Annotated in this window: 113 protein-coding genes and 1 tRNA gene (1 of these 114 running past the window's edge); 68 read left to right on the forward strand and 46 right to left on the reverse strand. The window is 32.1% G+C overall.

The features are described 5' to 3' along the window. The first annotated feature begins 152 nt into the window (after positions 1–152). From AABD74_RS16285 to AABD74_RS16325, 9 genes are all read left to right on the forward strand, one after another. Complete coding sequence (locus AABD74_RS16285) at positions 153–1103, forward strand: isopenicillin N synthase family oxygenase (RefSeq protein WP_232678086.1); 951 nt, start codon at positions 153–155, stop codon at positions 1101–1103. Positions 1104–1216: 113 nt separating this feature from the next. Then, positions 1217–1549, forward strand: a complete 333-nt coding sequence (locus tag AABD74_RS16290; protein WP_232678085.1) for a translation initiation factor — start codon at positions 1217–1219, stop codon at positions 1547–1549. A 241-nt stretch (positions 1550–1790) separates the two neighbouring features. Further along, complete coding sequence (locus AABD74_RS16295) at positions 1791–2663, forward strand: nucleoside phosphorylase (protein WP_406843582.1); 873 nt, start codon at positions 1791–1793, stop codon at positions 2661–2663. Next, positions 2663–3103, forward strand: a complete 441-nt coding sequence (locus AABD74_RS16300; protein WP_406843583.1) for a DinB family protein — start codon at positions 2663–2665, stop codon at positions 3101–3103. The genes AABD74_RS16295 and AABD74_RS16300 overlap by 1 nt, the downstream gene beginning before the upstream one ends. Before the next feature lie 3 nt (positions 3104–3106). Further along, complete coding sequence (locus AABD74_RS16305) at positions 3107–3499, forward strand: VOC family protein (RefSeq protein WP_406843584.1); 393 nt, start codon at positions 3107–3109, stop codon at positions 3497–3499. Continuing rightward, positions 3499–3972 carry a DUF4265 domain-containing protein gene (locus AABD74_RS16310; RefSeq protein ID WP_232678077.1) on the forward strand — a complete coding sequence of 158 codons (474 nt, stop codon included), beginning with the start codon at positions 3499–3501 and terminating at the stop codon, positions 3970–3972. The genes AABD74_RS16305 and AABD74_RS16310 overlap by 1 nt, the downstream gene beginning before the upstream one ends. A gap of 47 nt (positions 3973–4019) precedes the next feature. Beyond that, a complete protein-coding gene (locus tag AABD74_RS16315) occupies positions 4020–4871 on the forward strand; it encodes a substrate-binding domain-containing protein (RefSeq protein WP_406843585.1) in 852 nt (283 codons plus the stop codon). A 20-nt stretch (positions 4872–4891) separates the two neighbouring features. Beyond that, positions 4892–5824: a transglutaminase gene (locus tag AABD74_RS16320; RefSeq protein WP_232678706.1), complete on the forward strand. Its 933-nt coding sequence runs from the start codon at positions 4892–4894 to the stop codon at positions 5822–5824. 141 nt (positions 5825–5965) lie between these two features. After that, positions 5966–6334: a hypothetical protein gene (locus tag AABD74_RS16325; protein ID WP_232678072.1), complete on the forward strand. Its 369-nt coding sequence runs from the start codon at positions 5966–5968 to the stop codon at positions 6332–6334. Between the two features lie 77 nt (positions 6335–6411). Here the strand turns inward: AABD74_RS16325 and AABD74_RS16330 are convergent, their stop codons facing one another. Together AABD74_RS16330 and AABD74_RS16335 are read right to left on the reverse strand one after the other, a co-directional pair. Further along, complete coding sequence (locus AABD74_RS16330; RefSeq protein WP_232678070.1) at positions 6412–7116, reverse strand: LytTR family DNA-binding domain-containing protein; 705 nt, start codon at positions 7114–7116, stop codon at positions 6412–6414. A gap of 1 nt (position 7117) precedes the next feature. Beyond that, a complete protein-coding gene (locus tag AABD74_RS16335; protein WP_406843586.1) occupies positions 7118–8206 on the reverse strand; it encodes a sensor histidine kinase in 1089 nt (362 codons plus the stop codon). Positions 8207–8532: 326 nt separating this feature from the next. Here AABD74_RS16335 and AABD74_RS16340 point away from each other — a divergent pair, with 326 nt between their 5' ends. Next, positions 8533–10881: a TonB-dependent receptor domain-containing protein gene (locus AABD74_RS16340; RefSeq protein ID WP_406843587.1), complete on the forward strand. Its 2349-nt coding sequence runs from the start codon at positions 8533–8535 to the stop codon at positions 10879–10881. Positions 10882–10970: 89 nt separating this feature from the next. On the opposite strand, the gene AABD74_RS16345 is transcribed toward AABD74_RS16340, so the two are convergent. Further along, entirely contained in the window at positions 10971–11324 is a 354-nt protein-coding gene (locus AABD74_RS16345; RefSeq protein ID WP_232678063.1) for a DUF2200 domain-containing protein, read from the reverse strand. A 276-nt stretch (positions 11325–11600) separates the two neighbouring features. Between AABD74_RS16345 and AABD74_RS16350 the strand changes: the two genes are divergently transcribed. The 8 genes from AABD74_RS16350 (at position 11601) to AABD74_RS16385 (ending at position 16939) form a co-directional block, all read left to right on the forward strand. Next, complete coding sequence (locus AABD74_RS16350; protein WP_406843588.1) at positions 11601–11927, forward strand: ArsR/SmtB family transcription factor; 327 nt, start codon at positions 11601–11603, stop codon at positions 11925–11927. A gap of 3 nt (positions 11928–11930) precedes the next feature. Next, positions 11931–12398 (forward strand): SRPBCC domain-containing protein, encoded by a 468-nt coding sequence (locus AABD74_RS16355; RefSeq protein WP_406843589.1) that lies wholly within the window; start codon positions 11931–11933, stop codon positions 12396–12398. A 7-nt stretch (positions 12399–12405) separates the two neighbouring features. Further along, positions 12406–12780 (forward strand): DoxX family protein, encoded by a 375-nt coding sequence (locus AABD74_RS16360; protein ID WP_406843590.1) that lies wholly within the window; start codon positions 12406–12408, stop codon positions 12778–12780. Positions 12781–12881: 101 nt separating this feature from the next. Further along, positions 12882–13646 carry a DUF6597 domain-containing transcriptional factor gene (locus AABD74_RS16365; RefSeq protein ID WP_406843591.1) on the forward strand — a complete coding sequence of 255 codons (765 nt, stop codon included), beginning with the start codon at positions 12882–12884 and terminating at the stop codon, positions 13644–13646. Between the two features lie 62 nt (positions 13647–13708). Then, positions 13709–14827, forward strand: coding sequence for an FAD-dependent oxidoreductase (locus AABD74_RS16370; protein WP_406843592.1), 1119 nt, complete (start codon positions 13709–13711; stop codon positions 14825–14827). Positions 14828–14902: 75 nt separating this feature from the next. After that, complete coding sequence (locus AABD74_RS16375) at positions 14903–15316, forward strand: VOC family protein (protein ID WP_406843593.1); 414 nt, start codon at positions 14903–14905, stop codon at positions 15314–15316. A 54-nt stretch (positions 15317–15370) separates the two neighbouring features. Next, on the forward strand, positions 15371–15913 hold the full coding sequence (locus AABD74_RS16380; protein WP_406843594.1) for a helix-turn-helix domain-containing protein: 543 nt from the start codon (positions 15371–15373) through the stop codon (positions 15911–15913). Positions 15914–16000: 87 nt separating this feature from the next. Then, positions 16001–16939, forward strand: a complete 939-nt coding sequence (locus tag AABD74_RS16385; RefSeq protein WP_406843595.1) for a hypothetical protein — start codon at positions 16001–16003, stop codon at positions 16937–16939. Positions 16940–17073: 134 nt separating this feature from the next. On the opposite strand, the gene AABD74_RS16390 is transcribed toward AABD74_RS16385, so the two are convergent. Further along, positions 17074–17484 (reverse strand): DUF6194 family protein, encoded by a 411-nt coding sequence (locus tag AABD74_RS16390; protein WP_232678052.1) that lies wholly within the window; start codon positions 17482–17484, stop codon positions 17074–17076. Positions 17485–17597: 113 nt separating this feature from the next. Here AABD74_RS16390 and AABD74_RS16395 point away from each other — a divergent pair, with 113 nt between their 5' ends. After that, entirely contained in the window at positions 17598–17915 is a 318-nt protein-coding gene (locus tag AABD74_RS16395) for a helix-turn-helix domain-containing protein (protein ID WP_232678046.1), read from the forward strand. Positions 17916–17940: 25 nt separating this feature from the next. Here the strand turns inward: AABD74_RS16395 and AABD74_RS16400 are convergent, their stop codons facing one another. Continuing rightward, positions 17941–18336 (reverse strand): VOC family protein, encoded by a 396-nt coding sequence (locus AABD74_RS16400; RefSeq protein ID WP_406843596.1) that lies wholly within the window; start codon positions 18334–18336, stop codon positions 17941–17943. Positions 18337–18510: 174 nt separating this feature from the next. Here AABD74_RS16400 and AABD74_RS16405 point away from each other — a divergent pair, with 174 nt between their 5' ends. Then, positions 18511–19050, forward strand: coding sequence for a hypothetical protein (locus AABD74_RS16405; RefSeq protein ID WP_232678039.1), 540 nt, complete (start codon positions 18511–18513; stop codon positions 19048–19050). Between the two features lie 276 nt (positions 19051–19326). On the opposite strand, the gene AABD74_RS16410 is transcribed toward AABD74_RS16405, so the two are convergent. The 6 genes from AABD74_RS16410 to AABD74_RS16435 form a co-directional block, all read right to left on the reverse strand. Continuing rightward, on the reverse strand, positions 19327–20190 hold the full coding sequence (locus AABD74_RS16410) for a hypothetical protein (protein WP_406843597.1): 864 nt from the start codon (positions 20188–20190) through the stop codon (positions 19327–19329). Positions 20191–20278: 88 nt separating this feature from the next. Further along, complete coding sequence (locus tag AABD74_RS16415) at positions 20279–21145, reverse strand: helix-turn-helix domain-containing protein (protein WP_406843598.1); 867 nt, start codon at positions 21143–21145, stop codon at positions 20279–20281. Positions 21146–21199: 54 nt separating this feature from the next. Further along, entirely contained in the window at positions 21200–22078 is an 879-nt protein-coding gene (locus tag AABD74_RS16420) for an IS982 family transposase (protein WP_406843599.1), read from the reverse strand. A gap of 297 nt (positions 22079–22375) precedes the next feature. Then, positions 22376–23356: an SdiA-regulated domain-containing protein gene (locus tag AABD74_RS16425; protein ID WP_406843600.1), complete on the reverse strand. Its 981-nt coding sequence runs from the start codon at positions 23354–23356 to the stop codon at positions 22376–22378. After that, positions 23343–23849 (reverse strand): hypothetical protein, encoded by a 507-nt coding sequence (locus AABD74_RS16430; RefSeq protein WP_406843601.1) that lies wholly within the window; start codon positions 23847–23849, stop codon positions 23343–23345. The genes AABD74_RS16425 and AABD74_RS16430 overlap by 14 nt, the downstream gene beginning before the upstream one ends. A gap of 233 nt (positions 23850–24082) precedes the next feature. Then, positions 24083–24160, reverse strand: a tRNA-Val gene (locus AABD74_RS16435). A gap of 264 nt (positions 24161–24424) precedes the next feature. Between AABD74_RS16435 and AABD74_RS16440 the strand changes: the two genes are divergently transcribed. Next, entirely contained in the window at positions 24425–26215 is a 1791-nt protein-coding gene (locus AABD74_RS16440) for an ABC transporter ATP-binding protein (RefSeq protein WP_406843602.1), read from the forward strand. A gap of 320 nt (positions 26216–26535) precedes the next feature. Here the strand turns inward: AABD74_RS16440 and AABD74_RS16445 are convergent, their stop codons facing one another. After that, positions 26536–27708, reverse strand: a complete 1173-nt coding sequence (locus AABD74_RS16445; protein WP_406843603.1) for a proline dehydrogenase family protein — start codon at positions 27706–27708, stop codon at positions 26536–26538. Between the two features lie 159 nt (positions 27709–27867). On the opposite strand from AABD74_RS16445, the gene AABD74_RS16450 reads away from it, so the two are divergent. The 6 genes from AABD74_RS16450 (at position 27868) to recQ (ending at position 37416) form a co-directional block, all read left to right on the forward strand. Beyond that, positions 27868–30576 (forward strand): O-antigen ligase family protein, encoded by a 2709-nt coding sequence (locus tag AABD74_RS16450; protein WP_406843604.1) that lies wholly within the window; start codon positions 27868–27870, stop codon positions 30574–30576. Between the two features lie 119 nt (positions 30577–30695). Further along, positions 30696–31763 carry a 3-dehydroquinate synthase gene (gene aroB / locus AABD74_RS16455; RefSeq protein ID WP_232678021.1) on the forward strand — a complete coding sequence of 356 codons (1068 nt, stop codon included), beginning with the start codon at positions 30696–30698 and terminating at the stop codon, positions 31761–31763. A 299-nt stretch (positions 31764–32062) separates the two neighbouring features. After that, positions 32063–33466: an arginine decarboxylase gene (locus AABD74_RS16460; protein ID WP_232678020.1), complete on the forward strand. Its 1404-nt coding sequence runs from the start codon at positions 32063–32065 to the stop codon at positions 33464–33466. Positions 33467–33577: 111 nt separating this feature from the next. Further along, on the forward strand, positions 33578–34546 hold the full coding sequence (locus AABD74_RS16465) for a deoxyhypusine synthase family protein (protein ID WP_232678019.1): 969 nt from the start codon (positions 33578–33580) through the stop codon (positions 34544–34546). Positions 34547–34555: 9 nt separating this feature from the next. Beyond that, positions 34556–34969, forward strand: a complete 414-nt coding sequence (locus AABD74_RS16470; RefSeq protein ID WP_232678016.1) for a DNA primase — start codon at positions 34556–34558, stop codon at positions 34967–34969. A 137-nt stretch (positions 34970–35106) separates the two neighbouring features. Beyond that, complete coding sequence (gene recQ / locus AABD74_RS16475; protein WP_406843605.1) at positions 35107–37416, forward strand: DNA helicase RecQ; 2310 nt, start codon at positions 35107–35109, stop codon at positions 37414–37416. An 87-nt stretch (positions 37417–37503) separates the two neighbouring features. On the opposite strand, the gene AABD74_RS16480 is transcribed toward recQ, so the two are convergent. The 4 genes from AABD74_RS16480 to AABD74_RS16495 all read right to left on the reverse strand — a co-directional run bounded on the left by AABD74_RS16480 (position 37504) and on the right by AABD74_RS16495 (position 42440). Beyond that, positions 37504–38019: a DinB family protein gene (locus tag AABD74_RS16480; RefSeq protein WP_406843606.1), complete on the reverse strand. Its 516-nt coding sequence runs from the start codon at positions 38017–38019 to the stop codon at positions 37504–37506. A 30-nt stretch (positions 38020–38049) separates the two neighbouring features. Continuing rightward, positions 38050–40635 (reverse strand): phosphoenolpyruvate carboxylase, encoded by a 2586-nt coding sequence (locus AABD74_RS16485; protein WP_232678008.1) that lies wholly within the window; start codon positions 40633–40635, stop codon positions 38050–38052. 93 nt (positions 40636–40728) lie between these two features. Beyond that, positions 40729–41208 carry an Lrp/AsnC family transcriptional regulator gene (locus AABD74_RS16490; protein WP_008468989.1) on the reverse strand — a complete coding sequence of 160 codons (480 nt, stop codon included), beginning with the start codon at positions 41206–41208 and terminating at the stop codon, positions 40729–40731. Between the two features lie 77 nt (positions 41209–41285). Next, a complete protein-coding gene (locus tag AABD74_RS16495) occupies positions 41286–42440 on the reverse strand; it encodes a M14 metallopeptidase family protein (RefSeq protein WP_232678004.1) in 1155 nt (384 codons plus the stop codon). Positions 42441–42752: 312 nt separating this feature from the next. On the opposite strand from AABD74_RS16495, the gene AABD74_RS16500 reads away from it, so the two are divergent. After that, positions 42753–43217 (forward strand): helix-turn-helix domain-containing protein, encoded by a 465-nt coding sequence (locus AABD74_RS16500; RefSeq protein WP_406843607.1) that lies wholly within the window; start codon positions 42753–42755, stop codon positions 43215–43217. Positions 43218–43300: 83 nt separating this feature from the next. Here the strand turns inward: AABD74_RS16500 and AABD74_RS16505 are convergent, their stop codons facing one another. Beyond that, positions 43301–43852 carry a 1-acyl-sn-glycerol-3-phosphate acyltransferase gene (locus tag AABD74_RS16505; protein ID WP_406843608.1) on the reverse strand — a complete coding sequence of 184 codons (552 nt, stop codon included), beginning with the start codon at positions 43850–43852 and terminating at the stop codon, positions 43301–43303. Between the two features lie 66 nt (positions 43853–43918). Between AABD74_RS16505 and AABD74_RS16510 the strand changes: the two genes are divergently transcribed. The 5 genes from AABD74_RS16510 to AABD74_RS16530 all read left to right on the forward strand — a co-directional run bounded on the left by AABD74_RS16510 (position 43919) and on the right by AABD74_RS16530 (position 46834). Beyond that, positions 43919–44584, forward strand: coding sequence for a spermidine synthase (locus AABD74_RS16510; RefSeq protein WP_232677995.1), 666 nt, complete (start codon positions 43919–43921; stop codon positions 44582–44584). Between the two features lie 10 nt (positions 44585–44594). Then, positions 44595–45272, forward strand: coding sequence for a peptidoglycan DD-metalloendopeptidase family protein (locus AABD74_RS16515; protein WP_232677993.1), 678 nt, complete (start codon positions 44595–44597; stop codon positions 45270–45272). Positions 45273–45278: 6 nt separating this feature from the next. After that, positions 45279–45755 (forward strand): hypothetical protein, encoded by a 477-nt coding sequence (locus AABD74_RS16520; RefSeq protein WP_232678702.1) that lies wholly within the window; start codon positions 45279–45281, stop codon positions 45753–45755. Between the two features lie 11 nt (positions 45756–45766). Further along, positions 45767–46291 carry a hypothetical protein gene (locus AABD74_RS16525; protein ID WP_232677991.1) on the forward strand — a complete coding sequence of 175 codons (525 nt, stop codon included), beginning with the start codon at positions 45767–45769 and terminating at the stop codon, positions 46289–46291. A gap of 72 nt (positions 46292–46363) precedes the next feature. After that, entirely contained in the window at positions 46364–46834 is a 471-nt protein-coding gene (locus AABD74_RS16530; protein WP_406843609.1) for a nuclear transport factor 2 family protein, read from the forward strand. A 279-nt stretch (positions 46835–47113) separates the two neighbouring features. Here AABD74_RS16530 and AABD74_RS16535 read toward each other — a convergent pair whose 3' ends face one another. Next, positions 47114–48601: an aminotransferase class V-fold PLP-dependent enzyme gene (locus AABD74_RS16535; protein WP_232677987.1), complete on the reverse strand. Its 1488-nt coding sequence runs from the start codon at positions 48599–48601 to the stop codon at positions 47114–47116. A 183-nt stretch (positions 48602–48784) separates the two neighbouring features. Here AABD74_RS16535 and msrA point away from each other — a divergent pair, with 183 nt between their 5' ends. Both msrA and AABD74_RS16545 read left to right on the forward strand, forming a co-directional pair. Beyond that, positions 48785–49318: a peptide-methionine (S)-S-oxide reductase MsrA gene (msrA, locus tag AABD74_RS16540; RefSeq protein WP_406843610.1), complete on the forward strand. Its 534-nt coding sequence runs from the start codon at positions 48785–48787 to the stop codon at positions 49316–49318. Between the two features lie 277 nt (positions 49319–49595). Then, positions 49596–51164, forward strand: coding sequence for a protein adenylyltransferase SelO (locus AABD74_RS16545; RefSeq protein ID WP_406843611.1), 1569 nt, complete (start codon positions 49596–49598; stop codon positions 51162–51164). A gap of 145 nt (positions 51165–51309) precedes the next feature. Here AABD74_RS16545 and AABD74_RS16550 read toward each other — a convergent pair whose 3' ends face one another. Together AABD74_RS16550 and AABD74_RS16555 are read right to left on the reverse strand one after the other, a co-directional pair. Beyond that, on the reverse strand, positions 51310–52278 hold the full coding sequence (locus tag AABD74_RS16550) for a YpdA family putative bacillithiol disulfide reductase (protein ID WP_406843612.1): 969 nt from the start codon (positions 52276–52278) through the stop codon (positions 51310–51312). 1 nt (position 52279) lies between these two features. After that, complete coding sequence (locus AABD74_RS16555; RefSeq protein WP_232677983.1) at positions 52280–52756, reverse strand: CYTH domain-containing protein; 477 nt, start codon at positions 52754–52756, stop codon at positions 52280–52282. Positions 52757–52949: 193 nt separating this feature from the next. Between AABD74_RS16555 and AABD74_RS16560 the strand changes: the two genes are divergently transcribed. From AABD74_RS16560 to AABD74_RS16570, 3 genes are read left to right on the forward strand one after another with little or no spacing between them, the layout of a single operon-like run. Next, positions 52950–53159 carry a hypothetical protein gene (locus AABD74_RS16560; RefSeq protein WP_406843613.1) on the forward strand — a complete coding sequence of 70 codons (210 nt, stop codon included), beginning with the start codon at positions 52950–52952 and terminating at the stop codon, positions 53157–53159. Between the two features lie 32 nt (positions 53160–53191). After that, a complete protein-coding gene (locus AABD74_RS16565; RefSeq protein ID WP_232678700.1) occupies positions 53192–53443 on the forward strand; it encodes an OmpA family protein in 252 nt (83 codons plus the stop codon). A 17-nt stretch (positions 53444–53460) separates the two neighbouring features. Then, entirely contained in the window at positions 53461–54015 is a 555-nt protein-coding gene (locus tag AABD74_RS16570) for a hypothetical protein (protein WP_406843614.1), read from the forward strand. A 61-nt stretch (positions 54016–54076) separates the two neighbouring features. On the opposite strand, the gene AABD74_RS16575 is transcribed toward AABD74_RS16570, so the two are convergent. The 8 genes from AABD74_RS16575 to menD all read right to left on the reverse strand — a co-directional run bounded on the left by AABD74_RS16575 (position 54077) and on the right by menD (position 63064). Further along, complete coding sequence (locus AABD74_RS16575; protein ID WP_406843615.1) at positions 54077–55141, reverse strand: o-succinylbenzoate synthase; 1065 nt, start codon at positions 55139–55141, stop codon at positions 54077–54079. 86 nt (positions 55142–55227) lie between these two features. Then, positions 55228–56430 carry a M48 family metallopeptidase gene (locus AABD74_RS16580; RefSeq protein WP_232677976.1) on the reverse strand — a complete coding sequence of 401 codons (1203 nt, stop codon included), beginning with the start codon at positions 56428–56430 and terminating at the stop codon, positions 55228–55230. A gap of 95 nt (positions 56431–56525) precedes the next feature. Then, positions 56526–57203 carry a metal-dependent hydrolase gene (locus AABD74_RS16585; protein ID WP_232677975.1) on the reverse strand — a complete coding sequence of 226 codons (678 nt, stop codon included), beginning with the start codon at positions 57201–57203 and terminating at the stop codon, positions 56526–56528. A gap of 26 nt (positions 57204–57229) precedes the next feature. Further along, complete coding sequence (gene menA / locus AABD74_RS16590) at positions 57230–58192, reverse strand: 1,4-dihydroxy-2-naphthoate octaprenyltransferase (RefSeq protein ID WP_232677972.1); 963 nt, start codon at positions 58190–58192, stop codon at positions 57230–57232. A 166-nt stretch (positions 58193–58358) separates the two neighbouring features. Further along, positions 58359–59192 carry a 1,4-dihydroxy-2-naphthoyl-CoA synthase gene (locus AABD74_RS16595; RefSeq protein WP_091498989.1) on the reverse strand — a complete coding sequence of 278 codons (834 nt, stop codon included), beginning with the start codon at positions 59190–59192 and terminating at the stop codon, positions 58359–58361. A 777-nt stretch (positions 59193–59969) separates the two neighbouring features. After that, positions 59970–60824, reverse strand: a complete 855-nt coding sequence (locus AABD74_RS16600; protein WP_232677970.1) for a S1 RNA-binding domain-containing protein — start codon at positions 60822–60824, stop codon at positions 59970–59972. A gap of 139 nt (positions 60825–60963) precedes the next feature. Further along, positions 60964–61305, reverse strand: coding sequence for a DUF2853 family protein (locus AABD74_RS16605; RefSeq protein ID WP_232677964.1), 342 nt, complete (start codon positions 61303–61305; stop codon positions 60964–60966). Positions 61306–61399: 94 nt separating this feature from the next. After that, the gene (gene menD / locus AABD74_RS16610) at positions 61400–63064 is read right to left on the reverse strand and encodes a 2-succinyl-5-enolpyruvyl-6-hydroxy-3-cyclohexene-1-carboxylic-acid synthase (protein WP_406843616.1); all 1665 of its coding nucleotides are present in this window, start codon (positions 63062–63064) and stop codon (positions 61400–61402) included. 176 nt (positions 63065–63240) lie between these two features. Between menD and AABD74_RS16615 the strand changes: the two genes are divergently transcribed. After that, positions 63241–64416, forward strand: coding sequence for a thioredoxin family protein (locus tag AABD74_RS16615; protein WP_406843617.1), 1176 nt, complete (start codon positions 63241–63243; stop codon positions 64414–64416). 83 nt (positions 64417–64499) lie between these two features. Next, on the forward strand, positions 64500–64997 hold the full coding sequence (locus AABD74_RS16620; RefSeq protein WP_406843618.1) for an N-acetyltransferase family protein: 498 nt from the start codon (positions 64500–64502) through the stop codon (positions 64995–64997). 188 nt (positions 64998–65185) lie between these two features. On the opposite strand, the gene AABD74_RS16625 is transcribed toward AABD74_RS16620, so the two are convergent. Further along, the gene (locus AABD74_RS16625; RefSeq protein WP_406843619.1) at positions 65186–65773 is read right to left on the reverse strand and encodes a glutathione peroxidase; all 588 of its coding nucleotides are present in this window, start codon (positions 65771–65773) and stop codon (positions 65186–65188) included. Positions 65774–66507: 734 nt separating this feature from the next. On the opposite strand from AABD74_RS16625, the gene AABD74_RS16630 reads away from it, so the two are divergent. From AABD74_RS16630 to AABD74_RS16645, 4 genes are all read left to right on the forward strand, one after another. After that, entirely contained in the window at positions 66508–66993 is a 486-nt protein-coding gene (locus AABD74_RS16630) for an RNA polymerase sigma factor (protein ID WP_406843620.1), read from the forward strand. A gap of 44 nt (positions 66994–67037) precedes the next feature. Then, entirely contained in the window at positions 67038–67826 is a 789-nt protein-coding gene (locus tag AABD74_RS16635) for an anti-sigma factor domain-containing protein (protein ID WP_232677947.1), read from the forward strand. Between the two features lie 89 nt (positions 67827–67915). Then, on the forward strand, positions 67916–68299 hold the full coding sequence (locus AABD74_RS16640; RefSeq protein ID WP_406843621.1) for a DoxX family protein: 384 nt from the start codon (positions 67916–67918) through the stop codon (positions 68297–68299). Positions 68300–68309: 10 nt separating this feature from the next. Next, on the forward strand, positions 68310–69041 hold the full coding sequence (locus AABD74_RS16645) for a DUF3667 domain-containing protein (RefSeq protein ID WP_406843622.1): 732 nt from the start codon (positions 68310–68312) through the stop codon (positions 69039–69041). 344 nt (positions 69042–69385) lie between these two features. Here AABD74_RS16645 and ccsA read toward each other — a convergent pair whose 3' ends face one another. Continuing rightward, a complete protein-coding gene (gene ccsA, locus AABD74_RS16650; protein WP_232677939.1) occupies positions 69386–72592 on the reverse strand; it encodes a cytochrome c biogenesis protein CcsA in 3207 nt (1068 codons plus the stop codon). A 286-nt stretch (positions 72593–72878) separates the two neighbouring features. Between ccsA and AABD74_RS16655 the strand changes: the two genes are divergently transcribed. The 11 genes from AABD74_RS16655 to AABD74_RS16705 all read left to right on the forward strand — a co-directional run bounded on the left by AABD74_RS16655 (position 72879) and on the right by AABD74_RS16705 (position 85278). Then, entirely contained in the window at positions 72879–73640 is a 762-nt protein-coding gene (locus AABD74_RS16655) for a Rossmann-like and DUF2520 domain-containing protein (RefSeq protein ID WP_406843623.1), read from the forward strand. Beyond that, positions 73624–74151 carry an HAD family hydrolase gene (locus AABD74_RS16660; protein WP_232677930.1) on the forward strand — a complete coding sequence of 176 codons (528 nt, stop codon included), beginning with the start codon at positions 73624–73626 and terminating at the stop codon, positions 74149–74151. The genes AABD74_RS16655 and AABD74_RS16660 overlap by 17 nt, the downstream gene beginning before the upstream one ends. Before the next feature lie 147 nt (positions 74152–74298). Next, positions 74299–75234 carry a geranylgeranylglycerol-phosphate geranylgeranyltransferase gene (locus AABD74_RS16665; protein WP_232677929.1) on the forward strand — a complete coding sequence of 312 codons (936 nt, stop codon included), beginning with the start codon at positions 74299–74301 and terminating at the stop codon, positions 75232–75234. Continuing rightward, complete coding sequence (locus tag AABD74_RS16670) at positions 75227–75811, forward strand: Maf-like protein (protein ID WP_232677928.1); 585 nt, start codon at positions 75227–75229, stop codon at positions 75809–75811. Before AABD74_RS16665 ends, AABD74_RS16670 begins: the two co-directional genes overlap by 8 nt. 10 nt (positions 75812–75821) lie before the next feature. Continuing rightward, positions 75822–76352, forward strand: coding sequence for a mechanosensitive ion channel domain-containing protein (locus AABD74_RS16675; protein ID WP_232677925.1), 531 nt, complete (start codon positions 75822–75824; stop codon positions 76350–76352). 310 nt (positions 76353–76662) lie between these two features. Further along, a complete protein-coding gene (locus AABD74_RS16680; protein WP_406843624.1) occupies positions 76663–78492 on the forward strand; it encodes a hypothetical protein in 1830 nt (609 codons plus the stop codon). A 194-nt stretch (positions 78493–78686) separates the two neighbouring features. Next, entirely contained in the window at positions 78687–79208 is a 522-nt protein-coding gene (locus AABD74_RS16685) for a hypothetical protein (protein ID WP_232677919.1), read from the forward strand. A 159-nt stretch (positions 79209–79367) separates the two neighbouring features. Next, positions 79368–81899 carry a PIG-L family deacetylase gene (locus AABD74_RS16690; RefSeq protein WP_406843625.1) on the forward strand — a complete coding sequence of 844 codons (2532 nt, stop codon included), beginning with the start codon at positions 79368–79370 and terminating at the stop codon, positions 81897–81899. Between the two features lie 120 nt (positions 81900–82019). Further along, positions 82020–83747, forward strand: coding sequence for a sodium:solute symporter (locus AABD74_RS16695; RefSeq protein ID WP_406843626.1), 1728 nt, complete (start codon positions 82020–82022; stop codon positions 83745–83747). Between the two features lie 37 nt (positions 83748–83784). Then, positions 83785–84513: an alpha/beta hydrolase gene (locus AABD74_RS16700; protein WP_406843627.1), complete on the forward strand. Its 729-nt coding sequence runs from the start codon at positions 83785–83787 to the stop codon at positions 84511–84513. A gap of 135 nt (positions 84514–84648) precedes the next feature. Beyond that, complete coding sequence (locus AABD74_RS16705; protein ID WP_232677910.1) at positions 84649–85278, forward strand: MCP four helix bundle domain-containing protein; 630 nt, start codon at positions 84649–84651, stop codon at positions 85276–85278. Between the two features lie 127 nt (positions 85279–85405). Here AABD74_RS16705 and AABD74_RS16710 read toward each other — a convergent pair whose 3' ends face one another. From AABD74_RS16710 to AABD74_RS16730, 5 genes are all read right to left on the reverse strand, one after another. Further along, positions 85406–86248, reverse strand: a complete 843-nt coding sequence (locus AABD74_RS16710; RefSeq protein ID WP_232677907.1) for a DUF2911 domain-containing protein — start codon at positions 86246–86248, stop codon at positions 85406–85408. Between the two features lie 70 nt (positions 86249–86318). Further along, positions 86319–86981, reverse strand: coding sequence for an HAD family hydrolase (locus tag AABD74_RS16715; RefSeq protein WP_406843628.1), 663 nt, complete (start codon positions 86979–86981; stop codon positions 86319–86321). 147 nt (positions 86982–87128) lie between these two features. Continuing rightward, entirely contained in the window at positions 87129–87845 is a 717-nt protein-coding gene (locus tag AABD74_RS16720) for a ThiF family adenylyltransferase (RefSeq protein ID WP_406843629.1), read from the reverse strand. A 142-nt stretch (positions 87846–87987) separates the two neighbouring features. Beyond that, positions 87988–88644, reverse strand: a complete 657-nt coding sequence (locus AABD74_RS16725; RefSeq protein WP_406843630.1) for a TatD family hydrolase — start codon at positions 88642–88644, stop codon at positions 87988–87990. Continuing rightward, positions 88644–89243: a DUF1684 domain-containing protein gene (locus tag AABD74_RS16730; RefSeq protein ID WP_406843631.1), complete on the reverse strand. Its 600-nt coding sequence runs from the start codon at positions 89241–89243 to the stop codon at positions 88644–88646. Before AABD74_RS16730 ends, AABD74_RS16725 begins: the two co-directional genes overlap by 1 nt. Before the next feature lie 76 nt (positions 89244–89319). Between AABD74_RS16730 and AABD74_RS16735 the strand changes: the two genes are divergently transcribed. The 9 genes from AABD74_RS16735 (at position 89320) to AABD74_RS16775 (ending at position 97392) form a co-directional block, all read left to right on the forward strand. Beyond that, entirely contained in the window at positions 89320–90558 is a 1239-nt protein-coding gene (locus AABD74_RS16735; protein WP_369010193.1) for an MDR family MFS transporter, read from the forward strand. Between the two features lie 165 nt (positions 90559–90723). Then, the gene (locus AABD74_RS16740) at positions 90724–91092 is read left to right on the forward strand and encodes a BlaI/MecI/CopY family transcriptional regulator (protein WP_053474181.1); all 369 of its coding nucleotides are present in this window, start codon (positions 90724–90726) and stop codon (positions 91090–91092) included. 32 nt (positions 91093–91124) lie between these two features. Then, the gene (locus AABD74_RS16745) at positions 91125–92783 is read left to right on the forward strand and encodes a M56 family metallopeptidase (RefSeq protein WP_406843632.1); all 1659 of its coding nucleotides are present in this window, start codon (positions 91125–91127) and stop codon (positions 92781–92783) included. Between the two features lie 32 nt (positions 92784–92815). Further along, the gene (locus tag AABD74_RS16750) at positions 92816–93184 is read left to right on the forward strand and encodes a BlaI/MecI/CopY family transcriptional regulator (protein ID WP_406843633.1); all 369 of its coding nucleotides are present in this window, start codon (positions 92816–92818) and stop codon (positions 93182–93184) included. Positions 93185–93204: 20 nt separating this feature from the next. After that, positions 93205–95031, forward strand: a complete 1827-nt coding sequence (locus AABD74_RS16755) for a M56 family metallopeptidase (RefSeq protein ID WP_406843634.1) — start codon at positions 93205–93207, stop codon at positions 95029–95031. Between the two features lie 101 nt (positions 95032–95132). Beyond that, entirely contained in the window at positions 95133–95273 is a 141-nt protein-coding gene (locus tag AABD74_RS16760; RefSeq protein ID WP_232677881.1) for an SsrA-binding protein, read from the forward strand. 71 nt (positions 95274–95344) lie between these two features. Beyond that, positions 95345–96190 (forward strand): DMT family transporter, encoded by an 846-nt coding sequence (locus AABD74_RS16765; RefSeq protein WP_232677880.1) that lies wholly within the window; start codon positions 95345–95347, stop codon positions 96188–96190. A gap of 117 nt (positions 96191–96307) precedes the next feature. Continuing rightward, positions 96308–96838, forward strand: coding sequence for an ExbD/TolR family protein (locus AABD74_RS16770; RefSeq protein WP_406843635.1), 531 nt, complete (start codon positions 96308–96310; stop codon positions 96836–96838). A 29-nt stretch (positions 96839–96867) separates the two neighbouring features. Beyond that, positions 96868–97392 carry an ExbD/TolR family protein gene (locus AABD74_RS16775; RefSeq protein ID WP_406843636.1) on the forward strand — a complete coding sequence of 175 codons (525 nt, stop codon included), beginning with the start codon at positions 96868–96870 and terminating at the stop codon, positions 97390–97392. A gap of 172 nt (positions 97393–97564) precedes the next feature. Here AABD74_RS16775 and rpsA read toward each other — a convergent pair whose 3' ends face one another. The 8 genes from rpsA to AABD74_RS16815 form a co-directional block, all read right to left on the reverse strand. Further along, positions 97565–99340 carry a 30S ribosomal protein S1 gene (gene rpsA, locus AABD74_RS16780; RefSeq protein ID WP_232677875.1) on the reverse strand — a complete coding sequence of 592 codons (1776 nt, stop codon included), beginning with the start codon at positions 99338–99340 and terminating at the stop codon, positions 97565–97567. 468 nt (positions 99341–99808) lie between these two features. Beyond that, entirely contained in the window at positions 99809–100348 is a 540-nt protein-coding gene (locus AABD74_RS16785; protein ID WP_406843637.1) for a hypothetical protein, read from the reverse strand. A 67-nt stretch (positions 100349–100415) separates the two neighbouring features. Continuing rightward, complete coding sequence (locus tag AABD74_RS16790; protein ID WP_232677871.1) at positions 100416–101792, reverse strand: nucleoside permease; 1377 nt, start codon at positions 101790–101792, stop codon at positions 100416–100418. Positions 101793–101861: 69 nt separating this feature from the next. Continuing rightward, entirely contained in the window at positions 101862–102554 is a 693-nt protein-coding gene (gene cmk, locus AABD74_RS16795) for a (d)CMP kinase (RefSeq protein ID WP_232677869.1), read from the reverse strand. Between the two features lie 257 nt (positions 102555–102811). Beyond that, entirely contained in the window at positions 102812–103411 is a 600-nt protein-coding gene (locus AABD74_RS16800; RefSeq protein ID WP_232677858.1) for a murein L,D-transpeptidase catalytic domain-containing protein, read from the reverse strand. Between the two features lie 5 nt (positions 103412–103416). Next, positions 103417–104436: a type IX secretion system protein PorQ gene (gene porQ, locus AABD74_RS16805; protein WP_406843638.1), complete on the reverse strand. Its 1020-nt coding sequence runs from the start codon at positions 104434–104436 to the stop codon at positions 103417–103419. 208 nt (positions 104437–104644) lie between these two features. Then, the gene (gene lon / locus AABD74_RS16810) at positions 104645–107098 is read right to left on the reverse strand and encodes an endopeptidase La (RefSeq protein WP_406843639.1); all 2454 of its coding nucleotides are present in this window, start codon (positions 107096–107098) and stop codon (positions 104645–104647) included. 235 nt (positions 107099–107333) lie between these two features. After that, entirely contained in the window at positions 107334–108029 is a 696-nt protein-coding gene (locus AABD74_RS16815) for a hypothetical protein (protein ID WP_406843640.1), read from the reverse strand. A gap of 246 nt (positions 108030–108275) precedes the next feature. Between AABD74_RS16815 and AABD74_RS16820 the strand changes: the two genes are divergently transcribed. The 4 genes from AABD74_RS16820 to AABD74_RS16835 are packed head-to-tail and all read left to right on the forward strand — an operon-like array spanning position 108276 to position 111148. Next, the gene (locus AABD74_RS16820; RefSeq protein ID WP_406843641.1) at positions 108276–108830 is read left to right on the forward strand and encodes an RNA polymerase sigma factor; all 555 of its coding nucleotides are present in this window, start codon (positions 108276–108278) and stop codon (positions 108828–108830) included. Then, a complete protein-coding gene (locus AABD74_RS16825) occupies positions 108827–109363 on the forward strand; it encodes an anti-sigma factor (RefSeq protein WP_406843642.1) in 537 nt (178 codons plus the stop codon). Before AABD74_RS16820 ends, AABD74_RS16825 begins: the two co-directional genes overlap by 4 nt. Then, positions 109347–110405, forward strand: coding sequence for a hypothetical protein (locus AABD74_RS16830; RefSeq protein WP_406843643.1), 1059 nt, complete (start codon positions 109347–109349; stop codon positions 110403–110405). The genes AABD74_RS16825 and AABD74_RS16830 overlap by 17 nt, the downstream gene beginning before the upstream one ends. A gap of 20 nt (positions 110406–110425) precedes the next feature. Next, positions 110426–111148: a head GIN domain-containing protein gene (locus tag AABD74_RS16835; RefSeq protein ID WP_406843644.1), complete on the forward strand. Its 723-nt coding sequence runs from the start codon at positions 110426–110428 to the stop codon at positions 111146–111148. 202 nt (positions 111149–111350) lie between these two features. On the opposite strand, the gene AABD74_RS16840 is transcribed toward AABD74_RS16835, so the two are convergent. The 3 genes from AABD74_RS16840 to AABD74_RS16850 all read right to left on the reverse strand — a co-directional run. Next, positions 111351–112664 (reverse strand): MFS transporter, encoded by a 1314-nt coding sequence (locus AABD74_RS16840; RefSeq protein ID WP_232677846.1) that lies wholly within the window; start codon positions 112662–112664, stop codon positions 111351–111353. Positions 112665–113062: 398 nt separating this feature from the next. After that, positions 113063–113875 carry a M48 family metallopeptidase gene (locus tag AABD74_RS16845; RefSeq protein ID WP_232677845.1) on the reverse strand — a complete coding sequence of 271 codons (813 nt, stop codon included), beginning with the start codon at positions 113873–113875 and terminating at the stop codon, positions 113063–113065. Between the two features lie 87 nt (positions 113876–113962). Next, positions 113963–115343: the 3' portion of a glycoside hydrolase family 31 protein gene (locus tag AABD74_RS16850; RefSeq protein ID WP_406843645.1), read on the reverse strand. The gene runs 1019 nt beyond the window's last position; the window shows 1381 of its 2400 coding nt (coding positions 1020–2400); its start codon lies beyond the right edge, outside the window — the gene reads right to left on this strand; the stop codon is at positions 113963–113965.

Consider the following 115343-nt stretch of genomic DNA (forward strand, 5'->3'; position numbering starts at 1 on the left):
AGTATTTAAAATTAATTATTCAGATTTTGTATTAAAAAATAGATTTAAAACTAAATTTTATGGTAATTTATAAAATTCAAATATAAAATATTCTCTACCTTTGTTATTGAAAGGCTTTATACGCCTTTTTTTCTTAAATAAAAATGTAAAGTATGCAAAACATTCCTAGTGTAGACTTACGTGATTTCCTTTCGGACGACCCGAAACGTAAACAAAAATTTGTAAATGAAATCGGCAGTGCATTTGAAAACATTGGCTTCGTAGCTTTAAAAGGTCATTTCTTAGATGACAAATTGGTAGACGAACTTTATGGTGAAATTAGAAAATTTTTCGCCTTGCCAGTAGAAACTAAGCATAATTATGAAATTCCCGGAATTGGCGGACAAAGAGGTTATGTGTCTTTTGGTAAAGAACATGCTAAAGGGCGTAAAGAGGGAGATTTGAAGGAATTCTGGCATTTTGGCCAGTATGTTGATAAAGAATCTAAATGGGCTTCAGAATATCCTGAAAATGTAGAAGTTAAAGAATTGCCTCGCTTTAATGAGGTTGGTAAAGATGCTTACCAAATGCTTGAAAAAACCGGAATTTATGTTTTAAGAGCTTTGGCTTTACACCTTGGACTTGATGAGTTTTATTTTGATGAATATGCAAAAGAAGGAAACTCTATTTTAAGACCAATTCATTATCCTCCTATTACTTCTGAACCAGAAAATGCAATTCGTGCAGCGGCTCATGGTGATATTAATTTAATCACTTTGTTAATGGGTGCTCAGGGTAAAGGACTTCAGGTTCAAAACCATGACGGCGAATGGATTGACGCTATTGCGGCAGACGACGAATTGGTTATTAATGTGGGTGATATGTTGTCAAGACATACCAATAATAAACTTAAATCTACAATTCACCAGGTTGTAAACCCACCTAGAGAATTATGGGGAACTTCTCGTTATTCAGTTCCGTTTTTTATGCATCCTGTAAGCGATATGCGTTTGGATTGCTTAGATAAATGTATTGATGCAGAGAATCCTAAGAAATATGAGGATATCTCAGCGGGCGAGTTTTTACACGAACGTTTGGTAGAATTAGGTTTAATAAAAAAATAAAACTTTAGTAAATTCCAATATTAAAATTCCAAATTCCAAACTTACATTGGAATTTGGAATTTAATTTTTAAAAACCTTAATATTTGGAATTTATTTTTTAGAATAAAAAAATTATGGATTTAAAAGATCAGTTAAAAAACTTATTTCCAGATCACGAAGAATCAAATGAACCTGAGGAAATTCAGGAGCAGGAACATGTTTTGTATGTACAGAAAGAACCTATGATCTGTAAATTTGAAAAACGCAAAGGAAAACCAACGACTATAATTGAAGGTTATGAAGGAAGCGATGAAGATTTTAAAGTATTAGCCAAAGAAATCAAAACAAAATTGAGTGTTGGCGGTACTTTTAAAGATGATTCTATCATCATTCAAGGCGATTATCGCGACAAAATTATGGCAATTTTAAAAGAAAAAGGATTTAAAACGAAGCGTGTGGGCGGGTAGATAATTTTAGATTTCTGATTTTAGATTTCCAAACTGAATGAATTTAACGCAAATTTCGCTAAGAATATTTACTTTAAGGCTTTTATAAAAATGCAAAGTTCACAAAGCTTTGTGTAAATTTGAGTAATTGGAATTTGGAATTTGGAATTTAAATTTTGGAATTTTATAGATGCACAGCTGTGCGCCTCTACAGAAAAACCTTTGTCCCTTTGTACCTCAGAACCTTAGTACCTTAAAAAAAATGATAAAAGAATCAGAATTAATACTTAACCCGGACGGAAGTGTATACCACTTAAACCTTCGTCCTGAACATATTGCCAACGATATTATTTTTGTTGGAGACCAGAATAGAGTCGAAAAAATTACTCAGTTTTTTGATTCGATTGAATATTCTACACAAAAAAGAGAATTTAAAACCCAAACCGGAATTTACAAAGGAAAAAGAATCTCTGTAATGTCAACCGGAATTGGACCTGATAATATTGATATTGTTTTAAACGAATTGGATGCTTTGGTAAACATCGATTTAAAAACACGTCAGCCAAAAGAAAAATTAACCTCTTTAAATATTGTTAGAATTGGAACTTCGGGTTCTTTGCAGGCAGATATTCCTGTAGACAGCTTTGTAATGTCAAAATTCGGACTTGGATTAGATAATATGCTTCGCTCCTATTTAATTGACGAAGTTTCGAATACGGCTCTTGAAGATGCTTTTATTCATCATACCAATTGGGATATTAGAAAAGGAAGACCTTATGTAATTCCGTGTTCTGAAAAACTGGAAAAAATTATTGAATCTGATAAAATTTTCAAAGGAATAACAGTAACAGCAGGAGGATTTTATGGGCCGCAGGGACGTGTTTTGAGATTGAATATTCAGGATGAAGAATTAAACAATAAAATGGATAATTTTGATTTTGATGACAATCGCATTACCAATTTAGAGATGGAAACTGCAGCTATTTATGGGCTTTCTTCGCTTTTAGGACATAATGCCTTATCTTTAAATGCAATTATTGCCAATCGTGCTTCGGGAACTTTTAGCGAAGATCCTTATAAAGCTGTAGATGCATTGATTACGTATACACTAAATAAACTTTCAAGTATTAAATAATGCAAACGGCTATTCTTAAATTTGAAAAATTACTGAACGAAAATGTTAATCATTTCTCAACGTTAAGTAATGAAGCTTTAGAAGCCAAAATACCTGGAAAGTGGTCTAAAAAAGAAATTTTAGGTCATTTAACAGATTCTGCTATTCATAATTTGGTTCGTTTTACAGAAATTAATTATGCAGCAAAACCTTACCAGCATCGACCGTATAATCAAATAGATTTAGTAAATTTAAATCAGTATCAAACAATGGATCCTGATGAGCTCCTGCAATTATGGTTTGTATTAAACAAGCAGATTGTGAGATTAATGAAATCTGTTGATGAAAAAGCCTTAGATTATAAAATTATTTTGAGTGATGAATCTGTAATCGATCTAAGGTTTCTCATGACTGATTATGTAGAACATTTAGAACATCATATCAATCAGATAAAATCTTAGATTATGTTTTTAAGAGTAGCCAGACATACCAATGACCTAGAAAAAATTGAAAATTTTTATGTCAATGTTTTGGGTTTTGAACGATTAGGAGATTTTCAGAATCATAATAATTATGACGGTATTTTTATTGGCAAATCGGGTTTAGACTGGCACTTTGAATTTACACAGTCTCATACAGAAGCCAATCATTCTTTTGATGAAGACGATGTAATTATACTTTATCCTAAAACAATTTCAGATTATAATGAATTAATTCATAAACTTATACGCCATAATATTGCAACGATAACTGCAGCTAATCCTTTCTGGAACGAAAACGGAAAAATGATTCAGGACCCTGATGGTTACCGCATAGTTATATCATCCTTAAAAGCCATAATAAACGAAATAGAATAATGCAGGAAACACATAAAAAAATATTATTTAAATATTACAGCGATTATTTAGAAGATACGGTTTCAGAAACTATGTGGGCTGAAATTATAGATTTAGATAAAGGGCTTTTTAAGCTGGATAATATTCCATTTTTTGGCCCTTTAATTGCTACGGATGATTTATTTTATGCTGAATTTGATGAAAATGAAAAACATCTGGTTTATAGAGAAACTATAGAAAATTCAGGAAATTCGATTGTTCAGGTTATAATTTTAGAAAAAGGATTTGACAAGGAAATTATCAGAGAAAAACTAAGGGCAATAAATTGTTTGTCAGAAGGCCTGAACGATAATTTTATTTCTGTCGAAGTAGTTCGTGATGTCGATTATTCGATCGTGAGAAGTGTTTTAAACGAATACGAGTCTCAGGAAATTATTCAATATGCAGAACCTTGCCTTTCAGATAAACACCGGGCCGATTTACTAAAAAACTAAACTTACATACTTAAGAATACGCATACCAAACTTAAACTTAAACTATAATGAAAACTGTAAAAATTGCAGGTGTTCCTGAACACTTCAATCTGCCATGGCATTTATGCATTGAAAATGGCGAATTTGAAGCAGAAAATATCGATTTACAATGGAAAAATGTTCCTGAGGGTACCGGAAAAATGTGTCAGATGCTGCGTGACGACGAAGCTGATATGGCCGTTATTTTAACAGAAGGAATTGTAAAAGATATAACAGCAGGAAATCCGAGTAAAATTGTGCAGATTTATGTGCAGTCACCATTAATTTGGGGAATTCACGTAGCAGCAAAATCAGGTTTCGAGACTGTAAAAGATTTAGAAAACAAGAAAATAGCGATTTCAAGGATAGGTTCGGGCTCACAATTAATGGCTTATGTAAATGCAAGTGAACAAGGCTGGAACAGTGATAATCTGCAATTTGAAATTGTAAACACTATCGACGGTGCTGTTGAAGCCCTGACAAACGGAACTGCAGATTATTTTATGTGGGAACGTTTTATGACAAAACCTCTTGTTGACCAGGGAATTTTCAGGCGTGTTGGCGACTGCCCTACTCCATGGCCTTCGTTTGTTATAGCGGTTCGTGATGAATTCTTAAAAAAGAACCCAAAAACGGTTGAAAAAGTATTGGAAATTATCAATAAAACTACGCATGATTTTGCACAGATTCCTGATATCGACAAGACTTTGGCCGAGTTATTTAATCAAAAAGCTGAGGATATTCAGGAATGGCTGAAACTAACACAATGGTCACAAAAACATTTAAGTGAAAAAGCATTTATCAAAATTCAAAATCAATTATTTGATCTGGGAATTATTGATAAAAAAAGTACTTTTGTTGAAACGGTGAAGGCGCTGTAAAAACTGCTTTTTTGATTCTTATGATAAATTTCCCTAAAATTGACCTTCCGCAATTAAAATCTAAATTACAGGTGAAATCGCCTTGGGATAGGATTATTATTTCTGTGTTGAGTCTTTTTATTACCATTCCAATATTTATCATTCTGCATCAAAACCTTATTGATTTAGAGTGGGCCTTTAATCTGGATCGTGTTTTTATATTCATTTTTGTTTTTGCCGCTGTTTTCTTTCTGCTGATGTATCTGCGAACCATAATAATTTTATGTGTAGCGGTTTATTTATTGATTTTATTTTACGGATCGGTTATTGGAAATTATGGTTTCAGCGAGATTTCTGAAGATTATAATTCGATGATTTATACCATGTCAGACAATCCGTATCCGCAGGATATAATTGTGGCAAAACTGCTTCCGTTTCCCAATAAATCAAAAATTCTAAGCGCCATCGAATATCAAAATCCGAAAGTTCGAAATTTTGCCATTATGGCCACTACAAAGCATTTTAAAGGCATTAAAGGCTATTCTGATTACAGGACAATTATTCAGTGTTTTGCTGTTTTTAAAGAAATAAACAGCCGCTGGAATTATGTCAATGACCCTAAAGAAGGCGATTATATTGCTACGGCCAGCGAGTCATTAGAATATTTTTCAGGAGACTGCGACGATCATTCTATTTTAATGGCGGCGGCAATTCGGTCTATTGGCGGAACTCCAAGACTTATTCATACAAAAGGCCATATTTATCCCGAAATATTAATTGGTTCTATGATTGATCTGGAAAAAGTTAATTATTTAATTAAAAACGTACTTTTTCAAAGAGAAAGTTACGGCAAAAATCTGCATTACCATATTGACGAACGTGGTCAGGTCTGGATGAACCTGGATTATACAGCAACTTATCCCGGAGGACCATTTATGTATGAAGAAATTCTGGGTGCTTTGACTTTAAATTAATTTATCAAAGTTCTTTAATCTTTTCTTATTTAGTTTAAAATAGTAGAAATCAGATATCATAAATTCACTTTCTGTGACTATAATGTTAGAATTACTTTTTTTTTTTGTAACTTTTCATTTCTAATTTTTAATCACAAAATCATGAAAAATTCTAAATTATTTATCTTCACACTTGCATTGGCTGCAGTATTAATGATTTCATGTTCTAAGGGTAGAAATAAATTGGTAAACTCTTGGAAAATAACAGCGGTAGAACCGAAAATTCCTATTTCGGATTCTTTAAAAACTGTAATTTTAACAGATGGAACCTTAACATTTACAAAAGATGGGCATGTTACCGGATTTCTAACACGAGAAATAACAAATGGTACTTATGCATTGACAAAAGGGGGAAAAAATTTAGTAATTAAAGATGAAGTTGGAACCCCGTATCCTTGCGAAAGTACTATTACAAGTGATGAATTAATTTTGGACAGTAAAGAGATGAAAATTACGCTCAAGAAAATATAAGCTTTGCTATCCTGGTCTAACCATTAAAAACAAGACTAAAAACTCCTTAAATTATTCTTTTAAGGAGTTTTTATTTTCTATGAATTCTTTAAGATTTTAAAAACATACTCTTTATAGCTTGCACCTATTGGAATCTCAATATTTCCAATTTCGACATCATAAGCGGTAAATGCTGTGATATTTTTTAGATTAATAATAAAAGAGCGATGAATTCTTAAAAAGCTTTTATCCTGCAGTTCTATTTCAATATCACTGATTTTATATTTGGCATTTAATTTTACTCCTTCTTTTTGATGCACAATAATATAATCTTTGACACTTTCTATGTACAAAATAGTATCGACGTTTATTTTATTGAATTTTGGCCCGTTTTTAATGTAAATATAATCTTCCTGCGAAGGTGTAATTATCTTGCTGTTTACCGGCCCGCTGATTCTTAAATAACGATCTGCCGCTTTAAAGAAACGATCAAAAGTAACTGGTTTTAAAAGATAATCTACAATATCAAGTTCATAACTTTCTAAGGCATATTCACGATAAGCGGTAGTAAAAATAACAGCCGGCGGATTCTTTAATGTTTTTAAAAAATCGATTCCCGTAATCTGCGGCATTTTAATATCTAAAAACATTAAATCTACAGCAGTTGTACGCAAAACGTCGGCGGCTTTTAAAGCGTTTGGACAAGTACCCACGACTTCAAAATAATCTAATTTGCTGATATGGTTCTGCAATAAGCTGATTGCTAAAGGCTCGTCGTCGACTAATAAACACTTTATTTTCATTTTAAGCTAAATTATATTCGGTTGCTAAATTAATCTGTAAATAAGCCGTAAAATCCTTTTCGGTTTTAGCAACATCAAAAGTATAATGTTCCGGATAAATTTTATCAAGCTGCTGGATAATATTATTTAATCCAATTTTTCCATTTCCAGATTCGCTGTCAATTTTATTTATGGAGTTTACAATCTTAAACTCAAAATGATCGTTTTGCAGTTTCAAATCAATTTGAATGTTTGGAGAACTTCCTGTGTCCTCTCCTGCCCCATGCTTAAAAGCATTTTCGACCAAAGAAAGCAAAATCAAAGGCGCAATAGATTTATTATGATCTATGGAATGATTAAATACTACGTTTAAATGTTCATCATATCTCAGTTTTTCGAGTGTAATATAATTTTCAAGCAAGGAAATTTCCTGAGAAATTGGAACATAAGTCGAACTGCAGCGGTATAAAATACAATCTAATATTTCAGATAAGACAGCAATTGATTTTGAGGTTATTGGAGAATTTACAATAGAAAGAGAATAAATATTATTGAGTGTATTAAACAAAAAGTGAGGATTCAATTGTGCTTTTAAGATTTTTAATTCGGTTTCTGCTTTTTGCTTTTCGAGCAGCAAAGACCTTTTCTGAATGACATACTGGTCTTTTATCAATTTTATAAAAATAAAAAATATAGACAAAGAAAGTATGTGCAAAAAATAAGCTCCAAATAAAGTAGGTAAATCGGTCAGGATTTCAGCAATGGGTTCCTGATTAAAAGGCCGTTTTCGTGTAAAGCCCTCTAAGCCATACACCATTGAAATCCTGGCAGTAACAGAGATTACATAACTACCCAGAATAAATTCTGCCCAAACTCTATTATGTTTTTGTGGTGCCATTAAACGAGGTAAAATTCTATAAGACATAAAATAAGCCCCAATGATAGAAAACAATTCGTAATACAGCGTGTATGCTATATCAACCTTTAATTCTTCAGGATCAGAAGAAGTGTTTTTACTAAAGAACATAATAAAAATGAATACCCAAAAAATGATATGGGTACTAATCCTGTGGTCTTTAGAGAAATTTATAATTTTTTCGAATGGTGTCATGGTTTTTAAGTTGCTGAGCTGCTAAGGTTCTGAGATACTAAGATTTTTTCTAAAGCTCTATTGTTTTGTTCTAAAAAACTTAGAATCTCAGTATCTCAGAACCTTAGCAGCTTTAAGTAAAATCAAAGTTAACATTTATTTAGAAAGACAAAATAGTTGTCGATGAACATGCAAAAAAAAGATACAAACATATAAAAATTGGCTATAAACACGATTTATGGTTTCTATTTGATTGTTTATACGCAATAATCGCCCTTATATCATGTGTGTAAATTTTGAGTGAAATTAAAAAGGAGTTTTGCTTAAAATTCTAAACCAATCAAAAAATGAAACAGTTTGCATTATTAATCATTTTGCTTTTCGGATTTACATCCGGAGCACAAACATCACAATTTATTATTAAAGGAAAAATAGTAGATTCTAAAACCAAACAGGCATTACCTTATGTAACGCTTTTATTATCATCTGTAGAAAATAAAAAAGAAGCCGTTACAGACGCTGATGGAAATTACATTTTAAAAAGCAATCCCGGAAATTATCAGCTTAAAGCCGTTTATATGTCGTATAAATCTTTTACGGTCGAAAATATTCAATTGAATAAAGATATTGTCATGAAAGACATTCTTTTAGAAGAGAGTATAAATCAATTAAACGAAGTAAATGTTATTGCCGAAAAATCAGCAGTAGAAATGAAAATTGACAAAAAAGTCTTTAATGTTGGTAAAGATATTTTATCCAGCGGAGGATCTGCTAATGATATTTTAAATAATGTTCCTTCAGTAAATGTAGATATTGCAGGAGTTGTAAGCCTTAGAGGAAACAGCAGCGTTACGGTATTAATAAATGGAAAACCGTCTATGCTGACGGCAAATAATGGTTTATCGCAAATATCGGCGGCAAATATTGAAAAAGTAGAAGTTATTACCAATCCTTCTTCTGCTTATGAAGCGCAGGGCGGTGCAGGAATCATTAATATTATTATGAAAAAGAACACAATGAAAGGCTTTAATGGTTCGCTTCAGGCCGGAATTGGAAATCCTGCAAGACATAACTTAAATGCTAATGTGAGTTATAAGACAGAAAAGGTAAATCTTTTTGGAAATTTGGGCTGCCGCTATTTAGATATTTATGGTTACAACAAACAGTTTCAGACTAATACAGATAATGGTACAACGACAATTTTAAACCAGTATGATGATATGAAACGAAGTATTGGCATCTATAATATGTATGTTGGCGGGGATTATTATATCAATTCAAAAAATACATTAACAGGAAGTTATTACCGCAGTAAGAACAATAATAACAACAAAATGCATTACAATTACAATTATGCAGATGCGAATAATGTTACTGACAGTATTATTTCGAGATCTGAAAAGTATAAAGAACCTCAAATTTACAACGCATTAGAATTAAATTATGTAAAAACGTTTGACAGAAAGGATAAAAAATGGACAACAAGTTTACAATATGATTTTTGGAATGATGATGAAAACCAATATATTACGCAGCAAAAAACGTATCCTTTTAACGCCTCGGTTTCTAATTTGTATTCGAGAGATATAGAAAGCAGTAATGATATTTTTATAAAATCAGATTTTGTAGACCCAATTTCTGAAAATTCTAAAATTGAAATGGGAATTAGAAGCGATCTGCGTGCGCTGAGAAGTGATTATCACACCATTCTGGACAATGTATTGCAGGAACAATTTACCAATAAATTGAAATACGATGAAAATTTGTACAGCGCTTATTTTCAGTTTTCAAGCAAATATAAAAAGTTTAATTACCAGTTAGGTCTGCGTTCTGAACTGTCAGATATAAAAATTGCCGATACAAAAAATACTTTTAATAACTCTAAAAATTACATTAACCTCTTCCCTACACTGCATTTTGTATATAATTTAACCGAAAAAACAGATTTACAATTGAGTTACAGTAAACGAATAAACAGACCGAGATTCTGGCAGTTAAATCCGTTTTCGGGAGTTTCAGATTTAAGAAACCTAACAGTAGGAAATCCAGATTTGAACCCAATGTTTACTAATTCTTTTGAGTTGACATTATTGGCAAAACCAGGAAAACTAAGTATTAATCCGTCTCTTTATTATCAGCATACCACCAATTATTTTGAGTATATAGTAAAACGTACAGATGAAAATTATTTTGTAAGCACGCCTGTAAACCTTGATACTGAAGATCGTTACGGTGCAGAAGTTTCAACAACTTATAATCCAACAAAATGGCTTAGGCTGGCTTTAGATTTTAATTATTACAAATTCAAACAGCAGGGAACTTTTGAAAACGTAAATTATAGTGCCGAAGATCAAACCTGGCTGTCTAATTTTAGATCTGTTGTTAAGTTTCCTAAAATTATTTCAGGAGAATTCAGTTTTAGATACCGAGGAAAAAATCAGGGAGTTCAATCGCTTACAGAAGCACAGTATAGTGCTAATTTGGGCTTGAGCAGGGATTTTCTTCAAGATAAAATGTCTGTAACTTTAAACGTAAATAATTTATTTAATTCGCAGATTACGACAGAAAAAATTACAACTCAATATTACTATTTAGTATCTGAAGCCAGATCGCAAGGAAGATACATCAACCTTAATGTTATTTATCGTTTTAACAGAAGTAAAAATGAAGCAGATAGATTGCCTGACGGAATGTAAAAGGTTTAAATTCCAATTTTAAAAATACAAATTCCAAATGTTGATTTTAAATAAAAAAGTCGTTTTAGAATTAAAACGACTTTTTTATTCTATTCCCTTAGGATTTTTTCCATTTTCTTTCCTTTCGCCAATTCATCTACTAATTTATCCATATAGCGAATCTTTTGCATTAACGGATCTTCTATATCTTCAATTCGGTAACCGCAGATTACGCCTGTAATTTTAGATGCATTTGGGTTCAGGTTTGGTGCTTCTGCAAAAAATGCCTGCAAATCAGCCTTCTTTTCAATCTGATCTCTAAATTGTTTATCGTTATAACCCGTAAGCCAGAGTATAACAGTATCTACTTCTTCTGCCGTACGTCCCTTCTTCTCTACTTTTTCCTTGTATAATCGATAAATACTTGCGAATGAATATTGAAACACTCTAGCATTATTATTCATGTTTTCTTCTTTTTTAATGAATTTAAAATTATAAAAATTTTGAATTTTATTGGTAAAAATTAACAAAATGAATATGCACCGTTTCAACGAATTAAAATCTGTTGCTGCAGTATGAATCGTTCCTTCGGAACTTCCATCCTTTGAAGAAAGGCCCCAGGCTCGATTTATATTGTAAGGCTGGATTTTGATCCAGTTTAACGCATGGTGAAAAAAAAATCAAAAAAAATATTGCGCAGTCAAATGACTTCATTATATTTGCAGTCAAATAACTGCATAATGGAAATACGTAGAGATGTTTTTCAGGCAATTGCCGATCCAACGCGAAGAGCAATTTTAAATTTGGTGGCCATACAAGCGATGACGCCAGGAACCATAGCGGGAAATTTTGATTCGTCAAGACAGACCATTTCGAAACATATTAAAATATTAACGGAATGTGAACTCCTTGACCAAAAGCAAAACGGACGCGAGATTTACTATTATATAAATCCGAAAAAAATAAAAGAAGTTGCTGATTTTATTGAACCTTTTCGCCAAATGTGGGACGATCGTTTTAATAAATTAGAAAGCATAATGAAAAACTATAAACCCAAAAAAGATTAATTTATGGAACGCAAAACAAAAATTAATGCCGAAAACGGCCAGCAGGAAATTGTAATTACAAGAGAATTTGATCTTCCGGTTGATTTGCTTTTTAAAGCTTATGCAGAGCCCGAAATTGTGGAACAATGGATGGGAACAAAAGTGGTAAAATTAGAAAATAGACAGCATGGCGGCTGGCAGTTTGAAACCAAAGATCCCAACGGAAATGTTGTATTTAGTGCCAATGGCGTAATACATAATTTTGTTCCAAATGAAAGAATTACCAGAACTTTTGAAATGGATAATGCCAATTTTGCGCCTCAGTTAGAATTTTTGGAGTTTGAAAAACTTACAGAAGATACAAGCAGACTTACGATGCAAATTATCTACAAATCGGTAGAACACAGAGATCAACAATTGAAATTACCTTTTGCACAAGGTATGAATTTCGCACACAATCGCTTACAGGAAATAGTAAACAAACTTAAATAAATTCGTTATGAGCAAAAGAAACAAAATTATTTATTGGATTGCCACAATTTGGCTGGCATTAGGAATGACTTCAACAGGAATTGTACAAATTATAAAAATGAAAGAAGAAGCCGATATGATGGCGCATTTAGGTTATCCGCTTTACTTTCTAACCATTATAGGCGTTTGGAAAATTTTAGGTGTTATAACCATTTTAATTCCGAAATTCCCTTTATTAAAAGAATGGGCTTACGCAGGATTCTTTTTTGCCATGAGCGGCGCTATTTTCTCTCATTTTGCTGTAGGTGATTCTGGTATAGCATATTTTGGACCGACATTATTATTGGTTTTAACAGTTGCTTCATGGTATTTTAGGCCAGCTGAGAGAAGAACTGTTATTTAGTCTCAGTTTTCAGTCGTAGTTTACGGTTCTGAAAAAACTGAAAACCGAGACTGCGACTGAAAACTAATATTTAATTTTACAATAATATTATTATCTAATAAATGAGCCTGCTAATTCAATCAGCCTTACCCGATAATTCGATTTTGCATTTTGTTCACAGCTTTTGGATGCTGGAAAACAATACGGGAAAGGATATTCCATCAACTGTTTTACCAAACGGAATGGTTGATTTGGCGGTAATGAATTTAAATGCTGATAACTGGCAGAAAACAATTCGAGGTTTAGACACAATTCCGGGTCAGATTACTATTCCCGTTGGAGCAAAAATGTTTTCCATTGGCTTTAAACTGCTTGCCGTAGAATATTTATTTGGAGGTTCGATCAAAGATGTTTTAAATGACGGAAAAATTATTTCAGATGAAGTCTGGCAGTTTGAAGCAGATGATTTAAGCACTTTTGAAAACTTTTGCGGTAAAGCGACCCAGATAATAAACCGAATTTTAATACCAAATATTGACAATCGAAAAAAGAAATTATTCGAACTTATTTATTTTTCAAAAGGCTCTATAACGGTAAAGGAACTTTCTGAAAACGTGTTTTGGAGCAGCCGTCAGATTAATCGTTACTTTAATCAGCAATTTGGCATTTCGTTAAAAACTTATTGCAATATTCTGCGTTTTGGCTCTTCGTTTAAACCTATCAGTGAAGGCATCCTTTTTCCGGAACAAAACTTCACAGATCAAAATCATTTTATCAAAGAAATCAAGAAATACTCCGGCGTTACGCCAAAAGAATTAAGCAGAAACAAAGACAATCGTTTTATGGATATTGTGGCGATTAAAAAGCTGAATATCAAAAACGACTGATTTTTACTATTTCATCTCACAACCCTTTTCCAATTTTGTAACCTAATTAAACAGCAAAAATTATGTTACTTACAAATAAAAAAACGGTCATTATTGGTGCTGGTCCGGTTGGTTTAACAATGGCCAGATTACTTCAGCAAAACGGAATTGATGTTACGGTTTACGAAAGAGATAAAGATCCAAAAGCAAGAATTTGGGGCGGAACGCTTGATTTACATAAAGGTTCAGGTCAGGACGCGATGCAGAAAGCGGGATTGCTTGATACGTATTATAAAATAGCGATTCCGATGGGGAGAATTATGACTGATTATAAAGGAAATGTATTGTTTAGTAAAGAAATTACTGAAGAAGAACTATATGACGCTCCTGAAATTAATAGAAATGATTTAAGAACACTTTTAATTGACAGTTTAAAAGAAAATACAGTTGTTTGGGATAGTAAACTGACTGAAATTGAGGAACAAAATGGAGAATGGCATTTGCATTTTGAAAACGGAAAAACTATAGCTGCTGATTTTATTATTGGTGCAAATGGCGGCATGACTTCTATTAGAAAATATATTACAGATGCCGAAATTGAACTTACAGGAACATATATGATTCAAGGTGAAGTTTCTGCATCACAAGCAAAATCTTTAGGTTTTTATAAATTATGCGATGACAAAATTTTGATGGCTGCTAACAATGGTAATTTGTTGGCTGCAAATCCTAAAAACAACAATACTTTAAGTTATAATGTAATTTTTAAAATGCCTGAAGGGTTAAATCTCGATTTTCAAAACACAGAAAATGTCGCAGCATTTCTTTCAAATAAGCTTTTTGATTGGGATGAATCTTATAAAGAGTTATTTCATACCACTTCTTTCTTTACCGGATTACCAACTAAAAAGATTTCTGTAGAAAAAGCATGGAAAAATAACCGCCCCTTGCCTATTACACTTATTGGCGATGCCGCACATTTAATGCCTCCTTTTGCAGGAAAAGGCGCTAGTATTGGACTTCTGGATGCTTTAATTTTATCTGAAAATCTACTAAGCGGGGAATTTGAAACTATTGAAAGTGCTATACATAATTACGAAGAAAGAATGTTTGTTTATGCAAAAGAAGCGCAGCAGGAAACTAAGGAAAATGAAATAGAAATGCTTAAAACTGATTTTTCTTTTCTAAAATTTGTTAACTGAAATTTTATCCTTTGTGATGAAAATAATTTTATCTTAGTCAAAGAAAACTAACCTTTATAACTAAAAGCTAAAAATATGTCAGATTCACAAAATCAACCAGACGATACAACTCCTAAAGTTACTGGAATTGGCGGTATTTTCTTTTTTCTTGAAAATCCGAAGGAAACTAAAGATTGGTATGTTGAAAATTTAGGAATAGAAATCAATGAGTGGGGTTCGGCAAGTTTTGAATCCAGAAGTCTTGATAAACCTGAACAGATAGAATCAACGCAATGGTGTCCTTTTAAGAAAGGCGATGAATATTTTTCTCCGTCAAAAAAAGACTTTATGGTAAATTACCGCGTTCAAAATATTGAAGGACTTGTAGAAAAACTCAAAGCAAATGGCGTAACCGTTCTTGATGATATCGAAACGTATGATTATGGAAAATTTGTGCATATAATGGATACAGAAGGTAATAAAATTGAGCTTTGGGAACCGGTTTATTAAAAATCTAATCTGTTAAGAAAAATCAGTTCGAAAAAGTATAATTAAAATAAGCAAATGAAAACAAAAGTTCAAATATTGAGAGAAGAAAAACATCTGACTCAGACTGAACTTGCCGAAAAATCAGGACTTTCATTACGAACAATACAAAGAATCGAAGCGGGAAATACTCTAAAAGGTTTTACGCTCAAAGCTTTGGCAGAATCATTTGAAGTTGAACCTGAAAATTTAATTTCAGATTCACAAAATGATCCTGAAATTAAACGAGCTAAACTTATTAATTTTTCTGCTTTGTCTTCTCTTATTATTCCGTTTGGAAATATTATTTTTCCTTCTATTTTAACTTATAAATCGAAAGAACCAAAAGCAAAAGAATTAGGAAAAAGTATTTTGACGGTACAGATTATTTACACTTTTGTTCTTGGAACTTTGATGATTGTAAGTCCATTTATTCAGAAAGCATTTTCTTTAAATTTTCCGTTGTTTATTGTTTTTTTAGTACTCTTAAAAATCATAAATATTTATATAATTTTTAAAAACGGATTGAGTTTAACTCAAAAAGCGGACTTATATATAAAGCTGAAATACAATATTTTATAGTCTATGTCATAAGATTGGCGTAAAAAAGTCATATTGGTTTTTGGGTTAAATCGCATTACAATTCTCAATATTGCAGAAAAAATTGTAATGAAAATAATTAAAAAAATCGTGCAGGCATTTTTAGTCCTTATTGTCTTCTCATTAATTGTCGGCTATTTTTATTTTGATAGAAAATTCAGCCCTTCGGAAAATTACCTTAAAGTTTCAGGAAATGTAGAAAACGTCTCCATTAAATGGGTATCAGATGAAGGAAATCCTTATGCTGCGCTTCTTTTGCCTGTTCAAATAAAAGGTCTTAAAAAAACATTTTATATGCAGCTGGACTTTGGTTCACCGGTAACTATATTCTATAAAAAATCACTGCAGTCTGTTCAGGAAAAATTCGCTAAACAAATTGAGCTTAAGGAAAAACAAGAAGATATTCTGTTAGATTTCAAAATAAAGAACCTGAACATTTCTTCTGAAAATTTTCAATTGTTGAATTATGGTAAAAAAGTTGATTTACAGAACCCGGATTCTGTCGATATCATAGGAACAATTGGAACTGACTTATTAGAAAAAAGAACAGTTTCTTTAGATTTTAGAAATAACACCTGCGCATTTACTGAAAATGAAATCGAAAACGGATTTACAAAATTTGAATTTAAGAAACGTAAACTCCTTTTTACTGCAAAAATTGAAAATCAGGATTTAAAACTCCTTTATGATTCCGGAACCAGTGGTTATGAATTGATTATAAATAAAGAAGAATGGCAAAAATATAAGCTCAAAAACAGCAAATTAAAAGTCGAAAAAGGAAATTCATGGGAAAATCTACTGACAGTGATTTCTGCTCCTGCAAATAAAGAAATGCAGTTTGGAGGTACGCAATTAAAAATTTCGGAAGTAACGTATATCGAAGGAGTTTCAAAAATGCAGACTTTTTTAATGAAAAGCTCAGGAATGCAGGGAATGATTGGGAATAAAATCTTTTTAAACCATAAATTGATTATTGATTGCAAAAATGAAAGGTTTAGGGTTGAGTAAAATACAACGGCAATTTAAAATCTCTTATTGGGTCATATTAGAGGTTTTATTTTGATAACGGACTTATAAAAACTATGGATATTGAATTGGTTGAGTATTAATTGTACTCAAAAAAAGCAAAATGAAATAAAGATTTATAACCTTTCAAATGATGTCTTTAAATATTGCTTTATTATTTCAAATGTTTCTTTTGATGGATTAACAATACAAACCCAGTTTAATGAACCGTAAGTTGGATGAGGAAAGAGTGTATCTTCTTGTGTAAAGTCTAACCCAATGTTCAGATATGCTTCAAGTTTTGTATCATTTGTCAAACCTCCAAATTTAGATATGAAAATTTCTTTATTAATTGGGAAATTTAATCTGAAAAAACCATCCCTATTTAGATTTGATACACTATCGTAATCATTATCCTTATTGATAAGTGTAACAAATGGTAGTTTGTCATTATTCATATGCATAAAAAACAAGTCACCATCCGCTTCTATAATATTTAATCCTTCAAAATTTTCAAGTAAGTATGTTTTAATATCTTCAATTGTCATAGTATTGTTTTTTTAGCAAATGTAAGTTTGAAGTTTTACATTTGCAAGAAGTTACCAATTTGGTATATAGTTTACAAAAGTAAAGTAATGGCTAAAAATAGACTTTAGAAGCGATGAAAAAGATAAAAAATATTTCAGTTTGCCCTTTTCAGGAAGCAATGGATCTTTTTTCGGGAAAATGGACGATGACCATAATTAACAATCTTATGTCAGGAACTATGAGATATAATGAACTTTCAAAAGCAATTCCTGGCATTAACACCAGAATGTTAGTAAAAACTCTTAAGGAGTTAGAGTCCAGAAAAATAATAAAAAGGAAAGCATACGCAACAGTTCCTCCAACAGTAGAATATTCTCTTACAGCTAAAGGTCTTTCGTTAAAGTCAGTTGTTAAGGAAATTCAAAATTGGGCAATAAGTCATATGGAATGATTTTGCTTTTATATATCAGCTATAATTACATTCCCGGCCAATATAAAAAATTGAATTTATGCCCATCGGGATCAGTAAAACCAAAGGTATAACCTTTTTCAAAATTTTCAGGTTCAGAGAATATTTTTCCGCCTGCTTTTTTAACTTTTTCAAGCCAAAGGCCTACCTCTTCTCTACTGTCTGCAGATAATGAAAAAATAATTTCATTATTGCTTGTAGTGTCGGTTAATTTGCTTCTTAAAGCATTTTCAAATCTTTTGGCAGTAAAGAAATTAATTATAAAATTATTTTCAGCAAAAATGAAACTTACCAATTCATCCGTTTCTTTTCCGTTTTGTTTGAAGCCTAACGCAGTATAAAACTGAATTGTTTTTTGTAAATCATTAGAAACCAAGTTTCCCCATATCATTCTAGTTTTCATAAGCTTAAGTTTTATTTAAAGTTAAGAAATTAATTTCTTGATGCAGATTTTTTTCATAATGAAAAGGCTGCATTTTTTCAGCTTTATTTTTGATTACCAAAAACAAAGATATTTCTTATATTCGCTGAAATGGAAGTCATTTAATAACATAAAAAAACATTTGATATTTCAAATATGAAAAAAGTTTTACTATTATCTGCCTTAATTTTAAGTATTAGCATTACGTATTCTCAACAAAAGAAAAAAAAGAAAACCGTAATCCAGCCTTCATCAAGTTCTGTTTATGATTCTTCGGATATTACAAAAGACAGCAAATGGATTGCAAAATTTAAACTTCAGGGAAAGGTTTACAATGTTTATTTAAAACATCAAAAAGAATTGTCATCTGAACAAACTGCTGCAGATACCCTGCTTCAATATCATTTTGTGTATCAAAATGCCAGATATAGTGTTCTTCAAATTCCAAAATATTCGACTATAGACGGAAAAATTTCTGCGGAGGGCTCTTATAAAGTCAAAGGAGATACATTAATTACAAGTGTTAATTATTACGATCCATATCACGGAGGGAATTTAACAACAAAATATGTTCCCGATAAACAAAGCTGGTTTAGAGAAATAAATTACGTGATGAAAGGAATTGATACAGATACAGTCTCTAACAGATATATAAAAACCGCAAAAATGAATGTTCCTTATTCCGGAAAAAATTAAAAAAAGGAAATGCGCTTACGAAATTTTTCAAACGATTTTCTTTTTTAAAATTAGAGCTCACCAACATAGAATAATATTTAAATTGAATAAAAAAATAAAAAAACTCCAAAATCAAATGACTTTGGAGTTTTTAAATTCTGTGGAGTGTCAGGGATTACAGCCAAACACTTGTTGATGCTGGTTCAATGCTTGATAATGCAAATAAGTTTGGTTAATAATATTGAGTAAATCAAGTATTTACACTCTTTAAAACGCTTAGATCAAAGTTTAGCTGATTTAAAATTTTCCGTTGTTGTTTTTCCAATTATCTTTTGATGGTATCAGCTCAATTACATCCCAATGTTCTGCAATTTTTCCATTTTCTACTCGGAATAAATCATAAAAAGCGTTGTAATCTTTTCCAAAATGTCCTTCGCTCACAATAAGAACAAAATTCCCTTCTCCTAGTACTTTATGTATTTTATCGTATTTTAAGAAGATACCTTGCTTGCCAAGTGATTCAAGAGCTGCTCCAAGTCCTGAAAGCTTGTCAGGAATGTTTGGGTTATGTTGAATGTAATTATCGCCATTAAAGTAACCTGCTAATTTCTCCATTCTTCCATTCACGAGAATATCTTCAACAAAACTTTTAACCAATTTTTTATTAACTTCTGTTTTGTCTAAATCTTTGATTTCGGTTACTCCGTCAATCATAGTATGTCCACTTGGATTTGGTTTAGCAGGTTTTTCTTGTAAATTATCCCAATGCTCTACTATTTTTCCATCTTCGAACCTGAAAATATCGAATCCAATTTTTGGTCCAAAAAAGTTATAGTCAGTATGTGTAAAAACAAAATCTCCGTCTTGAAATGCACGAATGGTATTTACTTTTGCAGAGTTTGGCGGTAACGCTTGTAACAGTGCTCCAAAACCGGCAAGTCCGTCAGCAACACCTAAATTGTGCTGGATGTATTTGTTTGGATTAATGTAACTTACAGGTTCTGATGCTCCTGTTTCAATTGCTTTTAGTAAGCTGACTACTTTTTGTTTGTTTTCCATTTTTTCTGTCTTTTTAGTTTTTGAAATAGGCTTGTTCTGTGAATATCCTGTAGATAATCCAAGACCTAAAATTATCGCCGCTGTTAAAATTATTTTTTTCATTTTGCTATGTTTTAATTACAATGCAAAGTTGCAGCGAAGTGAAAAGAAGAGAAAGGTAGGAATGTGCCTTTATGTGATACTTTTAAGTCTAAGTGTGACTTTCCCTAAATTCAATAGGAGTAATATTACTATGTTTTCGAAAATATTTGATAAAATTTGTAGGTTCTTCGAATCCTAATTGATAAGCGACTTCTTTAACATTTTCATTTGTGTGAGCCAGTAATCGTTTGGCTTCTAACATTACTCTGTCATCGATTATTTCTTTCGGTGTTTTGCCTAAAATCTTTGAGGTTGCCTGATTTAATCTTTTTACAGTAACGAGCATTTGTTTAGAATAACTGCTTACTTGTTTTTGTTTTCTGAATCCAGTTTCTAAAAAATCTTTAAAGAGTAATACATAATCAAAATCTGCTCCTTTTTTTATTTCATTAAAATTCTGACTTCTCTTTTCTCTTTCAGAGAGTAACAATAAATTATGCAGGTAGTTCCTTAAAATGTCAGATTGATAATTATCTTTTCCTTTTTTAAATTCTGACTGTAATAATTCAAAAAGATTAATAAAGTCGGGGGCAATATTCTCCAACTCAATTTGCGAAACGGAGTACCAATTATTGAATAAAATATTAGATTTTAGATATTTAGTGTGCATTTCCGTTTTACAAAAGAAATTATCTGTAAAAAGGATTACCTTACCACCAGTATCTCCTTTTTTATCAAACTGCTGAACTGCATCCTTGTTTAAAAACAGAACCGAATTTGACTTTGTTTTTACTGGTTTGAAGTCTATTGTATGTATTGGATTGCCTTTTTGAAACCACAGAATATGGTAAAAATTTGTTCTATGAGCTGTTGTCAGCGTGTCAGAAAATTGCTTGTAGAGTTCTGCCATATCAATAATTTCAAACTCTTGAGGGAGACCTGGTTTGAATTCATATTTTTCTATGCCTGATGTCATTGTTTAAGTTCCCGTTGATTTACAAAATTATTAAAATTGTTACCCGTAGTGCATTTAGGCAATATTGATTTTTAAGTTATTGATATTCCTATTTGCATTTTTGTTTATTGTCTGAATAATAGTTAGTGTTGTTATTTTGGTTAGTATTCTGGTTTTAAAACCCAAAAAGCTTTTTGCATAATTTCGTCTTATCATAAATTGATCGCATAATTGAGAAAATAAGGTTTCTATTCTCTTTCTTGATTTTTTAATGATGTACGGCAGATCTTTATATTTTTTTTGATTCTTCCTCATTGGAACTTCAAGCTTTATATTATGGGATGTAAATAGATCTAACTGATATTCTGATGATAAGTATCCCTTATCTCCCAATAGTGTACAATCTTTAATCTGTTGCTTTATATCTTTCAGATAATGAATATCATGCACAGAAGCAGGGCTAATATCTAAACTCTGGATAACACCTTTTACCGAGCAGACTACATGAAGCTTATAGCCATAATAATGCATTTTCTGTGAAGCACAATAACCTCTGTTTGGAAGTGCATAATCTGTTTCTCTGCATATTTTACTCCTGGAACTCCTGGATGACTTACAGACTTCTAAAGGCATACTATCTACAACAAAATAGTTTTCATTGCTGTTAAATTTATCTGCCAATAATTTTCTTATTCTTTCCAGATGAATAAATAATTTCCGCTTTCTTCTATTGTAAACGCTACGTTCAATAAGCGATTTAATCTCAAAAGGCAGTATTCTGAAAAGTTGATACTCACTATCTATACTCATATACTCAGAAGTCAGATTTATTGCCATTATTTTCAAATCTGTCAATTTTGGTTTACGTATCTGAGATAAAAAATTCTCGTTTTCAAAACCTATTTCCTTTAATACTTCTAAAATTTTCTCGTAATTTGCTGTAAAGTTGCGCATGGAATTGTTATGTCAGAACTTCAATTTACTGCTTTTTAGTGGGTTGCGCAACTTTTATTCTCTTTTACCCAAATGCACTACGGGTAATTGTTATATAATTTTATAGATTACCATCGAAAAAGTATAAGCATAAAAATAGAAAGCCTGTAAAGTATAATTTTACAGGCTTTTTAAATCTTAGATATTTTTGATTAACAATCTCTTATATTTCTCGAGTTTAAAATCTCAATTTCACAAGTTTAGTACAGCACTATTATTATGGGCTGTAACGATATAAACCCAGTTGGCCGAGGTCTTTTACTCTATATTCCAAAATTGGATTCCACCCTTGAGGTCAACAGATACAAGCTGGTTTTCGTCTTTTGATACTTTTAATTTATTTACAGTTGCTTTATGGTCGTCTGTTAGTGATTTTAAAAGCTCGCCGGTTTTTTTATCCCAAATTCTTATTGAACGGTCAATGCTGGCTGTATAAATTTTATCTTTAGCAAATTTTGCCGTAGTAAGATTCATGCTGTAATTGTCTTCATATACTTTACTATCATCGTATATATCATGCGTGATCCAATTGGGGTGCTTTACTTTAAATTCCGTTTGATGAGTATTACTGTTGTATTTGGCACATTCATTATAATTTAAGGAAAGAAAATTTCCTTCACTATCCATGTCCGTAAATTTCTTTAGGTCAACTAAAATCTCTTTTTGTACCGTATTGTTATTCATATTCCAATAGGTAACTTTACTTGGAGTAACAATTACTGCGATGTTTTGTTTGTCAATCTTTACAATAGTTCCTTTTGGGAAATCAGATGGCAATACCAATTCCTGGTAATTTTTGGTTACATCCCAGATATATTGGTTTTTTTTCTGGTCCTGAGTAATCAGATAATTAAAATTATCCGAAAAGAATACAGCAATGGACCAAGTGGTTTTTAAGGGCAGTTTTTTTATGATTTTTCCATTTTTCTCATTAATTAAAAGGATGTCATTTTCTAAAGTGGCAGCTGCAATTTCTTTTCGCTGGGGATTATAAGCCAGAGAATAAATTTCATCTGCAATTTTTGCAATAGCAATTTCTTTTGGACTGCCATTTATTCTTTTGGAAATACGTCCGCTGAAAGTAGAAACAAGCACCGTATCTTTAACACCAGTATAAACCACATCTGTATAAGATACCGGGTTTATATTTGTCAGTTTAGGGATGAAAATATTTTGGCCCCTGCAGCCCAGTATTGCAAAAAGTAAAATGAAAGCCGATAGGATTTTATTGTTTTTCATATAATTTTATATTTTTATCATTCTGTTTCAATTTTACATCTGCATTTGTATCATTGGTAGATAGTGTTATCGTGTTTTTTCTATCATTGTTATTTAATATTATTGCCGCAGCACCTTGTGGTTCTGATAATAATAACAATTGCATGCTGGTTTTCGAGTCTAAAGTCAGGAAAGCATTACCTAAATTGTCATCTGTAACATATCCTCCTCTTTCCTGTCCTTCCGCATCATAAAGCATGACACCAGAAACGCCAACCTTACCTCTTGAATTTAATCTGCTGCCATAACTGCTCAAATTTTGTTCAGGTAAGTGAGAACCCATAATAACACGCTCAACTCCAAGTGAGTCAACAACAACAATACCCCTGACTTTTATTATTTTATCTTGAAAATCTACAACTTTAACATTATCCTTACTGGAAAATGAAAAGAGATAGAAGCTAAATGCTAACAGATTGCAAATACTTAGTACATAAAAAAATTTTGACTTCATTTGGTTTATAATTTAGATTTATAGTTTTGACGGTTTATTTTAAAAAAGTTACAGCAATAGTCCCAGATTTTTGAAATAGTTTTAGGTGGATTGGTTACCTCAGGTTTTAAGTTTCTATTTTCGGCTTCTTGTGTAGGTATTTTGGATAAAATGAATACCTAATTCCGGATGAAAATGGGCAATATAAAGATTATATATCAAAAAAAGAGGGACAACATTTCTGTTATCCCTCATGGTGGGCGATGAGGGGTTCGAACCCCCGACCCCCTCGGTGTAAACGAGGTGCTCTGAACCAGCTGAGCTAATCGCCCTGTTTTATTAGAATGCTATCATTTTGTGATTGCGAGTGCAAATATACAGCTAGAATTTGTAATTGCAAGCATATTTTAAAAAAAATCAAATATTTTTTTCATGCTTTTATTTAGCATTCTATTTTTCAGCTTTTTAAAAATTAAATAAAAATTATGTTTCAGTTAATTTTAGTTAAAAAAAAGAATACAGCTGCCTAATTTATAATAATCTTTTGTAATCATTTGCTATAGTCATACATTTGCATATCTTAATTGTATACTCAAATGGCAAGATTTCAGGAAAATGATTTACCAAAGGCTAAATTAGACTCTAATTCACTTCAAAAAGCTTTCAGAATTTTTAAATACGGAAAAGGCCATAAATGGAAATTTTTCCTTGGTTTGATCTTCTTATTATTAACCAGCGCCACTGCCCTCGCCTTTCCTAAATTAATGGGAATGCTGGTTGATTGTGTTACCAATAAAGACCTTAGCAGGGCTGACGAAATTGCTGTTGGATTAATGGTGATTCTTACGCTTCAGGCGATCTTCTCTTTTTTCAGGATTTCACTTTTTGTAAATTTTACAGAGAATTCATTATCTAATATCCGTTTTGCTTTATATGAAAATCTGGTAAAATTACCAATGTCTTTTTATTCTCAAAAACGAGTTGGAGAGTTAAATAGTAGAATCAGTGCTGATATTTCGCAGCTGCAAGACACCTTTACTACTACAATTGCCGAGTTTTTACGACAGTTAATCCTGATTATTGGAGGATTTGTTATTCTGGGAAATATAAGTCCGAAATTAACTTTAATGATGCTGGCCATTGTACCAATTGTTGCAGTTGCCGCCGTTATATTTGGAAGATTTATTCGTAAATATGGAAAAAAAACTCAAGATAAAGTAGCTGAAAGCCAAATAATCGTTGAAGAAACACTTCAGGGAATCAGCAATGTAAAAGCTTTTGCCAATGAATGGTACGAAATTCAACGTTATAGAAACAAAATAAAAGAGATTGTAAAAATTGCTATTAAAGGTGGTCAATACCGAGGTTACTTTGCTTCGTTTATCATTTTATGTCTTTTTGGATGTGTAGTTGCTGTCGTTTGGTACGGAATTACATTGACTATAAAAGGTGAGGTTGAGGGTGTAGGAGATTTAATTTCGTTTGTACTTTATACGACCTTTATTGGTGCTTCTTTTGGAGGAATTGCCGAAATGTATGCGCAAATCCAAAAAGCAGTTGGAGCAACAGAACGCGTTTTTGAATTATTAGAAGAAACTCCGGAAGCAATCAATGCAACACCAAAAATATCTTCTATTGAGAAAATAAAAGGAATTGTTTCTTTCAGAAATGTTGCTTTTAGTTATCCTTCAAGAAAAGAAGTTCAGGTTTTAAAAGATGTAAATTTCTCTGCAGAATTCGGACAAAAAATAGCTATTGTTGGTCCAAGTGGTGCCGGAAAATCAACTATTTCATCACTTTTATTGCGTTTTTACGATATAACTTCAGGAGAAATTTTAGTTGACGGAAAAAATATCTACGACTATGATTTAGAAAATCTTCGTGGAAACATGAGTATTGTTCCGCAGGATGTTATTCTTTTTGGCGGAACTATCAGAGAAAATATTGCCTACGGAAAACCAAATGCAACTGATGAAGAAATATTATTAGCAGCAAAACAAGCAAATGCATTCAATTTTGTGGATGGCTTTCCTGAAAAATTCGAAACACTGGTTGGAGAACGTGGTGTTAAGTTATCAGGCGGACAGCGCCAGCGTATTGCAATTGCAAGAGCTTTGCTTAAAAATCCAAGTATCTTAATATTAGACGAAGCAACTTCATCTTTAGACAGCGAAAGCGAAAAACTGGTTCAGGAAGCTTTAGAAGTTCTAATGGAAGGAAGAACTAGTATTATCATTGCTCATCGCCTTTCGACGATTAGAAATGCGGATAAAATTTTAGTTCTCGATAACGGAGAAATTTCAGAAGAAGGAACACATCAGGAATTAATAAATCTGGAAAACGGAATTTACAAAAACTTAAGCAACTTACAGTTTAGTAATTCTTAGTGAATTTTCAATTTTTAAATTCCGAATCTCAATTATAATGCAAATCCGGCAGGTTTAAAAACCTGCCGGGTTTGTTTTTCTAAATTTTTATTTATGTAAACTGGACTAAAGTCCAGCTCTACAATATAACTGTTCCTTCGGAACTATCAAAGAGCCTTTGGCTCGATCCATATTGTAGGGCTGGACTTTAGTCCAGTTTACATAAAGAATATTCAAATGTCCAGAAATTTAAGAAAAGTTATTTTAAATGCTAGAAAACATAAAAGCTCCAATTTTCATTGAAGCTTTTTAATATATAAACTGTAAACTGAGACTGAAAACTATTCCTTACCTTTTCTACGTTTACGTTCTGCTTTAATCATAGATAATTCGCGGCTTGTCTGTCCTGCTACAGAAGTATTTTCTTCTGCACGGCGAATTAAGTACGGCATAACATCTTTTACAGGTCCAAACGGAAGGTATTTTGCAACATTATAACCGTTTTCAGCTAAGTTGTAGCTAATATTATCGCTCATTCCGTATAATTGCCCAAACCAGATTCTTTTATCGTTTTTGGCAATACCTTTTTCAGCCATCATTTCCATCAATTTGTAAGAACTCAATTCGTTATGAGTTCCTGCAAAAATTGACATTGTTTCTAAATGTTCTAACATATAATGAACAGCGGCATCATAATTAATATCTGTTGCCTCTTTAGAAACACAAATCGGTGAAACATATCCTTTTTCTTCTGCTCTTTTGTTCTCTTTTTCCATGTAAGCACCGCGAACTAATTTCATTCCAATAAAGAAACCTTCGTTCTTTGCTGTTTCATGAAGCTTTTTTAAGTAATCTAAACGATCCCAGCGGTACATTTGTAATGTATTAAAAACAATAGCTTTTTCTTTATTGTATTTACGCATCATATCAGTAACTAAATCATCGGCAGCATCCTGCATCCAGCTTTCTTCACCATCAATTAATAAGGCAACATCTTTTTTGTGAGCTTCACTGCAAACCTGATCAAAGCGGGCTACTACTCTATTCCATTCTTCTTGTTCAGCAGGACTTAAAGTTTGTTTCTCTCCTAATTTTTCATACAATTCAAAACGTCCTAAACCTGTTGGTTTAAATACTGCAAACGGAATCGCTAAGCGCTCTTTTGTAAATTCAATAGTTTTTAAGGTCATTTCTAAAGCAGCGTCAAACTGTGTTTCTTCTTCTTTTCCTTCAACCGAATAATCTAATACAGATGAAACACCTTTGGTAAACATTTTATCGACTACAGTTAGACAGTCATCTTCGTTTACTCCTCCGCAAAAATGATCAAAAACTGTTGCACGAATCAATCCTTCAACAGGAAGATGTGCTTTGATTGCAAAATTTGTAACAGCAGTTCCAATACGTACTAAAGGCTCACTATCAATCATTTTAAAAAGAAAATAAGCCCTGTCAAGTTCTGTATCACTTTTAAGTGAAAAAGCAACCTGAGTGTTATCGAATATTTTTTCCATTAAGTTTAGTTTTTGTGCAAAGATATAGACTGTTTTGAATATTATTTACTAAATCATATCATATTTTTTGATATCTTTAATCCTCTTAAAAATATTACTCGTTATAAAAGTAGGATTTTACTTTGATTTTTATGTAATTTTGCAAAAAAATGAAAACGTATGAATACTCAAAAGATTGACAGTATTATAAGTGAAGTAAAAGGAAAATACACTATTCCTAATTTTATAGTTCTTCTTTTTATCTCTTCGTTATTAGTAATTGACTTTCTGCCTTATTTTAAAAGTGCAGAAATCATTAATCCGCAGTTTTTGTATCTATCGCTTGTAAATTTAATTATTAGCATTTATTTTTATGCAAATTCTAAAATAATTTCTAAAGATATTATATCAATATTTAGGAGTAGTTATATTTTCAAACTTTATTTAATATTTGTTTTGCTATGTGCAATTTCAATTTTTTCTGCAAAGAATTCATCACTTGTATTTACTAAACTGACTCAGATAATTATTGTATTTTGCCTTTTTGTTAACCTTTCTATTTTACTAAAAAACAAATTTGATCAATTTTATAAAATTATATTCATTGTAAGCATTTCTGCTTTACTGCAATCTTGGCAGCAGCTTTGTCATTTTATAATTATTCCTAAAAATATTTCAATTATAAAACTTTTGAATGCTATGGAAGGGAATACAGGAAACATCAATATACTTGCTTCGAGCCTTACTATTAAAGTACCTTTTTTATTAGTTGGTATAACTCATTTTAATAAATACAAAAAATGGTTTTGTTTTTTTAGTTTATTTTCAGTTACTGCTGTTATATTTTTAACTGGAGCGAGAACGTCGCTTATCAACTTATTTTTAATATTTTCTATTTACATAATTTATCTTTCTAGAGAATATTCTTTTACAAGAGTAACTTTTTTTAAAGTATTATACATAATAATTCCTGTATTAACAGCAGTACTATTTGTAAACTCAATTTTTGAAAGATCCAAAGATAAAAGCAGATATGTCTCTTTAGAAAATAGGGTTAGTCAAATTAATACAGAAGATGCCTCATCAAAAGCCAGGTTGATATTTTGGAGCAATGCTATAAAAATGAGTAGTAAAAAACCAGTCTTAGGAATTGGATTGGGTAATTATCAAGTTGAATCTATTCCTTATGAAAGAACAACTTCTAACGATTCTACAGTTTCTTTACATACGCACAATGATTTTCTTGAAATTTTAGCTGAAACGGGAATAATCAACGGCTTAATTTATTTTTCTCTTTTTGTTTTTCTTTTTATTGTCAATTTGAAAAATCTTAAAAAATCGCATAATAAAGAAAAACAGGTAATTTCGGTACTAACCTTAATGATTCTTCTAGTATATGGAATAGATTCGGTTTTTAATTTCCCAATGTATAGGCCAACAATGTCAATATTTTTCAGCTTATTGCTTGCTTTAAGTTTGATAAATAATTTTAAGCTTGATCAAACCAGATTAACTGCAAATAATACTTTGATTAGAGTTATTACATTAATTTTAATCGGTATTGCGGTAATGACAAGTTATTCAGCATTCATAATTTATAAAACTTCACATCTTGAATACTTAATTGGCGTAGATAATATTAATATGAATCAAAAAGGATTTCTTAATGGAGACGAAGTTCTAAAAAAAATACCTGTATATCCAAATACACTCAGCAGTTCAGAGTCATTTTATGAATATGCCGGAATTTATTATGTTCGTGAAAAGCAATATGATAAAGCTTTAAATTGTTTTTCAAAAGCCAATAAAATTAATGGATATTCGGGACGTATCGATTTTTATAAAAACGTAATATCTAAAAATAAAGGCGACATTGATAGTGCTTATATTTATATTAAGAAGGCATTCTATCTGCGTCCAAGGAATTATGATTTATTTAATACTGCGATTAATTTTGCAATATCTAAAAGAGATACTTTAGAAATAGTAAAAGAACATGAATTGTTTTCTCAATACAGACCAATGCCTAAAACATGGGATCTTGCAGTTCGCGGACTTAAATATTCAGGATATAATTATCAAAATTTAATCAAGCTGATTGATCAAGGGCTGAAAAAATTTCCTCAGGATAGTGCCTTAACAGTTCAAAAAAATGAACTTTTAATTACGAGTTACCTAACCGGAGGTCAAAACTTTGAAAATAAATCTGATTTAAATAATGCTTTACAATCCTATGAAAAAGCATTGGAAATTGATCCTAAAAATGTTTACATATCACAAAATATAGGGTTCAATTATTTAAAACAAGGTCAGAATAAAAAAGCAATAAACACTTTGCTTGAAGCATTAAAACATCCTGGCTTAAATGATGGAAAGACAGAATTTTTTCTGGGGATTTCTTATTTGAAGGAAAATGATAAAACTAATGCTCTTAAATACTTTAATTTATCAAAAAATAAAAATTATCCTGCAGCAAAACAATTAATGTATAAAATGCAAAATGTTGGAGCAGATGAAGCTGTAATAAAAAAACGTAAAAACGACCTTTTAATTGCCGATTTAATTACAGAAGGTCAGAAATTTGAAGAAAACAAGGAAATGGACAAAGCTCTTGTATCCTATCAAAAAGCTTTAAAAGTTGACCCAAAAAGCATTTATGCAGCACAAAATATAGGTTTCTATTATTTAAAGGTCGGGCAGTCAAAAAAAGCAATCAATTATTTATTGAATGCTTTAAAGTATCCAGGGCTAAATGATGGAAAAACAGAATATTTCCTTGCAATTTGCTATTTAAAAGAAGATGACAAAACGAATGCATGTAAATATTTAAACATATCAAAAAATAAAAACTATTCTAATGCAGAACAATTACTAAAGATGTGTAAATAGTTTCTGCTCTTTTAAAGCATTAATTTAGAATGATTCGTTTTTAAACAAATTAGGGCTGAAATTTGAATATATTTTAGTTAAAAATGCCTTATTTTGCGGTTTCAATTAACCGAAGAATTATGCAATCTATTCAAGCGAACAATTATCTCGTGCATTTTAACCAGTATGCATACGAAGCTTTAAATAAACATTTAAAAGAAAATAAATACTCAAATATCTTTATTATTGTTGATACTGAGACAAATGAGTATTGCCTGCCCAAACTTTTACCCGTAATTGAAACAGATTTAAATATCGAAATTATCGAGTTTGAAGCTGGAGAGGCTAATAAAAATATTGAAACCTGCATTGAAATCTGGCATGTTTTAACAGAACTTGGAGCAGACAGAAAATCACTTATAATTAATCTTGGCGGCGGTGTTGTAACAGATTTAGGTGGTTTTGTAGCTTCAACCTTTAAAAGAGGAGTTGATTTTATAAACATCCCTACTACCCTATTATCTATGGTTGATGCTTCTGTGGGAGGGAAAACAGGAGTTGACTTAGGCAATCTTAAAAACCAGATTGGTGTTATAAATGTTCCTCAAATGGTTTTGATTGACACAGGATACCTTGAAACTTTATCGCAAAGCGAAATGCGTTCCGGACTTGCAGAAATGCTAAAACACGGTTTAATTTATGATGCGGCTTATTGGAAAGAGTTTCTTGATCTTGGTGCTATCGATTATAATGCATTAGACCAATTGATTTACCGCTCGGTAGAAATTAAAAACGAAATCGTAATTCAGGACCCAACAGAAAAAAACATCCGTAAAGCACTTAATTTCGGCCATACTCTGGGGCATGCTATCGAAAGCTATTTTTTAGAAAGCGAATCCAAAAAAACTTTATTACACGGAGAAGCAATCGCTGTGGGGATGATTTTGGAAAGTTATATTTCCCTGCATAAAGATTTAATCACTTCAGCAGAATATTCTGAAATAAAAACAGCTATAAAAGCTATTTATGACGATGTGAAATTTGAAGAAAACGACATTGATCCTATTTTAGAATTGCTCGTTCATGACAAAAAAAATGAATATGGTTTGATTCAATTTGCGTTAATTGAAGGAATCGGAAAAATTAAAATTAACCAATCCGTTGAAAATAAATTAATTCTGGCTGCGTTTCAGGATTATAAATCTTAAACTTTTTTTAATTAAAAGCATTGCTTTTGGTATATATTATTTTTTACATTTGCCACAATGAAAACAAACAATAAACAAAGACAATTCAGCTCTTACAGAAACCGTCTCAACAGTTCTTTACTTAGAATGTTGAACCGTTTTTACAATAGCAAAAGTCCGTTTTGTTTTGATGTTTTCCTGTGCTCAAAAGCAGAACACGAAAAACTGCAAATTATATTTGCTAATATTAGAGTTTGAATTTTAGATTTAGAATAAAATCACTAAATTTAATAATTACTACTTAAAATATTGAAATATAAATGAATACAAAATATTCGGATCTAATTAACCAAACATATTACTTTCCGCAAGAAGAATTTAAACTAAGCAAAGACAACCTTCAGTTCCACAACATCGATTTGATGAAATTGGTTGAACAATATGGTACACCACTAAAGTTTACTTACCTGCCTCAGATTTCTGAAAATATTAATAAGGCAAAGACCTGGTTCAGAAATGCAATGGAAAAGAACAAATACGAAGCAAAATATTATTATTGTTACTGTACAAAAAGCTCTCATTTTGAATACATTATGAATGAGGCTTTTAAGAATAACATTCATATTGAAACTTCATCTGCATTTGATGTTAATATTGTTGAGAATTTATTAGAAAATGGTAAAATCAATAAAAGCACTTATGTAATTTGTAATGGTTTTAAAAGAGACGAATACATTAATAATATCGCAAGATTAATCAATAACGGACATAAAAATACAATTCCGATTATTGACAATTATGAAGAACTTGATTTACTTCAGGGAGAAATCAAAGGAAAATTCAAAATTGGAATTCGTATCGCTGCCGAAGAAGAACCTAAATTTGAGTTTTATACATCAAGATTAGGTATTGGTTATAAAAATATCGTTTCGTTTTACAAAAAGCAAATTCAGGAAAATGATAAACTAGAGCTTAAAATGCTTCACTTCTTTATTAATACCGGAATAAACGATACTTCTTATTATTGGAATGAGCTTGTAAAATGTATTAAAGTATACATTGCATTAAAAAAGGAATGCCCTACTCTGGATGGTTTAAATATAGGCGGAGGTTTCCCGATTAAAAACTCTCTGGCATTTGAATATGACTACCAATATATGATTGATGAAATTATCAATCAAATTAAAATAGCATGTGATGAAGCTGAAGTAGATGTTCCAAATATTTTTACAGAGTTTGGCTCATTTACAGTAGGTGAAAGCGGCGGTGCAATCTATCAGATTTTGTATCAAAAACAACAAAATGACAGAGAGAAATGGAACATGATCGATTCATCGTTCATTACTACCCTTCCGGATACCTGGGCTATTAATAAACGTTTCATTATGCTGGCTATTAATCGCTGGAATGATACTTATGAGCGGGTTCTCTTAGGAGGATTAACTTGTGATAGTGATGATTATTACAATTCTGAACAAAATATGAACGCTATTTATCTGCCTAAATATAATAAGGAAAAGCCATTATATATTGGTTTCTTTAATACAGGAGCGTATCAGGAAACTATTGGAGGTTACGGTGGTTTACACCATTGTTTGATTCCGCAGCCAAAACATATTTTGATAGATCGTGATGAAAATGGAATTCTGGCAACAGAAGTTTTCTCTGAGCAGCAGACTTCAGATGATGTGTTAAAAATATTAGGATACAAGAAAAAAATGTAAAAAAAAACTGTAAATTAATTAAGGTTAATTATTATAAAATTATTAATTTGCATATACACAAAAAAGGTTAAAACTTTTAATTCAAAAAAACAAAAAAAAACAAAAATCAAAATGAAAGGACCAATCAGTCAGTTTATTGAAAAACATTATTTACACTTTAATTCTGCTTCACTGGTAGATGCAGCCAAAGAATACGAACAACAATTAGCAAATGGATCTAAAATGTTGGTGAGTATGGCTGGAGCAATGAGTACAGCAGAAATTGGTAAAATTTTTGCGGAAATAATTAGACAAGATAAAGTACAAATTATTTCATGTACTGGAGCCAATCTAGAAGAAGACATCATGAATTTAGTAGCTCACTCTCACTACGAAAGAGTTCCTAATTACCGTGATTTGACACCAGAAGACGAATGGGCCTTGCTGGAAAAAGGATTAAACCGTGTTACAGATACTTGTATTCCTGAACATGAGGCTTTTAGACGTTTACAAAAACACATCTACAAAATCTGGAAAGATGCTGATGATAAAGGAGAACGTTATTTTCCACATGAATTCATGTACAAAATGTTATTATCAGGTGTTTTAGAAGAATACTACGAAATTGATTTAAAAGACAGCTGGATGTATGCTGCTGCTGAGAAAAATTTACCAATTATTGTTCCGGGATGGGAAGATAGTACTATGGGTAATATTTTTGCATCATACGTAATCAAAGGTGATTTGAAAGCATCTACAATGAAATCTGGTATTGAATACATGACTTTCCTTGCCGACTGGTATTCAAAAAACAGCCAAAATGGTATCGGATTTTTCCAAATTGGCGGAGGTATCGCAGGAGATTTTCCAATATGTGTTGTACCAATGCTATATCAGGATATGGAAATGCATGACGTTCCTTTCTGGAGCTATTTTTGCCAAATCTCAGATTCAACAACTAGTTACGGTTCTTATTCAGGAGCAGTTCCAAATGAAAAAATCACCTGGGGTAAGTTAGATATCAAAACCCCTAAATTTATTATCGAGTCGGATGCTACAATTGTTGCGCCGTTAATTTTTGCATATTTATTAGATTTATAGGATATTTTTATGAAAAGAGTTATAGTAGACTACGCCAAACTGACAAACGAAATTTTAAACCTTTTGGTTGAAAAATTTCCTGATGGTTATGATGATTCGGATGTTATCCGTTTTAGAAACGCTAAAAACGAATTAGTAGAAGCTGTTGAAGTTCGTACTGAAGACACTATTTATTTAGTAAAAATCAGTACTAAACTTGCTGACAGAATCGAAAATTATGATGAAGATGACGATATTGATCTTGATGTTGATACAATCGAGCCAGTAAAAGGTCTTGATCTTGATGATGATGCAGCAGATGATGATGACGATGATGACAATCAGGATAAACCAGACGTTGATGGCGGAGATGACGAAGATGACGATGACAGAGACCCGGACGATATAGCTGATGATGACGAAGATGAAGACGATGAAGATTAATCATTTTCTTTAATATATAGACAAAGGAACTCTATTTTTGAGTTCCTTTTTTTATTGCCATAGATGAAATAAATTATAAGAAAATTACTATATTTATATTTTAAAAAGTATTTTTTAAATATAGATTATTCGCCAATATGAAATCAGAATTACTGCACGCCAAACTGAAAGAAAATTTCGGGTTTGAAAAATTCAGGCCAAATCAGGAAACAATAATAACAACTATTTTATCCGGACAGGATACATTAGCTATTATGCCTACAGGTGGTGGAAAATCAATATGTTTTCAGCTGCCGGCCCTTATATTACCGGGAATAACTATAGTTATATCTCCCCTGATCGCTCTAATGAAAGATCAGGTCGACAGTTTAAAAACAAATGGTATTGCGGCATGTTATATCAACAGTAGTCAATCATCTGATGAGCAGCAGTTTTACATCGATAATTTAAAATCGAATAATTTCAAACTCGTTTATATTGCTCCGGAAAGTTTATCGTATTTAGATAATGTCTTTAACGAATTGACAATCAGTTTAATTGCAATTGACGAAGCACATTGTATTTCGTCTTGGGGTCATGATTTTAGACCGGCATATACAAATTTAGGTTATCTAAAAAACCGCTTCCCTTCTACTCCTGTTTTAGCCTTAACTGCAACAGCCGATAAAGCAACGCGTGTAGATATAACCAAACAATTAAATTTAAAAAGCCCAAAAACTTTTGTAGCTTCTTTTGATCGCGCAAATTTAAGTCTCGAAGTACGACCAGCATTAGATCGGGTAAAACAAATTATTGATTTTGTTGAAAACAAACCCAACGAATCAGGGATTATTTATTGCTTAAGCAGAAAAACTACAGAAGAACTTGCTGAGAAATTATCTAAAAATGGAATTTCTGCAAAAGCTTATCATGCAGGTTTAGACAATACAACACGAGCAAAAACTCAGGATCAATTTATAAACGACGATTGTCAGGTTGTATGCGCTACTATCGCATTTGGAATGGGAATTGACAAATCAAATGTCCGCTGGGTTATCCATTATAATTTACCAAAAAATATTGAAGGTTATTATCAGGAAATCGGGCGTGCAGGCCGTGATGGATTACCTGCTGAAACAGTTTTATTTGAAAGTTATGCAGATGTAATTCAACTTCAGAAATTTGCTTCAGAAGGGTTGAATTCTGATGTGCAGCTTGCAAAATTAGACCGAATGAAGCAATATGCAGACGCAGTAAGCTGCAGACGAAAAATTCTACTTTCTTATTTTGGAGAACTAGTTACAGAAAACTGCGGTAATTGTGATATTTGCAAAAATCCCCCAACATTTTTTGATGGAACGATTCTCGCGCAAAAAGCACTTTCGGCGATTACAAGATTACAAGAATCTGAGCCTTTAGCTGTAATTGTAGACTTTTTAAGAGGTTCAAAAAACGCGTATATCTACGAAAAAAATTATCAAACGCTAAAAACGTACGGAATTGGTGCCGATATTTCCTGGTACGATTGGAATCAATACCTGATTCAGCTTATTAATTTAGGATATTGTGAAATTGCTTTTCATCAGCATAACAAAATTTTATTGACGCCTTTTGCCAAAAAAGTTCTATTTGAAGGAGAAAAAGTAAAACTGACAACGGTTGTTAAAAAAGTAATTGATAAAAACGAAGCAAAACAAGAGAAAGCAAAAACTGCTGCCAAAAATTCTCTTTTCGAAACACTTCGAAAATTACGCTATGAAATTGCTCAGGAAGAAGAAGTTCCGGCCTATGTGATTTTCAGTGATGCGTCGTTAAGGCATATGGAAATTTTAAGACCAATGAGCGACGAGGATTTCCTTGCTGTAGAAGGTGTTGGAAAAGCAAAACTCGAAAAATATGGGGCAGATTTTATTAACGCAATTATTGAATTTCAAAGAAATAAATCGGTTGTAAAAAAAGAAAAAAAGGAAAGCACGTATGCTAAAACTTTAGAGCTATTTCAAAATGGACTTTCTATTGAAGAAATTGCCGGACAAAGAAATCTGGGAGAAACCACGATTGTTTCTCATTTGGCAAAATTATATGTAGATGGAAATGATTTTGATTTAAGCCAGTTTGTTTCTGATAAAGAAATTATTGAAATTGAAAAAGCTCAGTTAGAATTAGAAAATCCTAGTGCTTTACGACCATACTATGAATACTTTGAAGAAAAAATGTCTTATGATAAAATTCGATTTGGTTTGGCGTTTTTAGAAAAAAAACATAATAATAAGATCAAAGATAAATCTTACTCTGTTGAGGAAATCCGTCTAGTACATACTGAAGCTTATAAAAAATGGGATTCAGCTGAAGATTTAAAACTTACAAATCTTTTTAATGAAGGCAAAAAAGTTGAAGAAATAGCTGATTTATTGGGAAGAAATAATGGCTCAATTACTTCAAGATTAAAAAAACTAGAATTAAAATAATTTTTCTCATTCTCTTTATGTCGAAATTACAAACCCGACAGGTTTTTAAAACCTGTCGGGTTACTTAATTTATTAAAATTTTAAACCTTATAAATATCTTTCTTCAAAAACTTTTTGATGATGTTTTTGATGTCCAATCATAACAAAACCTAATGCGCGAACTGAAATCGGATTATTAGAAGCAGTCCCAATTCTTTTAAGCTGTTCTTCAGATAAACTTTTGTAAAACAATAAAGTTGAATGTCTTAAAGCTGAAAATTCAGTTAACAAATCCTGAATACTTCTTTTATTTGATTCTGTATTATTTGCATAATCATCTTCTTCAAAACTAGGTAAAGGCGTTTTATCGTTTCTTGAAAATCTCAAAGCGCGATAAGCAAAAATACGCTCAGTATCAATAACATGCTGGATAATATCCTTAATTGTCCATTTCCCTTCTGCATAGCGATAATCAAATTTATCCATTGGAATATTCTGAACAAATCGGATAAAATCATGAAGAGAAATTTCTAATTCTTCGATTAATTTTCCGTCACCGGCTTCTTTGATATAAGTACCAAAATGGCCTGAATATTCATTTTCTAGTAACTGACTTGCAATCATTTTTTATAATTTTAAAGTTTACAGATAAGATTAAGCCGAATTTCTACTTGCATTCGTGTTTCCAAAAAGAGATCTCGTTACGATTTTTTCGTATACTTTGATAAGCTCTTCATTGGTCGAATTTTCTTTATTTAATTCATTGATTTTTAATAGTGCATATTGTTGTATTGTCAACAATGGCAGTACAATACGCTCTCTTATTTGAATTGATGCTATACCATCAGGATAATTTTCCATTAAGGTTTTATGACCCGCAATTTTTAATAAAAGACGTTTTGTTTCAGAGAATTCATCATAGATAATCTGCCAGAATTCACCAAACTCAGGATCTTTTCTCATGTAGGCCGTTAATGGTAAAAATGATTTTGCCAATGACATCATACTGTTCTCTAAAAGTGTTTTAAAGAATAAAGAGTTATGATACAAATCTTGTACTCTATCCCATTGACCGCTTTCTTCAAAATGTTTTAAAGCTGTTCCTACACCAAAAAATCCCGGTACATTTTGTTTTAACTGGCTCCATGAACCCACAAACGGAATTGCTCTTAAATCTGCAAAATCTAAAGATTCAGATTTACTTCTTTTTGAAGGTCGGCTTCCAATGTTAGTTTTAGAATAATATTTTAACGTACTCATTTTTTCCAAATACGGAATAAATTTAGGGTGATTCTTAAAACTTAAATATTTATTATAACCCAAATCTGCTAATTGAGTCAAAATTTGTGTTTCTTCTGCAGATAATTCATTCTTTTCTTTACTAAAAACCTGATTAGTTACACCAGCACTCAATAAGTTTTCAATATTATAGCGACAAGAATCTAAAGTTCCAAAATTAGAACTGATTGTCTGCCCCTGAACAGTAATTTGGATTTCTTTATTTTCAATTTTTGGGCCTAAAGAAGCGTAGAATTTATGTGTTTTACCACCCCCGCGTGCTGGAGGTCCGCCGCGGCCGTCAAAGAAAATAGCTTTAATTCCGTATTTTCTTGAAATTTCAGTCAACGAAATTTTAGCCTGATAAATACTCCAGTTAGCCATTAAATAACCACCGTCTTTTGTACCATCAGAAAAACCAAGCATAATTGTCTGCTCATTTCTTCTGGCTTTTAAATGCTTAGAATATTCAGGATTTGTATACAGCTGCTCCATAATTTGATGGGCATTTTGTAAATCATCTACAGATTCAAAAAGCGGAATTATATCAACTGTTGGATTTTCCCAATTGTTCAAACGAATCATTGCAAAAGTCTCCATTACGTTTAGGGCACTTTCGTTATTACTAATAATATAACGATTAGCGCCTTCTTCTCCATTGTTTTTCTGAATAGTCTTAATTGCCTGTACAGATTCTAAAGTCGATCTTGTAATTTCGCTTTCAAAATCGGCAGGGTTTAAATTTCCTTTTATTTTTGATAAAACATCAATTTTTTGATCCTCTGTTAATTCATAGTAATTCTTTGGAAAAATATCTGAACCTGAATTTAAGTAATAATTGACAACATCTTTAAATACGGCATTGTGAATTTTGCTATTCTGGCGAATATCTAAAGTTGCAAAATGGAATCCAAATAAATTAATTTTTACTAAAAGAGCTTCTAAATCATCTAAATATAAAGACTGATGTTTTTCAATAATTATAGTTCGAATCTTATTAAGCTGCGTTAATAATTCGTCTAAAGTGATAAAAATTTCACCATTAGAATAAAATACAGAACGGTAAAGTTTATGTTCAAGATCAGATACCAAAGTATCTACACCAGAGAAAGTTAGCTTTCTTTTTAAGTTTCTCATTTCAACATAATAACACTTTAAAATTGAGGTTCTTAATCGATCTGCAACTTTAAGCGTAATCTCTGTTGTAACGAATGGATTTCCGTCACGGTCACCACCCGGCCAGAACCCAAGTTTTATCAATTGATTATGAATAGGATTTCCGTTGTGAAGATTTTTTTGAAGATAATGTACAATTTCTCCGGCTGTAGCATAAAATACATTTTCGAGGTACCAAATTAAACTTACAGCTTCGTCGTAAGGATTTGGTTTTTCATGCTGAATAAAAGGTGTTTTTCCCAGCTGCGCCAATAATTGTTTGATCTGCAATAAATCGTTCTGACGAATTGCTTCAGTCAAATCGTTTATAATTCCTAAAACCGGTCCAGGATAAAACTGAGTTGGATGCGCTGTTAAAACCGTACGAACATTAAAATTTTCTAAAAAATTAACTAATTCGTCGTCTTTTTCTTTTGCATCTGATTTTTCTTTAATATCACGCAAAGATCCTCGCCCTTCCATATTATTAACTTCCGGAAAAGCAGCATCTTCGATAGCATCAAACAATACAATCTGACGTTCTATATATTGAATAAATCGAAACATAAGATCGATTTTCTCCGTTTCTGAAGCATTGTTTAGAAATTTGTTTGAAAAGAAATCAAAAATTTCTTTTGGAGTTTCCTGTTTTTTAAATCCCGTTTCGCACGTTTCTGTAAATAATGGCAGTAAAACACCTGTATTATCTATAGAATCAAATGGTAATGTTATGAAAACACTATTGTAAATGTGGTATTTAGAGAGAACGTCTTTATTAAAACGTTCTATTTTTGGCAACGTGTACATAAATTCTTTTATAGTTGGTTGGTTAATTGGTCATAAAAAAACCCCAAGAATAAACTTGAGGTTATATTTTAATATAGCATTCAAGAGGAATTCTTACATATTTTTGAAAATAGTATGCATCAAACGCTTCTTATCGTTAATACTTTCTTCTAATGAAATCATTGTTTCAGTTCTGTAAACACCATCGATATCATCAATCATGAAAATAACTTCTTTTGCGTGTTTTGTATCTTTTGCTCTGATTTTACAAAAGATATTAAATTTTCCTGTCGTTACAGATGCAACTGTTACGAATGGAATTTGATTGATACGCTCTAATACGAATTTAGTTTGTGATGTATTATTAAGGAATACCCCAACATAAGCAATAAATGAATAACCCAATTTATCGTAATCTAAGGCTAATGAAGACCCCATGATGATACCGGCATCCTCCATCTTTTTTACTCTAACGTGTACTGTACCAGCAGAAATCAATAACTTTTTTGCAATGTCAGTAAACGGAACTCTCGTATTGTCTATTAACATATCTAAAATCTGGTGATCTACTTCATCTAAACGAAATTTACTCATAATTCTTTAATTAATATTACTAATTGCTATTACAAAGTATAAAAATATATATAAAAAACAACAAATTCACATAAAAATTAACTTTTTATCAAACCGTTAACAAATTTAATATTTTTATCTAAATAAAAATCTGCTTTTTGGTTCATTTTCGGAATATTAAGATAATCATCAGAGTAAACAGCTTCATTCCCGTTGTATTCATAATGACCAAAATAATTTTCCAATTCGCCTGCTTCTACGATATAAGCATTAAAATGAATCTTATTTTCAATCAATTCTTCTTTGTATTGTGCGACAAAATTCGTAATAATTTCGATACCATCATAATTTATTTTGATATTTTTATACATAAAATCATAAAAAACGACTTTATTTTGTGAAATATTCAAATAATCAGAAATTCTATTGACAACTAAATCGTTTTCGCTTATGAGTTTGAAGCCTGAAATTAGTGAGAAAAATATGTATTTTCTTGTAATTTCCCTGTCGTAATCATTAGGAAAATGGCCGGCTTCAAATAATATAGTAGGAACCCCTAAAAACTGAAAAGTATCTCCTATACAGTTTATATTGAATGAATCGTCAAATCTTCCTACTTGTCCGGGAATATATTTTTGCAATTCGTCGTTAATTCCTGCAATTAAATTGATTGCTTTTTGTCTGTTTTCATTTACTTCTCTTTCTTCATTATACGATGGGGCTAAAAAAGAGACAGTTGCAGGCTTGCCAGTATCGCCAGCACCAAAAATAGTACGCTGATCGTGCAGATTAAAGCAGTAATGAGGTTTAAAAGTTTCGAAAACCTCTCTTAAAATGTTGCTTTCAGGCTGTGTTAAATTTTGAGAATCGCGATTTAAGTCAATTTTATTAGCATTTTCGCGTGTATAAAGTCTTGCACCATCCGGATTTAAGATTGGAATCGCATAAAATGTAAATGCTGCCAGCATTTTTTCAGCAAAATCAGACTTGCTGTTTAATACGTTTATAAAGTCAAAAAGTGCTTTTGTTGTGGTACTTTCGTTTCCATGCATTTGAGACCATAAATATATACGTGTTTTTCCTGTTCCAATTTCATAACTATATATAGGTTCTCCTAAAACAGATTTCCCAATAACCTTAACTTGATTATCAGTATTTAGTTTATCTAATAATGGCTTAATGTGATCTAAAGTTAGATATCGGCCTTCGATTGACTGCTCTTTGTATTGGTTAAATAATTCTTCTAAATTCATTGTGTTTTGATTAGTTTACAAAAGTAAACATCTTTATTTTTACAATTGTAAACAAGAAAAAATCAGAGAAATTTAGAAATGTAAACACATTTAATAATAGATTTTATGGTTTTAAGCGAAATATGGTTAACAATTGTTATTACTTTAAGTATAAAAATGTAAAAACATGTATTTCAATATATTAATTGGGTTCACATGAAGTAACAGTAACATATTAAAAGCTTATTTTAAGCATTTTGCAACTGTAAAATTGCATTATCAAATCTTTTTAATTACATTTGTAAACATGTCTGATTTAAATTAGAATTTACAATGGTAAACATCGATGATTTTGTAAAAAGGCTGGAAATTATACTGGATTATTACGGACTAAACGCCTCTTCTTTTGCAGATAAAATTGGCGTGCAGCGTTCGAGTATGTCTCACCTGCTCTCTGGAAGAAACAAGCCGAGTCTTGATTTTGTCATGAAAATTTTGGATGTTTTTCCGGAAGTGGATTTATATTGGATTTTAATTGGAAAAGGAAATTTTCCTAAATCAGAAAACGTAACAATTTCAAATTTTCAAAATACAGATACAAATTTAGGCTCCCCTTTCTCATCAAATGAAAATTATTCTGGAGAAGATTTATTTACTCCAATAAATAACGAAGAAAATAAATCAGTAATTAAAAGTTCGATCGAGATCAAAAAAACAAATTTAAGTTTTGAAGAAGACGAAATTGAGAAAATAGTAATTTTCTATAAAAATGGAATTTTTAAGGCATATGTACCATAGATTGAAAATTTCGCGTATTTGAAAATTTTAAAAAATAATTTTCATTTAAGGGATTCTCACGAATCTGAAAAAACGTCGAAAATTTAGATCTGAATTCCGTTTTCAGGAATTTTTCCTAAAACACCTTTATAATGCTGTTTTAAAATTTCCCAATCGGCTTCATAATTTCCTGTCGGATAAAATGGCTTTCCTAAATTAACTTCTTTCTTGCCCCAGTCAAAAGCTACGGGAACGATTGGCACATTCGCTTTAAGCGCTATATAATAAAATCCTGTTTTAATTTCGGTTACACCTTTTCGTGTTCCCTCTGGTGCAACAGCCAAACGAAAAACTTCTTTACGATCAAAAATAGCAGCGATAGAATCTACTTTATTTAACCCGCCGGTGCGATCTATTGGTTCACCGCCCACGTTTCTAAAATAATAACCAAGCGGAAACTTGAATAATTCTTTCTTTCCAACCCAGTTCATCTGCAAGCCAGAAATACCACGGGTTAAAAGACCTATATAAAAATCATGATTACTGGTATGCGGCATAACCATTAATATACATTTTTTCACTTCAGCATTTTCCATTCCCACTATCTTCCAGCCCATTAGCTTAAAAAAGATGAATTTGTATAGTCTTTTCTTCATTAAAATTTAATATTTCTTGCAAAATAAAAGATTTAAAATGGTATTTTTGAGTAAAAGCATTACAAAATGATTCAAAAATTATTCAGTTATCTATATCCAATTAAAATTTTCAAAAAAAAATCAGCCCGAAGCAAAGTAATCGAAATTACCTGGGCAAATGGAGAATTAGTTTTAGATTCTGAAAACACAAATTATTCATACGGAAGTTTACAGCGTATATTAAGGTATGGCCTTCGAAATATTGGTTATGATAAAGTAGTAAAAATGGATCATATTCTGGTTTTGGGAGTTGCCGGCGGAAGCGTAATAAAAACCCTTGTTGACGAAATTAACTATAAAGGTAAAATTACCGGAGTTGAAATCGATCCTGATATGATTCAAATTGCAAATCAATATTTTAATCTAAATGAGATAAAGCAGCTTGAAGTTATTATTGATGATGCGTTTGAATTTGTTTTAAAAACAAAAGACCGATATAATTTAATAATTATTGATATTTTTGAAGATACCAATATGCCAAACTTTTTGTTCGAAAAGTTTTTTAGCGAACGAGTTTGCTTTCTTCTAAAAGATCAGGGCTTTATTTTATTTAATACCATGATTCTCGATGAAGCACATAATGTTCGAAACAGAAAATATATTACCGAAATAAACTCACAATTATTTACTTCAAAAATGCTGCCCCGCATAGAAGTTCATAATGAATTAATAATAATCGAAAAAGTAGCCTAAATTTAATTTTATGAAATCCCTTGTATCTATATTAAAAGCCTTACCACCTACTAAAATAATTGATGCCTCTATTGATTTTTCAAAATACCTTCCTTTAGATTTATCCATAACAAATACTGAATTAGTCGAAAGTAAACCCGAAACGGCTGCAGATTTTGAGCGTTTTATTTTTGCCTACCTTACTGATAATAACGCCGAAGTTGCTTACGGCGGTTATATTGAAGGACGTAACTTATATAAAAGAAGCACCATTTTTAAAAATGATTCGGTTCCGGAACGAAATATTCACATTGGACTTGATTTATGGGCAAAAGCTGCAACTGCCGTTTTAGCGCCGCTTGACGGAAAAGTACATAGTTTTCAAAATAATGAAGGTTTAGGAGATTACGGACCGACTATAATATTAGAACATGAAGTAGAAAACGAGAAATTTTATACTTTATACGGACATTTATCGTTAGAAAGTATAGAAAACCTTACCGTTGGGACAATTTTTAAGAAAGGTGAACAAATTGCAGCTTTAGGAAATTCAACTGTTAACGGAGATTACGCACCTCATGTTCACTTTCAGATTATAAAAAACTTAGGAGACAAATGGGGCGATTATCCCGGTGTCTGCAACACAAATGATTTAAATTTTTATATTGAAAACTGCCCCGACCCAAACTTATTATTAAAAATAACTTAAATGATTATGAAGAAAGCGGGATTGATTATATGTTTGTTGTTATTAATTGGATGTAAATCGAAAACTGTAAGCAGAGATACTGAAGATTTAAAAATTAAAAAAGTTTCTAACGCCGATATTAATTCTGAGCAGCAAAGAAAAGCTTATGAATTAGGCAAAAGAGTTTTAGAAACCTGTAATACATCAAAGTTTAAGCCTTTTAATGAAACCGAAGTTACTCAGTCTGTTAGAGAAAACACGACCGAAGAAAGATTGACTAAAACCTGCACAAGATTTAGACAATATTATGGAAGTTTTATTGATTTAAAATTAGACGGCGTTTACAAAACCAAACAAGAAGTTATTTACCGCTACCACGCTTTATACAGCAAAAAAGTAGCAAACAAAGAACTTCGTATTTTTGTAAATGAAGAAAATTTAATATCTGCTATTAAATCAATGGATTGGGATGAAAAATTTGATGCAAAAATAGCCGAACAATAAAGTAAAAATATATGAAATTAAAAATGCCGCTTCTTTTGTTACTGTTTATTTCATTTTTTGCAAATGCCCAGCAGACTATGAGTGTAAAAGGATCTCAGCCCTTTTCGGCAACACAGGATTATACTTTTATCTGCGAAAAATATGCTTTTACGGGCGAAACTAATATTCAGATTGCAAAAACAGATAAAGGGGGCATTTTAAAAATTACTATTGCGACTTCAAATGATAAAGCCAGAATTGCCGGAGGTCTTTACGTAGATTTGGCAAATGCCGATGTTATTGCCTGTGTCGATAAAAACGTAAAGGAATCTGCAGACGGAAAGACAGCTTCTTACTATTATTTTACTCCTGCCGAATTTGCTAAACTCAAAAAAACAGATATTTATGCTGTAAGATTTATCATAAATGGCGGATCAAATACTTTTGGTAACGAAACGGGATATTTTACGGCGCATAACAAAAAGAATTATTTTTCAACGGCTTACGATAAATCTAAAAAGAGTTACGACACTGCAAAAGAAATTAGTATTTTATAAATGTAAGGTTTATAAAAAAAAATGTAAGGTTTATAAAATAAATCTTATATTTATAATCTAATTTCCAAATTTATGACACCTAACGAAGCTTTAATTATAAAGTTCTATACTGCTTTTGCCAATTCTGATTTTAAAACAATGGCAGAATGTTATCATCCAAAAATACACTTTATTGATCCCGCATTTGGTTTATTAAAAGAAGAACAAGTTTTGAAAATGTGGGAAATGCTGCTTATTAGAAGCAAAGGAAACATTAAAATTGAATTCTTTGATGTAAAAGCAGATGAATTTACCGGCTCGGCAAAATGGGTTGCGGCCTATAATTTCAGCAAAACAAATCGTAATGTAACAAATAGAGTTTCGGCCGAGTTCGTATTTCAGGACGGCCTAATCATCAAACATACAGATAATTTTGATGTCTGGAAATGGTCAAAACAAGCCTTTGGACCAACTGGATATTTACTAGGCTGGACAGGATTTTTCCATAAAAAAATTCAGGAACAAGCCTTGCTTTCCCTTAAAAAATTCCAGGAATCTAAATAATGCAGACAAGCCGGTTTAAATCGTAGTGTTTTTTTAACACAAAGTTCACTTAGGTTTTTTTCGCAAAGATTGCAAAGGTTTTTGATTTATAAAAGTTTTTTTAAGATCTCAAAATTTAGTTTGAGATTATCAATTATAAAAATAAGCCCAAGAGTTTTAAAACTCCCAGGCTTATTTACTTTATTTATTTTAAAAACCAGCTTTGTGACCTTAAAAAAACTTGCTTTTAAACTAGAGAACTTTGCAATCTTTGCGTTAAAATTAAAAGTTAGAATAAAATTAAGATTTAAACCAGCTCTTCACTAATTTATCTTCAAATGAAGCAGCGTTTTTATGAACAAATTCATTAGTATCTTTATTATAAGAATAATCTAAAGCCCAAGTTTTATGGTTTTTAGCCAAGTCTATAATACTATTACACACAAAAGCAATTTCTTTATCAGTTGTAGTTGGATGAATTGACATTCTAATCCATCCTGGTTTTTTTATTAAATCACCAATTGTAATTTCATTAACCAGTTTATTAGAAGTTTCCTGATCTACGTGTAATAAATAATGACCGTAAGTTCCCGCACAACTGCATCCGCCTCGAGTTTGAACCCCGAATTTGTCGTTTAATAATTTTACACCTAAATTAAAATGCAGATCTTCAATAAAAAATGAAATTACACCCAAACGGTTTTTATGCTGACCAGCCAAAATTTTAATATTTTCAACTGGATCTAACTGACTAAAAACAAAATCAACAATTTCGTGTTCACGCTGTAAAATGTTTTCAATTCCCATTTCTTCCTTTAGCTCAATTGCCAAAGCGGTTTTAATAACCTGAAGAAATCCCGGAGTCCCGCCATCTTCACGATCCTCTATATTATCAATATATTTATGTTCGCCCCACGGGTTTGTCCAGCTCACTGTTCCCCCGCCCGGACAATCCGGAATCATATTATTGTATAGTTTCTTATTGAAAATTAAAACTCCCGAAGTTCCTGGACCGCCAAGAAATTTATGCGGAGAAAAGAAAATCGCATCCAGATAAGCTTCAGAATCTGCAGGATGCATATCAATTTCTACATAAGGGCCTGAACAGGCAAAATCTACAAAACAAACTCCATTATATTGGTGCATTAATTTTGCTGCTTCATGAAAAGGGGTTTTTAAACCCGTAACATTTGAGCAGGAAGTAATCGATGCAATTTTTATAGTCCTGTCGCTGTATTTCTGTAATAATAGTTCTAGATTGTCTAAACAAAAAAGACCTTTTTCGCAAGACGGAATAATTTCAACATCAGCAATTGTTTCTAACCATGAAGTTTGATTAGAGTGATGCTCCATATGAGAGATAAAAACGATCGGTTTTTTTTCAGCCGGAACTGTGGTGAAATTTTTAAGGTTTTCAGGGATTTTTAAACCTAAAATGCGCTGAAATTTATTGATAACGCCAGTCATTCCTGTTCCATCCGTAATTAAAACATCATCTTCACTTGCGTTTGTATGACGTTTTATAATATGTCTTGCGTGGTGATATGCCTTTGTCATGGCAGTTCCAGACACAGTTGTTTCAGTATGTGTATTGGCAACAAACGGTCCAAATTGATTCAAAAGTTTCTCCTCAATTGGTCTGTAGAGCCTTCCGCTGGCAGTCCAATCGGTATAAATAATATTTTTTTTGCCAAAAGGTGACATAAATTCCTGATCTATGCCAACGATATGCTGTCTAAAATCCTGAAAATAAGTTTCTAGATTGATGGTACTATTTTTGGTATTCATTTGTTGTGCCTGTGTTTAACTGCAAATATATTGCTTTTTTCTAAAATTGAGAATTTATCAATTCTAAACTTCAAACTTTAAAAAAACTTTTAATATTTTTAGTTAAACAGTGATTTTTTAGATAAATTATCATAATATTCTATCGGATTAATAGGGCATGTAAACTTTAAACTATTTACATTTATGGGAAATTTATCAACAGCCACTTTTGGTGGTGGATGTTTTTGGTGTGTAGAAGCTGTGATTCAGCGTTTAAAAGGTGTTGAGATAATAAAATCTGGTTACTCAGATGGTTTTATAAAAAATCCTGCATATCGTGAAGTATGTACAGGACGAACAGGTCATGCAGAAGTTATTCAGGTTACTTTTGACTCTGACATAATTTCATATCATGATTTACTAACCGTTTTTATGACAAGTCACGATCCAACAACCTTAAATCGTCAGGGCGGTGACAGCGGAACGCAGTATCGTTCGATAGTTTTGTATCATGACGAATCGCAAAAAGAAATTGCGGAACAAGTTTTTGAAGAAGTTCAGCCCGTTTATGCAGATCCAATTGTAACGGAGTTAAAACCTTTTGAAGTGTTTTATGAAGCCGAAGATTATCATCAAAATTATTACAACAATAATCAGGAAGCCGGGTATTGCCAGGTTGTAATCGACCCAAAAGTTCAAAAACTTAAAAAAATGTATGCTGATAAATTAATTGGCTGATATTTTTTTTTCAGCCACGGATTACACAGGTTAAAAGGATTTCTCTTTTTTTGACGATAAATAGAAAAAAATGAACACAGATTTAAAAAAAAAAGTTTAATATGTTTAACTCGTGTTGTCAGCCAAATATAAAAAACTTAAAAAATGTATGCTGATAATTTTTCAGCCACAGATTAAAAGGATTTTTTTTAAAATCTGTGTAGATTCTAATATTTACAAATAAGAGAGGAGAAATCCTTTTAATCTGTGTAATCTGTGGCCCAAACATAAAACACAAATGAAAAATTTAAAAATAAATAATAGATTTACTGCCGAATTGCCAGCAGATTCTGATTTAACGAATGAAATTCGTCAAGTTAGAAATACTGCTTTTTCATATGTAAATCCAACAAAACCTTCAAATCCTAAATTAATTCACGCTTCTGATGAAGTAGCTGAAATGGTTGGAATTTCAAAAGATGAAATTCAATCTGAGGAATTTTTAGATGTATTTTCAGGAAATGAAATCCTTCCTGATACACAACCTTACGCCATGTGTTATGCCGGGCATCAGTTCGGAAATTGGGCAGGGCAATTGGGCGACGGACGTGCTATTAATTTAGCAGAGGTAGAAAATAACAATCAGTTTTTTACCCTTCAATTAAAGGGTGCCGGTAAAACACCTTATTCCAGAACTGCAGATGGTTTGGCAGTTTTGCGATCTTCGATAAGAGAATATTTATGTGCAGAAGCCATGTACCATTTAGGCGTTCCCACTACCCGATCTCTTTCGTTGATTCTTTCCGGAGATCAGGTTTTGCGTGATATTTTATACAATGGAAATCCTGCTTACGAAAAAGGTGCGATTGTATGTCGTGTTGCGCCTTCTTTTATTCGTTTTGGAAGTTTTGAAATGCTGACAGCCAGAAACGAGCTTAAAAATTTAAAACAATTTGTAGAATATAATATCAAGTATTATTTTCCTGAAATTACCGGCGAGCCAAAAGAACAATATTTACAGTTCTTTAAAAAAGCGGCAGATACGACCCGCCAAATGATTTTGCATTGGCAGCGTGTAGGTTTTGTTCACGGCGTAATGAATACAGATAATATGTCAATTCACGGAATTACAATTGATTACGGCCCTTACGGATGGCTTGAAAATTATGATCCGAACTGGACACCAAATACTACAGACAGTCAAAACAGAAGATATCGTTTTGGAAATCAGCCGCAGATTGCGCATTGGAATTTATATCAATTGGCAAACGCTATTTATCCTTTGATTAATGAAACGGAGCAGTTAGAAAAAATCTTAGAATCATTTATGGATGATTTTATTGTAGATTATAAGCAAATGTTTTTAAGTAAATTAGGAATATTTACTTCATCTGAAACTGATAATGATTTGATCGATAATCTAGAAACAATTTTACAATTAACAGAAACAGATATGACGATCTTTTTCAGAAATTTAAGTTCTGTTAAAAAGTCTGATTCTGTTGAAAAAGCGATTGAGAAAATTCAATTTTCGTTCTATAAAATCGAAGAAGTTTCAGGAGATATTTTAGATGCCTGGAAAAAATGGTTTGCAGTTTATCTGAATAGATTGAACTCTGAAGAATTATCAGATAAAGAACGTTCACAAAAAATGAATTTAATTAATCCGAAATATGTACTTCGAAATTATATGGCACAATTAGCTATTGATGCAGCTGATAAAGAAGATTATTCGTTGATAAACGAGCTGTATACATTATTGCAAAAACCATACGATGAACAGCCGGAATACGAAAAATGGTTTGCAAAACGCCCGGATTGGGCACGATCTAAAGTAGGATGCTCTATGCTTTCTTGTAGTTCTTAGATTTTTTTGCCACGAATTACACTAATTTTCACGAATTTTTTTAAAGCTGTCACATCGAGCGAAATCGAGATGCGAGTATGTTCTCGACTTCGCTCGAACTGACAAAAATATTAATTCGTGAAAATTAGTGTAATTAGTGGCAAACTTATTTCGATGTAATATAATCCACAATCATATTAGCGTGAATTCTTGAATTTTCGATAAACCATTTATGCGTTTGCATTCCTCCGCAGACAACGCCTGCAAGGAATAAACCTTCAACATTCGTTTCCATCGTTTCAGGATTATAAGTTGGAATTTTCAATTCGTCGTTTGAAAGCTGGATTCCTATATTTTCAAGAAAATTTAAATCTGGTTTATAGCCTGTTAAAGCCAGAACAAAATCATTTTCGATTGTCACTTTTCCGGTTGGAGTTTCAATTTCAACTTCATTATCACGGATTTCAGTTATATTCGATTCAAAATAAGCTTTGATACTTCCTTCAGCAATTCGGTTTTCGATATCGGGTTTAACCCAATATTTTACTCGATTATTGATTTCATTTTTGCGAATTACCATCGTTACGTTCGCTCCTTTTCGCCAGCACTCTAAAGCAGCATCAACAGATGAATTATTAGCACCTACAATCACGACATTTCTAAAAGCATATTCGTGTGCTTCTTTATAATAGTGGCGAACTTTGGGCAATTCCTCTCCTTTTATATTCATTTGAATTGGAATATCATAAAAACCGGTTGCAATAACAACGTTTTTCGATTTATATAAATTTTTATCGGTAGAAATTTCGAAAACAGAATTTCCTGTTTTTTTAATTTCGGTTACTTTTTCAAATAAATTGATATTGAAATTAAAATAACGATGAATATTTCGATAATATTCTAAAGCCTCCTGACGACCTGGTTTAGGCGCTAAACAGTTAAACGGAATATCGCCAATTTCAAGTCTTTCGGCAGTTGAGAAAAAAGTCATGTACAATGGATAATTGAATATACTGTTTACTATTGCACCTTTTTCTATAATTAAATAATGTAAGTTTTTCTTTTGAGCTTCTATTGCGCAAGCCAGACCTATTGGTCCGCCGCCCACAATAATTAAATCATATTGATCAGCCATATTATTCTTTTCCCCAGTTTTTAAAAGGATTTTTGCTCAAATAAGCATTATAATATCTTTCGTCATTTGTTACTTCTTCTCCCAGCCAGTCAGGTTTTTCAAAACTTTCATCTTCAGACAGCAGTTCAATTTCAGCCATTATTAAGCCTTCATTTTCGCCATAAAATTCATCTACTTCATAAATATGATTTCCGAGTTTAATCTCATAACGAGTTTTCTCAATTTTACCTTTTTCGCATAATTTAAGAAGTTCAGCAGCTTCGTCAAGCGGAATTTGATTTTCCCATTCAAAACGAGACATTCCACCCTGATGCCCAATACCTTTTATGGTTAAAAAAGCTTTTTCCCCTTTAATTCTTACACGAACTGTTCTTTCAGGCATTGAGCTTAAATAACCTTGCGCAATTTTATTTTTTGCAAATGCCTGTTCTTTAAAATCGTCTGATTTTACAAGAAATTTTCTTTCTATTTCGAGCATTTTAAGTCTTAATTTATTTTACTGCAATTTACTCAATTTAATCCAGTCATGAAATTTCATTTTTAAAATTCCTGATATAAAATTCGTTTCAGATCATAATTTATTTGATCTAAAATGAAACCATTTTCACTGATTGTTAACACATTACATATGTTAAATTTGTTAATTTTGATAGAACCTTAATTTATCAATCATGTCTAAAAAAGCACTTTATCTATTAGGGATCGCTCTTACCATAATTTTAGGTACTATTTTGTATATAAAGTTTTGCTGCAATTGCGATGCGGCACAGCCAAAGGCTTCCGAAAATGAACCTTCGGCACTAGTTAAGAATGATAATTTTGTTCCTTTTATAGATCCGTTAATTCTTCATTTTAATACGAATAATCAAACTTTAATTTAAATGAAGAAGAACAGCAAAAAATAACTGATATTATTAAATATTTAAAAAATGTAAAAAATACTTCTGTCTTAGTCGCGGGGCATAGCGATAATGTAGGCAATCGGGATTTAAATATCGCTCTGGCACAAAAAAGAGCTGATTTTTCTAAAAATTATTTAATTAAAAATGGTATTGAAGCCTCTAGAATTGTGACTGAATCAAAAGGGCCGGATGAACCAATTGGTGATAATATGACCAGTGAAGGAAAAGCAAGCAATAGAAGAACTGTTATTACCATCAAATAATCAAAAATATACTTATTATGAATTTACCATGTATCTTAATACCGATTTTAGTGGGTATAATCTGTGGAATTTTAGGTTACTTACTAGGAAAATTGAACTCAAAAGGAGATGATTCGTTAGCCGCATCATTACAAGCAGATCTTGATGCCTGCAAAGCAAATACGAAAAATTTAAATGTAAAAATATCTTCTCTTGAAGCAGATCTTACAGCTGCTCATGCCAAAGCTTCTGCATCAGTGGCTAAATCATTTGTTTCGGAGGCTCCATCAGCTTTATTTGACAGTGAGCTGGCTTCAAATGTATTAGGAAAAAAAATAAAACAGGACGATTTGAAGATTGTCGAAGGAGTTGGTCCAAAAATAGAAGCTTTGTTTAACGAAGCCGGGATTAAAACCTGGCAAGATCTTTCGGAAGCATCGACAGAAAAATTACAGTCAATTCTGGATGCTGGAGGAGAAAATTATGCAATTCATAATCCAAGTACCTGGGCTAAACAAGCTTTATTTGCCTATCTGGGCAAATGGCAGGAATTAAAAGAATGTCAGGAGAATTTACTTGGAGGGAAAGAGTGAAAATAGGTTCAAAGGTGCAGAGCTGTAAAGGTTCAGAGGTTTTATATCGTGCTTTTTAACCCTATGAATCTTTGTTACTTTGTACCTTTTCTAAAATTACAGAATCCCAATCTGCAGTTGTATTGTACCATAATTTTCCTTTTAGAACTTCTAGCGGAGAATCAAAATTATTGGTGTAAAGTGCTCCTGTTCCTAATCCTTGGGGCATTTTTGAATTTTGAAGAAATGTCCATTGCGCGATTGCGTTCAATCCAATATTACTTTCAAGTGCAGATGTAATCCACCAGCCAATATTATGTTTATCAGCTAATATTATCCATTCCTGCGTTCCTCTAAAACCGCCAATAAAGCTAGGTTTTAAAATAATATATTGAGGTTTGATCTCTTTTAGTAATTTTTCTTTTTCTTCAAATGTAAATATGCCTATCAATTCTTCATCTAAAGCAATTGGAAAAGGGGGCATTTTACACAAATCGGCCATCGCCTGAATATTTCCTTTTTTAATAGGCTGCTCAATGCTGTGCAATTGAAATTTATTTAATTGATTGAGTTTATCTAAAGCTTCATCTAAAGTAAAAGCACCATTTGCATCAACTCTAATTTCTATTTCTTCTGCTGAAAAATGACTGCGGATAAATTCTAATAATTCTAATTCTTTTTGAAAATCTATCGCCCCAATTTTAAGTTTAATACAGCTGAATCCGTCTGCTAATTTTTCTTCAATCTGTTGTTTCATAAAAGCCGGCTCGCCCATCCAAACCAAACCATTTATTTCAATTGGCTGAGTATTATCGGTAAAATCAGATGAAAAAAGTAAATATGGATTTTTACTTTTAAGGGATAAAAAAGCCATTTCAATTCCAAATTGAATCGAAGGAAATTCCAGTAAGGATTCCCAAAGTGTTTTTTCGCCTAATTCAATATTTTCGCAAACCCATTTTAGCTTTTCTTCATAATCATCGCGATCATCAGCACTTAAGCCACGAAGTATGCCACACTCACCTATTCCTTTTTTACCATTTTCTTCAAGAACTATAAACCAGGTTTCTTTTTCGGTCATAACGCCGCGAGACGTCCCGGACGGACGCTTAAACTCGAGCATATATTTGTGGTAAGTTGCTTTCATTTTTTTTTAGATGCTAAGATTCTAAGATCCCAAGATGCTGAGAAACTAAAAAACTTAGAAACTTAGTATCTCAGCAACTTAGTAACTTAGTTAAATAATTTTAAAACTTTTTCGAAGTCTTTTGAGGGTAAACCAGCTTTTTCGAAAAGGGCAAAATCAGATTTTGTTTTGTCTTTCCAGCTTACGCTGTCTGTAACGTTTTGATCCTGGTATTTTTTATATATTGCTTTTGCATCACTATAATTATTGCTTACTAAATAAACGTGTGCTAAGTTTAATTTTACCAGTAACTCTGTATTATCTAATTTTTCGCCTTCCTGCAAAAACTTTAATGCTTTTGCATATTGTTTTGTCAGGATATAGCAATAACCAATTGAACTGTAGTCTAATGCTGTAGCTTTACCGTCGTTAACAATTATATTTAATTTTTGAATAGCTTCGTTGTACTTTTGCTGTTTTATTAAAACTGCAGCCTGATTTCTTAAATCATTATAAACGTTTTTAGAAATGTCGGCATCTTTATAACAGGCATTTCCAAAGTCTTTGTACACTTTTGTTTTTTCAACAGCAAGTAATTTCTGAAATTCTGAATAACGATATTGCTTCATTATCTTATCAAGTATACAAACGCAAAAATCATCAGAATTAGCCATTTTTTGTGCCATTGTCGATGTTTTGCATAAACTGATAATCTCATTTTTGTTATCCTGATTCCAGCCTCGGTTTAATTTAGTATCGACCCAGGGCACAACTTCTAAAACTATCTTCTGGCTCAAAAACCAGTTTTTGCTTTCAAAACCAAACCAGATTGTGGCTGTATTCTCTTTAAGGCAGGAATTTTTATCTAATGAAATTCGCTTTGCGTCTTTACTAACCGGTTCTGATTGTGAATAACAGGCCGAATCAATTTTTCCGTCGGTAACGTATTTTTTAGCATTTTCATTTGAGGTAAACAATGAATATGTACATTGATCGTCTCCAGAAATTTTAGACATTAAAAAAACAGCTCCGGCTGATCCCTGACCTATTCCGTATGGATCTGGAATTGCTTTTAGCAGAGAAACGAGACTATTGGCCATTTGCTGATTTTTGTCCAGAAGTGTAATTCTGTACACAATTTCGGTTGTCCCTACTGGTAAATCTTCTGTTTTTACTACAAGCCGGTCTCCTGCAGAAACCAGAACTTCTTTTGTAGTTGCGCGTTCTTTGTCCCAATAACCATCTTTTTGAGCAAAGGTGCTGTAGGTTGAAGTTATTAAAAGTATTAAAAATATTCTTTTAAGATTCATATTACTGATGATTACTATTTATTTTTATTCTCATTTTTGTCATTCCGGAGAACGAGGAATGACATAACATAACGAATAATTAAATAGAATTTTTATTATAATTCTATAGATTCTCCAATATTTAAAAGCATCAAATCTTTTCCTTTATCAAAGAATTTGCGAATTGATTCTTCATGGTTGATTTCGATATAACCAAAAGTATCAAAGTGATAACCTAAAATTTTGTCACATTCTATGAAATCAGAAGCAATTATGGCATCTTCAACATCCATTGTAAAATTATTTCCGATTGGGAGAATCGCTAAATCTAATTTTGTTCTCATCGGAATCAGTTTCATATCAAATGTAAGAGCTGTGTCTCCGGCAATGTAAATGTTTTTATGTTCTCCTTCGATTACAAATCCACCGGGGTTACCTCCGTAAGTTCCATCAGGGAAAGAACTTGAGTGAATTGCGTTTACATATTTTACTTTCCCAAAATCAAATTGCCAGCTTCCACCATGATTCATTGGGTGTGCATTAAAACCTTTCTTTGCGTAATAACTTGTAATTTCAGCATTTGAAACAATTACTGCATTGGTGTTTTTTGCAATAGTATCTACGTCTAAAACGTGATCACTATGCGCATGAGTAAGCAAAATATAATCGGCTCTTAATTTGTTTATGTCAATAGCAGCGGCCTGAGGGTTTCCAGAAATAAACGGATCAACAAGTATATGTTTTCCTCCTACTTCGATTCCTAAGGATGCATGTCCGTAAAATGTAATTTTCATCTTAAAAATTTTTAAAGTTGAACTAATTATCTTCCCCCTAAGAAAAGATTAACAATGATGTCTGAAATCAACGAAATCATACATACTGTCAATAATATAGATAACAAAAATGTACTAAGTGCCAGCTTTTTTAATTCCGGATCTAACAGTTTAGGATTTTGATTTTTATAAACGGTAATTAAATGTTTAGTTAACGGAATATAAGCCAGTAAAAACAAATATTGATCAAAATTATAATCACTTAAAAAGGCAAAAATTATAACTAAAAGCATTGCCGTAATAATCAATGAAAAGTGATAAATTTTAGCTTTTGCTCCGCCCATTTGTACTACAATAGTATTTTTTCCTGATTTTCTGTCTGATTCTTCGTCGCGCATATTGTTTAAGTTTAAAACACCTACGCTCAATAATCCAATTGAAACTGCAGGAAGAATTAAAAGCGGATCAACTTCTTTTGAATATAAAAAGTTAACGCCTAATGTACTTACAAGTCCGAAGAAAATGAAAACAAATAAATCACCAAATCCTCTGTATCCATAAGCTGAACTTCCTACTGTATAACGAATCGCCGAAACAATTGCAGCGATTCCCAGCAGCAAGAAAAAGATAGAATAACCGAAATTATCCTGACCAAAAGCAAAATAAATCAATATAATAGCCGATAACAAAGTCAGCAATGAAGTAATTATTATGGCTTTTTTCATAGCTTCCGGCGTAATTGCACCACTTTGAATGGCACGCTGCGGACCAATACGATCTGTATTATCTGTACCTTTTACTCCGTCGCCATAATCATTTGCAAAATTAGAAAGTACCTGAAGACCAAGTGTTGTTAAAAGAGCGAAACCAAAAATTTTCCAACTAAAAACTTCTGTTGGTGTATTAATTGTTTCTGTTGGGTTTGAAAGTGCATAAATACTTCCAACTATAATTCCGGAAACTGATAAAGGTAATGTGCGCAGTCTGGCGGCTTCAATCCAATGTTTCATATTTTAATTTTAGATTTTTAGAGTTTAGATTTTAGATTATTGGATTCTTTTAATTTAAAAAAATCTAAAATCTGTAATCTAAATAATATTGTTTTTTTATTTAGAATTTAGATATCAGTTCCAGATTCAAAAAAATCTAAAATCTGCAATCTAAAATCTAAAATATTTATGGCAGCCATTTATTTTCGCCAAAGTTTGGTTTTCTTTTTTCTAAAAAGGCATTTCTTCCTTCTTTTGCTTCTTCGGTCATGTAGGCTAAACGTGTTGCTTCTCCTGCAAAAACCTGCTGCCCAACCATTCCGTCGTCTGTTAGGTTCATGGCAAATTTCAGCATTTTTATAGAAGTAGGTGATTTTTGAAGAATTTCCTGTGCCCATTCATAAGCAGTAGCTTCTAATTCATCATGCGGAATTACGGCGTTTACCATTCCCATTTCAAAAGCTTCCTGAGCGGAATAATTTCTTCCTAAAAAGAAAATTTCACGTGCTTTTTTCTGTCCTACCATTTTTGCCAAATAAGCAGACCCGTAACCACCATCAAAGCTGGTCACATCAGCATCTGTCTGTTTAAAAATGGCGTGTTCTTTACTTGCCAGGGTCATATCGCAGACTACATGCAAACTATGTCCGCCGCCAACAGCCCAGCCAGGAACTACTGCGATAACTACTTTTGGCATAAAACGAATTAAACGCTGTACTTCAAGAATATTTAAACGATGCTGCCCGTCTTCTCCAACATATCCCTGATGTCCGCGCGCATTTTGATCGCCTCCACTGCAAAATGAGTAAATACCATCTTTAGTTGATGGTCCTTCTGCAGAAAGTAAAACTACTCCTATTGAAGTATCTTCTTGCGCATCGTAAAAAGCCTGGTATAATTCTGAAGTTGTTTTAGGTCTGAAAGCATTTCTAACATTTGGTCTGTTAAAAGCAATTCTGGCAACTCCATTACATTTTTTATAGGTTATATCTTCAAATTCTCTGGCTGTAATCCAATCCATTTCTGTTTGTTTTATTTAAAAATTATAGTGTAAAAATAAACCATTTTTTACATTTTTCCCTATTCAATTTTGTTTAAGTCTCGGCTATATTTTTCTTTCAATGTTAACAATTAATATTCCTGTACAAAAAATAACACTTTTTAACATTGGTATTAAAAAATAATGAGTAATTTTACGTCCTAGAAATCAACAAGATACAAATTATTTTGTTGATATAAGATTGATTTTCTTTCACTGATTTATTAACCTAAAAAATGATTTTTTTGAGAAAATTTAAAAAATTTGTCGCTCATTTTTTTATGGTTTTAAATAGTAAACCTGTTAAGAATGAGCAAATGATTTATTCGTTTGTCAAAACTTCAAAAAGGAAATAGTAACACCTAAGGTTAAACGCTAGAATTGTTTTGTAATTAGTATAAAATTGATTACGAAAAGAGGAAAAATGCTAACTAAAACTTTCTATAAGTTATTTTATTAAACCAAATGGATTAGCCGTGAAATTAAATTTTTGCTTTTGAGATAAACGCATTAATTGTTTAAAGACATACCATCAAGAAAGTAGTTTCTAAAATTCGTAAAGCTGCTAACTTTCAAGATGAATTCGAATTATTTTATTTCTGTTTTTTTTTAATTACAATTTTTTTTAAAACTAGAATAAAAAGGGAAAGGCTGCTTGTAATGAGCAGCCTTTCTTGTTATGTAATTTTCTTAAATTCCAAATTCCAATGTATAACGTACCACATTGGAATTTGGAATTTAAAATATTAGAATTTATTTTTAATCTTTTAAAAGATAAATTCCATCTTCTTTAATTTCAATGAGTTTCTCTTTATATAAAGCCCCAACAGCCTTTTTAAAAGTTTTTTTACTCATTTTTAAAACCGTTTTTATGTCTTCCGGATGCGAATTGTCATTTAAGCGTAAAAATCCCCTATTGGCTCTTAATTCGTCTAAAATCTTCTCTGCATTTGGTTCAATGCTCTGATAGCCCTGAATTTGCAATGCCACATCAATTTTATTATCAGGACGAATGTTTTTAATATAGCCACGCATTCTGTCACCAGTTCTTATCGAATCATCATAAACCTCGTCTTTATACAAAAGTCCTTTATGCTGTTCGTTTATAATTACGTTAATTCCAATTTCGGTAATATGCGAAACAATTAAATCAACTTCTTCGCCTTTCTCGACAGTTAAATGATCGTTGCTCAAAAACTGATTTGTTTTGCTGGATGCGACCAAACGATTTGTTTTTTCATCTTTATAAAGATAAACAAGGTAGCGTTTTCCTTTTTCCATTGGACGTGCCTGTTCTTTAAAAGGAACCAGGATATCTTTTTCCATTCCCCAATCCATAAAAGCCCCAACGTTATTGATATAGTTTACTCTTAGAAGAGCAAACTCATTCAATAAAATATAAGGTTCAAGTGTAGTTGCAACCGGACGCTGTTCATGGTCTAAATAAACAAAAACAACAAGTTCTTCGCCTATTTCAAATTCATTTGGAACATATTTATTTGGTAATAAAACATCGTGAATTCCGTCTGGATCTTTTTCAGGATTTCCTAAAAAAAGACCAACTTTTGTATCACGCAATATAGTAAGTGTATTGTATTTTCCTATTTCAAGCATTATTATGAGGTTCTAAGCTGCGAACAGCTAAGTTTCTAAGGTGCAAATGTACGAAGTTTGAAATGGTAAATGAAAAATGTTTTGGATTAAGCCATAGAAAAAGAAAAAAGCGCCTTATTTATAGACGCTTTTACATTTATTATTTATAAACACTTTCTTTCTTAAAGTGTAATGTCAATAGATAATAAACAACAACTCTGTGTTTATTTCTATTTGATTTGCCATATTTTTCTAAAACAGCATGAATAGCTTCATCTAAAGCCGGGCCTGCCGGTAAACCTAATTTCTTGATCAGAAAGTTATTTTTAACTGTATCTAATTCAGACTGCTGGCTTCCTGCTACAGTTGAAGCATCATCATTGTAAATCGATGGACCGCAGCCAATTGTTACTTTTGTCAATAAATCCATATTTGGAGTTACTCCGCATTTGTCTTTTAAATCTGCTGCATACTTCTGAATTAATTCTTCTCTTTTGCTCATAATAAATTTAATATTGATTACTATTTTATGTATCAAATCTAAATAATATTATGATTTAAAACAAATATTTAACACTATTTAGCTTACAATATATTCAAACAAGCTCTTTAAAGTATTGTTTTAAAATTGCATCGTTTTCTTTAGTCGGTGTAAATACTTCAAGTATTCCCGGCGCTTCATTAGTATTATATAATTTTTCTAAATTTTTATTTAATTCTTCCAAATCATTGGCTTTGAAATAATTGCATTGATACATCTTAGCTAAATGCTCTGCCGTTAATTGATGAGATGTTTCAAAATAAGTATTGAAAACAGGTTTTTCTTCATGTCCGGGCAAAATCCTAAAGATTCCTCCTCCTCCATTATTAATTATAATAATTTTGAAGTTTTTAGGAATATAAGAATTCCATAAAGCATTGCTGTCATACAAAAAGCTTATATCGCCCGTAATAAAAATAGTTTCCTTTTTGCTGCCTACGGCCGATCCAACTGCTGTTGAAGTGCTTCCGTCTATTCCGCTTGTTCCTCTGTTGCAAAATACTTCAATTGACGGATCAATTTCAATTAATTGTGCATAACGAATTGCTGAACTGTTGCTAATTTGTAACTGACTGTTTTTGGGAAGCGATTCGATAACTTTTTCAAAAACTTTAAAATCTGAAAATGGAATTTTCTTTAAATATTCTTCTTTTCTTTTATTTCTCAGACTGTAAATTTTATCGATTTTTGAAAAGTAATTGCTTGCTCTAAATTCTGTTTTTGGAAGCAGATTTTTAAAAAAATCATTTGGCTCCATTACAAAATGTTTACTTAAAGCATTGAATGTATCATAAGCACGTAAAGTATCTATATGCCAGTGATGTGCAGGTTTGTATTTTCGTAAAAATGCTTTAATACGTTTTGATACAATCATACCACCCAAAGTGATTAAAACCTCTGCTTCCAGCTCTTTAAAATCAGAATCGTCAAATGGTGTAATTAAGGTATCTATACTATTAATAAAACTCGCATGATGCAAATTTGAGGTAGTTTCTGTAAGTACAACAATTGATGGATCGCTGGCCAGGTTTTCTAAAATTTCCTGATCTATAGAATTAGATTCGTTTATTCCTCCAATAAGAATTAGTTTTCTTTTTGCAGAATTCCAAATTGAAACGGTTTCTTCGCTGTTTTCGATAATTTTAGATGGGGTTTCTTCCTCAGGATTGGTAATTTTTGGTTGAACAGAAAGTTCTGAAACAGTTTCATATAATGGCTCTTCAAATGGTGCATTAATATGAACCGGCCCTTTTTGAAGAATCGCTGTTTCTATAGCTTTATTAATTTTCAAATCATTTTCTGCGGATGCATCTTCTGTTAAATTGGCATTAAAAACAGAATGATTTAAAAATACATTTTCCTGACGAATCGTTTGTCCGTCACCTATATCGATTTTACTCTGCGGACGATCTGCAGAAATTACAATTAAAGGAATCTGACTGTAAAATGCCTCGGCTACAGCGGGATAATAATTCAATAATGCTGATCCTGACGTGCAGACAACTGCTGTAGGCTTTTTTGTCTGCTGTGCAATTCCTAAAGCAAAGAATGCAGCACAGCGCTCATCGGCAATACTGTAACATTTAAATTTTGGGTTTTGTGCGAAACCAATCGTCAGAGGCGCGTTTCGTGAACCAGGAGAAATTATAATATTATGAATTCCTTTTGCTGAACAAATCTCGATAATGCTTTGTGCAAGCGCTATTTTGGGGTAAATCATTCTAAATGGTGTATAATTTTTTAAGAAAATATATTTTATAAAAATTTTCTTTTTGGAATACAAAGTTACAAACTTCGTGCTTGATTTAACTTATATATTAGGAAGATATTAATACTGTTTTTATAAAAAGGGAATATATTTGTATAACAGTTTTTTTTTATTAAAATTAACCTTTTATGCGTTTTTTATATTTACTTTTTCTTTTCGTTTCGCTGCAAACCGTAAAATCTCAAAATCAGTTTGCTGTTGACGGAATAACATACAAAACAGCTCTCGAAAATGCCAGAACACAAGGCAAGCCGGTTTTTGTAATGCTGTATGCAGATTGGTGCCCGCATTGCAGCCAAATGAAAAAAGAGGTTTTCAGCGATACAAATGTGATGGATTTTTTGAATAAAAATTATATCTGCGTTTGGAAAAACATCGAGAAAGAAGAAGGAACTGCACTTAAAAATAAATTTAAAACGACTTCTCTTCCTGCATTTTTATTTTTAGATGCTGATGAAACCCTTTTATATGCTTTAAAAGGCGAAATGAAAAAAGAAGAATTTCTGGCCGAAGCTAATTATGCTTTAAACCCGAAATTACAGCTTCCTTATTTAGAAAAAGAGTTTCTGGCTGATCCGAGTAATTCAACCAAGTTTTTTACTTATTTGAATACGTTGAAAAAAGGGAAAGACAGAACTGAATTATCGATTCCAACCCATATTTATCTTCAAACACAATCAGATTCTCAATTAATAAGTGAAACCAATTGGCGTGTAATTGCAAATGGCGTTACTGATATTAATTCGAGAGAATTTCAATATGTTTTAAAACATCAAAAAGAATTTGCAGCAGTAGCTTCGCAAAATCGTGTGGACCGTAAAGTAGAGAGTATTGTAAACGAATTACTTCGTCCGCTTGTTGATAATCTGGATACTATAAATTATTATAAACAAAGAGAAGTCGCAAAATCAATTAGACTGCAGAAAACGGATTCTCTTGTTTTTAAATTTGATCTGACGCTGGCTGAACGTACTGAAAAGTGGGATTTCTACAAAAAAGTAACTTTGGAAGATACTGAAAAATTGGTTTGGAATGATGCAGGTTTCTTAAAAGACATTGGACAGACTTATTTGAAATATATTAATGATACCGAAAGTTTAAAAAAATCAATTTTTTGGGTAAAACATTCTTTAGAATTAACGGATTCTTACGATGGAAATTTACTCATTGCCCGGCTTTACAATAAAATAAAAGACAAAAAACAGGCATTGAAATATGCTAAAGATGCCAAAGCAATTGGTAAAGAAATGGGCTGGAATACCAAAGATATTGATACTTTACTGACTGAATTAAATTCTAAATAAACTTAAAAATTATTATTAGCCACGAATTCACGAATTATTCCAATTAAAATTCGTGAATTCGTGGCGGAAAAAACAACAAAACTATGAGCGTTATTCTTAGACCTGCAACCACAAACGATTTAGAGAAAATTCTTGATATTGTAAATCATTCTATCCTTCATACAACGGCAAATTATAGTTATGATATTCAAACTCTTGAAATTCAAACAAAATGGTTTGAAGATAAAAAAGCTAAAAACCTTCCTGTTGTTGTAGCTGATTTAGATGGTGAAGTTGTTGGTTTTGGAAGTTATGGCCAGTTTCGTGAAAAAATTGGTTATCAATACACAGTCGAACATTCTGTTTATGTAATTGATAATGTTATTGGCAAAGGAATTGGCTCTAAATTATTAACTGAATTAATTCGTTTGGCTAAAGAACAAGGTTATCACGTTATGATTGGCGCTATCGATGCGGATAATGCGGGAAGTATTGCTTTTCATGAAAAGTTTGGATTTGTGGTATCAGGAACAATCCGCGAAGTTGGGTATAAGTTTGATCATTGGCTTGATTTGGTTTTTATGCAGCTTATATTGACGTAAATGGCACGCGGATTTTACGGGTTCGCTATCGCGAAGGCGCGGATTTATAAGGATTTTTTTTCTTTTCGCTTTTTTGTCATTTCGAGCAAAACCTCTGTCCCTTTGCACCTTTGTCCCTTTGAACCTAAAAAAAATCCACAAATTTGATAAATTCAAATTTGCGGATTTTTTTGTCTGGATAGTTCTAACTAACTTTTAATCCAATTGATTACTTCTGGATCAGTAACTAAAGTTTTTGGTTTAATCACTTTTACTAATTCTCCTTTTTCGTCGATTAAGTATTTTTGAAAATTCCACTCTACTTCAGAATCCTTCAATCCATTTTTCGATTTTTGAGTTAAGAATTTATAAACCTCACACATATCGTCGCCTTTTACAGAAACTTTATTCATCATAGGAAAAGTTACACCGTAATTTTGCTGGCAGAAAGTTTCGATTTCTTTATTTGTACCGGGTTCCTGCGAAGCAAAATTATTTGCCGGAAAACCAACAATTACAAAACCTTTGTCTTTGTATTGTTTGTAAACAGCTTCAAGATCTTTGTATTGAGGAGTTAATCCGCATTTTGATGCCGTGTTTACGATTAGGATTTTTTTGCCTTTTAAAGACGCAAAATCAAAAGTATCACCTGATAAATCTTCAACTTTAAACTGATAAATGGTTTCTTTTGCCATAGTTTTATCTGATTTAGATAATTTATTTGTGTTTGTTTGAGCATGAGTCTGTGTGCTTAATAAAAATAAGGCACTACAGGCTATAAATAGTATTTTTTTCATTGTATATTTTTTTATAAAATTAATTAAAATCCGTGTCGCTGAATATTTTTACTGCTTTTATTTTTATTAATTATAAGTTAAATTATAAATGAAGCCCGGCGTTAATCAGACGCCGGGCCTCCCCCCATACAAACAAATCAAACCATGAATTAATTATTTGTTTCTTATATATTTAAAATTATAGCTGATGCCCCGGTTATAATGAAAATTATTTAATTTTAATAGCATTAATTCAATTATCAATGGCATTTATAATGGAAAAAAATCTGTTCGTTTAACATGTGTGATTACTATTATTTTATTGATTTTCGACTGGAAGTCCGAGGACATCAACTATTTAATATTTTTGCTTAATACATTTTGATCGATTTCATTTTTAAAATCTTTGGTGCTAAAATTTATTAGCGATAAAACAGTCGTTAAACCGATAATTAAGATTTTAAATTTTTCAATGCTTCTCATAATTTTTAACTTTAAAAATTCAATTTTATTAATTTCTGAATCTTTCAACAGCCATTTTCAACTTTTCTGTTATATACGTAAAAGGCTTACTTTTAGATTTAAAAAAAGTAAAAAAAATTGCACTTTTTTTCTAAATTTCATCTAAAAGCTCTGTTTTCTTAAGGTTTAGACTGTTAAAAAAACATTGTTTTTCATAAAAAAAATGAATTATCTTTATCTCAGGTTATAAAATAATGTTCTATATTTTTTTGTTTAAGTTTAAATCCAAATCTATGAATCAAGAAGAACTGTTAGTTTTAATTTACAAAAAAGACGAAAGAGCTTTTACCCATTTGTACGATATGTACTCTAAAAGTTTATTTTCAGTCATTAATGTTCTAATCAAAAATCGTGAAGAAGCCGAAGATGTTTTGCAGGAAGTTTTTGTTAAAATCTGGAAAAACATCGATTCTTATAACGAAAGCAAAGGCCGATTTTACACCTGGATCCTCAATATTGCAAGAAACACCTCGATTGACGTACTGAGATCTAAAAATTTTAATAACAACCAAAAAAACCTTTCCTCGGATAATTTCGTAAATCTGTTAGATGACAGTAGTAAGTTAATTAATCGAATTGATACAATTGGAATTCAGGAGTTCGTAAAGAAACTGAAACCAAAATGTATAGAAATTATTGATTTATTATTCTTCAAAGGATATACCCAGCAAGAAGCTTCAGAAGAATTGGCGCTGCCGCTGGGAACTATCAAAACTTAAAACAGAAACTGTATTAACGATTTAAGAAATTATTTAAAAATATAATGGAAGCACAAGAATATATTGAATCAGGAATTCTAGAACTTTATGTTTACGGCTTATTAACCGAAAAGGAGAATCTGGAAATAGCCGAACTGGCAAAAAACAACAAGAAAATAGACGACGAAATAATTGCGATAGAAAGAGCTATTGTTGCTCTGTCGTCAAGCTTCGCTCCTTTCCACTCTGTTGAAAATTTTGAAAAAATCAAAGCTCGTTTAGAACTTAAACATGGTAAAGCTGTCGATTTAAAACCTGCATCAAACTGGACACAATATGTGGGCTGGGCTGCGGCTGTTTTATTACTGTTAGGTTTTGGATACCAAACTTTAGAATTAACTAAATCAAAAGAAGCAATCTCTACTGTTGGAAATGAGAAAAATAAAATAGAAAGAAATTATGCTTTTTTAGATCAGCAGAATAAACAAACTGAAAAAAGTTTAAGCATTGTTAGAGATATTAAAAACACTGGTGTAACTCTTGGCGGTCAGGCTGTTTCTCCAACATCTTTTGCAAAAGTATACTGGAACCAGCAGACAAAAACGACTTATATTGATGCTGCAGGTTTGCCAAAGCCTCCAAAAGGAAAGGTTTATCAGGTTTGGTCTTTAAAATTAAGTCCGGTATTAACGCCTACAAGCATTGGTTTACTGAATAATTTTGAAGGAAATACACAAAAAATATTTGCTGTAAACCAGACAGATTCGGCAGAAGCATTTGGAATTACTTTAGAGCCGGCCGGAGGAAGTCCAACTCCTACAATGGAGCAGTTATATACTTTAGGAAAAGTTTAAAACCTAAAATATTTATAAATTTAAAGCGTATATTAATTACTTTTAATATGCGTTTTTTTATTTCATCAAAAACAAAACTATTCTAAGTTATGAACGGAACTTTACTTTTAAGAATTGCTACTGCAGTAATTCTGCTGACACATTCTGTTTTCGGAATGTTTAATAATGGGATTAATGATTTTGGAAATTTGTATTTAAACCAGATTGGCTTTGCTCCTTTTGGTGTTTTCCTTGCCTGGTCAATTAAACTATCACATATTATTGCTGCCCTGCTTTTACTGTTTAACAAATATGTAAAACCGGCAGGATTTGTAACGATTTTTATCCTGATTATGGGAATTATTTTGGTTCATTTTCAGGAAGGCTGGTTTGTTGTGGGCGGCGGAAGAAATGGTGTAGAATACAATTTTTTATTGATTTGTGTTCTATTAGCAATAATGTATCCAAACGGGCTTAAGTTAAATTCTAAATAGCTTTATAGATATGGAAATAACTTGCAAAAACTGCCAACAGGTTTATAGAGGCCATTACTGTAATAATTGTGGTCAAAGTGCCGAAACGCATAAAATAAATGCACATTTTTTGTGGCATGATATTCAGCATGGTTTACTGCATTTTGATAAGGGAATTTTGTATTCCTTAAAGCAATTATTTAGCAGGCCGGGACATTCTATCCGTGAATTTATTGAAGGTAAGCGTGCCAGACATTTTAAGCCCCTTTCGCTTGTTGCTGTTTTAGCAACGTTATACGGTTTAATGTATCATTATTTTCATATCAACCTATATCCTTACAGCGGTGATGTTGAGGGAATAAATTATTCTGAATTTAATGAATGGACATCAACACATTTTTCATGGATTACAATAGCCACAATTCCTATTTATTCGATTGGAACTTATATTTGTTTTAAAAAACAAGGTTACAATTTTGTTGAGTTTTTCGTTCTCAATACTTTTAAGGCTTCACAGCGGTTATTTGCCCATATTATTACGTTTCCGTTTTTACTATACTTTAACGGAACACCTAAAATTACTTTGTTTGTTAAAATTTTATATATAATTGATGTCCTTTTGATTTTCTGGACTAATATTCAATTTTTCAATAAAATCTCCAAGCTCAAAGCATTACTGCTGTCGATTCTAAGTCATCTTATATTTTTGACTATTTTCTATCTAATCGTTATTGTAGTAGTTTTAATGATAACCAAATTTTAAAACGAACTATTTCTAAATTAAAAGAAGCTGTCTCAAAGTCGGAGCAGCCTCTTTTTATTTTACATATTTCTTTGTTCCACAGGAACATTTCATTGGTAGAAAAATTATATTGTTATAATGGTTTACGTTCCGTAGGAACGTTTGATTTTTGACATTTTTTTTAATAATCTGATCTGTCAAACGTTCCTATGGAACGTAAATGTGGCTTATTTTTATTTTTTTCTACCTGCGAAACATTCCTATGGAATGATAAATCGGATATCAAAAGGGGATTAATTAAATAATTATGAAGAAAGAGGCTGTCTCAACATTTTGAGACAGCCTCTTTCTTCATATCAAAAAAACTACTTTTTAGTTTTATAGAACTTTTTATAACTCGGATATGTTATCGCGGCAATTGCAGCAATTGTTCCCATACTGTAATAAATCCAGTTTAATGAATGAGCTTCGCCGCTTGCGTAAGAATGCAGACCAACTAAGTGGAAATTTACTCCATAATACGTAAATAAAATAGAGATAAACCCAAACATACTCATTACGTTAAAGAACCATTTTCCACGTAAAGCCGGAACAAAACGAGCGTGAATTACAAAAGCATAAATCATAATAGAGATTAAAGCCCAGGTTTCTTTAGGGTCCCATCCCCAGTAACGTCCCCAGCTTTCGTTTGCCCATTGTCCTCCAAGGAAGTTACCAATGGTAAGCATAATTAAACCAATTGTTAATGCCATTTCGTTGATATATGTAATCTCTTTTACGTTCAGGCTCATTTTAGCTTTATTCTTTTCATTGGTAAAGAAAATCAAAACCAAGGCTACAAAACCTAAAATCATTCCTAAAGCAAAAGGCCCGTAACTTGCTACAATTACTGCAACGTGAATCATTAACCAATATGAATTAAGAACCGGCTGTAAATTTGCAATTTCAGGATCGATCCAGTTCATGTAAGCCGCCATTAAAATCATTGCCGTTACAAAAGCAGATGAAGCAACGGTAAGTTTAGATTTTCTGTCGAATGCCAAACCAAAAAACATTGTTGCCCAGGCCACATAAACAATCGATTCATAAGCGTTACTCCAAGGTGCGTGCCCCGAAATATACCAGCGTGCAATTAATCCTAATGTATGAAGCGCAAATAAAAGCCCAATAATGATATGGAAACCATTTACGGTTATACGAAGCCATTTCTTCTCAAAAAAGATATTTACGATCGTAAAAATCAACATTAAAATAGAAGCTGTAATGTACCAATACGGCAGTACTTTAAAAACGTCGTATTTGTTATAAGCAATTTCGGCATCAATTTTTTGCTCACTCGGGCGTACTTTAGCTCCAAATTTCTTTTGAAAACCGTTAATACTTTCTACCAATTGATCGGCTGTATCCCAATTTTTAGAAATAGAACCATTATTTAAGGCGCTGAAATATAAGGGAAGAATTTGGTTTACATAAGTAGAATCCATTCCTTTAAAACCATCATTGTTGCGTTCTAAATACGAAACCCACTTGTGATTTGGGTCATTTGGAACAGGGAAAATTTTCAGGATGCTTCCGCTTAAAGCAGATTCCATTAAATTTACTTTTTTATCTGTTTCGATAAAATCTTTCTCAAACTGATTTGGATTTGCCGCTTTATATGCTGCATCTAAATAGGGAGAAAGTTTATAATTTCCGTTTTGATCAAAGAAGTTAACAAACGGAGCAAATTTTGCCTCTTTATCAACACCAATAATCTTACGAATACTGTCGTTTCCTGATTTAATATAAATAAGCGGAATCTGAATCCAAACCTGAGCGTATTGTGTCATTGACAAAAATACCTGATCAGAGTTCATTCCGTTGTAAGTATCAGCGTGACTTACTTTTCGAAGTAATTCAGATGAAAACGTATTAATAGGCTTCATACGTCCGCCGGCATCCTGAATAATCAAACGGCCAAATTTTGCAGCATGTGTCTCTGGAGCTTTATAAATCGTCAACAACGAATCTAATTGTTTTTGACTTGGCGGAGCAGTAACGTGATTAGCGTGATCGTTTGGATCTTCAGTATGATTATGGCCATGCTCATGCGAATGTACATGAGGATTTTGCTGTGCGAAACCGCTCAAACTAATCATTAAAACTAAAATGGTAATTAGTTTTTCTTTTTTCTTTTTCACATTTTCCAGTTTACGTTTTAAGTCAGCAAAACGAGAATGTTTTGTAAACATAATAGCCATTAAACCAAAAAACAGCATAAAATATCCTAAATACGTGATAGAAGTTCCCCAAAAATCGTGGTTTACAGATAAAACGGTTCCTTTTTCGTCTGGATCAAATGAAGATTGAAAGAAACGATATCCTTTATGATCTAAAACATGGTTCATATAAATATCGGCATCAAAAGTTTCTGTAGAATCCTGAACAGTAACTTTACTTTCAAAAGCAGAATAACTTTTTTCTGTTCCCGGATATTTCGTTGCAATAAAGTCATTCAGTTTAACTCTAAAAGGCAAAACATACGCTTTACTTCCGTAAAATATAGAATACTCGATTTTACCAATTTTTACCGTTTTTGGTTCTCCAACACTTCCTTTAGAGCCCATCACCATTACTTCTTTTTCCTGTCCTTCTGCTTTTACTTTTACAACTAAGGCATCAGTATGAGATTTTGCTTTGAAATCGTTACTCGATTCATAATCCACTTTTCCTTTCATTGCAGGATCTGGAAAAACAATTCTAATATCTCCGATACTATATAAAGAACGCATCATTAATGGCTGAACGTTATCTTTGGTAACTTTTCCTTTCAACTGATCTGCCATTCGCATAAATTCACCTTCAAAAGGAGTCTGAATCGTGTATTTTTCGCCGGTTGTATTAATATTAATTGCGCCTTCTGTAGGTTTATTTAAAGCAAATAAAACATTATGAATATTTTGAACTTCTCCTTCTTTTAGAAAATGCTCTTCACGACCGCCTGCACCCGCTTCAACTAATTTAAGATATAAAGTTCCGTTAGGATCTGGTTTTACCACTTCCTTTGCTCCCATTATATATTTTGAATATGAAACTTCAAACGGAGTCTCGTCAAATTTTCCTGAAATAGAGAAATCATTATTGGTAACAGGAGAAAGTAAAAGGCTTTTTTCAAAAACTCTTCGTTTCATTTCACCTTTATATTCGCCATCAGCAAAAACAGTTAAAAACGTTTTGTCTGAATAAATCTGATTTTCTGATGCGCCTTCACGAATTGGCATCATTCCCTCATAACTGATATAACGTGTAATAAAAGCTCCTAAAATGATAAAAACAAAGGCTATATGAAGTAAAAAAGTAGCCCATTTTTCTTTTTTCAATAATTGATAACGCTTGATATTTCCAAAGAAATTAATCATAAAAATGAACATTATAGCTTCAAACCACCAGGTATTATATATTAAAATTCTGGCTGTATCGGTATTATATTTACTTTCGATAAAAGTTCCAACACCCATTGCTATTGCGAATGTTAAAAAAAGAACGGCCATTAATCGTGTAGAAAACAAAAAAGAGAATATTTTTTTATCCATTTTTAAGGAATTACATTGTATAAAAGTGGCACAAAAATACTTAAAAATGTTGATTTGAGGCGGATGTTATTTGTTAATAAAAACCAAATATAAGGGATTGAATAATGGGCCGCAGATGACACAGATTAAACGGATTATTTAAGTTGATTCTTAAACCTTTATAATTAAGCAACTATGGATTTTTTAAGACAAAGAAGAATAAAAATCTGTTTAATCTGTGTCATCTGTGGCCAAACTTTCCCCTTACCATATTTTCTTTAGAAAAAATAATGTTAATTTTGCGTTTATGATTCGAATAACGATTATTGGTTCCGGAAATGTCGCACAGCATTTAATAAAAGCTTTTTCTGCAAGTCCTCTTGTTGAAATTGTGCAGGCTTTTTCGAGAAAAAAGGAAGCATTGAGTCATCTTCTGGATTCAGAAAAAATTGTAACTGAATTTACAGCTTTAAAAAACGCCGATTTATATATAATTTCAGTTTCTGATAACGCAATTTCTGAAGTTTCAAGTCAGCTGCCGTTTAAAGACCGATTAGTTGTTCATACTTCAGGAACTACTTCAATTGATGTTTTAGATTCAAAAAACAAGAAAGGTGTTTTTTACCCGTTACAGACATTTTCTAAAAATAAAACAGTCGATTTTTCGATAATTCCGATTTGCTTAGAAACTAAAAATCAGAATGATTATAAAATTCTGGAAACTGCAGCAAAAAGTATTTCAAATGCTGTTTTCTCCATAAGTTCTGAACAAAGAAAGGCTTTACACGTTGCGGCCGTTTTTGTCAATAATTTTACGAATCATTTGTACCAAATTGGGCAGGAAATCTGTGAAGAACATCAGGTTCCTTTTAAAGTTTTAAAGCCTTTAATTCAGGAAACTGCCGAAAAAATAAAAACTTTAGATCCAATTGACGCTCAGACCGGTCCGGCAAAACGCCGTGATTCTGTCACAACAAATGCGCATTTGGGTTTTATCACAAACGAAAATCAAAAAAATATTTATAAAATACTAACACAATCAATACAGCATAATGGCAAAAAGTTATAAGGAAATGATGAACGACATTACAACATTTATTTTTGATGTTGACGGCGTACTTACAGACAGTTCAGTTTTTGTAACCACAGAAGGAGAAATTCTTCGTACGATGAATATTCGTGACGGTTATGCCATGAAAGCGGCTGTAGAAAGCGGTTACCATGTCTGTATTATTTCTGGTGGAAGTAATGAAGGAGTTCGCGTAAGACTTCGTAATTTAGGAATCACCGATATTCATTTAGGAACTCCAAATAAAGTGGAAACATTCAAAGAATACACAGATCTTTATAATATTAAACCTGAACAGGTTTTGTATATGGGCGACGATATTCCGGATTATCATGTAATGAAATTAGTAGGTTTACCCGCCTGTCCGCAGGACGCAAGCCCAGAAATTAAAAATATCTGCCGTTATATTTCACACGTAAAAGGCGGAAAAGGGGCTGCACGCGACGTTATCGAGCAAGTAATGAAAGTACAAGGAAAGTGGATGGAACATTTTAATGGGCAGCACGATTAGGTAATTTTAGATTTCTGATTTTAGATTTTAGATTGTTTTCTAAATCTTTAAAATTTTAAAAGAAAAATCTTAGAACCTTAGCAACTCAGAAGCTTTAAAAAAAACTTAGAATCTCAACATCTTAGAACCTTAGCAACTTCAAAAAAAATGAAATACCTAAAACTAATTCGATATAAAAATCTACTCATGCTTGCTTTTATGCAGGTTTTATTTCGTTATGCTTTTTTAAAACAGCAGGATATTCCTCTGGCTTTAGCAGACTGGCAATACGGACTTTTAGTTTTAAGCACTGTTTTACTGGCTGCAGCGGGTTATGTCATTAATAATATTTATGACGTTGCAACAGATACTATTAATAAACCTCAGGATGTTGTAATTGGTAAAGGAGTTTCAGAAACGGCAGCATTTAATATTTATATCGGACTTAATGTTGCCGGCGTAGCTGTTGGTTTTGTTCTGGCTAATATTATTTTAAGGCCGACATTTGCCTCACTTTTTATTCTGATTGCTTCACTTCTTTATTTTTATGCCACGACATTAAAATCAATTATGATTTTAGGGAATTTTGTAGTGGCGGCTTTACTTGCCGTAAGCGTATTGATAATTGGTGTTTTTGATCTTTTTCCGGCAACAACTTTAGAGAATAAAGCACAAATGGCAAGTTTTTTTTCTATTTTGACAGATTATGCCCTTTTTGCATTTATGATAAATTTTGTGCGTGAAATAGTTAAAGATATTGAAGATATGGACGGAGATTACAATCAAGGAATGAATACTTTACCAATTGCTATTGGAAAAGGCCGGGCTTCGAAAATTGCATTGGGATTTGCTATAATTCCGTTTATTTTATGTCTGCTTTACATTAATAAATACTTCTTTGAAAATAATCTTTTAATAGTAACGTTTTATACGTTTGCTTTTGTTTTAGCACCTTTATTGTATTTTATCGTAAAGATATTCAGCGCCAAAACAAAAAATGATTTTCACCATTTAAGCACCGTTTTAAAATTGATTTTATTCTTCGGAATTTTATCAATCCTGATAATCAGCTTAAATCACCAATACCTTCAAAACCATGCTTAAAGAAAAACTTAAAAAATATAAAATTATCCTGGCATCGGGGTCGCCGCGCAGACAGCAGTTTTTTAAGGATTTAGATCTTGATGTAGAAATTCGCTTAAAAGATGTTGAAGAAATTTATCCTCCTGAATTAAAAGCTGTAGAAATAACTGATTTTCTGGCAAAATTAAAAGCAGATGCATTTGAAGGTGAATTAAATGAAAATGAAATATTAGTTACAAGCGACACAATTGTATGGCATCAGAATAAAGCTTTAGGGAAACCAAAAAATGCCGAAGATGCTTTTGAAATGATCAAATCAATGTCGAATACAACGCATGAAGTTATTACATCTGTTTGTTTTCAAACCAATGCAGCTTCTACCCTTTTGCATGATATTACAAAAGTTACTTTCAAAGATTTATCTGATGAAGCTATTTTATATTATATAGAAAATTATAAACCTTATGATAAAGCCGGTGCTTATGGTATTCAGGAATGGTTTGGTTTTATGGCAGTTACAAAAGTAGAAGGTTCTTATACCAATGTTATGGGACTTCCTACAGCTAAAGTTTACGAATATTTGAGTACTTTAGTGTAAAATTTTATTTATGTTTTCTTTTAAAGAATATACACAGGAAATATTAGCAACCTTAATTCTTCTTATTGCTTTAATTGCTTTAAGAATGATTGTTGCCAAATTAATCCGACGTTTTGCGTCTACAAGTCACTTATTAGAACATCGTACTAATTTGGTTATTAAATACATTCATATTTTAATGAATATTTTGGTAGCTCTAAGTTTAATTGTGATTTGGGGAGTTAATACAGAAGATATCTTTATAACCGTTTCATCAATTACAACCGTTATTGGCGTTGCCATGTTTGCGCAATGGTCGATTTTGAGCAATATTACTTCGGGCATGATTTTGTTTTTTTCATTTCCTTTCAGAATTGGCGATACAATAAAAATTCACGATAAAGATTTCCCTATAGAAGCTGAAATAGAAGACATAAATACCTTTCATATTAGTTTGAGAACAAAAGAAGGTGAAAAAATTATTTTTCCTAATAATCTGCTGCTGCAAAAGGGAATTTCGATCATGCCGGCACAGTACGAAGAAAAAGAATTTTTTGATTAATTTTTTTTGAATGGAGATTTTATAAAGTATAACTAAAAAGCCAATGCGTTATAATATTTGTTCAATCAATTATAAATTCTCCAAAAATAATTCAATCTTTAAAACTGCCGTTTTATTTCTTTCCGTTTTACCTTGTTAAGCACAAAATTTAATTTTCCCAGACACAGATAGATATCTAATGATGAATCTATATACTGAAAGATTTTCTGGAGAATTCGAAGAATTAAAATAATCTCACAATTTTAAAAATCTTCGTATTATTTCGCTTAAATTTAATAATCTACTTCAAAATAAGCTTAAAAGTATCTGAATGTCACTAAATAAAATAATAATTGTTTTTATTTTTCTTTGCTTTTGTTTTCAAAGCATTAATGCACAGGTAGATAATTCAAAAAAGGACAATAAGCCAAAAAAAGACAGTACAGAGATGTACACCAAAATAAAAAACTATTCTAATAAAAATAAGTTTACTCAAATACTGCATAAACTACTTTTTAGATCAAAAAAAAATAAAAAAGGAGAAATTATTGAGCCAATTGATACTCTAAACTTTGATGGAAAAATCATTCGGAAAATAAACATTGTAACGCTTGACCCTTTTGGGCATTCGCTTACAGATACAACCGCAATGCCGCGAAACTGGGGAGAAAGAACAGGAAACAAGCTTCATCTTAAAACAAAAAAAATAGCGATTTTTAATCTTCTTTTATTTAAAAGAAACACCCCTTATGATACTTATAAAGTTCAGGAATCTGAGCGTTTAATTCGTGCTCAAAGATATGTTACTGCAGTTAGGATTTCAAATCAATTGGCCGGCAAGGCCTCAGACTCTGTAGATGTTACAATTAGGGTTTTAGACTCATGGAGCACAATTCCGAGGTTTGCAATATCAAGCAGCAAAGTTTCTGCCGGACTTAAAGAAAAAGATTTTTTTGGCACAGGACAACAGCTGGAATATCGTTTTACCAATCGATTTGATGACGGCGCAAATGCTAATGATGTTATATACACTGTTCCGAATATAAAAAACACTTATATAGGTACTACACTGCATTACAACATGGATTTAGACAATAATTATACTAAAAGTATTGATATTGAAAGAGATTTCTATTCGCCTTTAACCCAATGGGCTGGCGGCATTTTTGTTGGGCAGAATTTTAGAAAAGATACTTTGCAGGCCCCGGATATGAGTTACGCATCTCAGACTTTTAAAAATAATTTTCAGGATTTATGGTTTGGTAAAGCCACAAAAGTCTATGAAGACGACAATGAAGCCATTACAAATTTAATTACATCTGCTCGTTTTTTAAATGTTAATTACAGCGAATCTCCTGATTTACTGCATGATCCGACTAATTTTTATTCTGATGAAAAACTGCTTTTAACAGGAGTTGGATTAAACACGCGTAAATTTATAAAAGACAATTATATTTTTAGAAATGGTCAGACTGAAGACGTTCCGATTGGGCGTGTTTACGGAATCACATTTGGATATCAATATAAAAATACTATTTGGAGACCTTATGCGGGTGCACAGTTTTCTTTTGGAAATTATTACAAACTAGGTTTTTTAAGTATGAATTTTGAAGCCGGAACCTATTTTCATCAATCAAAAACCTACCAGACCGCTTATTTGTTTGAATCAAATTATTTTACAAAACTTTTTAATCTTGGAACCTGGAAATTAAGACAATTCGTAAATCCGAGAGTAGTTATTGGTGCAAATCGGGAAGAAATAATTGGAGACGAACTGAATATAAATGAGCGAAATGGGCTGGCGGGATTTAACACAGCATTATACGGAACCAGTAAAACCGTTTTATCCTTACAGACACAAACTTATTCTCCTTATGCGCTTTGGGGATTTCGTTTAAATCCGTTTTTTAATTATACCATTGCATTTTTAGGCAGTCCAAAAAATGCAATGTTCGACAGCAAACCTTACTCAAAAATTACTTTAGGCTTATTAATAAGTAATGACTATTTGGTTTTTAGTAATTTTCAACTGTCACTGTCATATTATCCAAGTGTTCCTTTTCAGGGCGATAACGTATTTAAAACCAATACGTTTGAAACAACAGATTATGGTTTACAAAGTTTTGAATTTGCAAAACCCCGAGTTGTTGATTATAGATAATTTAAAAAAATTAGATTTTTTTTTAGTTTTTTTTAAATTAATAAAACTCTTTAAAAATCAATGATTTATAAAATATTTAACAAAAATTCAATCGTTAAAAAGTATAATTTATTCGATGAAATACAATTGCGTTTTATTTTTGGCACGATATATGAAAATCTTTAAACAAAGATTAACATTAAACTTTAGAAAAAATGAAAACAATTAAAATAGCAATCGCCGGATTATTTCTTTTGGTTGCAAATGCCACACAAGCTCAGGTATCAGTTAACGTTAATATAGGGACACCTCCAGCTTGGGGACCAGCCGGATATGCTGAAATGGAATATTACTATCTTCCAGATATTGAAGCTTATTATGACGTACGTGCATCTCAATTTATTTATTTTGGAGGAGGAAGATGGGTTAGAACCACTTACTTACCAAGACAATACAGAAATTATGATTTATACGGAGGTTACAAAGTAGTTTTAACAGATTATCATGGAAGAACCCCTTATACTTACTTCGATCGTCATAGAGTAAAATATTATAAAGGATACCACGGTGCTCCACAAAGACCTTACAGACCGAGAGCGGTTTATGGTTACAACGAGCGTCGTTATGATGACAGAGATTACAAGCATTATGACAAACACCACGGTAAGCATCATAACAAACATGACAGATATGACGATGACGACGATGATAACGGTCACGGTCACGGAAGAAGATAACAAATCAAACATGAGAGCGTATTAAGTTTTAATACGCTCTTTTTTTATTAAATATTTTATAAAATGAGCTTTTAAAAGAACCATTAACATTTCATTTAAATACTGTTTCATAATTTAATTAGTATTTTTGAAGCTGTTTCAAAACCATTTAACTACACCATGCGAAAAATACAAGTTCAAATACTTCTTTTATTTTTTATAAGTTTTCAAATCTTATTTGCACAACAGCCGCAAAAACCAAACGCAGTCGAAATTTACAATCAAATTAAAAAGCTAAACTTTTTAGGTTCTGTATTGTACGTTGCTGCACATCCTGATGACGAAAATACCCGAATGATTTCGTATTTGGCAAATGAAATGAATGCAAGAACCGGTTATTTATCATTAACCCGCGGCGACGGCGGTCAAAATTTAATTGGTCCTCAATTGCGCGAATTACTTGGTGTAATTAGAACTCAGGAATTAATTGAAGCCAGAAAAATAGACGGCGGAGAACAATTTTTCTCAAGAGCAAATGATTTTGGTTTTTCTAAAAACCCAAACGAAACCTTAGAAATTTGGGACAAAGATAAAGTCCTTGCCGATGTTGTGTGGACCATTAGAAATTTTCAGCCGGATATCATTATTAACCGTTTCGATCATCGTTCGCCGGGAACTACTCACGGGCATCATACATCATCTGCTATGTTAAGTGTACAAAGTTTTAAACTAACAAACGATCCGAAAATTTATCCCGAACAATTAAAATATGCTGCGCCCTGGCAGGTAAAACGTCAGTTTTTTAATCCATCATGGTGGTTTTACGGAAGTCAGGAAAAATTTGATGCCGCAAATAAGTCTAAGTTTACCAAGTTGGAAACTGGTGTATATTATACCGGAATTGGAAAATCTAACCAGGAAATCGCTGCTTTAAGCCGAAGCCGCCACCAGTCACAAGGTTTTGGAAGTACTGGAGTTCGTGGTTTAGAAACAGAATATCTTGAACTTATTAATGGAGATACTCCAAAAGACCGCGACAATTTATTTGACGGAATTGATACAAGCTGGAACCGTGTTAAAAACGGAAAACCTGTTGGAGATTTAGTTACTTCGATTATTGACAAATACAATTTCAGTAATCCATCAGCAAGTATTCCAGATTTAGTGAAAGCCTACACTATGATTCAGGCTTTAGACGATACACATTGGAAAAATTTAAAATCGACAGCTATAAAAAATATCATTGCATCATGCTCAGGTCTATATCTTGAAGCAGTTGCCAGTGAGCAGGAAGCAACTCCGGGAAGTAAAATTAATTTAAACCTGGAAGCCATTAACAGATGCGCAGTAGAAATGCAATTGACAAGCGTTACAACATTGCCTGATAATAAATCAACTCCTCAAAACAGTATTTTAAAAGATAATAACGATCAAAAAATCAATCTTCAGATACAACTTCCAGATAATATTGAATACACACAGCCGTATTGGTTAAAAGAAAAAGCAACGGTTGGAATGTATACCGTTTCAAACCAGCAAAATATAGGTGTTCCGGATATTATTAGAGAAGTAAAAGTTGTATTTAATATAAAAATCAATAATGTAGAAATTCCGTTTGAGCGTACTGTTGTTTACAAATACAATGACGGTGTAAAAGGCGAAATGTATAATTTTCTGGATATAGTTCCTGAAGTTACTACTTCTATCTTAGAAAAAGTCTTGATTTTTAGAGATACCAAAAGTAAAATGGTTCCGGTAAAAGTTCGTGCCGGAAAAGATGATGTAAAAGGAAACCTGCAGTTAGAATTATCAAAAAGCTGGAATGTTTCTCCAAAACAAATTGCATTTACTTTAGATAAAAAAGGAACAGAACAAATTTTTTATTTTGAAGTTACACCACCTGTAAACCCTGAAGAAGTTACAGCAAAAAGTATTGCAATTGTCGACAACAAACGTTTTGACAGAGATCTGACCATTATTGATTTCAACCATATTACAAAACAAATGGTTTTAAAACCGGCTGAGTCAAAATGCATTAGAATTGACCTGAAAACTTCTGGCGATGCAATTGCTTACATTATGGGCGCCGGCGACGAAGTTCCGGAAAGTTTAACACAAATGGGATACAAAGTTTCTGTTTTAAAACCCGAAGAAATTACTCCGGAGAAACTGGATTCTTTCGGCACGGTTATTACAGGAATTCGCGCTTATAATACCGTAAATGCTTTGGCTAACAAACAAAACATCTTATTTAATTTTGTAAAAAGCGGAAAAAATATGATTGTGCAGTACAACACATACGGTAAATTAGTAACCGATAAAATTGCACCATACCCGTTAAAATTATCAAATGATCGTGTAACCGAAGAAAATGCGAAAATCACATTTTTAGCACCAAATCATCCTGTTTTAAATACACCAAATAAAATCACTTCAAAAGATTTTGAAGGCTGGACACAAGAGCAGGGATTATATTACCCAGACGAATACGACCCTGCCTTCACTCCTATTATTTCCTCGCATGATAAAGGAGAATCGGCTAAAAATGGTGCTTTATTAGTAGCACCATACGGAAAAGGATACTACATTTACACTGGTCTAAGCTTTTTTAGAGAGCTGCCGGAGGGTGTTGCGGGTGCTTACAGATTACTGTCGAATATTATTTCGTTAAAACAGCCTATTGAAGCTCCTAAACAGGATTTAAAGCAATAATTTTAAAATATGGAAGTAAAAAAAACAAAAAAATGGAAAAAAAGTTACACCTATGTTTTAGTTGCTAACCTAATTTATATTGTGATTTTTTTCTTAATCATGCAATTATACTCATAACCTATGCAGCTATTTGACTGGATCGTACTTATTGTAACACTTTTATTCATTGTTGGTTATGGTTCCTGGAAAACCAAAGGAAGTAAAAACGTTGAAGATTTTATTTTAGGAAATAACGAAACACCTTGGTATACCGTTGGACTTTCAGTCATGGCGACTCAGGCCAGCGCAATTACATTTTTGTCTACGCCCGGACAAGCTTATCATGACGGAATGGGTTTTGTGCAGTTCTATTTTGGACTGCCAATTGCAATGGTTGTTATTTGTTTAACATTTATTCCGCTTTATCATAAAAATAAAGTTTTTACCGCTTATGAATTTCTTGAAAAACGATTTGATGTAAAAACACGTTCTCTTGCTGCTATTCTATTTCTGGTTCAAAGAGGTTTAGGTACCGGACTTACTATTTATGCTCCGGCTATTATTCTATCGGCACTTTTAGGATGGAACTTAACGATTATGAATATCATAATTGGAGTTTTGGTAATTATTTACACTTTTTCCGGAGGAACAAAGGCTGTAAACGTTACACAGAAACAGCAGATGTTTGTAATTATGTCGGGAATGTTCATTACATTTTTCCTGATTTTGCATTATTTACCAAACGATATGACTTTTACCAGTGCGCTGCATATTGCTGGTGCTAATGATAAAATGAATATTGTTGACTTTTCTTTTGATCCTGAAGAAAAATATACTATTTGGAGTGGAATTACAGGCGGATTCTTCTTGGCCCTCGCCTATTTTGGCACAGATCAATCTCAAGTTGGAAGATATTTATCCGGGAAATCTGTTGCAGAAAGTCAAATGGGATTAATTATGAACGGGCTTTTAAAAGTGCCAATGCAATTCTTTATTCTGTTAACCGGAGTTATGGTCTTTGTGTTTTTTCAGTTCAATCCTGTTCCTTTAAATTTTAATCCGAATAATAAAATTGTAATTGAAAAATCAGCTTATAAAGAAGAATATCATACTCTTGAAAAAAAGCTGAGCAAATTATCCGAAGATAAAAAAGTAATCAATTTATTGTATATTGATCAGTTAAATCAAGATTATGATAATCCTATTCTGCGCAAAGAATTAGTTAATTTATCGAATAAGGAAAAAGATTTACGCGATCGTGCCAAAGAAATCATTTCAAGAGCCGACAAAAACAGCGAAACCAACGATAAAGATTATGTATTTTTCCACTTTATCCTGCATTATTTACCAAAAGGTTTAATTGGTTTATTGCTGGCAGTTATCCTTTCGGCCGCAATGTCATCAACAGCTTCAGGATTAAATGCTTTGGCCTCGACAACTGCGATTGATATTTACAAACGAAATCTCAAAACCGAAAAATCAGAGAAACATTATCTTCATGCAACTAAATTTTTCACTTTATTCTGGGGAGTTATAGCGATACTTTTTGCCTGCGTAGGAACTTTATTTGAAAACTTAATTCAGCTTGTAAATATTATTGGCTCAATATTCTACGGAACTGTTTTAGGAATATTCCTGGTTGGATTTTATCTTAAAAGAGTTCAGGCAAAACCAATGTTTATCAGTGCCATTATTAGTCAGATTACCATTTTCATAATCTATTATTATATGATTTACAGCCAGGAAAAATTAGGCTATTTATGGCTTAATTTTATTGGTGCAATTTTGACAATTGCTCTATCATTGATTATGCAATTTTTGTTTTTTAGAAGTAAACCTAATGATGACGAAGTTGCTTTCGAGCAATAAAATAAAATTTTAAAGAATTCAAAATAATCGCTGTGTTATGAAAAAGAAAAAACCAATTCTAAGAATAATCAAACGAATATGGTTTTTTATTGCTATGTCATTTACAATCTGGCTGGTTTATTCTTATCAATCACAGGGAGTTTTAAATTTGTATTTAAAAGACAATGCTAAAATCAAAGTAGTAAACAACGAAAACTATTTTTTGTTTGAGCCGAAAATTAAAACAGATAAAGTTTTATTTTTTTATCCCGGTGCAATGGTCGATCCAAAAGCTTATGTTCCTTTATGCAGACAAATTTCAGAAAACGGACTAAAAGTTTATTTGATTAAAATGCCTTGGAGGCTGGCTTCTAACGGCTATAAATTACCCAAAGAACTTGGATTGTTAGACGATAAAAATATAGAATATATTTTGGCAGGGCATTCACAAGGTGGTAAAATGGCAGCTCAATTTGTTTATGAAAACCCTGGTTTAATTGATAAATTAATATTAATTGGAACCACACATCCCAGAGATATTTCTATAGCAGACAGTAGAATACCAATCTTAAAAATTTACGGCTCAGATGATGGAGTTGCTGATGAAAAAACTATTCTAAAAAACAAATCTAAACTCCCGGAAAGTACAAAATTTGTAAAAATAGAAGGTGCAAATCATGCTCAGTTTGGTTATTATGGATTTCAATTTGGTGATAATTCGGCAAGAATTTCCCGCGAACAGCAGCAGGCAGAAACATTGAAAAATATATTAGAATTTGTAAAATAAATTTTTCTGGTTTTAAAAATTGCATCTCTGACTTTGACAAAGATTACGACTCTTTAGTTTTTTCAAATCGAAAAGCGATGCAAAATCTAAACAAATCTCTATCTTTGAGAAAGCACTTCTTAAATAGAGAACACGATGAGAGACCATAAAAAATACAGCAATAAAACCAAAGCAGCTTTTGTCTTGTTGATTGTAATGCTGATAATTTTATTGGGAAACTTCAATACGCTTCGAAATTCTAAAAATGTTAACGACAATATCAATGCAATTTATAAGGATCGATTGGTTGTTGCACATTATATTTTTCAATATTCAAAGCAGCTTCATTTTATAAAAGCCGAGGCCGAAAAACTAAATTTAAGCGATAATATTAAAAAAGATGAAATCATTCATACTTTAAACATCATCCACAATATTGACGATTTGTACGCCAAAACAGTTTTGACCAATAACGAAAAACAGCATTTTGATGCTTTTTTAGGTTCTTGTAAAGAAATCAATAAACAAGTCGAAAACAAAAACTGGAATAAAATTGCCTATTCGAGCGCACAAGCTTTAAAAACTTTAGAATCTTTATCTCAAATTCAGATTAAGGAAGGAAAAGCTAAACTGGCAAGTGCAAATAAAATGTACAGTAAAAACAATAGTTTAGGCCAGCTTCAAATTGCCTTGCTTATAATTTTAGGAGGTATTACTTTTTATCTTTTAATTGTAAAGAAAATAAAGAGAAAAGTCAAAATTCCTGAGCCGCCTAGTATGAATTAGAAATTCCAATTTTTAAATTCCAAATACCAAAATTTCGCACAATTTTATCATTCCTCGAAATGGCAAAAAAAATCCAAAGCTGTAAAGCTTTGGATTTTGGAATTTTTATATTGAAATTTTCAAGAAACTATCTGCTCCACTCAGCGATACTGTCTTTATTCATTTTTACATAATCCTGATTGTTTGCAGCTTCTGCAGCTGCCAATGAAATTTTAGCAGTTTCAACAGCACCTTTTTTGTCACCTTGTTTTGCCTGGATTAATGATTTTAATCTTGAAACATAATAAGGTTTATCAGTACTCATATCTAATGCTTTATCAACATAGATTTTTGCAGTATCTAAATTCCCGTTTGAAGAAAATAAATATTGAGATGCAGCATAATAGTCATTCCATGTTGGTCCTGCTAATGTTTTTTCGATACTTGCAATTGCTGTTTTAGCAGTAGGAACTTCAAATTTTAAAGCAATATGAGAGTTTTCCCAAGCCATTTCTAAATAACCAAAGTTTTGATCTAAACCATTAATACCAATTGTAAAAGTTTCAACTGGAGTTGGCAGAGCATTTTCTTTAACGGTAGTTCTTAAAACAACATACGCATCATTCCAGTTTTCAGGTAATCCCCAGTTGTCTGTAGAAAGATAAAAAATAACTTCCCAGCTTTCAATTTTAGGAATTGTATAAATTGCATATTTTCCTTTTTTCAAAGTTTTACCGTCAATTACAACATCATCACTAAAATTAATAACGGTGTTTTCATTGGCTCCTGTTCTCCAAAGTTTACCAAACGGAACTAAATTTCCAAAAACAGCTCTTCCTCTGGCTCCCGGTCTTGAATACGTAACTTCAACATCCGTTAAACCCACTGTTTGTTTGATATATGCTTTTGGACTCGCTTGCGGCGTTCTTACTTGTGCTTCAGCAGCAAAAGGCGCCAAAACAATGGCTAATGCAATAAGTAATTTTTTCATTATAAATGTTTATTTGGTTTCTTCAAATTTACAAATTCAATTATCTAACAAATGTTAAATTTTACTTAATTCAAGTGTTAATCTGTGATATTTTTTGCGCATTCAATTCGCTAAAATGATTGATTACAATATCTGCTTCTGCTAAGTCCTGAAGGTTAGAATGAATGCTGTTGTAACCCACACAATAAATTCCGGCAGCTTTTGCAGCTTTTACACCATTTGTGCTGTCTTCAATAATAACACATTCCTCTTTTGGAGCAATTGATAAAGAAGCTGCATGAATAAAAATAGCCGGGTTTGGTTTAGACTGCGGAAAATCTTCACCGCTCACAATATGAGAAAAATACTGATGAAGATTAAATCTTGTAAATACACGCTCGATAGTAACTTTTGAAGCAGAAGAAGCTAAAATTAACTGAATTCCGTTTGCGTATAAATCCTTAATTAAATCTTCAACCCCATCTAAAAGATAAAGGTCTTCTTTAGTATCAAAAGCATCGTTAAAAATATTTCTTTTTCTTTGAATCAAATCTTCCACTTCGTGCTCAATTGTTGGAAAAAAGCCTTTTAAACTCTGGAAAGTATTTCGCGTCGAAAATCCGGTAAACGAAGTATACATTTCCTCTGGAACTTCAATATTTAATTCTGAAAACTGCTTGTAGTATGCATAACGATGAACGGGTTCTGTATCGACAATTACGCCGTCCATATCAAAAATTACTGTTTTAATCATTTTTTTTTAGGTTCTAAGGTTCTGAGATGCTAAGATTCTAAGTTTTTGTTTCGGGTTTTCTTTGTTTCATGTTTTAAGTGCTGGCAGTAACTTTTACAAAGTTTACTTCGTTTCGAACGTGAAACCTGAAACTTTAAACAAAACCTTCTACTCTTTTTTAAGTAAATAACGAATCACGGTTTCTGCAGCGTGAAGACCGAATAATCCCGGCATGTAGCTGTTTGTTCCGTAGAAAGATTTTTTAAAGTTTTTTCCGTCGGTTAATTTTAAGCTATTTTCATTTTGGATTTCAGATGAAAAAACAACTTTTAATTTGTTGATTTTTACAGCCTTTAATCTCTTACGGATTGCTTTTGAAAAATAGCAGTTTATAGTTTTAGAAATATCACCTACTTTTACTTTAGAAGCCAGCATCTTTCCTCCTGCTCCCATACTACTGATAATTTTTACTCTTTTGCGTTTTGCCGCAATAATTAAATTTAGTTTTGGAGTAATACTATCAATGCAGTCTAAAACATAATCAAACTCTGGAGAAACGATTTCAAAAGCCCTTTCCGGAGATAAAAATTCCTGAACGCGGGTAAGTTTCAATTCTGGATTAATATCCATTAAACGATCACCTACAATTTTAATTTTTGCTTCTCCAACAGTAGAATGCAAAGCTGGTAATTGTCTGTTAATGTTTGTAATATCTACAACATCACCATCTACAATTGTCATGTTTCCTACTCCGGCTCTTGCTAAAAATTCAGCTGCAAACGATCCAACACCGCCTAAACCAACTACTAATACATTTGCATTGCGCAAATTTTCTAATCCTTCTTTTGTAAATAAAAGCTCGGCTCTTTCTGTCCACTCTGCCATATTATATTTTTTGTTTTTTTATTTTTTGTTTCAAGTTTCACTGTTTGTCAGGCTGAGCGAAGTCGAAGCCCCGTCCAATTGGAACGCCCTTCGACTTCGCTCAGGGTGACAACTCATTTCACTATTTACTTTTTACTAATTACTAATCACTTTTTTCACCAAACACTCTTTTAAAATTACTTGAGATAATGTCCTGTAATTCTTTAATTGTGATATTTTTATATTCTGATGCTAAATCATAAACCTGTTGTATATTCTCTTCAATTGTATCAGTTTCCAGAAAAAAACGATCGTTTGGAATATTCTGAAAAACGGTTTTTAAATCGGGATTTCTCAATAGATATTTTCCGAAAGAAATATAAAATCCATCTTTAATTAATTGTTCAGCAAGCTGGTTATTTTTTGAAAAACCGTGAATAATCATCGGAACTGAAATTTTTAATTTCTTTTTTATTGCTGTCACTTCCTGAAAAGCGGCAACGCAATGAATCACAACTGGTTTTTTATATTTTTCGGCTAAAGCCAGTTGTTTTTCAAAAACTGTAATCTGCAGTTCTAACGGAATTTCGATTCGTTTGTCTAAACCACATTCGCCTATTGCCAGACAATTTTTGCTTTGCAGTTTATCTTCAATAATTTTCAATTCTAGATCAATTTCATTTTCCTTAATACGCCACGGATGAATTCCGATGGAATAAAACGGAATCGCCGAATCAAATTCCTGCGGATATTGATTGACCAATTCTAATACATTAGATTGATTTGTAAATTGATGGGTATGAAAATTAAAAAAATCCATTAGTGAAAGGTTTTCACTCCTGCTTTAATCTCAACTTTTAAATCATTTTCCAGTGGAACAAGCGGACATGAATATTTATGATTATAAGCGCAATAAGGGTTATATGCCTGATTGAAATCGACTGCAATTGTTTTTCCTTTAGGAATTTTTAAATCGATATATCTTCCGCCTATATAGCTTTCTTTACCACAGGTTAAATCTGAAAAAGGAAGGAATAAATGATCTTTGTATTCTTTTTGTTTAGAAAGTTCTATGTTTCTGTAAACGTTCAACTTCATTTGAACGCCATTTATAGTAAAGGATAATGTGCCGTATTTTATATATTGTGGTGTTCTTGTTCCGGTAGTTTTCATTTCGAAAACTTTTTCATTGACTGCTTTTTCAAATTTTGCGTTCACAAAATATTTTCCATCAATTGGGTAAAAATCTAAAGTTTTAAATGTCTTTAAATCTTCTTCCATTAACGGACTTGTCTTAGCATCAGCATATTCTGAGTTAATTTGCTTTTGAAATTTTTCGGCTTCACTCTTGCTAAATTTACTTTGGCTAAAGCCAAAACTAAAAGCCAGAAGCAAAATAAGGACAATAGAATTTTTCATCTTTGGAATTTTATGCAAAAATAGTTTAAAAGTAACAAAGCAACAACCGTTGTACGTTACAAAGTTTCCTAACTTTGTGGCAAATACAATAATTATAATGCTCAAAACTGCCGCAAACCATTACTTCAACAATTTTAGGGGATTTACAAGAGAAATTTGGATACTTACATTGATTACTTTCATAAATCGTGCGGGTACAATGGTACTGCCTTTTTTATCTAAATATTTAAATGAAGATTTACATTTTTCATTAAGTCAGGTAAGCTGGATTATGGTTTCATTTGGTTTGGGATCAATGCTTGGTTCATGGCTGGGCGGAAAACTTTCAGATAAAATAGGATTCTACAAAATCATGATTTTTAGTTTATTTACAACTGGAATTTCAATGTTTCTTGTACAGTTTCTAACGTCGTTTTGGGGATTATGCATCGGAATGTTTGTATTAATGACAATTGCCGATATGTTTCGACCAGCAATGTTTGTGTCTCTTGGTGCTTATGCAAAACCTGAAAACAGAACACGTGCCTTAACACTTGTTCGTCTTGCCGTAAATTTAGGGTTTGCTGCCGGGCCGGCTCTTGGCGGTTTGATTATTATGGGAATGGGGTATTCTGGTTTATTTTGGGTTGACGGAGCTTCATGTATTCTTTCTATATCGATTTTTGCATTGCTAGTTAAAGAAAAGAAAAAAGTCGATCATGGTGATAAAACTGAAAGTGTAACAAATGTAAAATCAGTATTTCACGATAAAATATTCTGGGTTTTCTTATTTGTGAGTTTTATAACGGCAATGATTTTCTTTCAGCTTTTTACCACTTTACCTTTATATCATCATAAACAATATGGTTTAAACGAATTTCAAACCGGGCTTTTAATGACTTTAAACGGACTTTTGATTTTTGCTTTAGAAATGCCAACTGTTGGCTTTATGGAAAGAAAAGGTTTTCCTAAAATCAGGATCATAATTATAGGATCATTTGTAATGGCATTTAGCTTCTTCTTATTGTTAATTAATGTTTGGGCTGGAATTTTGGTTATCAGCATGATTTGTATTTCAATTGGAGAAATCCTAACCTTTCCGTTTTCGAATGCATTTGCATTAAGCCGCGCTCCGCGTGGTCAGGAAGGTCGTTATATGGCTTTGTATACGATGAGTTTCAGTTTAGCCCATATTTTTAGTACTAAAGCTGGTTTCGGTATTGCTGACAATTTTGGTTATCAAAGCAACTGGCTTTTTATGGCTTCCATAGGAATATTTGCCACTCTCTGCTGTCTTTGGATTAGAAAAGCATTACTTCTGGAGAAAAATAAATAATTTCTAAATACTACATAAATCATTAAAATTCAAATCATTAACTTTGATTCTGAATAACTTTTTTATGCTTTTTATTTATTAAAAACGAAATTTTTAGTTAAATAACTATATTTATAGTTGTGTAACTAAAAAAATAGTTGTAGGTTTGGATTAAAATTAGAAAACATGCAAAAGTTAACCAACAAAGAAGAAGAAATAATGCAGATTTTATGGAAGCTTAAAAAAGCATTCGTAAAAGAAATTCAGGCAGAGATAACGGAAGACCAGCCGCATTACAATACGCTTTCTACAATTGTTCGAAATCTTGAAGAAAAAGGTTTTGTGGCGCATAATGCTTTTGGAAATACCCATCAATATTATCCAACAGTAACTCTTGAAGCGTACAGCAAAAAATATATGAAAACTGCTATTGACAATTATTTCAACAGCTCTTATAAAAATATGGTTTCGTTTTTTGCTAAAGAAGAAAAAATTTCTGCAGATGAATTGCGTGAAATTCTGGCTATGATCGAAAACCCAAAAGACAATAAATAAAGGCAAAAAGTAAACGAAGAAAAATGATAGTTATGGAATCAATATTTGTTTATATCGCAAAATCGGCCGGCTTAGTTACATTATTTTACTGTGCCTATTATTTTTTACTTCGAAAAGAAACTTTCTTTACTAGTAACAGGTGGTTCCTTCTTACTGGTTTAATTACCTCAGTTATACTGCCTTTTGTAGTTTATACTAAAGTTGTTTGGATAAACCCTGCTCCTATTCCAAATTTAAATTTCTCAGACACAAATCTTGTTCAAAATATTGAAAACAAAACTTTTGAAATAAATTGGCTATATGTTATGCTGTCTGTTTATTGTATTGGGCTTTTAGTTTTTCTGACAAAATTTGCAATGGATTTTTACAGTTTAAATTCTGTTTTAAAAGGAAAAAAAGTTCATCAGCAGGCTGATTTTAAATTCATTGATACAAACGAAAATATTGCTCCTTTCTCTTATTTTGAATATATCGTATACAACTCATCAATGTATACGCCGGCAGAATTAGAAAATATAATTGAACATGAAAAAGTACACAGCGATCAAAATCATACGGTTGATGTTTTGATATCGCGAGCTTTTTGTATGCTTTTTTGGTTCAATCCTGTTATATGGCTTTATAAAAAAGCGATTACCCAGAATTTAGAATTCATTGCAGATAAAGAAGCAGCTAAAAAATTATCAGATAAAAAAGCCTATCAATACACGCTTTTAAAAATAACAACACACGAAAGCTGTGTTGCCATTACCAATCATTTTTATCAATCATTAATCAAAAAACGAATTGTCATGTTAAACAAAAATCAATCAAAAAGGCGAAATTCCTGGAAATACTATGTTGTAATTCCGGCACTTGGAGCTTTTGTTTTGCTATTTCAGGCTGAAGTAGTTGCAAAAGAGAAACAGCAGGCTGTAAAAGAAGTTTCCGGGGAAATAGAATCTGTGGATGTTTACAGAATCAAGAAAAACTCTACAGATGCAGAACTGAAAGAAATCAAAGAAAAATTAAAATCAATTCACAATGTAGATTTTGAAGTTTCTGATGTAAAAAGAAATGCTGAAAACAATTTAACTTCAATTAAAGTTGCCATCAAAAATGGTACTCAGCTGGCGCAATCAATTCAAACAGCAGGAGATCATACTATTAAAGATTTTGGAGTAATTGTAATAACAGATAAAAAGGGCAAAAAAAACGTAGGTATTCAAACTTCTGACGAAGCAAATATTTCTAAAATTGCAGTTAGCAAAAAAATCAGCTCACTAAACGCTGCTAAAAACGATAATTGTAAAACTAATGCCGATTCAAAAACTGTAGTAAGCAAAAAATTAACCACTAAAATTGATACCAATGTTAACGATAATACTAATACTAGTACAAAAACTAATAGTAATGCTAACACAAATATTAGCACTACTGTAACTATTGATACAGATAACAAGATTAATACTAAAGTAATTACGACCACCAATGGTTCTGTTATTGCCATTTCGAACGAAACAAAAGCCGCTAACAAAGTATTAGAAAGTCTTGTAATTGTTGACGGAAAAGAAATGCCCCGCAGTTTTGATGTTAATGATATTGATACAAAAAAAATTGAATCTGTAAGTGTTTACAAAGGAGTTGAGGCGATAGCTAAATACGGCGAAAAAGGCGCAAACGGCGTAATTGAGATCGAAACTCGTGATTAAAAAATCGTTTCTAATTTTTTAAAAATCTAAAAATGCAAAAACTAACCAACAAAGAAGAAGAAATAATGCACATTTTATGGAAGCTCAAAAAAGCATTCGTAAAAGAGATTCAGGCTGAAATCACAGAAGATCAGCCGCATTATAATACACTTTCGACTATAGTTCGAAATCTGGAGGAAAAAGGTTTTGTGTCGCATAATGCTTTTGGAAACACGCATCAATATTATCCGGCCGTAACTCTTGAAGCCTACAGTAAAAAGTATATGAATACGGCCATTGATAATTATTTCAACAGCTCTTATAAAAATATGGTTTCGTTTTTTGCCAAAGAAGAAAAAATATCGGCAGATGAATTACGCGAAATTCTGGCTATGATTGAAAATCCAAACGAAAAAAAGTAAACCAAAGAAAATAAATCATTATGGAAGCACTTTTCATTTTTATCGTCAAATCAAGTGGTTTAATCGCTTTGTTTTATTTTGCATACTTTTTTTTACTGCGAAAAGAGACTTTCTTTAATAGCAGCAGATGGTTTTTACTTGCCGGTTTGATAACATCAATTGTTTTGCCGTTTGTTGTGTACACAAAAGTAGTTTGGATTGATCCGGTTCCGGTTTCGGTTGATTATGCACCAGCTGTGAACTATCACTACATTCCAAATTATCATCCGCAAATTGCAGAAGAAGAATCTTTTGAAATAAACTGGAATCTGGTTTCATTAGGTATTTACGCACTTGGGTTTGCTGCTTTTATGATAAAATTCGGAATTGATTTTTATAGTCTGAATTCGGTTTTAAAAGGAAAAAAAGTAGAACAGCAGGCCGATTTCAAATTTGTAGATGTTGAAGAAAACATTGCTCCATTTTCTTATTTTGATTATATCGTATACAACTCATCAATGTACAGCGAGTCTGAATTAGAAAGTATTTTAGAACACGAAAAAGTACACAGCGATCAACATCATACAGTTGACGTAATAATTTCCAGAATTTTCTGTATCCTATTTTGGTTCAACCCAATTATCTGGCTTTATAAAAAAGCAATTCTTCAAAATTTAGAATTCATTGCAGATAATGAGGCTGCCAAAAAAATATCAGACAAAAAAGCGTATCAATACACACTCTTAAAAATAACAACACATGAAACATGTGTTGCAATCACCAATCATTTTTATCAATCATTAATCAAAAAACGAATTGTTATGTTAAACAAAAATCAATCAAAAAAATGGAATTACTGGAAATATTACGCCATAATTCCGGCACTTGGAGCATTTGTTCTCTTGTTTCAAATTAAAACAATAGCGCAGGAGAAAAAAGAACTTAAAGAAAAAACCAAAAAAGCTGCTTTGGCCTCTATCATTCAGGATGGTGAAGTTTATAAAATTACAAAATCGACTACAGATCAGGAATTAAAAGATTTAACTGCGAAACTAAAATCTGAACATAACGTTGATTTAGAAATCTCAAATGTAAAGAGAAACAGAGATAATGAACTAATTGCTATTAAAATTGAAGTTGTTAAAGAAAGGGGTAAAGTGCAGGTTATTGAAATGAACAGTACTAAAGCATTAAAAGACTGTAGTATTGTAATCGATAAAGATGAAGAAGGTACAAAAAGTGTGAGTTTAGTTACTGATGACCAAATAGATCACCCAGTAGTAATTCAAAATCGCGATATTGCAGTAATAAACTTTGATTCTGATGCTAATCCAGAAGACCGTTCTTCGCCAGTTCCTCCTGCTCCGCCTGCTGCACCAATTGCTCCGGTTTTCCCAACAGGACCAATGCCTCCTGCACCAGTTATTGATATGTCTAAAATGCCAAAACCGCCAGTTGCTCCGGCAAGCCCAAAAGATAAAGCAGCTTGGGCTAAATTTGAAAAAGACATGGCTGAGTTTGAAAAAAAGATGGAAGCTTTTGAACCAGATCTTTCTGCTTACGAAAAACAAATTGAAGACATTATGTCTCAGAGAGAAGCCATTTTTGAAAAACAAATGGAGAAGTATGAAATTGCAATGGAAAAATTCAATTTTGATATGGATAAATTCAATCAGGATGTACAAATTAAATATGGCAGAGATTCTAAAGAATACGAAAGAAGCATAAAGCAATATGAAAACGATATGAGACAGCATCAACTTGACATGAAGCAGCATGAAAAAGATATGAAGCAGTTTGAGAAAGACATGAAACAACGTGAAAAAGATTTAAAAAAATGGGAAAAGGAAAATAATAAAAAATCCTAAACATCTCTTCAATCAATAAAATCAATTATATTTTTGAAAGCTAAAAAAGACTTTGTTACTCACAAAGTCTTTTTTTATATCTTTGAAAAAATAAATCTGCCATGTATAAAATTTTAGCCAAACTAAATAAAATTCTTCTGCCAAGTTTTACAAAACAAGGCTTAGATATTACTAAAGCAAAAAAATGGCAAATGGCGGTCATTGGCTATCGCGCTTATGTTACTAAACGAGCTTTAGGATAATAATCAATTAAAAATACTTTTGTTTTAGACAGCAGAAAATAATAGTTTTTATTCTCTGCAATATTGCATTTATGAAAAATAAAGAATTCAACCTTCCTCCTGTTCCTGCAGTTTTATTGGCGATTATTAGTGTACAATGCGGTGCTGCGATTGCAAAAACACTTTTCCCTGCAATTGGAGCGGCAGGAACGGCATCTATACGTATTGGTATTTCAGCACTAATTTTATTATTGGCTTACAGACCAAATCTAAGAGCAATAACGGCAGATCAATGGAAAATTGTAACTCCGTACGGTTTGTCATTGGGGGCAATGAATTTGATTTTTTATTTTGCAATAGAAAGAATTCCAATTGGTTTGGCAGTAACTTTAGAGTTTATCGGTCCATTATTGGTAGCAATTATAGGCTCAAGACGTTTGGTAGATTATTGCTGGGTTTTGCTTGCCGCAATGGGAATTGTTTTAATAGCGCCGTGGACAAACGATCGCCTAGATATTTTAGGAGTTATATCTGCTCTTTTGGCCGGTGCACTTTGGGCAGCATATATAGTTTTAGGCGGCAAGATTTCAAAAATAATGAATAGTGGTCAGGCTGTTTCAACCGGAATGCTATTTGCAGCAATCTTAATTTTACCTTTCGGATTCCTCGAAAACGGATTAGCAAACCTAACTCCAAAACTCTTCGGAATGGGTGTTGCTCTTGCCCTTTTATCAAGTGCAATTCCTTTTACTTTAGAAATGAAAGCTTTGGGTCAGCTTCCCCCCCGTACATTTAGTATTTTAATGAGCTTGGAGCCGGCTGCGGCTTCTGTCTGCGCGTTTATCTTTCTACAGGAAAGCTTAAACTTTTATGAGATTTTGGCAGTTGTGTGTGTTGTAATTGCTTCTGCGGGAAGTACTTTAACAGCTAAAAGATAAATTCATTTTCACCCTTAATGCAGTAAAAACACATCCATTATTTATATAAAAAATATTCATCTTAAAGTTTATTTTATTTCAATATAATTACTATTTTTAGAAATAAAATGATCTATTATGCAAAATTTACCTAAAAAAGTAAGAAGAAAAAAATTAAGTTCTCGAGTAGATTTAACTGCAATGGTCAGTGTTTCTTTTTTGCTGATTATATTTTTCATGCTCGTTGGTGAATTGTCTAAACCTAAAGTTATGGAATATGATTTTGGCAATCGAGGAGGTTGTGGACTAATTGGTGAATGCAATATGCCAAACGAAAATCGTAACATGACAATTCTTTTAGATGATAATAATAAAATAATCACTTATTCAGGTTTAATATTTGCTCCTATTGAAGCTCCAAAAGAGGTTGAATATGGTAAAAACGGAATTCGAGAAGAATTATTTAAAAGAAATAAAATGGTTTTAGATTATTCTGCACAATTAGGCAAACCAGGAAAAGGAGTCCAAGTCATTATAAAACCAAGTAAAAAATCAAACTTTAAAAATTTAGTAGAGATTTTAGATGAAATGGCAATTGCAAAAATTGACACTTATGCAATTGTAAATGAGTTTACTCCGGAAGAGACAAAATTATTAGCTTCAAAATAATTTTCCTTATTAACTTAATACTAAAATCTATGAAAAGCCTTCCTCAAAAAATTAGAAGTAAAAAATTAAGTTCAAGAGTTGATCTAACTGCAATGGTCAGCGTTTCGTTTTTATTAATTATCTTCTTCATGCTTGTTGGCGAATTGTCAAAACCAAAAGTTATGGATTTAAACCTGCCTGACAACGATTGTGACGATTGTCTTCCTGGCTGTGTTGACGTAACAAGAATTTACACCATTATATTAGATAAAAATGACAAAATAATTACTTATTCCGGTTTATTACAATCACCTATTGGTTCACCAAAAGAAATTGAATTTGGAAAAAAAGGAATTCGTCAGGAACTTTTCAATATAAAGAAAATGATTTTAGAATACTCAACAACAATAGGAAAACCAAAAAATGGCCCAATAGTAATTATAAAACCAAGTAAAAAATCAAACTATGGTAATTTAGTTGATATTTTAGATGAAATGACAATTGCAAAAATTGACACTTACGCTATTATCAATGATTTTACCTCAGAAGAATTAAAATTATTAGCTTCAAAATAAATTATAAGATAAATTACAGAAAGAAGTCCTTTATTGTCACATTGAGCGAAGTCGAAATGCATACAAGTTCTCTTTCAAAATTTTGGAGACTCGAACTGACAAACATAAAACAAAAAGAACAAAAAAAGTCCCACATTTCTGTGGGACTCTCTATTTATAAAAAATCTAAGAATTATTTTTTCTCAGTTTTTTCCATTTTAGCTTTAAGAGCAGCTAATACGTCATTGTTATCACCTAAAGTCGCAGCTGGTGCGTTTGTAGATGCAGATGCAGTATTTTCAACAGCAGCTTTCACATTTTTCTCTTCTTCTTCACGGAAGATAGCAGTGTGAGAAGCAACTACTCTTTTGAATTCTTTGTTAAATTCAATTACTTTGAAATCAGCAGTATCACCTTTTTTCAATTTCTTTCCGTCTTCTTTTTCAAGGTGACGAGTAGGAATGAAAGCAACGATATCATCTCCGAATTCTACAGTGGCTCCTTTGTCAACGATTTCAGAAATCTCACCATTGTGGATAGTTCCTACAGCGAAAGAATCTTCGTATTGATCCCAAGGATTAGCAGTAGTTTGTTTGTGACCTAAAGATAATTTACGTCCTTCAACATCTAATTCTAATACAACTACATCAAGTTTTTCACCAACATTTACAAATTCAGATGGGTGTTTGATTTTCTTAGTCCAAGAAAGATCAGAGATGTAAATTAATCCATCGATTCCTTCTTCTAATTCTACGAAAATTCCAAAGTTTGTAAAGTTTCTAACGATACCTGTATGTTTAGAACCTACTGGATATTTAGCAGTAATGTCAGTCCATGGATCTTGAGTTAATTGTTTGATACCTAATGACATCTTACGATCATCTCTGTCAAGAGTTAAGATAACAGCCTCAACAACATCTCCAACTTTCACGAAGTCCTGAGCAGAACGTAAGTGAGTTGACCATGACATTTCAGAAACGTGGATTAAACCTTCAACACCTTCAGCAACTTCGATAAATGCACCGTAATCAGCGATTACAACTACTTTACCTTTTACTTTATCACCAATTGTTAAATTAGCATCTAAAGCATCCCATGGGTGAGCGTTTAATTGTTTCAATCCTAATTGAATTCTTGTTTTCTCATCATCGAAATCAAGGATTACAACGTTTAATTTTTGGTCTAATTCAAGAACTTCACTTGGGTGGTTAATTCTGCTCCAAGAAAGGTCAGTAATGTGAATTAATCCGTCAACACCACCTAAGTCAATGAACACACCATAAGAAGTAATGTTTTTAACAACACCTTCTAATACTTGTCCTTTTTGTAATTGACCGATGATTTCTTTTTTCTGTACTTCAATATCAGCCTCGATAAGCGCTTTATGAGATACAACAACGTTTTTGAATTCGTGGTTAATTTTTACCACTTTGAATTCCATCATTTTGTTTACATATACATCGTAGTCTCTAATTGGCTTAACGTCAATTTGAGAACCTGGTAAGAAAGCTTCAATACCAAAAACGTCAACGATCATACCACCTTTAGTTCTGCATTTTACAAAACCATTAACGATTTCACCTGTTTCGTTTGCAGCAATAACTCTATCCCATGATTTAATAGTACGAGCTTTTCTGTGAGATAATACTAATTGACCTGTTTTATCCTCACGGATATCAATTAATACTTCTACTTTGTCACCCACTTTTAAGTTTGGGTTGTAACGGAATTCGTTTAAAGAAATAACACCTTCCGATTTTGCGTTGATATCAACGATAACGTCTCTATCTGTAATTCTAACAACTACACCTTCAACTACTTCTTCCTGATCTGTAGCGATAAAAGTTTTAGATACTAGTTCTTCGAATTCTTGTAAGTTTTTCTCGTCAACAGCATCAATTCCTTCTTGGAAGTTATGCCAGTTAAAATTCGCTAAAAACTCTTCTTGTGATTTTGTTTGTTCAGACATGCTGATAAAAAATTTGTATTCTGTTTTTCTCGAGTTTCATAAAGCAGTAGAAAATACAGAAGTTGTTTTACATAAATAGTTGATACCTAAAGGAAACTCTTCTTCGCCAAAAGGACTGCAAAATTACTACAAATATTTGTACTTACAAAATAAATCCAGATGATTATCAGTCAATTGTTCAGAAGCAGAACATTTTAACCTTTCCAAGACCAAAAGTCCCGCTTTCGCTGCTATCTTTTTCTGTCTAAAGGAGCCAGAAAAAGGATAACCGCTCTATCGGGGCTAAATCAGACGTTTAGTAGTTTTTATGAACTTTATTTTTTGTCAGGCTGAGCGAAGTTGAAGCCCATTGTTACCGAGATAAAGGCTTCGACTTCACTCAGCCTGACAATTGTTTTCAATACAGTAAACCCGACAGGTTTTAAAAACCTGTCGGGTTTACTGTACGCAATCAACTTTGACAAAGGTTTAGTCATTTTCTTTTTTAGTCTCAAACTTTACCTTAACAAAAGATGTTATTTTTTCAAAATTTTCTAAACCAACTTCTATTTCGCCTAAAATAAAAGATTCATAATCTTTAGTTATCAGGATCAAATTATTTTCTTTTACAATATAGTGTATGAATTCTGACCATTGAATAAGATTGAAATGATCTCCAGAAGTTGTTATCAATGCATCTTCTGTAAATTCCAAATTCATATATTTTATATAATGAAAATCATTAATTTCCTTTACCTTAACATCTTCCATTCTTTTATAAAAAGATCTTATTTTGAAGTAGTAATATATAAAAGATACCAGATTAGACAGCCCGAAAAATACAAAACAATAACCAATTCCAAATATATTGGGTCTCTTATAAATTAAGACAATTCCAATAATAATTAGGATTAAACCAAGATATTGCGAATTTTTATAATAATCTTTTTTCTTTTTCCAATTAAGATCAAACAATAAATCCATTTGTTTATTGTAAACATCTTTATCAAATTCTAATTCAAATTTCATAAATTTAATCATTGATTAAAAAAAACAAACCCAACAAAATCTGCTGGGTTTGATATAATATTTTTATTTAATGACTCAAATTCTCAATTTCCTTCGGATCATGTTTATGTTTAAATAAAATTGCAAAAGCAATTGCGATAACCAAAGCATACAATGCAAAAGACAGCCAGATAGTATGCCAGTCTTTCATTAAAACTGGATTTGAAAAAGCACCGTCTGCAGAAATAGAATTTCCTTGACTTTTTACAAATTCAGCCATTTTTTCATTTGATGTATCGGTTTGTAAAAATCCAGCTAATTCTGTCGTTGTGTTGAATGATTTAGTAAAAAAGCGATCAATAGCCCAGCCAGAAGTTAAACTTCCTAAAACTGCCCCTACTCCATTAGTCATCATCATAAATAATCCTTGTGCAGAGGAACGAATTTTAGAATCGGTATTGCTTTCTACGAATAATGAACCTGAAATATTAAAGAAATCAAATGCCATTCCGTACACAATACAAGAAAGAATAATCATCCATAAACCATTTACCGGATCTCCAAAAGCAAATAATCCAAAACGTAATACCCAAGCCAGCATACTGATAAGCATTACTTGTTTGATTCCGAAACGTCTTAAGAAAAACGGAATCGCTAAAATAAATAATGTTTCAGAAACCTGAGAAATCGACATAATAATAGTAGAATATTTAATTACGAAAGAATCTGCATATTTTGGAAAATGTTTAAACTCATCCAGAAAAACATCTCCATAAGCATTTGTTAACTGAAGAGCTCCTCCTAAAAACATAGAAAAAACAAAGAACAAAGCCATTTTGTAATTCAAGAATAATTTAAAAGATTCTAATCCAAATGTTTCTATCCAGGCTGCATTTTCTTTTATCAAACGCTGCGGCTCACATTTAGGCAGTGTAAAGGCATAAATCCCAAGAATTAAAGCGCCAATTCCGGCAATATAAAACTGATATTCTGTTGCTTTACTCCCGCTTAAATTCGTAATCCACATAGCAACAATAAAACCGATAGTTCCCCAAACACGAATTGGGGGAAAATCTTTTACGATATTTTTATTGTTTAATTTTAGTGAAGTATAAGAAATAGAGTTACTTAAAGCAATTGTCGGCATATAACAGCACATTGCCAAAAGCATTACAAGAATAAAATTATCCGGGGTTGTAACGTGTGCAATTCCAAATAAAACGGCTGCATAAACAATATGCAAAATCCCATAAAGCTTTTCAGCATTTACCCATCTGTCGGCAATAATTCCGGTTAATGTAGGCATGAATAAAGAAGCAATTCCCATGGTCCCAAATACTAAACCAAATTGTGTTCCTTCCCAATTTTTGGTTCCAAACCAATAATTCCCAATTGTAATAAGCCAGGCTCCCCAAACAAAAAACTGAAGAAAGCTCATTAAGATTAACCTGTTTTTAATTCCCATATAATGAAATTGTCTTTTTAGTAAAAATGAAGTCGTAAAACTACCATTAAAAATAATATCTACAAAAAATTAATCTAATTTAACAACATCATTTACTAATTCTAAAACAGCTGCAAATTGCTCTTCTTTATTTAAGTAAGAATTATCAATCTCAATCGCATCATCTGCAATTACGAGAGGTGAATCTTCACGGTGTGTATCTATATAATCTCTCTCCATAACATTTTTTAAAACATCTTCGTAAGAGACATTATCGCCTTTTTGCTGTAATTCATCAAAACGTCTCTGCGCACGGGTCTCGGCACTGGCAGTCATAAATATTTTAAGTTCGGCATCAGGAAAAACAACAGTTCCAATATCTCTGCCGTCCATTACAATTGCTTTATTAGTTCCCATTTGCTGCTGCTGCTCAACCAATTTTGCACGTACTTCAGAAACTTCTGCCACTTTGCTCACAAAATTAGAAACCTCAATAGTTCTAATTTGTTTTTCAACATTTTCGCCATTTAAGTACATTTCGGCAAAACCTAAATCAGCATTAAATTTAAACTCTAATTGAATTTTTGGAAGTACTTGAATCAAAGATACTTTATCAAAAAAATCAGTTCCTATAAACTTATTCTGCATTGCAAAATACGCCACAGCACGATACATTGCTCCTGTATCGACATATACATATTCAAGTTCTTTTGCCAATTGTTTTGCCAAAGTGCTTTTTCCTGTTGATGAAAACCCGTCGATAGCAATTGTAATTTTTTTCAATTTTTTATGTTTTAATTTTTATTTTCTAAATAAGTATGATATATGCGACAGTCAAATAGTCCAAATTATAACTGCAAATGTAACATCTTTCTCTGTAAATTGAATGCTTCAAACAGCAATAACGATATCAAATTGTAATGTTTTCAATTTCTGTTATCTTGCCAAAAAAAAAACTATTATTACAGAAAGTTATCCTGCTTTCTGTAATAATAGTGTATTGTTAAGATGTTATTTAGAATTTTCTAAATAATGTTTTTTTAGTAATAAATATCCAAGATAATGTTCGACTTAGAACTATCAATTATTTTTTCTATTCGTTTAAAGAATTTTTCACTGACCATTGGACATCCTTTACTGCGGCTGATGTAATAATCTTGCTCTTCAGACGGAACTGCAGAATAATAGTGTAATACTATTGCTCTTTTTAAAGCATTATTATTCGTTTCATCTAAACCAGCTAATCTATATGCTTTCCCGAAAATACCTTTATAATTTTTGCCTATTGCATATCTGCCAAGAGCAGTGCAGTTAGAATTAGGTTCATTACTAAATTTAAGCATTCCGTTAATACCCGTTTCAGAGCCAGAACCATGAGCTACAAGGCCTTGGTCTATAATTTCATTTTTCTCTAAATCGTAAACAAAAAAACGATTTTTTCCTGAAGGTACTTTCATATCAACCAAAAATGCAATTTTAGTATTGTATTTGTGATCGATGTTCATGTTTCTAATTTCGCTTACCCTGTTGTTAATTCTTTCGATTTCTACACTGGTAATAGAAAATTCATCTTTGAAGTAGTGTTTTGAACCCGTAAAAACGCCTACTGTCATAAACAAAAATAAACTGAATAATTTCATATAAATTACTGAAAATTTAAAATTAAACCAAAAAGACTTGTATTCCCTGCCAATGTGTATCTGGAATATGAATAGTTAAACTTTAACTTATTCATCTTTAATCCAAATCCTAATGAAATCCCTGAAAAATTACGCTGTTCTTCTACACGTAATTCTTCTCCTCTTCTAAAATTATATCCTAAACGCAGATTTACTGCTTTTTTAGGGAAGAGTTCTACACCAAAAACGACATGCCTCAAGGCATTATTAACAAACGAAACTTTTTCACTACTTGTTGATCCATCAATATTGGTTTCTTCACGAACGGGATTCGAAAAAGATATATTCCATTGCTGTAAATTCTCTAAAGTAAGATGCCAGCGGATAGGAACATGCTCTAATTCTTGTGAAGCTCCAGCAGTGATTTCAAAGGGTAAATTTTCCTGTATTCCTGAGTACGTTGTAAACTGCGTACCAATATTACGAATTACCAAGGCCAAATTTACATTATTTTTTGGAATTTCATACATAATTCCCACATCAATTGCACCACCAATCGAATTATAACTTTCTAAAGTTGAAGTTATTAGCTTCACATTAGCTCCAATATGCAGGTCTGTATAAGGGATATTATAAGCGTATCCTAATGACAACGCACCTTCACTTCCGGTAAAATCAGATGTAGCCTGACCGTTTTCATCGTAACCTTCAAAAGATCCGTAGTTTATATAATTAACTCCGGCGTAGAAAGTCTGCACATGACGGTCATAAGTATAAGCATACGAAGCACTTCCGTAAGAAGCTTCTCCGTAATAATTTCCATAATTTAAGGCTAGATGATTGTCCATATCTTCGTTTAAAACTGCGGGATTAGACATAGCCTGATTAACATCTTCATCATAAATTGTAATATTTTTTCCGCCTAGCGCTGCCTGACGCGGAGATGCTGTTAAATTTAGAAATTGATAGGTGTAACGCCCTCCAATTTGTCCGAACGAAACCGTACAAACTAATAACATTAAAAATAAAACATATTGTTTTAGCATTCGTTTTGTGGCGTTCCTATATGGGAATAACGCAAATACAAATATAAAATTATATAACTTATAAAATAAATTTTTATAACCACCTGTAATTCAACAACTATACCACGTTTTAAATCCCAAAATGCAGGTTTGAAAATAAAAAAAAATCCAAATTCCAATACTAAAATTGGAATTTGGAATTTAAATTATTGAAATTAAAATTTGATGTTTATTTCAATGCTTTTGCATTCTTTACATTTTGATCTGTCAAAGCCAAAGCCAGAACTTCACTCATTTCTTTTACATAATGAAAAGTAAGCCCTTCTAAATATTCAGCTTTAATTTCGTCGATATCGCTTTTGTTTTCGTGGCAAAGAATAATTTCTTTAATTCCTGCTCTTTTTGCAGCAAGGATTTTTTCTTTAATTCCGCCAACAGGCAGAACTTTTCCACGTAAAGTGATTTCTCCGGTCATCGCAAGGCTTTTCTTAACCTTCTTTTGTGTCAATAATGAAACTAAAGAAGTAAGCATTGCAATACCTGCACTTGGGCCATCTTTTGGCGTTGCTCCTTCGGGAACGTGCAGGTGAATATTATATTTTTGAAATAATTCAATTCCTAAACCTAACTTTTTAGCATTTGCTTTAATGTATTCTAAAGCAATTGTAGCCGATTCTTTCATTACATTTCCAAGGTTTCCGGTAATGGTCAAAGAACCTTTTCCTTCAGAAATTAATGATTCTATAAATAAAATATCCCCACCAACACTTGTCCAGGCTAAACCTGTAACAACTCCGGCAACATCATTGTTTTCGTATTTATCACGCTCTAATCTTGGAACACCTAAAACTTTTACGATATCTTCGTCAGTAACTTTTTTGTTGTACTCCTCTTCCATCGCAACAGCTTTTGCAGCATTACGAATTACCTGAGCAATTTTAGTTTCAAGATTACGAACTCCTGATTCTCTTGTATAGCCTTCAACAATTTTTTCTAATTGTTTTTTTCCAATAGTCAAATCTTTGGCAGTTAATCCGTGTGCTTCTAATTGTTTTGGAAAAAGGTGTCTTTTTGCAATTTCTACTTTTTCTTCAATAGTATAACCTGACATTTTGATTACTTCCATTCTGTCACGCAAAGCAGGCTGAATCGCTGCCATATTGTTTGAAGTCGCAATAAACATTACTTTAGATAAATCATATCCCATTTCAAGGAAATTATCATAAAAAGCATTGTTTTGTTCCGGATCTAAAACTTCTAATAATGCAGATGATGGATCCCCGCTGTTTCCGTTTGATAATTTATCAATCTCATCTAAAATAAAAACCGGATTTGAAGTTCCTGCTTTTTTCAAACTTTGAATGATACGGCCCGGCATTGCCCCAATATAGGTTTTCCTATGCCCGCGAATCTCAGCTTCATCACGCAATCCACCTAACGAAATACGTACATATTCACGGCCCAAAGCTTCGGCAACAGAACGGCCAATAGAAGTTTTACCAACTCCCGGAGGCCCTGTTAAACATATAATTGGTGATTTCATGTCATTTCGCAATTTTAAAACTGCCAAATGCTCAATCATTCTTTTCTTCACTTCTTCGAGACCAAAATGATCTTTATCTAAAACTTTTTGGGCAAATTTTAAATCGAATTTATCTTTAGAATATTCACCCCACGGCAATTCTAAAAACAACTCTAAATAATTGCGCTGAATTCCAAAATCTGGCGACTGTGGATTCATTCTGCGCATTTTAGATAATTCTTTTTCGAAATGTTTCTGCGTTTTTTCGTCCCATTTTTTGGTTTTCGCTTTTATTCCCATTTCGTCCATTTCTTCCTCTTGCGAAACACCTCCCAATTCTTCCTGAATGGTTTTCATTTGCTGGTGAAGGAAATATTCACGCTGCTGCTGATCTAAATCAAAACGAACTTTTGACTGAATGTCATTCTTCAACTCTAGTTTTTGAAGTTCAACATTCATATAGCGTAAAGTCTCTAAAGCGCGCTCTTTTAAACCATTTATCGATAAAAGACCTTGTTTTTCTTTTACTGATAAATTCATGTTTGAAGAAACAAAGTTGATTAAAAACGACTGGCTTTCAATGTTCTTAATTGCAAATGTAGCTTCAGACGGAATGTTTGGGCTTTCTTTAATAATCTGGATTGCCAGTTCTTTTACAGAATCTAAAATAGCGGTAAATTCACTGTCATTTTCATCAGGACGCTCTTCAGAAACTTCTTTGATTGCAGCTGTCATATAAGGATCTTCTGAAACTACTTCGTCAATTTCAAAACGTTTTTTTCCTTGTAAAATAACGGTTACATTTCCGTCAGGCATCTTTAAAACACGCAAAATACGTGCAACAGTTCCTATTTTATGAATATCATCTTTTGACGGATCTTCATCTTCTTCATTAATTTGAGAAACAACACCAATAATTTTTCCGCCGGCATTGGCATCGTTAATTAATTTAATTGATTTATCTCGTCCTGCAGAAATTGGAATAACAACTCCCGGGAATAAAACTGTATTTCGTAAAGGTAAAATTGGCAGAGAAACAGGAAGTTCTTCATTGTTCATTTCCTCTTCGTCCTCTGGAGTTAATAATGGAATTAATTCTGCTTCTGAATCAAATTCTTGAAGTGACAGATTGTCAATAGTGAGTATTTTATGATTTGACATAATAATATATAAGTCGTTTTGTCATTAAAAGTTTAATACTATTTGTAAATACAGCCTTAAAAGTTATTCTTTCTAATAAGTGTTTCATTTACAAGATAGGCGATAAAAATAGACAATCATTATGCCAAATGCAAAATAGTCTGACTTGAAATTTTGGTTTTAATTTTTTTTAAGAAATTTTGAAGCATAAAAAAAGCCGAAAAATTTTCGGCTTTTTAATTTATTAGTAAATTTATTATTTCAATGTATAAGAAACTAATTGTGATACAGTACTGCCAGTTGCCATTTTAATGACACCAACATCTTTTGCAACCCAGTATTCTACATCTGTTGAGCTTGTACCCTCTCCGTTTTCTACTTTAGCATCTATGTGGAATTTAAATTTAATTACATCTTTATAAACAACATTATTAATTGTGGCTGATGCACCTTTTTCTAAAATTGTTCCGGTATAGCTGACATTTGTTTTTACTTTTGGAAAGTTTGGAATATTAAATGACGTTTCCTGACTGTAGTTTCCTGTCCAAGTTTTATTTACGTCTAAATAATCTTTAAAAAAAATAAATTCATATCCTGTCATTTTACCGGTAATGCCTTCGTAATCATAAACAACATCATCCATTTTGATATAGTAATCGCCATTCACTTTTTTAATCCATGCAGCTGCAGTTCCTTCTGCTCCACCGCCTGCTCCGGCAAATTGATCAAATTTAAAATAAGTATCTCCGTTAACTTTTTCGGAAGCAATAATTTTCATAGAAGTTTCTGTTCCGTTTTGGTCTAAAATCCATTGATTACTAATTACTGTTGGCCAATAATCGCCAGTAGAAGTGTTTGATTCGTTTTCATTAGAATCACTTTCACAAGATGTAAAAAATAAAGATGTGGAGACAAATAGTGTCACTAAAGCAATGCTTTTTAGTTTTTTCATGGTATTTATTTGTTTTTGATAAATCAAAAATAAGAAAAAAATACACCTTAAATTTTACTTTTTTTAACAAAATAATTCTTAACCACAAAAACTTCAGTAATCAATTTATATTCAATACTTTAGTTCTAAATAAAATTTAAAATGCTTAAAAAATTTTATTTTAATTAAAAAATTTCAAGAAAAAATATTTCGAACTGTAACAAACTAAAAAAAGCAAAGTCATTATAAAAAACTAGCAGCCATTACTTGAGTATAACTAATCAAAATATCGAAGAATTAATCGCGCTTTGTAAAAACAATAATCAAAAAGCCCAATTCGAAGTTTACAATCGTTATTGTAAGGCTATGTACAATGTGGCTTACAGAATTGTAAAAGATGAGCATTTTGCACAGGACGTCATGCAGGAAGGTTTTTTGAAAGCTTTTACAAAAATTAACGATTATAAACAGGAAGTTGCGTTTGGTGCGTGGCTTAAAAAAATCATTATTAATTATAGTATTGATTTTTATAAGAAAAACAATGCTTTCCAGATGGAAGACCTGAACAAAACGCTTTTTAAAATAGAAGAAAACGATTCTATATTGTTTGAAAGTATTGATCTGAATTCGCTTAAAGTGAAACAGGTTTTAGATACCATTTCGGGCCTGAAAGACAATTACAGAATGGTTTTAACGCTCTTTTATATAGAAGGCTACGATCAGGAAGAAATCTGCGAAATATTGAATATCAGCTACGCCAACTGCAGAACCACTTTAAGCCGCGCCAAAGAAAGTTTACGAAAAAAATTAGAGGAGATATGAAAAAGGAAAATGACGATTTAGATCAATTATTTAAAAAGTTTGAAAATCAATGGGATATACATGAAATGAATCCGGATCATCAAATTGATTTCTTAGACAAATTGAATAATAAAAAAACAAGAAAAAAGAGTTTTGCAGGCTGGGCCATTGCTGCATCAATTGCTGTGCTTTTGGGGATATCAGTATTTTACAATAATAATGAAAAACCAAAGGAACTAAAATTTGCGTCGCAGGAAACCAAACGTACTGATTCTATCTTTACTATTTTGATCGAGAATGAGCTGGTTAAATTAAAAGAAAAGAATTCACCGGAAAATGAGCAGATTATAAATGATGCATTAAAACAAATGAAAGTGTTTGATGCTGATTATGAAAAAATCATTAACGAAGCTCAGAAAAATGGAGAAAATAAACAAATTATTTACGCCATGATAAGCAACCTGCAAACGAGAATTTCTTTTTTGCAGACGGTTTTGAAGCGAATTGAAGAAAACGAAAATTTAAAAAACACATCTAATGAAAAAACATTATAATTTACTAATCCTGTTTCTTTTGATTCCTTTTTTAGGATTTTCAAATGATGATACTTTTATTACCAAACAAAAAAGTATTAAAAAGACCTATATCGTGAATTCTAATGCGGGAATTGATATTGATAATAAATACGGGAACATCTCAGTATCTACCTGGGATGATGATAAAATTGATCTTGACATTACTATTAAAGTTAATGGCGCAAACGAAAACTGGGTAAACGAAAGATTAAATAGTATTGATGTCGAAATTACAGCACTGAAAAGCTTAGTAACTGCGGTAACCAATATAGGAAACTCGGTACTTAAAAGCAAAGGAAGCAATAACAGTTTTGAAATTAATTATATCATCAAAATTCCTAAAAATGGTTCTGTAAAACTGGTTAATAAATATGGAAATATTTCGACACTAAATATTGAGGGAACAACTGATATCAGCTGTAAATACGGAAAAACAACACTTGGGAGATTAAACGGACCGAGTAACCGAATTGAAATTGCGTACTGCCAAAATTCAAGTATTGAGTATATTAAAAACGGAGTTATCGATGCCAGATATTCCGGTTTAAAAATTAATGATTCGGGAAATCTTAACCTTGATGCCAATTATACCGATGTGACATTAAATGATGGCCAGAATATTAAATATGACTGTAATTACGGAACTTTTAAATTTCAAAAGATCAATTCATTATCAGGCTCCGGAAATTATTTAACCATTTTGATTGGTGAAATTTCCAGCAATTTTAATTTCGATACCAATTACAGTAAAATCAGTGTAAAAAACATTAATGAAAAAGCTGGAAATGTCAGTATAAATTCAGGATATACAGATATATCAATTGGATTTGATCCAAACTATGCCTTTGATTTTGATATATCTGGCCGATACAGTAATATTAAGCATGACAATGCTTTAGACATTTCGGTTTCAGAAAATAAAAGTAATACGAAAAGAATAAGCGGCTTTTACAAGAAAAAAGGACAGAATAAAATCAATATTAATACAAATTACGGCAGCGTATCAGTATTAAAAAATTAACAATCTAAAAAACCAAGACTATGAAAAAATCAATTCTATTATTAGTTTGTACAGTATTTCTTTTAAGTTTTAATACAAAGGCTCAAAATAAAATTAAAGGAAACGGTAAAGTTGTTACTGAAACCAGAACTACAGGAGATTATGACGGTATTAAGATTTCGGGCTTTTTTGATGTAAATCTTGTTGCCGGTAAAGAAGGAAAAATTACGATTAAAGGAGAAGAAAACTTACTGTCATCAATTAAAGTTGAAGTGAAAGACAATACATTAAAAATCTACGTTGAATCATTTAAAAACATCCGACCAAGCAGCGGAAAAGATATAGAAATCACAGTTCCGTTTGAAAAAATCTCTGAAGTAAGTTTGTCAGGTTCAGGAAATATTCAATCTAAAGATGTAATTAAAAACGACAAACTTTCAGCTAAATTATCTGGTTCAGGAAACTTTAATTTAGCAATTGATTCTAATGAATTCGAGCTTAATTTGAGCGGTTCAGGAAATGTACATTTAAAAGGAACTGCTGATAATTTTATAACAAAACTTTCAGGTTCCGGGGATATTGATGCCGGAAGTTTAAAATCTAAAAATGTCGATGTAAATGTTTCGGGTTCAGGAAACAGTAAAGTTACCTGCAATGAAAAATTAACCGCAAGAGTTTCGGGCTCTGGGAACATTAAATATGCAGGAAATCCTGAAAAACGCGATGTAAAAGTTTCAGGGTCTGGAAACATTACCAAAGCCTAATTATTATATAAAAGCTCAATAATAATCTACTTTTTTCATCTATCAGATTATACAAAACTGCAGACTTTTTGTTTATTATTGAGCTTTTATTTCTACTCTTGGGTCTCGCAAAAGTTTGTTGTCAAAAATTAGACTTAAAGTTTATAAAATAAAAAAGCCGGACACATGATTTTAAAATCAATGTCCGGCTTTAAATATAATTTTAAAGTGCCTTTTTGGGTATTCTTCTCAATAGAAAAATTGAGGTTACGAAGAAAATTGCCAAAATAACAATTGCGGCACGCGGACTCCCTGTTATTTGATCGATAATTCCGTAAACACACATTCCTATTACAATTCCTATTTTTTCTGCTACATCATAAAAGCTAAAGAATGATGCTGTATCTTCTGTTTCAGGTAATAATTTTGAATAGGTCGAGCGTGACAAAGCCTGAATTCCGCCCATTACAAATCCGGCAACAGTAGCCATAACATAAAAATGCAATGGTAATGTTATAAAATAAGCCAAAGCACAAAATACTGCCCAAATTGCGTTAATAAAAATCAATGTTGGAATATTTCCAAATTTTTCAGAAGCTCTAGAAGTTAAAACAGCACCAACAACAGCAACTAATTGAATTAGCAAAATACAAATAATTAAGCCTTTTTGGCTTTCTTCAGGCGATGACCATTGAATTTCCTGAGCTCCAAAGTAAGTTGCAACCAACATCACAGTCTGTACTGCCATACTAGAAACAAAAAAACCGCCTAAATAACGTTTTAAAGCAATAATATTCTGCAAAGAAGCCCAAACTTTTTTAAGTTCTTTAAATCCATTAAAGAAAACATCTTTAGTTAATTTTTGAGTTGTTTCTTTACTTCCTTTTGGCAAATAATAATACGTGTATTGGCTAAATAAAATCCACCAAACTCCTACCATTATAAAAGAATAGCGCATTGCTTTCATTGCCGGTTCTGGACCAGAAATATTAAACCAGTCTGGTTTCATTATCATTGCTAAATTGATAATCAGCAAAATAACGCTTCCTATATATCCTAAAGAATATCCTTTTGCGCTAATTCTGTCCTGCTGTTCTTCAAAAGCAATATCCGGAAGATATGAATTATAGAAAACCAAACTTCCCCAATACCCTAATAATCCAAGAAAATAAAAAGCCAATCCAACATAAATATTTGCGAGATCAAACCAATACAATCCCATACACGAAAGCGCTCCTAAATAGCAGAAAAATTTCATGAAGGATTTTTTATTTCCCACATAATCAGCAATTCCTGATAATAATGGTGAAATAAAGGAAACAACTAAAAAGGCTGCAGCAGTTATAAAGCTAATTAATGCCGAATTTTTTAAATGAAGTCCGAAAACATCAATATAATGATCTCTCTCTGCAAATAAAGCTTCGTAAAAAATTGGAAATACTGCAGATGCAATTGTAAGTGTATAAACTGAATTTGCCCAATCATAAAATGCCCAGGCATTTAATAATTTCTTGTCTCCTTTTTGTAGGTTTTTCATAGAAATGGTTTTGTTATTGCGCTACGAATTTATCCAATTTTTATGATAATCAAATATAAATTATCGAATTCATGCATTATTAAATTATAAAGAATTTAAATCATAAAAAAAGTTGTCTTAAAAGTCAAAGGAAACTGATTTACTATAATTATTTGTTCATTCCGTTAGGAATGTTTCATTGGTAGAAAAAATAATGATCCGCTGTATATATGTTCCATTGGAACATTTGATTATTAAAAAAACGATTTCAAAATCAAACGTTCCTACGGAACGTAAACAATGATAAAAATATATTTTTCTACCGATGAAATGTTCCTATGGAACTAAGAAGTATATAAAATAAAAAAGGCTGCTCCAACTTTTGAGCAGCCTGTCTTTATATTTTTTGAAATTGTCTCTTATTTAATTGTACCAACTTTAAGTGCAATAGCCTTGGCTTCTGGAATTAATGCTTTTATATTGGCAATTCTCGTAGCATCAGACGGGTGCGTACTCATAAATTCTGGTGTTCCCGAACCTCCTGATTTAGCCGACATTCTGGTCCAAAATGCAACTGCATCATCTGGATTATAACCTGCAATAGCCATTAAGGTTAAACCTATTTTATCTGCTTCGCTTTCGTTACTTCTGCTAAATGGCAGCATTACTCCTACTTCAGATCCAATTCCGTAAGCCTGCGCAAAAATTTGCTGTGTCGCTTCCGATTTTCCGCTTGTTGCTGCTCCCAGAGCCGCTCCTCCGATTTGCTGTAATTGCGCTGCCGACATTCTTTGTGCTCCATGATTAGCTAAAGCGTGTGAAACTTCGTGTCCCATTACTGTTGCTAAACCAGATTCGTTTTGTGTTATTGGTAATATTCCTGAGTAAACTACGATTTTTCCTCCCGGCAAACACCAAGCGTTAACCTCTTTATTATCAACCAGTTTGTATTCCCAGCGGTAATCTTTTAAATATTGTGACTGACCCAAATAAGTTAAATATTTTTCGGCAGCAGCTTTAATTTTAAATCCAACAGTTTCAACACGTTTTGCATCTGCTGTACCGGTTATTACTTTATTCTCAGTTAAAAACTGGCTGTATTGCTGAAAAGAAGATGGGAATAATTCACTGTTCGAAACAAAATTTAAATTTTGCTTTCCAGTTATAGGATTGGTTGCACAACTGCAGACTAAAACAGCAGCAAAAATACCCGAAATTAAATGTTTTTTCATGATCTTAAAAATTTAAACATACACAAAAATACAATTAAAATCACTCAAAATCTTACATAATTATTTAAAACACTATCAAAATTTTACTTATTCACCTATAATATGAAGCTCATTAAACTCTTTATCAACGATTAAGAAATTGTTTGATTCAAAGCTGATTTTATCAAATTCGATTTTTTCGTTGTCGATTTCAATTTCAGTTACTTTAAAAGGCAGTCCAATTAAATTAATTTTATACTTGCTGTAAGGCGTATCATATTTTCCTTCTTTATGAAGCTGAATTATGAGTTCTTTTTCTTTCCCAATTGTTCTAAAAGATAAAAAGCTGTAACGGCCTTTTTTATAATCGTAACCGTCTTGTGCATCTTCATAAACTACAGATTTTTCTTTTCCGTTTTTAAAGTAAACATCCAGTGTTAATTCATCAAATTCCAATTCACCAACATATTGCTGAACCGGATATTTTGGAATAATAGCACCCGCTTTTACAAAAACCGGAATTTCATCAAATTTAGTATCAATCCAGACTTCTCTTCCCCCCACAAATAAGTCATTTGTCCAGTAGTTATACCACTCTCCTCTTGGAATATACATACGTCTACCTACAGCATTAGGTTCAAGAATTGGACATACTAAAATTTGATTACCAAAGATAAATTCGTCATTGCGATAATGCGTTTGCGTATCATCCTGATCGTAATAAACCAGAGGTTTCAACATTGGAACTCCTTCTTCAATATACTGCCAAAACATGGTATATAAATACGGTAATAATTGGTAACGCAGACTGACAAATTTTCTCGTAATATTAATTACTTCTTCATCAAAAGCCCAAGGTTCCTGATTTCCGTGATCTCCTGATGAATGCGTTCTGCAAAACGGATGAAAAACACCTAACTGAATCCATCGTGCGTATAATTCTCCCGTAGGCTGTTCTGCAAATCCTCCAATATCAGAACCCGTAAATCCCATTCCCGAAATTGACATTCTCTGTACCTGAATATTTGCAATCCATAAATGTTCCCAAGTTGCTACGTTATCTCCTGTCCATGATGACGTGTAACGCTGCGCACCAGAATATGCTGATCTTGTAATGACAAAAGGACGTTTTGGATAAGCGAATCGTTTTACGCCATGATACGTTGCCCTTGCCATTTGCGTTCCGTAAATATTATGTGCTTTTCTATGACTGCACGGATTTCCATCGTAAAAGTGACGAACATCCATAGGGAAAGTTTTATTTGGAACTTCCATTACGGCTGGTTCATTCATATCGTTCCAAACTCCTTTTACACCAATCTCTGAAACTAATTCTTTAAATAAACCAGCCCACCATTCTCTAACTGCGGGATTTGTATAATCAGGAAAATTACATTCTCCCGGCCATACTTTTCCTTTCATATAAGGTCCGTCGGCTCTTTTGCAGAAATAATCTTTTTCTAGAGCTTCTTTATAAACCCAATAATCT

Source organism: Flavobacterium soyae, from assembly GCF_045348165.1.
GTDB lineage: Bacteria > Bacteroidota > Bacteroidia > Flavobacteriales > Flavobacteriaceae > Flavobacterium > Flavobacterium soyae.

What these genes read in the sequence shown, in the direction of transcription:
- AABD74_RS16350 (WP_406843588.1), top strand. Translation starts at nt 11,601, where the DNA reads ATGGAAATACGTAGAGATGTTTTTCAGGCAATTGCCGATCCAACGCGA.
- AABD74_RS16595 (WP_091498989.1), bottom strand. Translation starts at nt 59,192, where the DNA reads ATGGATTGGATTACAGCCAGAGAATTTGAAGATATAACCTATAAAAAA.
- AABD74_RS16420 (WP_406843599.1), bottom strand. Translation starts at nt 22,078, where the DNA reads ATGCGCAACTTTACAGCAAATTACGAGAAAATTTTAGAAGTATTAAAG.
- AABD74_RS16720 (WP_406843629.1), bottom strand. Translation starts at nt 87,845, where the DNA reads ATGGCAGAGTGGACAGAAAGAGCCGAGCTTTTATTTACAAAAGAAGGA.
- AABD74_RS16690 (WP_406843625.1), top strand. Translation starts at nt 79,368, where the DNA reads ATGCGAAAAATACAAGTTCAAATACTTCTTTTATTTTTTATAAGTTTT.
- AABD74_RS16655 (WP_406843623.1), top strand. Translation starts at nt 72,879, where the DNA reads ATGATTCGAATAACGATTATTGGTTCCGGAAATGTCGCACAGCATTTA.
- AABD74_RS16450 (WP_406843604.1), top strand. Translation starts at nt 27,868, where the DNA reads ATGAATACTCAAAAGATTGACAGTATTATAAGTGAAGTAAAAGGAAAA.
- AABD74_RS16640 (WP_406843621.1), top strand. Translation starts at nt 67,916, where the DNA reads ATGAACGGAACTTTACTTTTAAGAATTGCTACTGCAGTAATTCTGCTG.
- AABD74_RS16310 (WP_232678077.1), top strand. Translation starts at nt 3,499, where the DNA reads ATGCAGGAAACACATAAAAAAATATTATTTAAATATTACAGCGATTAT.
- AABD74_RS16465 (WP_232678019.1), top strand. Translation starts at nt 33,578, where the DNA reads ATGAAAGGACCAATCAGTCAGTTTATTGAAAAACATTATTTACACTTT.
- AABD74_RS16415 (WP_406843598.1), bottom strand. Translation starts at nt 21,145, where the DNA reads ATGACATCAGGCATAGAAAAATATGAATTCAAACCAGGTCTCCCTCAA.
- AABD74_RS16790 (WP_232677871.1), bottom strand. Translation starts at nt 101,792, where the DNA reads ATGGGAATTAAAAACAGGTTAATCTTAATGAGCTTTCTTCAGTTTTTT.
- AABD74_RS16355 (WP_406843589.1), top strand. Translation starts at nt 11,931, where the DNA reads ATGGAACGCAAAACAAAAATTAATGCCGAAAACGGCCAGCAGGAAATT.
- AABD74_RS16620 (WP_406843618.1), top strand. Translation starts at nt 64,500, where the DNA reads ATGAGCGTTATTCTTAGACCTGCAACCACAAACGATTTAGAGAAAATT.
- AABD74_RS16675 (WP_232677925.1), top strand. Translation starts at nt 75,822, where the DNA reads ATGTTTTCTTTTAAAGAATATACACAGGAAATATTAGCAACCTTAATT.
- AABD74_RS16340 (WP_406843587.1), top strand. Translation starts at nt 8,533, where the DNA reads ATGAAACAGTTTGCATTATTAATCATTTTGCTTTTCGGATTTACATCC.
- AABD74_RS16515 (WP_232677993.1), top strand. Translation starts at nt 44,595, where the DNA reads ATGAAATCCCTTGTATCTATATTAAAAGCCTTACCACCTACTAAAATA.
- AABD74_RS16775 (WP_406843636.1), top strand. Translation starts at nt 96,868, where the DNA reads ATGAAAAGCCTTCCTCAAAAAATTAGAAGTAAAAAATTAAGTTCAAGA.
- AABD74_RS16760 (WP_232677881.1), top strand. Translation starts at nt 95,133, where the DNA reads ATGTATAAAATTTTAGCCAAACTAAATAAAATTCTTCTGCCAAGTTTT.
- AABD74_RS16300 (WP_406843583.1), top strand. Translation starts at nt 2,663, where the DNA reads ATGCAAACGGCTATTCTTAAATTTGAAAAATTACTGAACGAAAATGTT.
- AABD74_RS16680 (WP_406843624.1), top strand. Translation starts at nt 76,663, where the DNA reads ATGTCACTAAATAAAATAATAATTGTTTTTATTTTTCTTTGCTTTTGT.
- aroB (WP_232678021.1), top strand. Translation starts at nt 30,696, where the DNA reads ATGCAATCTATTCAAGCGAACAATTATCTCGTGCATTTTAACCAGTAT.
- AABD74_RS16665 (WP_232677929.1), top strand. Translation starts at nt 74,299, where the DNA reads ATGAAATACCTAAAACTAATTCGATATAAAAATCTACTCATGCTTGCT.
- AABD74_RS16400 (WP_406843596.1), bottom strand. Translation starts at nt 18,336, where the DNA reads ATGAAAACTAGAATGATATGGGGAAACTTGGTTTCTAATGATTTACAA.
- ccsA (WP_232677939.1), bottom strand. Translation starts at nt 72,592, where the DNA reads ATGGATAAAAAAATATTCTCTTTTTTGTTTTCTACACGATTAATGGCC.
- recQ (WP_406843605.1), top strand. Translation starts at nt 35,107, where the DNA reads ATGAAATCAGAATTACTGCACGCCAAACTGAAAGAAAATTTCGGGTTT.
- AABD74_RS16385 (WP_406843595.1), top strand. Translation starts at nt 16,001, where the DNA reads ATGAAAATAATTAAAAAAATCGTGCAGGCATTTTTAGTCCTTATTGTC.
- AABD74_RS16800 (WP_232677858.1), bottom strand. Translation starts at nt 103,411, where the DNA reads ATGAAATTATTCAGTTTATTTTTGTTTATGACAGTAGGCGTTTTTACG.
- AABD74_RS16390 (WP_232678052.1), bottom strand. Translation starts at nt 17,484, where the DNA reads ATGACAATTGAAGATATTAAAACATACTTACTTGAAAATTTTGAAGGA.
- porQ (WP_406843638.1), bottom strand. Translation starts at nt 104,436, where the DNA reads ATGCTAAAACAATATGTTTTATTTTTAATGTTATTAGTTTGTACGGTT.
- AABD74_RS16615 (WP_406843617.1), top strand. Translation starts at nt 63,241, where the DNA reads ATGCGTTTTTTATATTTACTTTTTCTTTTCGTTTCGCTGCAAACCGTA.
- AABD74_RS16570 (WP_406843614.1), top strand. Translation starts at nt 53,461, where the DNA reads ATGAATTTACCATGTATCTTAATACCGATTTTAGTGGGTATAATCTGT.
- AABD74_RS16425 (WP_406843600.1), bottom strand. Translation starts at nt 23,356, where the DNA reads ATGAAAAACAATAAAATCCTATCGGCTTTCATTTTACTTTTTGCAATA.
- AABD74_RS16395 (WP_232678046.1), top strand. Translation starts at nt 17,598, where the DNA reads ATGAAAAAGATAAAAAATATTTCAGTTTGCCCTTTTCAGGAAGCAATG.
- AABD74_RS16320 (WP_232678706.1), top strand. Translation starts at nt 4,892, where the DNA reads ATGATAAATTTCCCTAAAATTGACCTTCCGCAATTAAAATCTAAATTA.
- AABD74_RS16330 (WP_232678070.1), bottom strand. Translation starts at nt 7,116, where the DNA reads ATGAAAATAAAGTGTTTATTAGTCGACGACGAGCCTTTAGCAATCAGC.
- menD (WP_406843616.1), bottom strand. Translation starts at nt 63,064, where the DNA reads ATGATTTACCCCAAAATAGCGCTTGCACAAAGCATTATCGAGATTTGT.
- AABD74_RS16460 (WP_232678020.1), top strand. Translation starts at nt 32,063, where the DNA reads ATGAATACAAAATATTCGGATCTAATTAACCAAACATATTACTTTCCG.
- AABD74_RS16485 (WP_232678008.1), bottom strand. Translation starts at nt 40,635, where the DNA reads ATGTACACGTTGCCAAAAATAGAACGTTTTAATAAAGACGTTCTCTCT.
- AABD74_RS16375 (WP_406843593.1), top strand. Translation starts at nt 14,903, where the DNA reads ATGTCAGATTCACAAAATCAACCAGACGATACAACTCCTAAAGTTACT.
- AABD74_RS16290 (WP_232678085.1), top strand. Translation starts at nt 1,217, where the DNA reads ATGGATTTAAAAGATCAGTTAAAAAACTTATTTCCAGATCACGAAGAA.
- AABD74_RS16835 (WP_406843644.1), top strand. Translation starts at nt 110,426, where the DNA reads ATGAAAAAATCAATTCTATTATTAGTTTGTACAGTATTTCTTTTAAGT.
- AABD74_RS16625 (WP_406843619.1), bottom strand. Translation starts at nt 65,773, where the DNA reads ATGAAAAAAATACTATTTATAGCCTGTAGTGCCTTATTTTTATTAAGC.
- AABD74_RS16685 (WP_232677919.1), top strand. Translation starts at nt 78,687, where the DNA reads ATGAAAACAATTAAAATAGCAATCGCCGGATTATTTCTTTTGGTTGCA.
- AABD74_RS16725 (WP_406843630.1), bottom strand. Translation starts at nt 88,644, where the DNA reads ATGGATTTTTTTAATTTTCATACCCATCAATTTACAAATCAATCTAAT.
- AABD74_RS16365 (WP_406843591.1), top strand. Translation starts at nt 12,882, where the DNA reads ATGAGCCTGCTAATTCAATCAGCCTTACCCGATAATTCGATTTTGCAT.
- AABD74_RS16470 (WP_232678016.1), top strand. Translation starts at nt 34,556, where the DNA reads ATGAAAAGAGTTATAGTAGACTACGCCAAACTGACAAACGAAATTTTA.
- AABD74_RS16430 (WP_406843601.1), bottom strand. Translation starts at nt 23,849, where the DNA reads ATGAAGTCAAAATTTTTTTATGTACTAAGTATTTGCAATCTGTTAGCA.
- AABD74_RS16550 (WP_406843612.1), bottom strand. Translation starts at nt 52,278, where the DNA reads ATGGCTGATCAATATGATTTAATTATTGTGGGCGGCGGACCAATAGGT.
- AABD74_RS16555 (WP_232677983.1), bottom strand. Translation starts at nt 52,756, where the DNA reads ATGCTCGAAATAGAAAGAAAATTTCTTGTAAAATCAGACGATTTTAAA.
- AABD74_RS16660 (WP_232677930.1), top strand. Translation starts at nt 73,624, where the DNA reads ATGGCAAAAAGTTATAAGGAAATGATGAACGACATTACAACATTTATT.
- AABD74_RS16315 (WP_406843585.1), top strand. Translation starts at nt 4,020, where the DNA reads ATGAAAACTGTAAAAATTGCAGGTGTTCCTGAACACTTCAATCTGCCA.
- AABD74_RS16750 (WP_406843633.1), top strand. Translation starts at nt 92,816, where the DNA reads ATGCAAAAACTAACCAACAAAGAAGAAGAAATAATGCACATTTTATGG.
- rpsA (WP_232677875.1), bottom strand. Translation starts at nt 99,340, where the DNA reads ATGTCTGAACAAACAAAATCACAAGAAGAGTTTTTAGCGAATTTTAAC.
- AABD74_RS16525 (WP_232677991.1), top strand. Translation starts at nt 45,767, where the DNA reads ATGAAATTAAAAATGCCGCTTCTTTTGTTACTGTTTATTTCATTTTTT.
- AABD74_RS16705 (WP_232677910.1), top strand. Translation starts at nt 84,649, where the DNA reads ATGAGAGACCATAAAAAATACAGCAATAAAACCAAAGCAGCTTTTGTC.
- AABD74_RS16580 (WP_232677976.1), bottom strand. Translation starts at nt 56,430, where the DNA reads ATGAATCTTAAAAGAATATTTTTAATACTTTTAATAACTTCAACCTAC.
- AABD74_RS16585 (WP_232677975.1), bottom strand. Translation starts at nt 57,203, where the DNA reads ATGAAAATTACATTTTACGGACATGCATCCTTAGGAATCGAAGTAGGA.
- AABD74_RS16645 (WP_406843622.1), top strand. Translation starts at nt 68,310, where the DNA reads ATGGAAATAACTTGCAAAAACTGCCAACAGGTTTATAGAGGCCATTAC.
- AABD74_RS16770 (WP_406843635.1), top strand. Translation starts at nt 96,308, where the DNA reads ATGCAAAATTTACCTAAAAAAGTAAGAAGAAAAAAATTAAGTTCTCGA.
- AABD74_RS16815 (WP_406843640.1), bottom strand. Translation starts at nt 108,029, where the DNA reads ATGAAAAAACTAAAAAGCATTGCTTTAGTGACACTATTTGTCTCCACA.
- AABD74_RS16440 (WP_406843602.1), top strand. Translation starts at nt 24,425, where the DNA reads ATGGCAAGATTTCAGGAAAATGATTTACCAAAGGCTAAATTAGACTCT.
- AABD74_RS16305 (WP_406843584.1), top strand. Translation starts at nt 3,107, where the DNA reads ATGTTTTTAAGAGTAGCCAGACATACCAATGACCTAGAAAAAATTGAA.
- AABD74_RS16630 (WP_406843620.1), top strand. Translation starts at nt 66,508, where the DNA reads ATGAATCAAGAAGAACTGTTAGTTTTAATTTACAAAAAAGACGAAAGA.
- AABD74_RS16410 (WP_406843597.1), bottom strand. Translation starts at nt 20,190, where the DNA reads ATGAAAAAAATAATTTTAACAGCGGCGATAATTTTAGGTCTTGGATTA.
- AABD74_RS16325 (WP_232678072.1), top strand. Translation starts at nt 5,966, where the DNA reads ATGAAAAATTCTAAATTATTTATCTTCACACTTGCATTGGCTGCAGTA.
- AABD74_RS16740 (WP_053474181.1), top strand. Translation starts at nt 90,724, where the DNA reads ATGCAAAAGTTAACCAACAAAGAAGAAGAAATAATGCAGATTTTATGG.
- AABD74_RS16695 (WP_406843626.1), top strand. Translation starts at nt 82,020, where the DNA reads ATGCAGCTATTTGACTGGATCGTACTTATTGTAACACTTTTATTCATT.
- AABD74_RS16745 (WP_406843632.1), top strand. Translation starts at nt 91,125, where the DNA reads ATGGAATCAATATTTGTTTATATCGCAAAATCGGCCGGCTTAGTTACA.
- AABD74_RS16335 (WP_406843586.1), bottom strand. Translation starts at nt 8,206, where the DNA reads ATGACACCATTCGAAAAAATTATAAATTTCTCTAAAGACCACAGGATT.
- AABD74_RS16405 (WP_232678039.1), top strand. Translation starts at nt 18,511, where the DNA reads ATGAAAAAAGTTTTACTATTATCTGCCTTAATTTTAAGTATTAGCATT.
- msrA (WP_406843610.1), top strand. Translation starts at nt 48,785, where the DNA reads ATGGGAAATTTATCAACAGCCACTTTTGGTGGTGGATGTTTTTGGTGT.
- AABD74_RS16845 (WP_232677845.1), bottom strand. Translation starts at nt 113,875, where the DNA reads ATGAAAAAACATTTAATTTCGGGTATTTTTGCTGCTGTTTTAGTCTGC.
- AABD74_RS16600 (WP_232677970.1), bottom strand. Translation starts at nt 60,824, where the DNA reads ATGCTTGAAATAGGAAAATACAATACACTTACTATATTGCGTGATACA.
- AABD74_RS16295 (WP_406843582.1), top strand. Translation starts at nt 1,791, where the DNA reads ATGATAAAAGAATCAGAATTAATACTTAACCCGGACGGAAGTGTATAC.
- AABD74_RS16765 (WP_232677880.1), top strand. Translation starts at nt 95,345, where the DNA reads ATGAAAAATAAAGAATTCAACCTTCCTCCTGTTCCTGCAGTTTTATTG.
- AABD74_RS16500 (WP_406843607.1), top strand. Translation starts at nt 42,753, where the DNA reads ATGGTAAACATCGATGATTTTGTAAAAAGGCTGGAAATTATACTGGAT.
- AABD74_RS16345 (WP_232678063.1), bottom strand. Translation starts at nt 11,324, where the DNA reads ATGAATAATAATGCTAGAGTGTTTCAATATTCATTCGCAAGTATTTAT.
- AABD74_RS16605 (WP_232677964.1), bottom strand. Translation starts at nt 61,305, where the DNA reads ATGAGCAAAAGAGAAGAATTAATTCAGAAGTATGCAGCAGATTTAAAA.
- menA (WP_232677972.1), bottom strand. Translation starts at nt 58,192, where the DNA reads ATGAAACATTGGATTGAAGCCGCCAGACTGCGCACATTACCTTTATCA.
- AABD74_RS16285 (WP_232678086.1), top strand. Translation starts at nt 153, where the DNA reads ATGCAAAACATTCCTAGTGTAGACTTACGTGATTTCCTTTCGGACGAC.
- AABD74_RS16670 (WP_232677928.1), top strand. Translation starts at nt 75,227, where the DNA reads ATGCTTAAAGAAAAACTTAAAAAATATAAAATTATCCTGGCATCGGGG.
- AABD74_RS16830 (WP_406843643.1), top strand. Translation starts at nt 109,347, where the DNA reads ATGAAAAAACATTATAATTTACTAATCCTGTTTCTTTTGATTCCTTTT.
- AABD74_RS16520 (WP_232678702.1), top strand. Translation starts at nt 45,279, where the DNA reads ATGAAGAAAGCGGGATTGATTATATGTTTGTTGTTATTAATTGGATGT.
- AABD74_RS16480 (WP_406843606.1), bottom strand. Translation starts at nt 38,019, where the DNA reads ATGATTGCAAGTCAGTTACTAGAAAATGAATATTCAGGCCATTTTGGT.
- AABD74_RS16825 (WP_406843642.1), top strand. Translation starts at nt 108,827, where the DNA reads ATGAAAAAGGAAAATGACGATTTAGATCAATTATTTAAAAAGTTTGAA.
- AABD74_RS16715 (WP_406843628.1), bottom strand. Translation starts at nt 86,981, where the DNA reads ATGATTAAAACAGTAATTTTTGATATGGACGGCGTAATTGTCGATACA.
- AABD74_RS16545 (WP_406843611.1), top strand. Translation starts at nt 49,596, where the DNA reads ATGAAAAATTTAAAAATAAATAATAGATTTACTGCCGAATTGCCAGCA.
- AABD74_RS16370 (WP_406843592.1), top strand. Translation starts at nt 13,709, where the DNA reads ATGTTACTTACAAATAAAAAAACGGTCATTATTGGTGCTGGTCCGGTT.
- lon (WP_406843639.1), bottom strand. Translation starts at nt 107,098, where the DNA reads ATGTCAAATCATAAAATACTCACTATTGACAATCTGTCACTTCAAGAA.
- AABD74_RS16575 (WP_406843615.1), bottom strand. Translation starts at nt 55,141, where the DNA reads ATGAAAGCAACTTACCACAAATATATGCTCGAGTTTAAGCGTCCGTCC.
- AABD74_RS16840 (WP_232677846.1), bottom strand. Translation starts at nt 112,664, where the DNA reads ATGAAAAACCTACAAAAAGGAGACAAGAAATTATTAAATGCCTGGGCA.
- AABD74_RS16380 (WP_406843594.1), top strand. Translation starts at nt 15,371, where the DNA reads ATGAAAACAAAAGTTCAAATATTGAGAGAAGAAAAACATCTGACTCAG.
- AABD74_RS16635 (WP_232677947.1), top strand. Translation starts at nt 67,038, where the DNA reads ATGGAAGCACAAGAATATATTGAATCAGGAATTCTAGAACTTTATGTT.
- AABD74_RS16445 (WP_406843603.1), bottom strand. Translation starts at nt 27,708, where the DNA reads ATGGAAAAAATATTCGATAACACTCAGGTTGCTTTTTCACTTAAAAGT.
- AABD74_RS16785 (WP_406843637.1), bottom strand. Translation starts at nt 100,348, where the DNA reads ATGAAATTTGAATTAGAATTTGATAAAGATGTTTACAATAAACAAATG.
- AABD74_RS16560 (WP_406843613.1), top strand. Translation starts at nt 52,950, where the DNA reads ATGTCTAAAAAAGCACTTTATCTATTAGGGATCGCTCTTACCATAATT.
- AABD74_RS16495 (WP_232678004.1), bottom strand. Translation starts at nt 42,440, where the DNA reads ATGAATTTAGAAGAATTATTTAACCAATACAAAGAGCAGTCAATCGAA.
- AABD74_RS16505 (WP_406843608.1), bottom strand. Translation starts at nt 43,852, where the DNA reads ATGAAGAAAAGACTATACAAATTCATCTTTTTTAAGCTAATGGGCTGG.
- AABD74_RS16490 (WP_008468989.1), bottom strand. Translation starts at nt 41,208, where the DNA reads ATGAGTAAATTTCGTTTAGATGAAGTAGATCACCAGATTTTAGATATG.
- AABD74_RS16700 (WP_406843627.1), top strand. Translation starts at nt 83,785, where the DNA reads ATGAAAAAGAAAAAACCAATTCTAAGAATAATCAAACGAATATGGTTT.
- AABD74_RS16710 (WP_232677907.1), bottom strand. Translation starts at nt 86,248, where the DNA reads ATGAAAAAATTACTTATTGCATTAGCCATTGTTTTGGCGCCTTTTGCT.
- AABD74_RS16730 (WP_406843631.1), bottom strand. Translation starts at nt 89,243, where the DNA reads ATGAAAAATTCTATTGTCCTTATTTTGCTTCTGGCTTTTAGTTTTGGC.
- AABD74_RS16360 (WP_406843590.1), top strand. Translation starts at nt 12,406, where the DNA reads ATGAGCAAAAGAAACAAAATTATTTATTGGATTGCCACAATTTGGCTG.
- AABD74_RS16530 (WP_406843609.1), top strand. Translation starts at nt 46,364, where the DNA reads ATGACACCTAACGAAGCTTTAATTATAAAGTTCTATACTGCTTTTGCC.
- AABD74_RS16755 (WP_406843634.1), top strand. Translation starts at nt 93,205, where the DNA reads ATGGAAGCACTTTTCATTTTTATCGTCAAATCAAGTGGTTTAATCGCT.
- AABD74_RS16535 (WP_232677987.1), bottom strand. Translation starts at nt 48,601, where the DNA reads ATGAATACCAAAAATAGTACCATCAATCTAGAAACTTATTTTCAGGAT.
- AABD74_RS16510 (WP_232677995.1), top strand. Translation starts at nt 43,919, where the DNA reads ATGATTCAAAAATTATTCAGTTATCTATATCCAATTAAAATTTTCAAA.